100 protein-coding genes and 12 pseudogenes (1 of these 112 cut by a window edge) are annotated in these 115,343 nt (G+C 58.9%); 61 read left to right on the forward strand and 51 right to left on the reverse strand.

What is annotated here, in order from left to right; genetic code table 11:
- Positions 1-1,355: 1,355 nt before the first annotated feature.
- Entirely contained in the window at positions 1,356-1,547 is a 192-nt protein-coding gene (locus AB8Z38_RS30295) for a hypothetical protein (RefSeq protein ID WP_027520173.1), read from the forward strand.
- Here the strand turns inward: AB8Z38_RS30295 and AB8Z38_RS30300 are convergent.
- From AB8Z38_RS30300 to AB8Z38_RS30310, 3 genes and pseudogenes are all read right to left on the reverse strand, one after another.
- Complete coding sequence (locus AB8Z38_RS30300; protein WP_027520172.1) at positions 1,544-1,726, reverse strand: hypothetical protein; 183 nt, start codon at positions 1,724-1,726, stop codon at positions 1,544-1,546. The genes AB8Z38_RS30295 and AB8Z38_RS30300 overlap by 4 nt on opposite strands.
- 82 nt (positions 1,727-1,808) lie before the next feature.
- Positions 1,809-1,937, reverse strand: a pseudogene (locus tag AB8Z38_RS30305) (DNA ligase); the annotation flags it as partial.
- A gap of 1,546 nt (positions 1,938-3,483) precedes the next feature.
- Positions 3,484-3,663, reverse strand: a complete 180-nt coding sequence (locus AB8Z38_RS30310; protein ID WP_369721299.1) for a hypothetical protein — start codon at positions 3,661-3,663, stop codon at positions 3,484-3,486.
- Between the two features lie 308 nt (positions 3,664-3,971).
- On the opposite strand from AB8Z38_RS30310, the gene AB8Z38_RS30315 reads away from it, so the two are divergent.
- The 6 genes from AB8Z38_RS30315 to AB8Z38_RS30340 all read left to right on the forward strand — a co-directional run bounded on the left by AB8Z38_RS30315 (position 3,972) and on the right by AB8Z38_RS30340 (position 6,886).
- Positions 3,972-4,184, forward strand: a complete 213-nt coding sequence (locus AB8Z38_RS30315) for a hypothetical protein (RefSeq protein ID WP_369721300.1) — start codon at positions 3,972-3,974, stop codon at positions 4,182-4,184.
- Between the two features lie 268 nt (positions 4,185-4,452).
- The gene (locus AB8Z38_RS30320) at positions 4,453-4,773 is read left to right on the forward strand and encodes a hypothetical protein (RefSeq protein ID WP_369721302.1); all 321 of its coding nucleotides are present in this window, start codon (positions 4,453-4,455) and stop codon (positions 4,771-4,773) included.
- 29 nt (positions 4,774-4,802) lie between these two features.
- Positions 4,803-5,423 (forward strand): general stress protein, encoded by a 621-nt coding sequence (locus AB8Z38_RS30325; protein WP_369721303.1) that lies wholly within the window; start codon positions 4,803-4,805, stop codon positions 5,421-5,423.
- Between the two features lie 76 nt (positions 5,424-5,499).
- Positions 5,500-5,958 (forward strand): YidB family protein, encoded by a 459-nt coding sequence (locus AB8Z38_RS30330; protein WP_369721304.1) that lies wholly within the window; start codon positions 5,500-5,502, stop codon positions 5,956-5,958.
- Between the two features lie 23 nt (positions 5,959-5,981).
- Positions 5,982-6,245 (forward strand): GlsB/YeaQ/YmgE family stress response membrane protein, encoded by a 264-nt coding sequence (locus tag AB8Z38_RS30335; protein WP_369721305.1) that lies wholly within the window; start codon positions 5,982-5,984, stop codon positions 6,243-6,245.
- Positions 6,246-6,685: 440 nt separating this feature from the next.
- Positions 6,686-6,886 (forward strand): hypothetical protein, encoded by a 201-nt coding sequence (locus AB8Z38_RS30340; protein WP_198034942.1) that lies wholly within the window; start codon positions 6,686-6,688, stop codon positions 6,884-6,886.
- A gap of 575 nt (positions 6,887-7,461) precedes the next feature.
- On the opposite strand, the gene AB8Z38_RS30345 is transcribed toward AB8Z38_RS30340, so the two are convergent.
- Positions 7,462-7,656 carry a hypothetical protein gene (locus AB8Z38_RS30345; protein ID WP_027520168.1) on the reverse strand — a complete coding sequence of 65 codons (195 nt, stop codon included), beginning with the start codon at positions 7,654-7,656 and terminating at the stop codon, positions 7,462-7,464.
- 778 nt (positions 7,657-8,434) lie between these two features.
- On the opposite strand from AB8Z38_RS30345, the gene AB8Z38_RS30350 reads away from it, so the two are divergent.
- Positions 8,435-8,638, forward strand: a complete 204-nt coding sequence (locus AB8Z38_RS30350; protein WP_027520167.1) for a cold-shock protein — start codon at positions 8,435-8,437, stop codon at positions 8,636-8,638.
- 261 nt (positions 8,639-8,899) lie between these two features.
- Here AB8Z38_RS30350 and AB8Z38_RS30355 read toward each other — a convergent pair whose 3' ends face one another.
- Entirely contained in the window at positions 8,900-9,082 is a 183-nt protein-coding gene (locus AB8Z38_RS30355) for a hypothetical protein (RefSeq protein WP_027520166.1), read from the reverse strand.
- A 2,956-nt stretch (positions 9,083-12,038) separates the two neighbouring features.
- On the opposite strand from AB8Z38_RS30355, the gene AB8Z38_RS30360 reads away from it, so the two are divergent.
- Positions 12,039-12,578 (forward strand): hypothetical protein, encoded by a 540-nt coding sequence (locus AB8Z38_RS30360; protein WP_198034901.1) that lies wholly within the window; start codon positions 12,039-12,041, stop codon positions 12,576-12,578.
- Positions 12,579-12,909: 331 nt separating this feature from the next.
- Here the strand turns inward: AB8Z38_RS30360 and AB8Z38_RS30365 are convergent, their stop codons facing one another.
- The 4 genes from AB8Z38_RS30365 to AB8Z38_RS30380 form a co-directional block, all read right to left on the reverse strand.
- A complete protein-coding gene (locus AB8Z38_RS30365; protein ID WP_156949099.1) occupies positions 12,910-13,209 on the reverse strand; it encodes a lipocalin-like domain-containing protein in 300 nt (99 codons plus the stop codon).
- 224 nt (positions 13,210-13,433) lie between these two features.
- Entirely contained in the window at positions 13,434-14,090 is a 657-nt protein-coding gene (locus AB8Z38_RS30370; protein WP_369721306.1) for a response regulator transcription factor, read from the reverse strand.
- 465 nt (positions 14,091-14,555) lie between these two features.
- Positions 14,556-14,714: a hypothetical protein gene (locus tag AB8Z38_RS30375; protein ID WP_156949098.1), complete on the reverse strand. Its 159-nt coding sequence runs from the start codon at positions 14,712-14,714 to the stop codon at positions 14,556-14,558.
- Positions 14,715-14,782: 68 nt separating this feature from the next.
- On the reverse strand, positions 14,783-15,100 hold the full coding sequence (locus AB8Z38_RS30380; protein WP_156949097.1) for a PilZ domain-containing protein: 318 nt from the start codon (positions 15,098-15,100) through the stop codon (positions 14,783-14,785).
- A 576-nt stretch (positions 15,101-15,676) separates the two neighbouring features.
- Between AB8Z38_RS30380 and AB8Z38_RS30385 the strand changes: the two genes are divergently transcribed.
- Positions 15,677-15,811 carry a hypothetical protein gene (locus AB8Z38_RS30385; RefSeq protein ID WP_256379220.1) on the forward strand — a complete coding sequence of 45 codons (135 nt, stop codon included), beginning with the start codon at positions 15,677-15,679 and terminating at the stop codon, positions 15,809-15,811.
- 1,007 nt (positions 15,812-16,818) lie between these two features.
- Here AB8Z38_RS30385 and AB8Z38_RS30390 read toward each other — a convergent pair.
- The 7 genes from AB8Z38_RS30390 to istA all read right to left on the reverse strand — a co-directional run bounded on the left by AB8Z38_RS30390 (position 16,819) and on the right by istA (position 25,390).
- The gene (locus tag AB8Z38_RS30390; RefSeq protein WP_156949096.1) at positions 16,819-17,325 is read right to left on the reverse strand and encodes a hypothetical protein; all 507 of its coding nucleotides are present in this window, start codon (positions 17,323-17,325) and stop codon (positions 16,819-16,821) included.
- 461 nt (positions 17,326-17,786) lie between these two features.
- Positions 17,787-18,155 (reverse strand): hypothetical protein, encoded by a 369-nt coding sequence (locus tag AB8Z38_RS30395; RefSeq protein WP_369721308.1) that lies wholly within the window; start codon positions 18,153-18,155, stop codon positions 17,787-17,789.
- A gap of 1,658 nt (positions 18,156-19,813) precedes the next feature.
- Positions 19,814-20,107 carry a hypothetical protein gene (locus AB8Z38_RS30400; RefSeq protein ID WP_027520161.1) on the reverse strand — a complete coding sequence of 98 codons (294 nt, stop codon included), beginning with the start codon at positions 20,105-20,107 and terminating at the stop codon, positions 19,814-19,816.
- Between the two features lie 1,058 nt (positions 20,108-21,165).
- Entirely contained in the window at positions 21,166-21,405 is a 240-nt protein-coding gene (locus tag AB8Z38_RS30405) for a hypothetical protein (protein ID WP_027520160.1), read from the reverse strand.
- A 2-nt stretch (positions 21,406-21,407) separates the two neighbouring features.
- The gene (locus AB8Z38_RS30410; protein ID WP_027520159.1) at positions 21,408-21,767 is read right to left on the reverse strand and encodes a hypothetical protein; all 360 of its coding nucleotides are present in this window, start codon (positions 21,765-21,767) and stop codon (positions 21,408-21,410) included.
- A 1,329-nt stretch (positions 21,768-23,096) separates the two neighbouring features.
- Positions 23,097-23,909 (reverse strand): IS21-like element ISBj11 family helper ATPase IstB, encoded by an 813-nt coding sequence (gene istB / locus AB8Z38_RS30415; RefSeq protein ID WP_369721309.1) that lies wholly within the window; start codon positions 23,907-23,909, stop codon positions 23,097-23,099.
- A complete protein-coding gene (gene istA, locus AB8Z38_RS30420; protein WP_369726644.1) occupies positions 23,906-25,390 on the reverse strand; it encodes an IS21 family transposase in 1,485 nt (494 codons plus the stop codon). Before istA ends, istB begins: the two co-directional genes overlap by 4 nt.
- Positions 25,391-26,508: 1,118 nt before the next feature.
- On the opposite strand from istA, the gene AB8Z38_RS30425 reads away from it, so the two are divergent.
- On the forward strand, positions 26,509-26,862 hold the full coding sequence (locus tag AB8Z38_RS30425; RefSeq protein WP_027520158.1) for a phasin family protein: 354 nt from the start codon (positions 26,509-26,511) through the stop codon (positions 26,860-26,862).
- An 83-nt stretch (positions 26,863-26,945) separates the two neighbouring features.
- Positions 26,946-27,329: a hypothetical protein gene (locus AB8Z38_RS30430; RefSeq protein ID WP_369721311.1), complete on the forward strand. Its 384-nt coding sequence runs from the start codon at positions 26,946-26,948 to the stop codon at positions 27,327-27,329.
- A gap of 1,300 nt (positions 27,330-28,629) precedes the next feature.
- On the opposite strand, the pseudogene AB8Z38_RS30435 reads toward AB8Z38_RS30430, so the two are convergent.
- A pseudogene (locus tag AB8Z38_RS30435) lies at positions 28,630-29,640 on the reverse strand (transposase).
- A gap of 663 nt (positions 29,641-30,303) precedes the next feature.
- On the opposite strand from AB8Z38_RS30435, the gene AB8Z38_RS30440 reads away from it, so the two are divergent.
- On the forward strand, positions 30,304-31,635 hold the full coding sequence (locus AB8Z38_RS30440; RefSeq protein WP_369721312.1) for a tyrosine-type recombinase/integrase: 1,332 nt from the start codon (positions 30,304-30,306) through the stop codon (positions 31,633-31,635).
- Here the strand turns inward: AB8Z38_RS30440 and AB8Z38_RS30445 are convergent.
- The 3 genes and pseudogenes from AB8Z38_RS30445 to AB8Z38_RS30455 all read right to left on the reverse strand — a co-directional run bounded on the left by AB8Z38_RS30445 (position 31,580) and on the right by AB8Z38_RS30455 (position 32,744).
- Entirely contained in the window at positions 31,580-31,948 is a 369-nt protein-coding gene (locus tag AB8Z38_RS30445) for a hypothetical protein (protein WP_369721313.1), read from the reverse strand. The genes AB8Z38_RS30440 and AB8Z38_RS30445 overlap by 56 nt on opposite strands.
- A 185-nt stretch (positions 31,949-32,133) precedes the next feature.
- Positions 32,134-32,349, reverse strand: a pseudogene (locus AB8Z38_RS30450) (hypothetical protein); the annotation flags it as partial.
- A gap of 42 nt (positions 32,350-32,391) precedes the next feature.
- Positions 32,392-32,744, reverse strand: a pseudogene (locus tag AB8Z38_RS30455) (hypothetical protein).
- Positions 32,745-32,870: 126 nt separating this feature from the next.
- On the opposite strand from AB8Z38_RS30455, the gene AB8Z38_RS30460 reads away from it, so the two are divergent.
- The 4 genes from AB8Z38_RS30460 (at position 32,871) to AB8Z38_RS30475 (ending at position 36,576) form a co-directional block, all read left to right on the forward strand.
- On the forward strand, positions 32,871-33,458 hold the full coding sequence (locus tag AB8Z38_RS30460; RefSeq protein ID WP_369721315.1) for a hypothetical protein: 588 nt from the start codon (positions 32,871-32,873) through the stop codon (positions 33,456-33,458).
- Positions 33,458-34,807, forward strand: a complete 1,350-nt coding sequence (locus AB8Z38_RS30465) for a 7-cyano-7-deazaguanine synthase (RefSeq protein WP_369721317.1) — start codon at positions 33,458-33,460, stop codon at positions 34,805-34,807. Before AB8Z38_RS30460 ends, AB8Z38_RS30465 begins: the two co-directional genes overlap by 1 nt.
- A 4-nt stretch (positions 34,808-34,811) precedes the next feature.
- Positions 34,812-35,966: an ImmA/IrrE family metallo-endopeptidase gene (locus AB8Z38_RS30470; protein ID WP_369721318.1), complete on the forward strand. Its 1,155-nt coding sequence runs from the start codon at positions 34,812-34,814 to the stop codon at positions 35,964-35,966.
- Between the two features lie 100 nt (positions 35,967-36,066).
- Entirely contained in the window at positions 36,067-36,576 is a 510-nt protein-coding gene (locus AB8Z38_RS30475) for a hypothetical protein (protein ID WP_369721319.1), read from the forward strand.
- On the opposite strand, the gene AB8Z38_RS30480 is transcribed toward AB8Z38_RS30475, so the two are convergent.
- Together AB8Z38_RS30480 and AB8Z38_RS30485 are read right to left on the reverse strand one after the other, a co-directional pair.
- Positions 36,544-37,455: a phage exclusion protein Lit family protein gene (locus tag AB8Z38_RS30480; protein WP_369721320.1), complete on the reverse strand. Its 912-nt coding sequence runs from the start codon at positions 37,453-37,455 to the stop codon at positions 36,544-36,546. The genes AB8Z38_RS30475 and AB8Z38_RS30480 overlap by 33 nt on opposite strands.
- A gap of 23 nt (positions 37,456-37,478) precedes the next feature.
- Positions 37,479-39,122: a Fic family protein gene (locus AB8Z38_RS30485; RefSeq protein WP_369721321.1), complete on the reverse strand. Its 1,644-nt coding sequence runs from the start codon at positions 39,120-39,122 to the stop codon at positions 37,479-37,481.
- 96 nt (positions 39,123-39,218) lie between these two features.
- Between AB8Z38_RS30485 and AB8Z38_RS30490 the strand changes: the two genes are divergently transcribed.
- The 3 genes from AB8Z38_RS30490 to AB8Z38_RS30500 all read left to right on the forward strand — a co-directional run bounded on the left by AB8Z38_RS30490 (position 39,219) and on the right by AB8Z38_RS30500 (position 41,456).
- Complete coding sequence (locus AB8Z38_RS30490; protein ID WP_369721322.1) at positions 39,219-39,386, forward strand: hypothetical protein; 168 nt, start codon at positions 39,219-39,221, stop codon at positions 39,384-39,386.
- 288 nt (positions 39,387-39,674) lie between these two features.
- On the forward strand, positions 39,675-40,409 hold the full coding sequence (locus AB8Z38_RS30495) for a hypothetical protein (protein WP_369721323.1): 735 nt from the start codon (positions 39,675-39,677) through the stop codon (positions 40,407-40,409).
- Between the two features lie 336 nt (positions 40,410-40,745).
- Positions 40,746-41,456 (forward strand): hypothetical protein, encoded by a 711-nt coding sequence (locus AB8Z38_RS30500; protein ID WP_369721324.1) that lies wholly within the window; start codon positions 40,746-40,748, stop codon positions 41,454-41,456.
- Here AB8Z38_RS30500 and AB8Z38_RS30505 read toward each other — a convergent pair.
- Together AB8Z38_RS30505 and AB8Z38_RS30510 are read right to left on the reverse strand one after the other, a co-directional pair.
- Positions 41,356-42,339, reverse strand: coding sequence for a PIN domain-containing protein (locus AB8Z38_RS30505; protein WP_369721325.1), 984 nt, complete (start codon positions 42,337-42,339; stop codon positions 41,356-41,358). The two genes, AB8Z38_RS30500 and AB8Z38_RS30505, sit on opposite strands and share 101 nt — an antisense overlap.
- Complete coding sequence (locus AB8Z38_RS30510) at positions 42,324-42,545, reverse strand: PIN domain-containing protein (protein ID WP_369721326.1); 222 nt, start codon at positions 42,543-42,545, stop codon at positions 42,324-42,326. Before AB8Z38_RS30510 ends, AB8Z38_RS30505 begins: the two co-directional genes overlap by 16 nt.
- A gap of 185 nt (positions 42,546-42,730) precedes the next feature.
- Here AB8Z38_RS30510 and AB8Z38_RS30515 point away from each other — a divergent pair, with 185 nt between their 5' ends.
- The 3 genes from AB8Z38_RS30515 to AB8Z38_RS30525 all read left to right on the forward strand — a co-directional run bounded on the left by AB8Z38_RS30515 (position 42,731) and on the right by AB8Z38_RS30525 (position 43,872).
- The gene (locus tag AB8Z38_RS30515) at positions 42,731-43,114 is read left to right on the forward strand and encodes a hypothetical protein (RefSeq protein WP_369721327.1); all 384 of its coding nucleotides are present in this window, start codon (positions 42,731-42,733) and stop codon (positions 43,112-43,114) included.
- The gene (locus AB8Z38_RS30520; protein WP_369721328.1) at positions 43,086-43,565 is read left to right on the forward strand and encodes a hypothetical protein; all 480 of its coding nucleotides are present in this window, start codon (positions 43,086-43,088) and stop codon (positions 43,563-43,565) included. Before AB8Z38_RS30515 ends, AB8Z38_RS30520 begins: the two co-directional genes overlap by 29 nt.
- A gap of 61 nt (positions 43,566-43,626) precedes the next feature.
- Positions 43,627-43,872: a hypothetical protein gene (locus AB8Z38_RS30525; protein ID WP_369721329.1), complete on the forward strand. Its 246-nt coding sequence runs from the start codon at positions 43,627-43,629 to the stop codon at positions 43,870-43,872.
- Here AB8Z38_RS30525 and AB8Z38_RS30530 read toward each other — a convergent pair.
- Complete coding sequence (locus AB8Z38_RS30530; RefSeq protein WP_369721330.1) at positions 43,867-44,460, reverse strand: hypothetical protein; 594 nt, start codon at positions 44,458-44,460, stop codon at positions 43,867-43,869. The two genes, AB8Z38_RS30525 and AB8Z38_RS30530, sit on opposite strands and share 6 nt — an antisense overlap.
- A 131-nt stretch (positions 44,461-44,591) precedes the next feature.
- Entirely contained in the window at positions 44,592-44,885 is a 294-nt protein-coding gene (locus AB8Z38_RS30535) for a DUF3892 domain-containing protein (protein WP_369721331.1), read from the reverse strand.
- A gap of 416 nt (positions 44,886-45,301) precedes the next feature.
- Here AB8Z38_RS30535 and AB8Z38_RS30540 point away from each other — a divergent pair, with 416 nt between their 5' ends.
- The 9 genes from AB8Z38_RS30540 to AB8Z38_RS30580 all read left to right on the forward strand — a co-directional run bounded on the left by AB8Z38_RS30540 (position 45,302) and on the right by AB8Z38_RS30580 (position 60,290).
- Entirely contained in the window at positions 45,302-45,979 is a 678-nt protein-coding gene (locus tag AB8Z38_RS30540) for a hypothetical protein (RefSeq protein WP_369721332.1), read from the forward strand.
- Positions 45,980-45,991: 12 nt separating this feature from the next.
- Positions 45,992-46,555, forward strand: a complete 564-nt coding sequence (locus tag AB8Z38_RS30545; protein ID WP_369721333.1) for a hypothetical protein — start codon at positions 45,992-45,994, stop codon at positions 46,553-46,555.
- Positions 46,552-50,016 (forward strand): BREX system P-loop protein BrxC, encoded by a 3,465-nt coding sequence (gene brxC, locus AB8Z38_RS30550; protein ID WP_369721334.1) that lies wholly within the window; start codon positions 46,552-46,554, stop codon positions 50,014-50,016. Before AB8Z38_RS30545 ends, brxC begins: the two co-directional genes overlap by 4 nt.
- An 8-nt stretch (positions 50,017-50,024) precedes the next feature.
- Positions 50,025-53,687, forward strand: coding sequence for an SAM-dependent methyltransferase (locus tag AB8Z38_RS30555; protein ID WP_369721335.1), 3,663 nt, complete (start codon positions 50,025-50,027; stop codon positions 53,685-53,687).
- A complete protein-coding gene (locus tag AB8Z38_RS30560; protein ID WP_369721336.1) occupies positions 53,684-54,214 on the forward strand; it encodes a hypothetical protein in 531 nt (176 codons plus the stop codon). The genes AB8Z38_RS30555 and AB8Z38_RS30560 overlap by 4 nt, the downstream gene beginning before the upstream one ends.
- Positions 54,215-54,416: 202 nt before the next feature.
- Entirely contained in the window at positions 54,417-56,039 is a 1,623-nt protein-coding gene (gene pglZ, locus AB8Z38_RS30565) for a BREX-1 system phosphatase PglZ type B (RefSeq protein WP_369721337.1), read from the forward strand.
- A gap of 123 nt (positions 56,040-56,162) precedes the next feature.
- A complete protein-coding gene (gene brxL / locus AB8Z38_RS30570) occupies positions 56,163-58,094 on the forward strand; it encodes a BREX system Lon protease-like protein BrxL (protein ID WP_369721338.1) in 1,932 nt (643 codons plus the stop codon).
- Between the two features lie 154 nt (positions 58,095-58,248).
- On the forward strand, positions 58,249-58,758 hold the full coding sequence (locus tag AB8Z38_RS30575; RefSeq protein WP_369721339.1) for an ATP-binding protein: 510 nt from the start codon (positions 58,249-58,251) through the stop codon (positions 58,756-58,758).
- A gap of 164 nt (positions 58,759-58,922) precedes the next feature.
- Positions 58,923-60,290, forward strand: a complete 1,368-nt coding sequence (locus AB8Z38_RS30580) for a hypothetical protein (protein WP_369721340.1) — start codon at positions 58,923-58,925, stop codon at positions 60,288-60,290.
- Positions 60,291-60,420: 130 nt separating this feature from the next.
- On the opposite strand, the gene dinB is transcribed toward AB8Z38_RS30580, so the two are convergent.
- The 6 genes and pseudogenes from dinB to AB8Z38_RS30610 form a co-directional block, all read right to left on the reverse strand.
- The gene (gene dinB / locus AB8Z38_RS30585; protein WP_369726645.1) at positions 60,421-61,458 is read right to left on the reverse strand and encodes a DNA polymerase IV; all 1,038 of its coding nucleotides are present in this window, start codon (positions 61,456-61,458) and stop codon (positions 60,421-60,423) included.
- A gap of 65 nt (positions 61,459-61,523) precedes the next feature.
- Positions 61,524-62,231 carry an SOS response-associated peptidase gene (locus tag AB8Z38_RS30590; RefSeq protein WP_369726646.1) on the reverse strand — a complete coding sequence of 236 codons (708 nt, stop codon included), beginning with the start codon at positions 62,229-62,231 and terminating at the stop codon, positions 61,524-61,526.
- A 118-nt stretch (positions 62,232-62,349) separates the two neighbouring features.
- Positions 62,350-63,339 carry a tyrosine-type recombinase/integrase gene (locus AB8Z38_RS30595; protein WP_369721341.1) on the reverse strand — a complete coding sequence of 330 codons (990 nt, stop codon included), beginning with the start codon at positions 63,337-63,339 and terminating at the stop codon, positions 62,350-62,352.
- Positions 63,336-64,259 (reverse strand): tyrosine-type recombinase/integrase, encoded by a 924-nt coding sequence (locus AB8Z38_RS30600; protein WP_063994384.1) that lies wholly within the window; start codon positions 64,257-64,259, stop codon positions 63,336-63,338. The genes AB8Z38_RS30595 and AB8Z38_RS30600 overlap by 4 nt, the downstream gene beginning before the upstream one ends.
- The gene (locus AB8Z38_RS30605; protein ID WP_063994383.1) at positions 64,256-65,479 is read right to left on the reverse strand and encodes a site-specific integrase; all 1,224 of its coding nucleotides are present in this window, start codon (positions 65,477-65,479) and stop codon (positions 64,256-64,258) included. The genes AB8Z38_RS30600 and AB8Z38_RS30605 overlap by 4 nt, the downstream gene beginning before the upstream one ends.
- Before the next feature lie 155 nt (positions 65,480-65,634).
- A pseudogene (locus tag AB8Z38_RS30610) lies at positions 65,635-66,002 on the reverse strand (hypothetical protein).
- A gap of 20 nt (positions 66,003-66,022) precedes the next feature.
- On the opposite strand from AB8Z38_RS30610, the gene AB8Z38_RS30615 reads away from it, so the two are divergent.
- Positions 66,023-66,337 carry a hypothetical protein gene (locus AB8Z38_RS30615; protein ID WP_369721342.1) on the forward strand — a complete coding sequence of 105 codons (315 nt, stop codon included), beginning with the start codon at positions 66,023-66,025 and terminating at the stop codon, positions 66,335-66,337.
- 418 nt (positions 66,338-66,755) lie between these two features.
- Here AB8Z38_RS30615 and AB8Z38_RS30620 read toward each other — a convergent pair whose 3' ends face one another.
- Positions 66,756-66,944 (reverse strand): hypothetical protein, encoded by a 189-nt coding sequence (locus AB8Z38_RS30620; RefSeq protein WP_369721343.1) that lies wholly within the window; start codon positions 66,942-66,944, stop codon positions 66,756-66,758.
- 545 nt (positions 66,945-67,489) lie between these two features.
- On the opposite strand from AB8Z38_RS30620, the gene AB8Z38_RS30625 reads away from it, so the two are divergent.
- Entirely contained in the window at positions 67,490-68,260 is a 771-nt protein-coding gene (locus AB8Z38_RS30625; RefSeq protein WP_369721344.1) for a hypothetical protein, read from the forward strand.
- A gap of 303 nt (positions 68,261-68,563) precedes the next feature.
- A pseudogene (locus AB8Z38_RS30630) lies at positions 68,564-69,909 on the forward strand (IS5 family transposase).
- 11 nt (positions 69,910-69,920) lie between these two features.
- On the opposite strand, the gene AB8Z38_RS30635 reads toward AB8Z38_RS30630, so the two are convergent.
- The 4 genes and pseudogenes from AB8Z38_RS30635 to AB8Z38_RS30650 form a co-directional block, all read right to left on the reverse strand.
- On the reverse strand, positions 69,921-70,640 hold the full coding sequence (locus AB8Z38_RS30635) for a CHAP domain-containing protein (protein ID WP_369721346.1): 720 nt from the start codon (positions 70,638-70,640) through the stop codon (positions 69,921-69,923).
- A gap of 54 nt (positions 70,641-70,694) precedes the next feature.
- Positions 70,695-71,390, reverse strand: a pseudogene (locus AB8Z38_RS30640) (serine protease); the annotation flags it as partial.
- 133 nt (positions 71,391-71,523) lie between these two features.
- Positions 71,524-72,528: a caspase domain-containing protein gene (locus AB8Z38_RS30645; RefSeq protein ID WP_369721347.1), complete on the reverse strand. Its 1,005-nt coding sequence runs from the start codon at positions 72,526-72,528 to the stop codon at positions 71,524-71,526.
- Positions 72,529-73,643: 1,115 nt separating this feature from the next.
- The gene (locus tag AB8Z38_RS30650) at positions 73,644-75,068 is read right to left on the reverse strand and encodes a hypothetical protein (RefSeq protein ID WP_369721348.1); all 1,425 of its coding nucleotides are present in this window, start codon (positions 75,066-75,068) and stop codon (positions 73,644-73,646) included.
- A 183-nt stretch (positions 75,069-75,251) separates the two neighbouring features.
- Here AB8Z38_RS30650 and AB8Z38_RS30655 point away from each other — a divergent pair.
- From AB8Z38_RS30655 to AB8Z38_RS30665, 3 genes and pseudogenes are all read left to right on the forward strand, one after another.
- A pseudogene (locus AB8Z38_RS30655) lies at positions 75,252-76,253 on the forward strand (IS256 family transposase); the annotation flags it as partial.
- Positions 76,240-76,653, forward strand: coding sequence for an SDR family NAD(P)-dependent oxidoreductase (locus tag AB8Z38_RS30660; protein ID WP_369721349.1), 414 nt, complete (start codon positions 76,240-76,242; stop codon positions 76,651-76,653). The pseudogene AB8Z38_RS30655 and the gene AB8Z38_RS30660, both read left to right, overlap by 14 nt.
- A 340-nt stretch (positions 76,654-76,993) precedes the next feature.
- Positions 76,994-77,224, forward strand: coding sequence for a hypothetical protein (locus AB8Z38_RS30665; protein ID WP_369721351.1), 231 nt, complete (start codon positions 76,994-76,996; stop codon positions 77,222-77,224).
- A 36-nt stretch (positions 77,225-77,260) separates the two neighbouring features.
- Here AB8Z38_RS30665 and AB8Z38_RS30670 read toward each other — a convergent pair whose 3' ends face one another.
- The 8 genes from AB8Z38_RS30670 to AB8Z38_RS30705 all read right to left on the reverse strand — a co-directional run bounded on the left by AB8Z38_RS30670 (position 77,261) and on the right by AB8Z38_RS30705 (position 82,408).
- The gene (locus AB8Z38_RS30670; RefSeq protein ID WP_369721352.1) at positions 77,261-77,950 is read right to left on the reverse strand and encodes a DUF6527 family protein; all 690 of its coding nucleotides are present in this window, start codon (positions 77,948-77,950) and stop codon (positions 77,261-77,263) included.
- A 166-nt stretch (positions 77,951-78,116) separates the two neighbouring features.
- On the reverse strand, positions 78,117-78,422 hold the full coding sequence (locus tag AB8Z38_RS30675; protein ID WP_369721353.1) for a hypothetical protein: 306 nt from the start codon (positions 78,420-78,422) through the stop codon (positions 78,117-78,119).
- Entirely contained in the window at positions 78,385-79,500 is a 1,116-nt protein-coding gene (locus AB8Z38_RS30680) for a hypothetical protein (RefSeq protein WP_369721354.1), read from the reverse strand. The genes AB8Z38_RS30675 and AB8Z38_RS30680 overlap by 38 nt, the downstream gene beginning before the upstream one ends.
- A gap of 1 nt (position 79,501) precedes the next feature.
- Positions 79,502-80,329 carry a ThiF family adenylyltransferase gene (locus AB8Z38_RS30685; RefSeq protein ID WP_369721355.1) on the reverse strand — a complete coding sequence of 276 codons (828 nt, stop codon included), beginning with the start codon at positions 80,327-80,329 and terminating at the stop codon, positions 79,502-79,504.
- Entirely contained in the window at positions 80,280-80,831 is a 552-nt protein-coding gene (locus AB8Z38_RS30690) for a hypothetical protein (RefSeq protein WP_369721356.1), read from the reverse strand. Before AB8Z38_RS30690 ends, AB8Z38_RS30685 begins: the two co-directional genes overlap by 50 nt.
- Positions 80,828-81,226: an E2/UBC family protein gene (locus tag AB8Z38_RS30695; RefSeq protein WP_369721357.1), complete on the reverse strand. Its 399-nt coding sequence runs from the start codon at positions 81,224-81,226 to the stop codon at positions 80,828-80,830. The genes AB8Z38_RS30690 and AB8Z38_RS30695 overlap by 4 nt, the downstream gene beginning before the upstream one ends.
- Positions 81,226-81,477, reverse strand: a complete 252-nt coding sequence (locus AB8Z38_RS30700; RefSeq protein ID WP_369721358.1) for a multiubiquitin domain-containing protein — start codon at positions 81,475-81,477, stop codon at positions 81,226-81,228. Before AB8Z38_RS30700 ends, AB8Z38_RS30695 begins: the two co-directional genes overlap by 1 nt.
- Entirely contained in the window at positions 81,470-82,408 is a 939-nt protein-coding gene (locus AB8Z38_RS30705) for a WYL domain-containing protein (protein WP_369721359.1), read from the reverse strand. Before AB8Z38_RS30705 ends, AB8Z38_RS30700 begins: the two co-directional genes overlap by 8 nt.
- A gap of 847 nt (positions 82,409-83,255) precedes the next feature.
- Between AB8Z38_RS30705 and AB8Z38_RS30710 the strand changes: the two are divergent.
- The 4 genes and pseudogenes from AB8Z38_RS30710 to AB8Z38_RS30725 form a co-directional block, all read left to right on the forward strand.
- Positions 83,256-83,498: pseudogene (locus AB8Z38_RS30710) on the forward strand (IS5/IS1182 family transposase); the annotation flags it as partial.
- 2,161 nt (positions 83,499-85,659) lie between these two features.
- The gene (locus AB8Z38_RS30715) at positions 85,660-85,929 is read left to right on the forward strand and encodes a hypothetical protein (RefSeq protein ID WP_369721360.1); all 270 of its coding nucleotides are present in this window, start codon (positions 85,660-85,662) and stop codon (positions 85,927-85,929) included.
- The gene (locus AB8Z38_RS30720; RefSeq protein WP_369721361.1) at positions 85,929-86,354 is read left to right on the forward strand and encodes a hypothetical protein; all 426 of its coding nucleotides are present in this window, start codon (positions 85,929-85,931) and stop codon (positions 86,352-86,354) included. The genes AB8Z38_RS30715 and AB8Z38_RS30720 overlap by 1 nt, the downstream gene beginning before the upstream one ends.
- 205 nt (positions 86,355-86,559) lie before the next feature.
- A complete protein-coding gene (locus AB8Z38_RS30725) occupies positions 86,560-87,903 on the forward strand; it encodes an IS5 family transposase (protein WP_369721363.1) in 1,344 nt (447 codons plus the stop codon).
- A gap of 90 nt (positions 87,904-87,993) precedes the next feature.
- Here the strand turns inward: AB8Z38_RS30725 and AB8Z38_RS30730 are convergent, their stop codons facing one another.
- Positions 87,994-88,680, reverse strand: coding sequence for an HAD family hydrolase (locus AB8Z38_RS30730; protein ID WP_369721364.1), 687 nt, complete (start codon positions 88,678-88,680; stop codon positions 87,994-87,996).
- A gap of 965 nt (positions 88,681-89,645) precedes the next feature.
- Between AB8Z38_RS30730 and AB8Z38_RS30735 the strand changes: the two are divergent.
- Positions 89,646-90,887: pseudogene (locus AB8Z38_RS30735) on the forward strand (ISL3 family transposase); the annotation flags it as partial.
- A gap of 345 nt (positions 90,888-91,232) precedes the next feature.
- Entirely contained in the window at positions 91,233-91,460 is a 228-nt protein-coding gene (locus AB8Z38_RS30740; RefSeq protein WP_369721365.1) for a hypothetical protein, read from the forward strand.
- Positions 91,461-92,333: 873 nt separating this feature from the next.
- Here the strand turns inward: AB8Z38_RS30740 and AB8Z38_RS30745 are convergent.
- Together AB8Z38_RS30745 and AB8Z38_RS30750 are read right to left on the reverse strand one after the other, a co-directional pair.
- Positions 92,334-92,711: a hypothetical protein gene (locus tag AB8Z38_RS30745; RefSeq protein WP_369721367.1), complete on the reverse strand. Its 378-nt coding sequence runs from the start codon at positions 92,709-92,711 to the stop codon at positions 92,334-92,336.
- Between the two features lie 743 nt (positions 92,712-93,454).
- Positions 93,455-94,721 (reverse strand): annotated as a pseudogene (locus AB8Z38_RS30750) (NAD(P)/FAD-dependent oxidoreductase).
- A gap of 328 nt (positions 94,722-95,049) precedes the next feature.
- Here AB8Z38_RS30750 and ybgC point away from each other — a divergent pair.
- The 7 genes and pseudogenes from ybgC (at position 95,050) to sbmA (ending at position 101,431) form a co-directional block, all read left to right on the forward strand.
- Positions 95,050-95,493, forward strand: coding sequence for a tol-pal system-associated acyl-CoA thioesterase (ybgC, locus tag AB8Z38_RS30755; protein WP_369721369.1), 444 nt, complete (start codon positions 95,050-95,052; stop codon positions 95,491-95,493).
- 125 nt (positions 95,494-95,618) lie between these two features.
- On the forward strand, positions 95,619-95,900 hold the full coding sequence (locus tag AB8Z38_RS30760; RefSeq protein ID WP_369721370.1) for a hypothetical protein: 282 nt from the start codon (positions 95,619-95,621) through the stop codon (positions 95,898-95,900).
- 76 nt (positions 95,901-95,976) lie between these two features.
- Positions 95,977-96,315 (forward strand): annotated as a pseudogene (locus AB8Z38_RS30765) (CoA-transferase); the annotation flags it as partial.
- A gap of 833 nt (positions 96,316-97,148) precedes the next feature.
- Positions 97,149-97,469 carry a helix-turn-helix domain-containing protein gene (locus tag AB8Z38_RS30770; protein WP_369726647.1) on the forward strand — a complete coding sequence of 107 codons (321 nt, stop codon included), beginning with the start codon at positions 97,149-97,151 and terminating at the stop codon, positions 97,467-97,469.
- Positions 97,438-98,718 (forward strand): type II toxin-antitoxin system HipA family toxin, encoded by a 1,281-nt coding sequence (locus tag AB8Z38_RS30775; RefSeq protein WP_369721371.1) that lies wholly within the window; start codon positions 97,438-97,440, stop codon positions 98,716-98,718. The genes AB8Z38_RS30770 and AB8Z38_RS30775 overlap by 32 nt, the downstream gene beginning before the upstream one ends.
- A gap of 554 nt (positions 98,719-99,272) precedes the next feature.
- Positions 99,273-100,016: an outer membrane protein gene (locus AB8Z38_RS30780; RefSeq protein ID WP_369721373.1), complete on the forward strand. Its 744-nt coding sequence runs from the start codon at positions 99,273-99,275 to the stop codon at positions 100,014-100,016.
- Positions 100,017-100,180: 164 nt separating this feature from the next.
- Entirely contained in the window at positions 100,181-101,431 is a 1,251-nt protein-coding gene (gene sbmA, locus AB8Z38_RS30785) for a peptide antibiotic transporter SbmA (protein ID WP_369721374.1), read from the forward strand.
- Positions 101,432-103,924: 2,493 nt separating this feature from the next.
- Here sbmA and AB8Z38_RS30790 read toward each other — a convergent pair.
- On the reverse strand, positions 103,925-104,656 hold the full coding sequence (locus AB8Z38_RS30790; protein WP_369726648.1) for an outer membrane protein: 732 nt from the start codon (positions 104,654-104,656) through the stop codon (positions 103,925-103,927).
- 1,230 nt (positions 104,657-105,886) lie between these two features.
- On the opposite strand from AB8Z38_RS30790, the gene AB8Z38_RS30795 reads away from it, so the two are divergent.
- The gene (locus tag AB8Z38_RS30795; RefSeq protein WP_369721375.1) at positions 105,887-106,291 is read left to right on the forward strand and encodes a YbgC/FadM family acyl-CoA thioesterase; all 405 of its coding nucleotides are present in this window, start codon (positions 105,887-105,889) and stop codon (positions 106,289-106,291) included.
- A gap of 77 nt (positions 106,292-106,368) precedes the next feature.
- On the forward strand, positions 106,369-106,836 hold the full coding sequence (locus tag AB8Z38_RS30800; protein ID WP_369721377.1) for a DUF1348 family protein: 468 nt from the start codon (positions 106,369-106,371) through the stop codon (positions 106,834-106,836).
- 211 nt (positions 106,837-107,047) lie between these two features.
- On the opposite strand, the gene AB8Z38_RS30805 is transcribed toward AB8Z38_RS30800, so the two are convergent.
- Together AB8Z38_RS30805 and AB8Z38_RS30810 are read right to left on the reverse strand one after the other, a co-directional pair.
- On the reverse strand, positions 107,048-107,761 hold the full coding sequence (locus AB8Z38_RS30805; protein WP_369721379.1) for a type 1 glutamine amidotransferase: 714 nt from the start codon (positions 107,759-107,761) through the stop codon (positions 107,048-107,050).
- 38 nt (positions 107,762-107,799) lie between these two features.
- A complete protein-coding gene (locus AB8Z38_RS30810; protein WP_369721380.1) occupies positions 107,800-108,723 on the reverse strand; it encodes a LysR family transcriptional regulator in 924 nt (307 codons plus the stop codon).
- 151 nt (positions 108,724-108,874) lie between these two features.
- Here AB8Z38_RS30810 and AB8Z38_RS30815 point away from each other — a divergent pair, with 151 nt between their 5' ends.
- From AB8Z38_RS30815 to AB8Z38_RS30850, 8 genes are all read left to right on the forward strand, one after another.
- Complete coding sequence (locus AB8Z38_RS30815; protein WP_369721381.1) at positions 108,875-109,831, forward strand: N-carbamoyl-D-amino-acid hydrolase; 957 nt, start codon at positions 108,875-108,877, stop codon at positions 109,829-109,831.
- A 47-nt stretch (positions 109,832-109,878) separates the two neighbouring features.
- Positions 109,879-110,706 carry an ABC transporter substrate-binding protein gene (locus AB8Z38_RS30820; protein WP_369721382.1) on the forward strand — a complete coding sequence of 276 codons (828 nt, stop codon included), beginning with the start codon at positions 109,879-109,881 and terminating at the stop codon, positions 110,704-110,706.
- Entirely contained in the window at positions 110,703-111,560 is an 858-nt protein-coding gene (locus AB8Z38_RS30825) for an amino acid ABC transporter permease (protein WP_369721383.1), read from the forward strand. Before AB8Z38_RS30820 ends, AB8Z38_RS30825 begins: the two co-directional genes overlap by 4 nt.
- Entirely contained in the window at positions 111,557-112,321 is a 765-nt protein-coding gene (locus AB8Z38_RS30830) for an amino acid ABC transporter ATP-binding protein (protein WP_369721384.1), read from the forward strand. The genes AB8Z38_RS30825 and AB8Z38_RS30830 overlap by 4 nt, the downstream gene beginning before the upstream one ends.
- Positions 112,322-112,336: 15 nt before the next feature.
- Positions 112,337-113,152 (forward strand): ABC transporter substrate-binding protein, encoded by an 816-nt coding sequence (locus AB8Z38_RS30835; protein WP_369721385.1) that lies wholly within the window; start codon positions 112,337-112,339, stop codon positions 113,150-113,152.
- Positions 113,139-114,023, forward strand: coding sequence for a polysaccharide deacetylase (locus tag AB8Z38_RS30840; RefSeq protein ID WP_369721386.1), 885 nt, complete (start codon positions 113,139-113,141; stop codon positions 114,021-114,023). Before AB8Z38_RS30835 ends, AB8Z38_RS30840 begins: the two co-directional genes overlap by 14 nt.
- 8 nt (positions 114,024-114,031) lie before the next feature.
- Positions 114,032-114,688, forward strand: a complete 657-nt coding sequence (locus tag AB8Z38_RS30845) for an aspartate/glutamate racemase family protein (protein ID WP_369721387.1) — start codon at positions 114,032-114,034, stop codon at positions 114,686-114,688.
- 222 nt (positions 114,689-114,910) lie between these two features.
- Positions 114,911-115,343, forward strand: partial view of an ABC transporter substrate-binding protein gene (locus AB8Z38_RS30850; RefSeq protein ID WP_369721388.1) — the 5' end (the start) only. The gene runs 1,151 nt beyond the window's last position; the window shows 433 of its 1,584 coding nt (coding positions 1-433); the start codon lies at positions 114,911-114,913; the stop codon falls past the right edge of the window.

Below are 115,343 nucleotides of genomic sequence, written 5' to 3' on the forward strand. Positions count from 1 at the left end.
GATCGTGCTGATCTGAGCGCGAGGCGCTGGTGCGGCTTCGTACTGCGGAGCGATTTCTGACCCGGCCGATTCACAAATGTGCTGTTCAGGTGTCCCGGCGTAAGGCATCATTTTGATGGTGCGTATAGGGGCGGTCATGGACAGAGTTGAGTATGGGTTTGCGGTGACGGCGCTCACCGGTTTTTTGGTTCTGATTGCTGGAATGGCTTGGCTGATGCTGTAAGCCGCCTCGCGGAGGGCGCTGACGGCCGGTCGAGCAGAAGCGATGCGGCGACCGCGCTTGGGAAACGGGCTCGCGTTAGCTTAGATGCCCAAAAAGAATCCGGTCAAAATTGGCATCCGAACCCGCGCCCCGTATGATGCCGCCTGAGTGCACGCGAGGTGCTGCCATGACCACGGCGGAAGCCCTGAAGCAGATCCAAGGGCTAGCCACTGACGCGCATTTGCTTCCTGAGAAGCAGCGCCGGGTGGTCCTCGCCGGGGATCGTCGAGGTGTGTTGCAAGTTCGCTGAGGCCGGGAACGACACCATGCCCTCGCACCATTCGCTGCACTAGAGCTATCATTCCTCTTCTGGTGGCTGAGGCAAGCTTGGAGCTGGAAATCCGTACTGCTCTGCGCGCTACGCTGCGAGCTTACGATAGGCCCTAGCAGGCTGAGCATTTCATTTCGAAGGCTGTTCCAGAGCAGCGGCCCTTCACCTTTGGGAACGGCACTAAGCAAGCCGGCTGAATGGACGACACTGCTAACCAGATTGGTCTCAGTTCAAGCGGATCTATCCAAGCGAGCCGCTTTGAACCGCTCAGCTTTCCCCCCAGCCAATGGCAGTCCATCGCCAAGAGGATCAGAGTGACTTTGTTGTCCTGATCAGCAGCGAGCTTGGTGCGGTTTTCACATTCGTCGGCAAGGTGCCGTAACGCCTGAATTGCAGTTTCCATTTGTTCAACCCTAGTTGAACGAAGATGGCAGCCAGCCATGGTAACAGGAGGCAAGGCTAAGTTCGTCCTCGTTCGGAACTGAACTTACGTTCCTTGCGCTTAGGAGCAATCCACCGCTGCGCAAGGAGGGTGTCGTGGGTGGCAAGTCTGGCCGCCAAGCTCAAAAAGCAGGCTGCACAGCTCCCTGCGGGTGCCGAGCGCGAGGCCCTTCTGAGAAAAGCCTCCTGACGCGGGCTGAGCGTAAGCCGCTCCAGAGGGTCCTAAAGTGAAGGGCCGCTGCTCTGGAACAGCGGCCCACCCAGGTTTCAAAATCTTCGAAATGAAAATGCACCGCCTCCCCCGGGGTCTTCCGGTTAATGGGCAGCCGTCTGAATCGATTTATGTAGCGGCATGATGGGCGGGCCCATTGGGGAGCCACGATGAAGCTACTGAACGAATACCTAGAGCACGCGCTCACCTTTGAGCGCATGGCCGCCGAGGAAAGCAACCCGGAGGTTAAGGCGCAGTTCGAGCAGCAAGCCAAGGCTTATCGCAGGCTCGCGGCGCAGCGCGCAGAGAAGTACGGGCTTCCGGCTCCAAGCGAGCCACCAGAAGAGGAACGCCAGGTCTAGTTCAGCGAATGCACAGGCGGACGCTGGGATGACAGGCTGGCATCCTCGGCCAGAGTGAGTGATGCCTTCAGGCAAATCTGGATTATCCGATCGAGTACCAGCAGGCGCTGGCTGTCGGGGAGCAGATGCGCATCCTTCGTGATCGTATGGATGTGCTTCATGGCTTCCGTTGTGGTCATGGCTGTACCTCGCGTGCACTCACGGGTGCATCATACGGCGCGCCAAGATCGAACGCCAGATTTGTGCGGCGAGCGCACATGGCTTGCGCGAGTGAAGCGCATTGAAATCGGACCCGCCGTCGACACCCAAAATCACGGCCTCACCGTCGACCACAAAATGCTTCTGGCGGTTCTTCAGCGCCGCTTCGGCAATCCACGGATGGGACCTGCTTGACGGCGGTCACCAAGCAAAGCTCGTAGGCCATACGCATCTGCGAAAAGATCGGCGTTTTGCCGCATTATGCGAGTCGGGAACAAGCGGCAATGCACGCCGTTGTCACGGTGCTCCGGCTTCAAGCCCCCCTGCAAACCGGAGTATTTGACCCCGGCTCCTGCGCGCCCCGACGCAGGGGCCGCTTTTTTCGACGTCCGGAAAAGGCCAAGGACGCTCTGGCCGTCGTGCGGTTCGCGAGCCGGCTGGAGTTGGTGATGGAGGCGCGCTGCGGGGAAGCGCCCCACCGAAACTCGGAGCAATGATCGTGCGCTCCGCAGGAACGGCACGGCACCGGCGTGGTCGAGCGAGCGCGTGGGCTTTCCTCGAATGCCCACTCGGCCCGGCTGCCAATGCCCCACAGCTCCAGATAGGCAGCCGGGCGCCGTGGGCGCCGCGCCCAAGCGCCTACGGGGGACCGGAGTGCTCTCGCCGAGCATGAGTATGTCGTGGCTTGCACGAACCGAGGTGCTGTTGCTGGAGCCGGATTGGGCGCGCGCCAAAAAAATCTCAGCGGCGCCCGATAAGGCCGCACAGATCAAGCTTAGCGTCATCTCTTAGGAAGGGCGGCAATTAGCTTCGGTTGACGAACACAACCGCAAAACGGAGTTGACGATATGCGAAAGACAATTTTCTCGGTGGCGATGTGCGCCATGCTTGCGGGTGCCTCGATCGGCTTCGCCCACGCGCCTGGCGCCCGCTGGAGCTAGCGCCGCCGGCGCAAACAGCGGCGGAACGAGCAGCGGCCAGGGTGGCCCGCAAAGGGTTCGTCCGGGCGCGAGCCAGGATCCAACTGGTCGGTGACCTTTTGCCTCGTGTCCGACACGAAAGAGGGCTGCTGAGTCCCTGCTCGGCAGCTTCTTTCAAACCATTATTAGTGCAGCGGATGCAGGGTCTCTTGCTCGCGGGGTTAGGAGTGGATCATGAACAGTCGAGATCAGAACTACCGGAGCAGCCCAATAGCCTGGGTGGTTGTCGCAATTGTCATGATCGCGGGTATCGCCGCGATTTTCTACAGCTCTGATAACCACACCACCGCGTCTAACCAGACCAGCGCGCCCACAACGAAGAGCAGCTCGACGAACCCGGCCACATCCACCGGCTCGAGCACCGGTTCTCCGGCAACTGCGCCATCCGCCGCGCCTGCAAATCCGGGAGCCGGGTCGAAGTAGCCACGCCCCGGAGCCGCTCCCCCGCTAGCCTTAGGGTTGGGCATCGCCGGCCTTTATGGAGTGCGACCCGCAGCGGGCCAGCCGCTTCACGCGTCATCACGTGTGATTGCAATCAGCTATCAGGAATTTCACTAATTGGAGCCACATGATTACGGCCGCCTAATACAGGGATTTTGCCAAGCAGAGTACGAGACACTTTGCTCAGCGGCCAACATTCCCGAACACCAAGCTTTCTTTGCGGGGTTTAGCTGGTCAATTGGATCGGCTGACGCTCTGGTGAGAGACGAAGCGACCCGGAGGCTCTCCCGCAGCTATGCCGCGCCAGCCCGCCTTCATCAGATGCGCTTCACACTGTCCGCGATTGCGCGTTCAACTTCTGATGCGAGAACCGTCAGGTGATCGGCCAGCCTAGTGAAAAGCTCTCGTTTCTTCGGGTCGGTCGCGAGGTCGCGGATGAGGGCGCACTCGGCCGCATCCGCACGGAGCTTTTCCAATTGAGCCTGCATGTCTTTCATTGCGGCTACTCGTTCCCCGAGGGAACAATATAGCGGCGTCCGAAAGTGAACAGAACTAATTGCCGGATGCACCTAGTGTCGGGACCTCTTGGCGATGACATGCCGCCTAGGGACCTCCAACGGCCCCGGCACATAGGGGTGTGTGCTGGGGCCGTTTCTATCCGTGCCGTTCAGCTTTGATGAGGCGCACGTAGGTCCCGCTCTCGTGCAGCTCAAGCCAGCCGCATTCTGCGTGATAGGGACCATTCGATCAGCCTGCGGCTATAGGTCCTAGCCGGCAGCCAGCCACAATCCCTTTTACCCTCCGGATGATCGGCCTGGACGACTACACCGTCCACGAGGACCGGCAGCTAGTCGGCCGCATCTGCTATGCCGCCGAATGCTCTCCCGGGCTCTGGCTCTGGACCTGCGTCGTGACACTTCCCGGACCGCCTTTTGGGGACGCCGGCTCGCTCGACGAAGCGAAGGGCCGCTTCAAGGTCGCATGGGAGAAGGCCAGAAGATGTGGCGAAGGCATTTGAGGAATGAAGCACGCGAACAGGCCAGCGCGGGATCTGCGCGAGTGCCCCGCAACCCCGCGGCTCTGCCAGAGAACTTCGGTTTTGTGCACCTGGCCCGGAAAGATCGACGACGATCAGGACACCGACTGCTCAAGCCGCAGCCGGGGCCCGCCGCCGTCTTCTTCAAAGTGCTCTCCTCGATCCAAGTAGATCCCATCCAAGCCCGTTGACCGGGAGAGGAACTTCTCAGCCAAGCATCTGTTGTGCCGTGCCACTACTGGAGGACCATATGAACAAGAAATTTCTTCTGCTGCTGACGGCTGCTTCGCTTCTGGCGGGTCCGTCGTTTGCGCAAAATCCGCCGGCGACCGATCGGCCCAACAACAATGCGGTCAACAGTTCCGATCAGAAAAACTCCAACAAGCCGGTTGCAGGCGCAAACAGTTTCACTGAGGGCCAGGCCAAATCGAAGATCGAGGATGCGGGCTACAGTAACGTCACATCCTTGAAGAAGGACGACAAAGGCATTTGGCGCGGAAAGGCCAGCAAAGGCGGCGCCTCGACCGATGTCAGTCTGGATTTCCAGGGCAACGTGAACGCGGCGAAATAGGTTGGCGCGAAAATTGAGAGGGATTCAAGATGACCGTTACGATTTCACGTCTCTACGATAACTACTCCGATGCGCAGCGCGCCGTGACGAACCTGGAAGCTGCGGGCGTGCCGCATTCGGATCTGAGCATCGTCGCGAACAATTCCGACAACTGGTACAGCACGGACAAGAAGGTCGATCGCGATCGCGACGGGGTTGACGATCGGACGGAAGGTGCGGCTACGGGAGCGGGCCTCGGCGCAGGTGTTGGTGGTGCTGCCGGCTTGCTCGCGGGCCTTGGTTTGTTGGCTATCCCCGGGCTGGGGCCCGTCGTGGCGGCCGGGTGGCTCGCGTCGACCGCGCTCGGTGCCGTTGCCGGCGGAGCTACGGGCGGCGTTGTCGGGGCATTGACGCAAGCCGGCGTATCCGATGAGGAAGCTCCGCTCTATGCCGAAGGTGTGAGGCGCGGCGGTACGCTGGTTTCAGCCCGTGTGCCGGATGCGGACCGGGCGCGATACGAAGCGATCCTGAACCAGTCCGCCGTCAATCTTCGCGACCGGAGCGCAGCCTGGCAGAAGGCTGGGTGGAAGAGTTACGATCCATCCGCCCAGCCTTATGGCGCGGAGGAGGTCCGCAAAGAGCGGCAACTCTACAGTACCGGTGTGCGATGAATTACCGGGCGGCCCGCCCCAGGCGGGTCGCCCTTTTCTTGCGTTTCTCGCCAATCGTCGAACTCAGGAGTCGAAAATGAGCCGCGGAATGCCATCGATGACCGCCCTCTTGGGTATGCTCGCAATCGCCGGTTACCAAAACCGGGACAAGCTGGCGGACATCTTTCGCAATGCGACCTCCGGTCAGCCGGCGGGCGCCAAGGATTCCCTGAGCGGCCTGCTCGGCAACCTTGACGGCCTGGTGGGCAGCGGTGGCGTGGGTTCGCTGCTGAGTGGCGGGATCGGCGAGCTGCTCGAGCATTTCAAGCAGAACGGACAGGGCGAGGCGGCCCAATCCTGGATCAATCAAGGGCCAAACCGCGAAGTCACCCCGCCCGAACTTCAGCAGGCTATCGGTCCGGATGTCCTTCAAAAACTGGAGCAGCAGACCGGTCTGTCTCAGCAGGAGATTCTCGACCGATTGTCTCGCGAGCTCCCGACAGCCGTGGACAAATACACGCCTGACGGACGTCTTCCGGCTCCAACGGCGGGATAGCTTCGCAACAGTCGAGGAAAGACATGGGCATCATCTGGACGATCATCATCGGCTTCATCGCAGGCGTCATCGCCAAGTTCATCATGCCCGGCGACAACGAGCCGTCGGGTTTCATCCTGACCACGATCCTGGGAATAGTGGGGGCGTTCGTTGCCACCTATCTCGGCCAGTCTCTCGGCTGGTATCGGCCCGGAGAAGGCGCGGGGCTGGTCGGGGCAGTCGTAGGCGCCATCATCGTGCTTTTCGTCTACGGTTTGATAGCCGGTCGAAGCCGCCGGGCTATCTAACCACGGTGACCTTTTCGCGGTGCGAATCGGTGCGAAAGACAACTAGCAAGACGAATGGGTGCTCGTTGGCCGGGCAAGAGGCATGAGACCGGGCAACCCGACCTGGTCTTCGACAATGAGGTCTCGAGATCGGTGTCCTGCTCGTCCGTCTCGCGCCAGGCACAGCCGGCGCGGGCGCCGAAGTCTTCCAGCACGAGATAGATATCCCGGTCGAGGCGATCGCGCGGCACGATCGAAGCGGAGGGACGCATACGCAATAACTCCGACCGACGCCTTCTTAATCGATCGTCACCGTTGTCGTTCCGCCTTGGCGGTGAGGTGCTCATAGGGTGCGGCGCAACCTTTTCCACTTTTTCCTGATCGTATTAACCTATGCAAATGCAGGTTGCATAGCGAATGGGTTCTCTGCGCGCTGTACGTGCAAACCGGGGACGTTGATCGTGAATGACCATGTGCCGTCGCAGAGCAGATTTGTTATTCGCGCAGGTGGAAAAGGTTGGATGGTCTACGACCGGGAGCGCAAGGGCCCGGCACTGATCGGCGCCGAAGTGGGCTTTGCGGCCAATTTGACAAGGGAGCAGGCCGAGCGAGTTCATCGCACATTGACCGGCCCGAGCAATACCAATTCTCCCTCAGGGTGATGCTGCCTCCACTGCTCTATTGATGGAGCAGCTTGTCCCGCTCGCGCCGCCCGATCTGCCGCGCCTCTTCCAGGGCGGCGCGCGGGTCGAGATTTGGGGGGGTGTAGCCGGCGGCTCGGCACGTCGTCCCAATAGACGAAAATGCCCGGCCGCCCGTCGTCGAAATACACCTCGAAACTGCCGGTGTCGGGCACGGCCTCGTGCTTGCGGATCTTGGTGCTGGTCACGCGACCGATGTAATCAGGTGTCCTTGCGGTGCCAACGTGCGAGCTGAAACAGCAAGCGTGAGAAGGCCCCAGCGGCAGGTTCCTAGCAGGGGGCGCGCGCGCTGGGGCCAGAAGCCTGCCGGAAATTGGCGGCCGCAGGCTTGACCGTATCATCCACCAGAATCGAAAGCCGCGCATTGACGCAAGTGAATATGTTCAATCTAGGAGGAGGTACCTCTTCACTGACCGCCTTGCGACAATTGGGCTCTTCCCACGCCTCGCGGTGCGCGCATCTCGAGAGTGCGACCGCGCCGCCGCCATGATGCCAAACCGGCGCGAGCCGACGAAGGGGGACCCGCCCGAAAGCAGTTAGCGTTGATGCCCCAAGCCAATGCCCAGCACCAAGGCTTTCTGACGAAGGGCGCCAACGGTGCGCTTCATCTGCTTGGATATCTTCACCACGGGTGTCCGTTGCTTCGAATGACCCTTCAGCGCTTTTAGGTCAGTCGCAGTCCATTCGCGGCGAGCACGCGTCTTGATCTTCTTCGTCTTCGCTGTTCTCACTGATCGCTTCCATTAACGTGATTTGAGCGCGGCTGTTAGCACATCGCGTGTAGTCGTCAACTAACTAATAGGTTAGCAAAGGCGAAACGACGCAGATCAACGTGACTGTTAATGCGAGCAAGCTGGAACAGTGGGCAAGAGAGTTGTCTGTTCGCGGAATGCGCAGTGCAGTTCGAAGCGCAGTCGACATAGGCGCAAGGGCGATGCGGAAGATTGCTGTCGAATCATCGCCAAGGACATGGAAGGCGCATCAAAGACGGCGTGACCAACGTCAAGCGCAAGACGCGAACCGATCTCTCAGCGTCGTTCACTGCCAACAGGATGCGCATCAACACGCTTGCATTGCCGCGACCGTTAGCCGCCATGGCGCCATGACCGGAAGCACATATCGACTGCGTCGAGCCTCAGCATCCGCCATGCGTTCTTAGTATCGTAAGCCTCCACCGGAGGCCTACGATACTCTGCGTTCTCCGCTCCTTTAAGACACTCGATGTGCCGCCGAGATGGAAAGGGCCGCAGGATCTTTCACGGTCCTGCGGCTCTATTTTTCCGGGAAAATTGAGTGCTTACGGAATGATCACTGCCAGCCGCGGGTAGCGTGATGATTCCAGAACTGGGTTTGCGGGTTGAGTCTCAAAACATCTGTTCCAAAGCGGAACATGGAAGACGTTGCGCTCGCGCAACAGCTTCCGTGGTGCGGACGAGGGCCGCCGGCCTCTTTTCGTTGTGATCAGCTTCTGGCAAGCTGGGACGTTTTCATTTTTTAGGAGAGACGTGCGTGGCGATAGGTACTGTAAAGTGGTTCAACCCGACCAAAGGTTACGGCTTCATCCAGCCCGACAATGGCGGCAAGGATGTTTTCGTTCACATCTCGGCCGTCGAAAGGGCGGGACTGAGCACGCTCAGCGAGGGTGCGAGGGTGAGCTACGAGGAAATGAGCAACAAGGGCAAAATGTCCGCTGAAAATCTGAGGGTCGCCTAGCCATATGGAGCGCAGGCGCTTCAAGGTAAGGCGGTGCGCAACTGAGCCCTGCTTCGTAGCGTCAAAAATCAAAGCCTGCTGCCTCGCGCTCGGCCGGCGACTCTGCTAGCTCGATCCAGTGATCGGTGCCCGCCGATCGCCAACAATCGCAATCAAACTCCGCCGGCTCCCGAGCCGGCGGGTTTTTGCGTGCCAATTACTGCGGTAAGGCCTTGTTCGCGGCGCTTCGAGACAAGCCCCTGCTGGCCCATCACCCGCTCGTCAGGTCGGTTTGTCCGGACTTGTGGAGTTGAAGTCCCGGGCAGCGAGCTCCAGCTCAAGTTCGGTAATCCTTTCGAATATGCGGGTAGCAATCGCCTCTGATTCGCCGATGGTCAGCGATCGGATACCGCGCAAGGCAAGCTCGTCTCTGAGGAGTTTCGCCACAATCAAATGCACGGCCATCGGATTAAAAATCCCGAAAGCGATGATCCAATCCCAACTTTAGGGTGAGCACAACGGCAATTAAGGTCGACGTCCGATCGTACGTCCCCCGGTGTGGGGCTCCGTAGTCAAACGTAAGTGGAACGATCTGCTTGGCAGCGCGTCTGTCTGAGGCCCCCAGCCAGACAGGTCGCCCCCCGACTGCTGGAGGAAAACCCGATCAGCGGGTTGGCGGCCCCCTCGTGGGGCCGTTTGAGTTTCAAGGTGGCCGTCTGAGCCGAAGACTCGGCACCATTACAAGAGAAAGGCCCCAGCTCGGGGGGCTCCCCAACGGGGGCTCTAGTTTTCCGGCACAACCATTTGGATAGAAGTACCAGCCTCTTGAAGATTGAACATGGCCAGTGCGGATATCGTATGGCGGCAGCTTGCGGAAAAAGAATCTAAGTTATGGCGCTCAAGGACCTGTTGATCATCCCTCCAAGGTGCGGTCCGCAACTCGCAATTTCGTCAGTGCTTCAGGCGCGCTCTTCCGCAACGCAATTGTGCGCGGTGTGAGGTGAGCATGCTGGCAGAGACGGTTCTCAGACTTTAGCCGCGCTCGCCTAAATCTACGGATCGGGTGAGTCTTTCAAACCGGTGACCCAACCTCTCGCCGCGGTTCGTTGCGGCTGCGGCCTATTCATTATCACCGCTCTGGCCGCATGTAAGGCTGCGCTCTGAGACCAATCGAAGGTCCGGGTCGGCGGCTAAGGTCAGGGAAGCCTCTATCCGGAGCGGGTTCTCTCTGGAAGGCGTTCAGCGACCAGAGCCCAGCATGACGCCGAATGCGAAAAGGGTTGCCCGATAAAATCCAAGGATACCGTCAACGATATCTGCGAATGCCGGCCAACGAATGATTGCCCATGGCGGTCGATCCGATCAGTATCTCTTTTAGTTCGCGGTGCATGGTCGTGGTCTAGGCGACTGGCTGCTGCAGCGTCCATTCCTTCAGGGCATTCAGTGGACCCGTCTGATCTTCTTCTTGCGCTTGGCGACCGCCTTCTTGATCTGCTCGCGCAAGCGAAGGATTTCGCCCATCCCGCCGCCCTCTCCGGATCGAGCGGAGCCTGTGTCTGCTTGCCGTTTTGACGGATGCGTTTTCCAGTTTACGTGAACGAAACCTCTGATCAGTAGCGCCGATAGTACCGATGGGCATAAGGCCGACGAACGACGACTACGCGCGGCGATAGGCAGGACGATAGACCGGGCGAGTTCGGACGCATTCGTGCCGGCCGCAAACCAGAGCTACCCTCTCAACGTTCGCGATGTTTGATTGTCCCAGCGGAGCAACGGGCATTGCCGATGCCGTTGCAGTTGAGAATGCCGCCCCACAGAGAACGGTTATTGCGGCAAGTGTAAGTTTGTATTTCATCCATGCTACTCCGGCGGAGCCCATCCCCGCTGAGCAACCTTAGACGTTCCTTCCTGAACCTCGGATGACCTCGCCGCAGCTTTCGCGCGCGCCCTGGCTGGCTGTATGTTTCGGCACAATTGGCGCGAGAGGTTGTTCTCTCGATCCTATCCGCCGGGCGGCCGCGCGCTGGCTCTGCGACATGGCTTGCCAATGAAGGTCACGCGGGCGCGCCGATCACCTCGTACTCGAAGCCGACGCCCTCCCGATCGTTCTCATCAATCCAAGCCTGCGCCACTTCCTCTGTAGCGAACCATTTTCGGCGGGGGTGAGGCGCGCCATTACAGATCCTCGCGCAAGCCCCTGAAGAACGGATGCCGGAGGATCTTGTGAATGCAGCGCTCGTCGCGCGGAACGGCCTCGACCCCTGCGCAAGCATGGCTCTCTGAAACCGGGGGAAGGGGGCGCCCCGGTCCCCATTGCGGAACGAACTCCAACCGAAACGGGTATTCGGGTCCGTCGGCGCCGGTTGGTTCCTAAGCCATAGGTCGATCTTGGGAGCCTCGTAAATTGTTCTAGAATGCTGCGATGGCTGGCAAGAGAACCCCCGAAAGAGAGTTCCTGCCCTCCTAAGCCAACAGGCGAGGTGGAGGCGCGGCAGGTTGTCCAAGAGCAAATCTCGATGACCAGCCGGCGTTCGTCAAAGGTTCGAAAGTAAGATGAAACGAAGGCCGCCACAGTTGGCGGAGTCGTATTGTAGCTTCCGGCACTTGGGAACTGCCATGCGGTACGTTGCGTATGTGGTCGATTTATCCGGCGTTGCTCGGGCGGTTTATCAAATCGACAGTCCGACGGATGAAGACGCCAGAACGCGAGCAGAGAAATTTCTTGATACGTACCCTGCCGTAGAGGTGTGGGATGGTCCTCGCAGAATTGCCCGGCTGGTGCGTGAGAGCTCGGACTGACCGGTCGCGAAAAGCGAGAGCTACGGCGGGTTGGTTCGGATCTGCTTACGATCATGAATTGACATTTCGCCGCGGCTCGTGGCTTCCAAAATCTTCATGGCGCGCAGGAACGAGCGGTTCGACTTTTAATCGTTGCCCAAGCAACCAGTCCAGGTGCGGGAGCCTCGTGGCATTAACATCGAGGCACGTGTTATGACGACTGTTCAAACGGCCTTGCTCATTGCGGACGCTGTGCCACGCTCTGCACTAGATCGTGGGCGGTAATCGACTCATCAAGCATCAGAGGCCACGGCGGATGTAACCGGCTCGACCATCTTAAGGGACCGACGTGGAATGCGTCGGGGCCTTTTGTTAGGGCTCCATCTACACCTGCAGCCGCTCAGGGGCGCGAAGCGGAAAGTATATGCTCGATCCGAGCGTTGCCGGTGGTCACCCCGGAGCAGACTTGACAGTCGGACGAGTGCAAGGCCTCTCTCTCTGCGAGTTAATCAATAGCGTCGCAACGTCTGGCCGTGAGGGTTGACGAGATTGGACCGCGATCGCTGTTACCTTGGCCGCTTTTCGGCCAAATTGTTGTTTGTTGCTTGGTACTCGGGGCAGGACCTCATTTTGGAGCCCTGCAATGTTCAAGCAAGTATTTTCTGCGTGTTTCTTCGTTGTCCTCAGCTCGATCTGTTCGGAAGCAAGACCCTACCGCATCGGCCACGCGCCCGAATGCAACGTGATCATGCCATGTGACTTCTCGTCCGCGCAGCCGCGCGGCGAACGAATTTCGCAGTATTCACTGCAGGCGTATCGTCCCAAACAACTCGTGGTAACCGCAGCCAACAGCTTGGCGATGAGTGTCCCTGCTGAGAGCCGGATCGTCGGGGGTCGGCCGCCCGGCTGCCCGGCGGCATTCTGTGGTTGTGGCGCAGCGCTGCGCGTGTTTGGTCGCGTGGTGCCTGAATTAAACCTCGCAGCCAACTGGCTACGCTTTCCGCGTACGTCGCCGTCGCCCGGAATGGTCGCGGCACGCCGTGGGCACGTCTTCGTATTAGAACAGCATCTCGGAGGCGACATTTGGATGGCGTATGACGCCAACTCAGGCGGACACGCGACGAGGATGCACGCGCGATCGTTGCGTGGCTATACGGTTGTCAATCCACACGGTGCGGCCTGAAAGAGCGCGCGCCAGTTGGTGTACCGGGTTGTCGCTACGCGAACGTCAGCGCGTGTGCCCACGACCGCCGCCTGTGGCGCACTGGAATGGACGGCCCCCGACCGCCAGCCCCCCGTGTTGGTCGGGGCCGATTTTCGTCTGGTGCCCAACGCTCTGACACCATTTGACGAGAACCAGCCGGTTGTTTTTCCGGTTTTTTACAAAGTGGCGTTATGTCGGGTGCGATTGCCACCGTTCAAATTCTACTGCGGCGCCGCTGCGCGCTTCCAAGTGGTTCGCAGCGTCATACCGTTTGGAGTTCGGGGATTGTCGAATTTTAGTTCGTCGGAGTTTAGCAAAGTAATCGTTCTTTTCTGATTGGGAATGGCGGCGACGTTCGCGTAGGTGCTGCCGCAATCTTTGGAATTTCCGCGCGCGATTGGAAAAGCGAGAAATGGCCGTCCTCTGAGAAAATCATCACGCCCTTTGGGGAAGGACCGAAGGGTTCGCCTTTTTGGCCGTCGTCCATTTCACTGGTAACAGCGACTAGCGTCCACGCACCAACAAGCTGTTCCTTAGCCGAGTTCTGTTGCGCGAATGCTGCGACCGACAGGGCAAGCCCAAGCCCGATAGCAATAATGGCTTTGTTCATTATGTCGTCCACGACAAGATCAAATTGTGCAACTACGGTCACGTGAGATCAAGGTTGGCGTGAGCTTCGGGTCAAAATCGGCGAAGAAAACCCCACGATGCCACGCCGATCTAACCTGGACAGCGGGCCCACCCACAGACACAGACTAGCCGCAGTACCCACGCGCCAACCGCCAACCCAGCAGGAATGCCGGCTGATCTCCTACCCAGATGTGTGTCTCGGGATCATCGACCTGCGGCGGAGAGCGGGTCGGCCCACCCGTAAATTTCCCAAGTGCCGCGCCTGCCCCTGATCTGGTACGACGGCCCCAGCTCACCGGAATGAGGCGCATTCGGCCAAATGGATGATCTCGCAATGCTTCTCGCCGAGCTGGAGCGGTGCAAAGCAGAGTTCAAGCACCTGCAAACGGAGCTGAATTCCCCAAGGGTCGCCGGCCCAGTACAGCCAACAACGCTCCAAGATCTGGCGCGCCGGATGAGCGAGATCGCGGCCCGTCTTGAAGCTGCAACGCGCGCGATCTCAAAGGGACCTGCCAGCGGGATACATTGAGCAGTTCCGTCCACCGCCTCGTGGCGCGTGGCTACGTCGTCGTTCGCCGTCATGAAGATGACAGGACACTTCGATCCCGATGCCGTAAGTCGGCGATACAGCTCGATCCCCGAAATTCCGCCGAGGTTGATGTCAAGCAACAAACAGGTAGCCGTCTGCGCGCGCCCGCTCTCAATCAAAGCCTCCGCTGAACTGAACGTCCCGGCCTCGATGCCATCGAGCGCCAACAGCCGCGCCACGCCCTTCAGGAATGACGCATCGTCATCGAGCACGATCACGATCGCCGATTTCGGTGCCATATCCGTATCCAGCCCGATGTAGGGTGTGCCCAAGGTGTTAGCCGACCCTTGATCCAAATCAAAGAGGCCCTAGTCGGTCGCGAACACTCAGCGAAATCTACCGGGCAGACGGCTCAATCGGTGGTGTCCTCCATCAGGTTGCGAGGTCGCTTGGCCCATCTGCGACCTCGGAGCCCATCCGCTCTTCGGCCGATGTTGGCGGTCGAACCGGATATCGACGGCTACTTCTTCAACAGTATCCCCATCGCTCGCGCCATTCGCCTCACTGACCCTGCGTGACGGCCGAGCTCGGCTGCAATCTTCGATACGCCAGCTCCCGTCCGCGCCAGCTTGGACAATTGCTGGGCCTCGCGGTCCGTCCATTGTTTTGGCTTTGGTGTTTTCATGGTGCGGCGCTTGGGGGGAATTTACGGGTTGAAGTCGCCGTTGGCCCAACTGCGAGTACGGACGAGCATCGGGATTGTCGGCTCGGAACGAAAGTCAGAGAAGGCGAACCGGCTACTCGGACAGAAGAGCTATATAGATTTGGTCTAGGACGGTCGGTCTTGCGGCACCATCGAACAGCACCGTCAGGCCGGTGGTGCGATTGCTGACTTCGACAACCGTACCGGTCTTGTGGGCTAAATCTGGGAATTGAATGATCCCCAGCTCGCTCATCTCGAAACGTGTCCCGACAACAGACCTATCGCTCCTCGGAGCCGATCATGGCTTAATCCGAACCTGTCTCATTGCGAACCGACGAGACGCTTCTCTGCAATCGCCTTGCCCTTTGCCTTTCCGATGACAAACTGAACGCCGACCTGAGCCCCATCGACCCAAATCAGCTCGCAGCGCCGAAATGCCAGACCAGTGGAGGATAGGACCAGAAAGAATTCCTGCGCCTTCAGGGGCTCGATTGAACCCTCGACCTCAAGTTTGGCACCGCTTCCAGAGGCGTCGAGAAGAATGCAGGTTCGCCGCCATGTCCCATCGACACCCATGATGCTGACGATATGCTTGTGCTCAAAGCGAACACGGTTCGCTTGTCGATTGTCTCTCATTATCTGCTATCCCCCAATCCAAATCATTTGCTTCGAAATAGGTGCGCCGCCTCCCTGCGTGCGGCCTGAATAAGGTCGCCAAAAATGTCAGGCAGTCTCTGGCACAAGGGACTTGTCTCAGATCTCCCCTGCTAACGCCCGCTGAAATCGCAGTAATGACGACGTCGTCACAAATCGTTTGCAGGTCGGCCATTCTGATGTTGGTTCGTCGAAACGTTGATCAAAAAGCGATTACGAAAAATACAGCTACACGCGAGGGACGGCACAGGCCCACTCGGACCAGCGCTGCCATGACAGCCATGCGCCAGGGCGACCCTTCCTAGAATGTCCGTGTTCAAAGTTTCACCCCGAAGCGCTTAAGAAAGGTTTATCCGATTGTGAGCAGCCGGTATTGCGCTATGCAAGTTGCATAGAGAACGCTATCGAAATTGAGCAAAGCATCGGTTTGCGGCCCGGTTAAGGGCTTGGTTACTGGTCAGTGTCACCATTACGTACAGGCCGCCATATGCGGCAGGGCATTCTGAAAATAGTCTATTACTTCGACGCGCCCGGTTGGCGGTCTCTTGTAGGAGAGGCCCAATGTTTAAGGGCTTCATGGTCGCAGTCGTTGCGCTGATCAGTACAGCGCAGGTGGATCAATACCTAACTCACGGTCGGTACACCGATGCGGCGATGGCTATGCTGCGGCAAATACGTCATGCGTTTGGATTTTAGATAGTTGTTTGCGACGCGGTCGGTCCTTAACTCCCGCGGAGAAGCTAGACTGCGTGTTTCCGATCGGCTGCGTCCGGTCGGCCGTTTTGTCCCGCTACGGCCGGAAACGAGCTCAGCTTGAGAGCGAACTCGCCAGCTTTTCGGAACGCTTGCTCCCGACCCTGGCGGGGATGGTCGGGAGCTAGCTCGATGCAACGTACGGCAGGTGTTCCGGCGTCCGTTCTGCGAGCTGACTACCATTCTCGATCGTCGAGCTCGCCATAGTCCCGAACGATGTACTCTCGGGTGAAGCGCTCGACCGGACGCCAGTGCTCGCGAATAACGACGGTCGGAGGTCGGCGGCCTCCAATAGTCAGGATGGATGACAATTGTCGGCGGCGGCGGGTATGCGGAGCCCGTATGAACATGCCAGCAAACGTCACCTCTGCAAGCGATGGCTGCCGAAGCGGCCGTATTGGAGAGCGCCAGAATACCGGCAGCAACGCAAGCCGCCAAAAGACCCTGTCGACTTACTCTGAGGGTGAATTTTTTCATGTTTCCCTCCTGCGTAGAAAGGCTTCTTCTTTGCTGCCCCGAAACAAGCCCCCAACATTAAAACTCGCCCGACCAGACAGCGCGGCCGCCGCGGGCGAGGCTTAATCGCATGATCGGACCTTCGACAGAACGGAGATCGGCGTGCTGTGGGGTGCCTCCCATCAGGGAAGCCAACTTTGTCTCGCAGCAGCGAAACGTCACGTCGCCCTCGGCCCGAACTGGGCTGAATCAATGACGCTCGAACAGCGACAACATATCTAACGGCCTCAGCGTGGCCTGCTTTTCCCGTCAGCGAGCGAGGATGAGCTGTGCCCAGGGATCTATCGCTCAATATGGGCGGGGCCGCCGACCGAGGGGACGGGCGAGCGCCGGACTTCTTCGGTTCATTCAGACCAAGCTTGCCTGGATTGCATCGAGGGTAAAAGGCTTGAGATAAGTCCCGAGACTTTCTGGTAACTGAGGTCGCTCGGTCTTCAGTTGAAGCTGAAAAGCGTTTGCCCCAATCGCTCCTTCAGCGTGTCCAGCAACGACATCCTCGTATCAGGCGCCGTACCGTGCACCCCTGCCATTGGTGCGGGCACAATATTCAACGGCTGCGCTGCTCGATGCTTGGCGACTTTTTCCGCAGGTTGACGTTTTGCGATATGCTTCGTCTTGGAGGCCTCGCCAACTGACCTTGGAACTGCTGGGATAGGGCTAACGTCGAATTCAGCAGATGCGCTCTGCGGTCCCTGATTAGCGGATTTGCTCGTGGTTATCGATGGAGCGGCACTGATGCTCGGCGGCACCTCAGTAGTCGGCAAACTGGTGTCGATTACTACCCGCTCAGGTAACGGCTCGAGTGAAGTGATCCTGATTGCCGGCCGCTCTGTGTCACTGGTAATCGGTTCTGTTGGCTGTTGCGGGAAGCACCAGCCGACTCCGATCAGCAATAGGACGAGAGCACTGCCGACAAATCCAAAGTATCTCATGAAAGGCATAGGACGCCTCCGTTTTGGCGACGACCTTGAGACCGGGATTGTTAGCAGAAAGCTAAAGATAGATTAAAACGGAGAACATGGTTATTACGCATGCTGCGGTGCAGAGGTAGCTATCTCGCCGGCGTCCGTGACTTCGATGCTGCATCGTAGATCTCGATCTTCAGCATCGCTGTACTTGGCGGGGTTGCGGACTTTCGACGTGAAGCTTTGGTTTGTTCATTCTTGGTTTATCCGGTTGGAGAACGCCCTTGCTGCTGAGGCTCTCGAAATTCGCCGAACTGGATGCTTGGGGTTTCCCAACCGGCGTAAGCACAGACCACAAGGACAAAGACCCGAAATGCAATCGACATGCCGCCCACCCTTTCTTGTTGGCGACAACGATACAAGCAAGCCCTTACGAGCAGCTTAGGAGAAACGCTTTGCGCAAGGTTACGTGGGGAGAGAGGGAACTGAACGGCGCATCAGTGCGTCGTTGGCTGCTCCGATTCAGCATTCATAAATGAATTCGCTATCGTGACCAGATGCACAGCGGCGGTCCCTAGTTGCTCCATTTCTTTGTCAGCTGTGTAGGCGGCAGCAGCACGGCGGTATGCAATGGCCACCGTTGCGTAGGCATCCGTAATCAGTACAGCCGAGTGATCGTGCTCATCCTTTGCTTCCCGAACACGGATTTTTACAACTTTCATGGCCGCCTCCGCAGCCAACTCGGCGAGCGTCTCATTTTCTAAGCTCGGATCAGAAACTCCGGCCTGACACGCAGCAGCCGCCCCGGCGATCACCTGGTAGTATTGCTGCTTGTGCAATTCACTCGACGTTAGATAACTCTGCAAGAGGCGACGAGCTCTCGTCTCCAGGTATCTCCGGTCGTCGCGGATCTTTCGGTTAGGCGAGTTGGACCACCTGAACATCGTTCGCCTGTACTTATGCACGCTGGTGGAACCAAAGCGCAAGCGACTATAAGGTTCCACCCGGAGCGACTGGGGCGATCGCTGAGCGAAAGGGGCCGGAGTGTGATGAGTGGCAATTTCTAGCTTTCGGCTAGGTCTCTCTCTGTTGCCGAATGTAATCAGAAGCAAAGTCTACCGCTGATGACCGAGCCCGATCCCGAGCTTCAGCGCCTTCTGTCGCAACGAACCTACTGATCTCTTCGTCAGCTTAGAAATCGGCGACAGGGGTTCTCGCTTTCAACAATCGTCTTGCGCAGGGCAGGAGAGCGACCGAGAACATATGTAAACCAGACCGTGAAATTTGTCGGGATGATCGGAATGTTCAGTTCGGACATGAGCCGAACCGCTTCTCTAGATATCGAGGCAGCGTGTTGTTTCCATGCGGCGGCTTGATCCGATCAAAATGCATGGGGCTGAGCTTCGAAGCATCAGCCAAATCACGTGTCCGGACAATGTAGCTTAGGTCGAGACTGCATCTGATGCGCAAATTGCATCAAAGTAGCCTCTCATTCCGATTTACCTGATCTTTCCTGTTCGCAGACTAGCGTAGGGCGTGAGTGTCAGAAGCTATGAAACGAAGACGTGAGATCATGATTAGCCAGCAACTCGGAGGCGAGATCTGGGATGCTGCTGGCCCTTTCGACTCCTTTGAAGCGGCGTCGCGATACTTAGCTGGAGCACCGCCAGGCGAGTTTCTAATCACCTCCTGCTTTATCTCTGGTGGGACGAGACTGTGGCTCATGGTCACGTCGCCGGCGGATGTTGAAATCACCTAACAACCCAGTAGGTTAATTGCCCCTTTAAACGCTTGAACCAGCCCCGCGAGCTGTCTTTAGTTCAGAGATCCGTACTCCCCTAATGACTTACCTTCGTGTTGTTTGGGGCGAAATGGTTCGGATGATCCGCTAGTGCCATCGCTTCACGACGGACCAGTAACGAAAAGCAGGCTTGCTGACGTCGTCGCGTAACCGTCACGGCGCGGAGCTCATCGAGCTTGCCCCTGATCCTTTGTGGTGAGACTTTCCAGCTGCTCCACGGTCGCCAGCCTTTGGAGTTCGTCCCGGTAGTCCAGGATGTCACTCCGGGTGCCTATAGGACACCGGAGCCCGACGAATGTTCGCCTCGGGCACGGTCCTCTTGCAGCGCTCCGCACGCAAGACCGTAGCATTAGCGCTGCTCCGCGAGCACTGCGCGACGACCTCGCATCATCATTAAGTGAATGAGATCCGCTGAGTTTCCGGTTTTTGCTCCGAAAGTTGGAGGGAACCTTGGAGACGAGCGGAGCATTTTATCGCAATGATGAGGCTCAGTATCGGCTTAGCTGCGCTTGCTGGCTCGCTCTTCTTGTTTGAGCTTTGGCTCTCGCAGCGCGAGATTCAGAAGGGCATCGAACGGCTAGAGCGTTATCAAATTCCGCACGCTCTCAATCGCTGATGCCACGTGCGCCGGCGCCGGTCCTCACGGCACCCGGTTGGTGCGGCGTAACCACTCTGAAACGTTTCTGGGCCTGACTCGGACCAGAGCGAACAGATTGGTTTGCGTCACCTATTTTTGCGCTCGCGATTTTCGTACTTTCCAAGACAGCGGGAATCACCGTGCTTTACGAGCTCGACCTCTTGAAGGGGCGGATAGCAGTGAAGCAGTGCGTATTCGTTCGTGTATGGCGCAGGCGAGCGGACGCAAACGCTCGCGTCAACGGGTAGATCGACCAACTGCCCGTCCATGAGCATGTGGCTGCACTTGTCTTTTTGCTTTGTCTTGTCTGCCGTGGTGTCAGCGGCCCTAGCAGCGCCGATGGAGGCGGAGACGATACATGCGATCATCAGTGCGCGCATTCTGATTCCCTTTCCTTTTTCCACATGGGGTGCTCTGAAGGGGATTCCTGCACTTGGAGCCATCAGGCGCCGCGTTCTAGTTCCAAGTGCAGAGTTTGCATCCGGATGGGTGAAGCTGAGGCCGAGGCGCCGGGCAGGACCTTCGCGCATATTCGCCACTACAGCGAGATTTTCCAGGTGACCTAATATCGTCGTGCCCGACGCTGGCGATGATCGTGATGGACTGCCGATCCGTCAGCAGTAGCCATCAGCGGCGCACGCCATGTCCGACGCAGTGTGGGTTCGGAAGTTCAGATAGGAGGGCGCCACGATCACCAAGGCTGTTCCAGATAGGACGAGCAAACAGGCAATCACAATGCGCCGCGGAACGCGCTTTCCATTTGAATAGCTCATGATTTAATTGCTCCGCTGAAGCTGGAGTTTTGCGCCCCCGCGAATAGAAGCAATTGTGAACTAGTTCATAGATTTGAGATGAAATTTGAAGTCGGGGGCGCAGTTGGGCGAGATCCAGCAGCGGGTTGATATCGACGCGGACGTGCGGACTTGATCCGCGCCAACTTCGGAGTGCAGTCGTTGCCTCGCCATGTTGGCGCGGTTTCAAACGCTTAAACAGCATAAGAAAGAGCGCCGCCGGGCTCGAAATGAAGGTCCCCCCGGCAGCGCTCTTGTCTCAGACCGGGCACTGAAATCCCACTCCGTGTTCGACTATGCAATGATTATGCCACAGGTTGATGACAGCGCCTTGCTCGACCGGCGGGCTTCCGGAAACACACGAACTGAACGCCCGTCCAAGGTTCCGTCGTCATTGAGCAATCTCAAAGCGGCTCTGCCGAACTCCTTTTAACTTAACTCCCGTAACCGAACGACCGGCCGCACCGGAAGCTGAGGTTATGGCCCCGGGCTCCTAGGCACGCCGGGGCTGCCTTGTTTTGAGGACCTTCAGCGGCGGCCGCTTTCTATGCCACGGTTCACGCCGGCCACCTCGTACTCAAACGCGACGCCATCCGGATCGTTTTCGTCAATCCAGGCCCGCGCGGCTTCCTCATTGGCGAACACCTTCAGGTCCTCGCCCTGGTCGTAGATCCATACAGTCGTGGTCGCGCCGGGATCCTAGGATGAACGCGAGCATTGACGAGGACCTCCGTAATTGCCTCGCGGAGACTGTCGCGGTCGAGAATGCGGATCAGCCGGTCGACCGTCGCTGCTGCATCGCGCTCCTGCGTGAGACAATCGGCCAGCGCTATCATGGCAAGGTCATAGCTCTGCTCGATCCTCTCGGCGGGGGGCAGATGCGCCATGGTCAAGGGGCTCCGCGCAGCGGCAGCGCCAGTTGGATGGCAAACGGTCGGCTGGCATTCGCTTCTATGAAGGCACGCAGCGCCGGCGCCATCTCGGGGTCGCCTACGTCGCGCTCAGCCAGCTCGTCCGCGACCTCGCTGGTCGCATCGCGAGACCAACCCTCGATGGCATTGAACGCGACGATGCGGACCGGATAGGCGTATTGGCCAGAAAGCAGATCGCGGATGAGCGTCTCGAAGTCGGTATCCTGCTCGTCCGTCTCCCGCCAGGCGCAGCCCGCGCGCGCTCCGAAATCTTCCAAGACGAGATAGATATCGCGATCGAGGCGATCGAGCGGCACGATCGAGGGCGAGGAACGCATACGCTTACTCCGGAACAGGGAGAGACGGCCCCGGCTTCGAAGGGGTGGACGGTATGACCGGGGCCGCTCCGCCGGCTTGGGCACCAGCGACTCAGCCAACGGCGCAGTGAGCACGCCGTTCCCAGCCCTACCCGCAGCGTATCGCGGCGCACGCTTGCCGATCCGCGAGGCCGGCTTTTTATGCAGAATTTTAATGTGTCACTCGAGGAAGAAGGCGAATGTTTTAGCGACTCGCGGTTATATGGTGCCTGGTCGCAGCCGCTCTGCGACCAGGCGGCCGGGCGCCATGGTCTTCCTGCAACCCCAGGGCAATGGATGCTCGGCCGCTGCAGCTAACAGGGGGCGGTTAGACTAGGCAACATCGCCTGACGTCATTCCTGCGCGATGCGGAAGACTTGAGACTTAAATGCCACGCCTCGCGCGGCGAACCGTCAGATAGCATGCGGCGAGCGAGGAGATCCTTCCAAGGCGGCTTGCGGAGGATGAATATTGTCTGTGCTGACAAGCGCGCAATCCTCGCACCTGAACAGCCAAGATCTCGCATGTTCGCCCAAATACCTCATCGGCTGTAAGCAAAGATCGCACTTCCGAACTGGCTTATTGCCGCCAGCTTCCGTGAAAATGAACTTCATCTCCACCCCCTGCGCCTCAGGCCATACGAATCTGATTCGCGAGGAAGTTAAAGAGGGCGTGCGGCTACAGTTCGCGATTCATGGCGGGGTGTTGCCTATTCTTCACCTTACCCAATGCTTCTGTCGGCGCCCCGGTCAGGCCGATCGCGGTGCTTTGAGACCAAGCCCTTCAAGCCCATGCCGCAGGCGGCCGGTAAAGATCGGGACCAATCTCGCCCCGCTCAAAGGGCGCCACGGTGATCCCGTCCGGCCGGCGCGCCAGCAGGCGCTGCAAATTTATCTTCGCAGATGCAGTGGCAGGCCGCGAAGATCGTCGCCGCCCACGGCGAGAACGTCGAACGCGTAAAGCTGGGACGACCGTATTCTCGTGTTTCATTTACTTGAACGGGCAGTGTCGGCCACGCTCTTGCATACCGCATTGACGGCACAGAAGTGCCGCAGCCAGATCGTTACAAATTTTTTCCGATGTCACCGACGACCTTCTGCCGAGCTGACCGCCGAGATTGCAACGTTCTAATCTTTGTAACCGTCGTCCAGATTGTGTGGCCACTCCCTGCCACAAGAACTGGTATAGCGCGACAATCTGGATGGGAAGCGCGCGACAATCAGGATGGCGAGTCTGTGTCGCGGCGAAGTGATGATTGCCGCGATGATTGTCGCGTGCAAGAGTTTTGTTCGCTCTGATTGTCGCGGAGCGTCAATCAGCGAGTGTTTTTGGTGTCGCATGCGAGGGTGGTCGCCCTGGACCACGCTTCCGTTCGAGCGCGGTACGCCTGCGATAGCTTTCGACGTTCATCTCAACGATGGTGGCGTGGTGAACGAGGCGATCGATGGCGGCGAGCGTCATAGCAGGGTCCGGGAAGACCCTGTTCCACTCTCCGAAGGGCTGATTGGCGGTGATCAGCATGGAACGCCGCTCGTAGCGTGCGCTGATGAGCTCGAACAGCACGCTGGTCTCGGCCTGGTCCTTGGTGACGTAGGCAAGATCATCGCAGATCAGGAGGTCGAAGCGATCGAGGCGGTTAATGGCGGCCTCGAGATTGAGCTCGCGGCGCGCCACCTGGAGCTTCTGCACGAGATCGGTGGTGCGGGTGAAGAGGACGCGCCATCCGTTCTCGATAAGGGCCAGGCCGATCGCTGCCGCCAAGTGACTCTTGCCACCGCCGGGCGGCCCGAACAGCAGCAGATTGGCGCCCTTGCCGAGCCAACCATCGCCGGCGGCGAGCGCGGTCACCTGCGCCTTGGAGATCATCGGCACAGCCTCAAAGTCGAAGTTGTCGAAGGTCTTTCCAGCGGGTAGCCGAGCCTCGAGGAGATGGCGCTCGACCCGGCGGCGGCCGCGTTCGGCGACCTCGTGCTCGGCAATGGTGGCGAGGAAGCGGGCCGCCGGCCAGCCTTCCTTGTCGGACTGCTCGGCAAATTGCGGCCACAGCACCTTAATGGCGGGCAGCCGCAACTCGTTGAGCAACAGATTGAGGCGCGCGGTGTCGACTGTGTTGGCCGTGCTCATGCGGCACCTCCGATCTCGCCGGCACCGATGAGGCACTCATAGCTGGCGAGCGGGGCCAGCTGCACCACGACCTGCGGCATGCAGGCCGGATCGGGCGCGAAGTAAGCGCACAGCCGTCCGAGGTCGGGCAGTTGGCCAGCGTTAAGGTCAGCCGCGAGCTGATCGGCGAGTTCGGCCTCGCAGCCGCGCTCGTGCGCCAGAGCGAGCAGATCGACCATGAGCCGGCAGGCTTTCTTGTCCGGCAGCCGTTCGCGCAAGCGATCGAAGGTTCGGCGATAGGCATCACGCGGGAACAGCCGATCACGGTAGACGAGATTGAGCAGCGCCATTGGCTTGCGCCGCAAGGAATGGATCACGTGCCGATAATCGACGACCTGGTCGTGCTTGCCGTTGGGATGCGGCCGCCCACGCGGCAAGGTGACGAGATGGGTGCCGCCGACGAACACGTCGAGACGATCGTCGTAAAGGCGCACCCGCAGTTGGTGCCCGATCAAACGCGACGGCACGGTGTAGAACACCTTGCGCAAGGTGAAGCCGCCGCTTGACGTCACGCGGACAATCACCTCCTCGTAGTCCGAGGTGCGGCGATCTGGCAGCGCCTGCAGGGTGGCGCGCTCGTGGTCGATGCGCTTGGTGTTCCGGGCATTGCGGCGGCTGACGATCTCGTCGATGAAGCCGCGATAGCCGGCGAGATCATCGAAGTCGGCAGTGCCGCGCAACAGCAGCGCATCGGCGATCGTGCGCTTGAGATGACCATGCGAGCTCTCGATCGCCCCGTTCTCGTGGGCGATGCCGCGATTGTTGCGGGAAGGCCGCATGCCGTAATGGGCGCAGAGGTCCTCGTACCGCCGGGTCAGATCGTCCCTCGCATTACGGTCGAGATTGCAGAAGGCGGCCGACAGGCTGTCGGTCCGATGCTCCCGCGGTGCCCCACCGAGCGACCACAGAGCATTCTGCAGCCCTTCGGCCAATGCGACGAAGCTCTCGCCACCGAGCACGACATGGGCGTGTTCAAACCCGCAATAGGCCAACCGGAAATGATAGAGGCGATGATCGAGCGGCACGCCCGCGATGGTGACCCCAAGCTCGCCCATATCGGTGAAGTCGGAGAGGCCGACCTGGCCCACGTCGTGGGTCTGGCGGAAGATGACCTCCTGCTCCCCGCCATGGATTGCTCGCCAGGCGCGGATCCGGCGCTCCAGGGTGCGGCGGATTCCGGCCCCCAGCTCAGGATGGCGTCGGAGTATCTCCTCGAAGATAGCCACGGGCCGCACGCCGGGAGCCCTCTTCAGCATCGGCACGACCTCCAGGTCGAAGACGTTGGCCAAGGGATCCGGCCGGCGCCTTTGCCGCGGTGACTTCTTTTGCGACGGAAGACGCAGATCTTTCTCGAGCCGATAAGCGGTCGACGAACTGAACGACACCTTCGCGGCCGCCACGGGCGGCGAATTGGTTTGACGGAACTTCATGTAGAGCCTCATCTGGTGATCGGTGAGATGGCAGCCTGGCAACGGGTGATTCCTCTTTGGCGAGAAGAACCATCCATCACCGGCCAGCCGCGATCACCAGACGGCGCGGTCCACTCGGATCGCGCCGTCGCCGGGCTCGTAACTCCGGTCGGGCTACGCCCTCCCTACGTCACGAGCCCGGCGAAGCTCTCTCATCCTGATTGACGCTGCACTTCCATCCTGATTGCCGCGCCGCAAACTGCAATAAATTTCAGCGGTTCAACAAGTGTGAGCGGCACAACAAGCGAAAAAGGCGAAGGGTACGGCTTTAGCTGTTGAATACGGCGGCAAAGTCTCGCAAAAATGGACGCGCCGTCTAATGCGTGGACGGGCCAATAAAGCAATAGGTGAACCTCGTCCGACGCCGACAATACTGCTTTGCACTCGATGGTGCCGCACAGTGCTGACTAGCGCAGGCCGAAGAACGACAGAACGATCCCGATCACAACGATCAAGCCGACAATATAAATGATCCCATTCATTGAAAGCCCCTCAGCTTCCCTGCCCGAAGGACAATAGAACATCGCGCAGATGGTTCCCCCGCTTCGGCTCAGGAACCGAGGCGATCGGCCAAACCTTCGAATGGAACGAGACGAGACGTTCGGAGCTTTATGGGATCGAATCCCGGAGAACTGCCATGAAAGTGACCGCTCTTCTCATTGCAGGAGCTCTCACCTGCACTAGCACCTTAAGTTTTCCGCAGGGCAGCGGAGGGGGAGGGTGAAGTGGTGCTGGTTCTTCGAGCGGAGCAACGGCTCTGGCAACACGGCTGCGGGATCCAGCTCGAGCGGTGGGACCGTGAACGGTACGGCTGGCTCACCCGGGCCAAACACGAGCAACGCCCTTAGTCATGGCACGACTGGAAACCGAATTCCCAGTTCTGCCCGCTACCAACGGGAGCAACGGTAGTTCATCGCCAGCCAGCAGGTACGCAAACGACAGAACGATGAACAAGGCCGTGCAAGATCTCGGGAATACCAACAACGGAATCTTAGGACCGCAGCACTGAAGTGGTCCGATCCCTGCCTCAGCTTGGCCTTGTTAGACTGCTCGGCTGCACCGGATCTGATTGCCCCAAGTAAGGATTTCTCATGTCTGACCTAGGTATCCAAGTTCGGTCTCAAGTCAAGGAAATGGCTGAAAACAGCGTTGATCAGGCGGAGAAGGCTATTGCCGCCTTTCTGGATGCCGCAGCGAAGTCAGTCGAGATGGTCCCCGCTCCCGCCAAAGACTTCTCGAAGAAAACTCTGTCGATCACAGAGCAGAACATGAAAGCCGCCTTGGAGCATACACGAAAACTGATCCATGCATCCGACGTGAATGAGTTCATGCGGCTGCAGAGCGAGTATCTAAAAGCCCAGTTCTCCATCGCACAAGATCCGATAAAGGAACTTGGCAGCGGAATGTTGCCGTCCAGCAAATCAGCGTCGCAGAACGATGTATAATTAGCTCGTGTTTCGAGTCGCTATCTAGTCGAAGGCAAGCCGTGTGGCCTCCGAGGAGACTGCACCGATAAGTGAGCTGTCAGATGAGCAAGCGAACCAAAGATCGAAAGTTGAAGAGCTCTACCGCTCTTTCGAAATCTTCTGAAGAAGATGTCAAGCCGGTTGACCTGAACATCGAAGCCCCCAAGGTCGCTTCTGCCGAGGTGGAGACTGTTGACCCGCTGATTGAGGTCGCAAACATTCCTGAACAAGTTGCGGCAGAGGGGTCTCATGAAGTTGTTTCGACTGAAACGCAGACTCTTGTTTCCTTCCCTAGAGACGTTCCGGAAGCCTTCGCAATTGGCTCTGCATTCCCCTGGTCTCAACAAAAACAGCTGTTGGAGATGGCAGAACGAAATACGAATTCCTATGGCACTTTGTCGGACTGTTTGCTGGGGCTAAGTCCCCTCAGGATCTTCTCGCCATAACAGCTGAATTTTTTAGAGAAGGCGGAGTGTTGTTCAAGGAACAGTCGGAGACGCTCCTCGAACTTTACGTAGCAAGCCCCTCCAAAATTAATCCCCCAACTGCGTAGCGAAAGCGGCAGCTGTCGCCTTCCATGGTACTCCTGAATGATTTCGACGGAGGTGCCCATGTTGCGGACAACCTCGAACACGCTGCCCCCCTTGCGCAGTGCATTGATCGTTTGTCAAGTTGGCAGTTTGCCTGGTCCGCATCTCACAAATTTTGTTTTGTGCGAGTTTTTCCCAATCTCAATCGTCGTGGGATTAACAATCGTCAGAAGATAGGTGATCTTTCGAGTAAACCAGAGCCGCCTCCTAGCATCGGGTGTTTCAGTAATCCAATAACCTTTCGGTGCAGGCTTAGCGGAGGAAAGTGAGCTGACTAGCTGCGTACTCGGCGTGACGTCGTACCGCTTGTCCCCATTGAATATAAGCATTTCAGCTATCAAATGCCGACCTACCGCTTCGACGCCAGACAGTCGGACGGTGAAGCAAGCTTCATCGACTCCGATAGGGAAGTTGGGATCGAGAGTGACCCAGATCCCCGTCACTGGATACACATCGGCTATAGCCGGAGAACTGAGAGGCAGGCCTACCAAGGCGAACAGCCCAGCGCATTCTGCTAATCGCTTGTGGGCTCCGAAATACGAGGACCCCATTGCAAACCTCTGCGAGTATCGATCAGGAGGCGAGATATTGTGCAGCCTGCATGTCTTACGCTTGCTGACCGTTCCAAACGGCCGAAGCGTGGTTACGTCCCAAGCGCCGCGTCGTTTGCTCAAACCACACCATTTAGGAACTGGCTAACCTCCTCGAAAAACTGCGGCATGCCCGGGTCATTCTGCAACGGCAGGTGGTCGGCGAGAAGTTGTCCAGTAACATTCTGGATGAGGCAATGCGGGGTCAAATTTGCAAGCCGATTGACAGCCATGCCGGTTGCAAGCCGATTGACAGCCATGCCGGCGTAGCGACAGAGCGACCCCGAATCGCCCGGTTGAAGAGTGAACTCGGGGCCGCCCCTCCGCCGGCCCGCTGTTGGGGAGTGGACACGGCATCCAAGTGAAGCACCGGTTTCTGTCCCGAGCAACCGGACAGCGTTTCTGACGGGCTCTAGAGAGTCGCTGAGTGGCATTGCGTGAAGCGAAGGCCACCACCACAGGCGTGCCCGATGTGCTTCAACGAGCTGAAGCTCGACAAGGTCGAGCAGCATTGGTCCGGCTCAACCGAAGAGCCATCGCCAAATTTTGGTGACGGCTTGAGCCGGTCAGGCGGCGGCGGTTGTGGGCTGGCGGTCGGTCGACTTGGCGATGACCTCGATCCCGTCATTGAATGTCACACCGAGAACGAGTTTTGGCAACTGGTTATGACCATCGAGACGGCGCCAGGTTCTCTGCGCGCCCTCGACCAGTTTGAAGACCATCGCGAGCGCGGTCTTGTTGGATAGGCAGCCTTTCGATCGAATGGTGCGGTGGCGCACGGTGGCGAAGGTGCTTTCGATGGGGTTGGTCGTCCGCAAGTGTTTCCAGTGCTCGGCCGGGAAGTCGTAGATAGCCAGCAGCGTGTCCCGATCCTTGTTCAGGCAGTCTGCCGCCTTTTCGTATTTCAGCGCGTAGCTCCCGATGAAGGCGCCGAACGCCAGCTCGGCGGCGACCTTCGTTTCAGCCATCCAGATCTCCTGCAACGCGCGCTTGGCTTTCGGCTGCTGGGTCTTCGGCAACTTGGCGAGCATGTTCGCCGTCTTGTGCACCCAGCAGCGCTGCTCGCGCGTTTTTCGGCCAGACCTCGCCGGCAGCTTTCCAGAAGCCGAACGCTCCATCGGCGATGACGAGCCGCGGAGGCACGGCGAGCCCGCGCCGCTTCAGATCAAGCAGCAGATCGCGCCACCACCATTGGTGAAGCCGACCAGTTCCTTACGGCGTTCCGGCGTCGCACCGATCAGCACCAGGATGCACTGCTTTTCGTCTTCGAGCCGCGCCTCCAGATGGATGCCATCGGCCCAGATGTAAACGTAGCGACGCCCCTGCCACGCGGCGTGTTCGTCGATCCAACCGTCCTTCAGCCGACCGATGGCGGATGCCGACAACCCGGCAGCATCCTTGCCGAGCAGCGCCGCCAGCGCCTCCGAGAAGTCGCCGGTGGAGATACCCTTCAGGTAAAGGATCGGCAGCCGCGTCTCGATCGATTTCGAGCGGCGCATGTAGGGCGGTAGGATCTTCGAGGTGGTGCCGACCGAACGCGGAGAATTGACGCGATAAAAGCAAATGCACTCTTTCACTCACCGCGATGTAGAAGGATGACCATTACCTCTCCGTGGTGCCAAGACCTTGGCGGAGACCGTGGTCCTCGAGTCGTCGGAGCGAAGGGGTATCGGCGCTGGCCCATAGCCTACGAATCCAAGCCATAGTAACGACTGCCTTATGCGACCATAGCGGGCCATAGCTGGCATGCTCTGTTTTGTATGCCCCTGCTGTGCCCTCCGTGAAATTCCTTGCACAACAGAGCTGGGGATGTGGAGGGAAGGGTCTGATATCCGTTTCTCTTTTTTCAAAAGGGCGTGTGCCCAGTCGATGTGGGGCACATGCCGAGGGAATGAGAGAACTAACCCCTTGGATAAAAGGGGCTAATGGTGGGCGCACAAGGGATCGAACCTTGGACCTCTCCCGTGTGAACCACAATCCATAGACCCCCGCCAACCAAATCCGGCCATAGTTGGAATGCAAAAACCCGTTTAATTAACCGCGGTTATGGCCTCACGCGGCCATAAGAGCCCATAGGTGACCTTGCAACATTTTGTATGCCCCCGTTGTGCCCGCCCTGAATTTTCCCTTGGGGCACAAAAACGGGGGAGGTTTGAGACCCGGTTCTGTTTGGGGCTGTGGATCCTCCCTACGAGGGCACACGGCGCGGGGCACACCGGGCACAGAGAGAGGGACGGAACATGACGGAGCCGGCCAACCAGCTGACGCTTACCGATACGGTGATCCGCAACGCAACGCTGCCGCCGGGTAAGGCGCAGCATTATCTCCACGACGACAAGCTGCCCGGCCTCGCCTTGCGCATGCGCGCCACCGGCGGCCGGACCTGGGTCTACCTCTTCACCAAGCCGGGGGTGAGGGGGACCCAGCGCAAGACCCTCGGCGCGTGGCCCAAATATAATGAGAAGGCCGCGCGCAAGGCCGCCACCATCGCCGCAGGCGAGGTCGTCAAGGGCTTGGACCCGAACGACGCGAAGCGCGAGGCGAGGCGGCAACAGGCAGCCGAGAAGCAGCGCACCACGCTCGCGACGCTCATCGTTGAAGATGGTCCCTACCAGACGTCCTTGACCGAACGTCAAGTCGTCAACTGGAAGCCAGCAATGTCGGCGCTCCGGCGCGGACTCAAGGATCACGCCGAGAGCGGCGTGGGGGACCTGACGCGACGCCAGGTCATGGCTGCGGTCGACAAGATTGCCAAGACCGGCAAGCGCGGTGCAGCCAAGGACTTGCGCAAGCACGTGCATACCTTTCTCGAATGGTGCGTCGGCGAAGGTTACGTCGAGCATAACGTGCTCGCCGGCTATCGCGCGCCCAAGGAAACCCGAGCGCAGAGAGTCGGGCGCCGAACAAAGGGCCGCGCGCTAACCGATGAGGAGATCATCAAGGTCTGGTATGCATCCGGCAAGCTCGGGGCTTTCGGTCTCCTGGCACGCATGTGCCTGCTCGGTGGCCCGCGCCGCAGCGAGCCTATGATGATCGAGTGGCGAAAGCACATCATGGATGACCGTATCACCTTCGATGCGGCGTGGACCAAGATGGGGCTGCACCACGATGTGCCGCGCACTCACCTGGTTGACGAGGTGCTCTCGGCCGCGAGACATTTCCAGCGAGCAACCTCCGACTATGTCTTCCCGTCACCGAAGACCGGCGGCCAGATGTCCGGGTTCACCAAGATGGTCAACCGCCTGGTCAAGGAAGCGAGCGTCGCCAGGTTCACTATGCATGACCCAAGGCGCAGCCTGCGAACCATCATGTCACGCTGTGGCTACGACAACGAAATCCAGCGGCTGTGTGTTGGGCAAAAGCCAGGCGGAATCGATCAGGTCTACAATCATGACGAACAGTGGATCATCCGCAAGATGGCGTTCGAAGCGGCTCACGACTACATTGCGGAGTTGGTCGGCGCGAAACGCGTTGGCAAAATCGTGCGCCTGCCGCGGACGAATCCGCTTGACCCGATCAAGGCCGAGCTCCTCGGGCGTCTCCGTGAGCACTATGCGGCTGAGGCGTCTTAGTTGTTTTGTCGCACTTGGCCAGATAGTCACGCACCGCATCGACACGATAGAGGGGCCGGCCATCGACATAGCGCCATTTCAGCTGGTGGTTCGGATCGCGCCGCCACTGCTCAAGTGCACCGGGCGTGCGCCGGATGACCGCTGCCGCCTCTAATGCGGTCAAGTTGGAGCTGCCCGGCAGCGTATCGATATCGAACGTCGCAGGTGGGGGCATGCCACGGTTCTTGCGACGGCGCTTCGCCGCGAGCGGCTTATCCAGACTATTCGGCGCCCTTAATCGCTCGATCCGAGTCGCTTCGCCCTTGCCGCTCATGCCTTTGCCCTGGACCGTGATTGGTCTAGGGCATTAGGTTCAAGGCTTCTCAAGCAAGAAAGGGATCGCGAGCACAGATATTGCGGCTGGGTAGCTGTGGCGTGCAAATAGGACGGTTCGCGGAATGGCTAGCCAAAGCATTTTTGTAAAGCGAGAAGAATCTTTCTCCACGCCTACGGATCGCGTGAGGGCGCAGGCAGGTCGCCGTCACTCCACATTCGTTCGTTCCAGCTTTCGCAAAGCAACCTGTCGGCCTGCTGGATCATCGCTTCGCCCTTGGCCCGCATCTCGGCCGATTGCGCAGTCAGGATGTTGGCCATCGCGCGCGCCTTGCCGAGCTCCTTTGTCAGAGCCTTGCGGTCGCCACCTGAAAGCGGCGTGGGGTGATGTTTCGGCGCCATCCGGACATCCAAGCGCAGAGAAATCGCATCGGCAATCGGTCATTATCGGGTTGTCTCGAAACCGGGCCAGCATCCGTCCTCTTCATGCGGTCCGGTGCGCTGCTGGCACGTGTCGTCAAGCAGCCGTTGTGCGATATCCTTCCAGATCGCCTTCCCCCATAGAGGCGGACCGCGTCTGCCGTCTGGATTTCCACCGTGCGGTCGCAGCGGCGGCAAGAAACGCGCAGCACGTGCCGGCCTATCTCCGAAAGCCGCCGGTCCTGCAATTGGGCAGCAGCAGCACGAAGGTCCTTAAGAACCGAATCCCAATATTCGGGAGGTAGCGGTGCTTCCGGGGCCGCAGCTTTCCGGGCGGCCTCGGCCGCCAGCTTTTCCATCTGTTTAGGCGTGGGCATACGCCAGCTGGCAGGTCGGTCATTGCTCAATTAACAAAAGTCCAGTCCAGAGAAGAGTTTTACATTGTAAGTAAAAAACTAGCATTTTTATTTGACATTGTCAGAAAGCCAGCGCATTATCCTGGCATGCGCGACGATATTCACAGAAGCGTTCCCAGGCCTGCCAAGGTGCAGCAATGGGTAAAGTGCGCCCTTCGCGAGGCCGATCGGGTCACGGGACGCTCGGTTGAGGCATTGACCGTCGCGATGGATGACGCATGCAAACGCGAAGTCTCCCCAGGATTTTTAAATGGCGTAAGGGCGCATCTGCAGGGCCTTCCGGATTTGTTTGGCCCGTTTGATGGCGTCGCGCACCCCCGCGACGTCGGCGGGACCGGCGGTCAGCTCGAAGCTGATTTATTGTCCTGCGTTCAGCGCCGCGTCGCCGAAGGCCAACCACTACGGGATGCAATCACGCAGGGATTCAGCGAAGCGTTATCAGCGCGGAATGATGCCGATATTCGGGCCGCCGAGCCGGTCCTGCTGGGTTCAGACGACCCGCGCGCGCGTAGCGGCATCGGTCAAATGCGCAGAGACGCTGCATCCATCGATTACCTCGCCCACGCCGAGTCGCTTCTTGAGCTTCAGCCAGGCGCCAGTGTCAACCGGCCCGCACATCGACTTTCCGCCGATGAAGACTTGCTTGGCGGCGCGTTCCGTCATGGCGGCGGCTAATGTCGAACGCGGCGCGCATCCTTGTCCGGCCAAGCATGGCCCATCCGGAAATCTCGACCAGCGCTACGCAGTGTGTCGTCGGAAAGGACATTAAGCTCAATCCCCAGCACCTTCAGGACTACAGCGCGACGCTTTTGCTTCCCATCGAGCAGGACCTCGTTGTCGTCGCCGGCGCCATCGCGTACGCGGACAGAATTATCCGCCGAAACCGGTCATCCGGCTGGAAACGGACGATTGAAGTCACGCTGCCCGTAAGCGATCCTGCCCGGTGGTCCGAGCGCAGCGTAAGCGCATCCCTCACGGACGCCCTCAGCTTTGTGACCGGAGACGATTGGGATTTTACGTTCGAGCCCGGCGCTCAAGCTCTGACCATCCCGCAGTCCAGCTTCAACTTTCTTGAACGCGAATACGTCGTTGTCCCCTTCAGTGACGGCCTGGATAGCTTCCTGCAATGGCAGATCCTGTCTTCACAAGCCGGTGGACCATCGCCCCTGCGCATTCAAACGTCCTCCCGCGCCATTGACGAACGCCGCAATCGCGACATTGACGCGGCAGGACATCATCAGCCTCCGTGCCTCAAGCTGCCGGTTTCGCTCGCTGTGGGTACGCATCCCGAAATATCGTTCAGAACGCGCACTTTCTTGTTCTTCAGCATGGCGGCACTCGCCGCCGTGAAAACTGGCGCGCCCCGGATCGTTGTGGGCGAAAATGGCGTCGGCGCGCTCGGTCCCAGCTTGCTCCCATACGCAGACGAATGCCCCCACCGCACCACGCACCCAGGTTTTACGCGCCGCATGGCAGCTTTCGTGAACGCCTTGCTCGGCAGCAACATGCGGTTCGATCATCCGCAAAAATTTCGTACAAAGGGCCAGGTACTCGTTGAAGCCTTAAAAGCCGACATCGCTAACGGATTTGAGCAGACCCGGTCCTGTGTCAGGGGTTCGCGCGACCGCTTGGGAGGTGTTCACTGCGGCATATGTAGTGGTTGCCTTCTGCGGCGAACGACCTTTCATGCGGCCGGGATCGCGAATGGTCCATATTTTTGGGACGATCTGTCCGGAGTTTCACTGGATAGTTGCCGCAGCGATTCCTCGGGTCGTCAGGCAACGCCGAACGATGAAGGAATTGCGCACCATGCAGCCCACGGCATGACCGCGCTGGCGGCACTTGCTGAAAAGAGCGTCGATGACCCTGTCTTCCGCCGTGCGGCCTGGGATATTGCAAACGACGTCACCGGCACGACAGCAACCGCCATACACAGCTTGGCGCGGGCCCACGCCGCCGAATGGTCGGCTTTTCGCGAGTCGTACGGACCCGGCGGTCTCTTAAACCACTTAGGCAAAGAATAAGAAAATGGCACGTCTTGAAGAAATGTCCGCGCTTGAAATCGGCGAGCGATTGAGAACGGCTCGAAATTCTGCTGGAAAGACGCAGGATGACGCGGCCAATGCCATTGGCGTCTCCCGTCAAACCTTGATTTCGATTGAGAAGGGGGGGCGCAAGGTGAAGCCTGAAGAGCTGGAGCATCTTGCGCATTTCTATGACAGCTCGGTGAACCGGCTTCTCGCGAGGGATGCCATTCATGTCGATTTGAATGCGCGCTTTCGTCGACAGGGATCTGAGAAAAGGGAAACGAGCGCCGCTATCAACACGCTCAATAAACTTGCCGCGTCCACTGTCGAGCTGGAGCGCATGCTCGGCATTGAATTCTCGCCAAGTTATCCGCCCGAGCAGCGTATCTTGCCTGGCTCCATAGAACGGCAGGCTGAAGAGGCTGCGATGTCTCTTCGGCACCGGCTCGGCGTCGGGCTTTCCCCGATCTCCGACATTGTGTCACTGCTTGAACAGGAACTCGGTATACGCGTTTTCATCAGGCCGCTGCCATCCGAAATATCGGGTCTTTTTGGTTACGATCCCGTCGTGGGCGCCTGCATGGTTTTGAACGCGCGCCATCCCTGGGAACGCCGCGCGCTAACCGCTGCTCACGAAACGGGCCACTTTGTCGGCAGTCGTTCCTTTGTGGATGTTGTGGAGCTGGATGAAAGTGCAACGACCGCGGACGAGCGCTTTGCGACGGCTTTCTCGCTTGCGTTTCTAATGCCGCCAGCCGCAGTCCGGCGCAAATTTCAGGAAACGATCGAATCCGATCGCCGCTTTACGCCGCGCCATCTTATTCTGATGGCCCACATGTTCCACGTTTCGCCTGAGGCCATGTGCAGACAATTGGAACGTCTTGAACTTGTGCCGCAGGGGACGTTTGATAGCCTGCGTGAGCGTGGCTTCAACCGCGAATTCGTGCGTGGTGTGATCGGTGACGTCGCCCCGTCCTCTCCCAACTTGCCGCACAACCCCAGGCTCGCTCAACTCGCGTCGTCAGCCTATCGGAGAGGGCTTTTGTCCGAGGGTCAGCTGGCACGAATGCTGGATATGGACAGGGTAGAAGTCAGGCACCTTCTCGATGCTTTTGGCGGAGGTGAAGGCGATGAATTCGCGATCTCCCTCAATTGAGCTACCTTCGGATTGTTCGCTCGTTCTAGACGCAAGCGCACTCATTAATTTGCTGGGCACGGGCATAGCCGGACAAGTGGTGAAGGCCGCGAGCCGACCAATGCTTGTTGAAGATTATGCGTTCGCGGAACTTCACCGACACCCCCTTCCCAAGCGGGATATTCAGTCCGAGCTTGCCGCACTCCTGGATTCACGATGTTTACAACGGGTTACGATGGACGATCGTGCGCGAACGTTATTTCGGGAACTGACTGATGGTGACCTAACGGTTGGCATAGACGACGGTGAAGCCGGGACGATTGCTTACGCGATGAGCGATGCGGCAACGATTCCAGTGATTGATGAGAAGAAAGCCAGCGCCGTTTTCGTACAGCGATGGAGTTCGCGAACGATCGTGGACACCGCCACCCTTCTCAGCCAGACCAACGTGGTCAACGCCTTCACGAAGGAGCAATATAGTGCTGCCATTCATTCGGCGTTGCTGTACGCCCGCATGCGCGTTCCGAAAGCAGCAAGACCCTGGATCAGAGCGCTGCTCGGGGATGAACGGGCGGCCCAATGCCCATCGCTGGGGCAATCAGGGTTCGGCAATGCGCCAGAGGGAAAGTGATGAGGTTCTAGATTCCCTAATATGGCTGGGAGCTCCAGGCCAAACAATTCCCAGCACGGCAAAGGCAAAATGCGCCATAGCAGCTGCAATGTCGGATTTCTGGTCAGCCATAAGAGTTCTGACTGCGTCTATCCGAACCTGGACCGCCGGATGAGTCTTCGACTCGCCCCACTTATCCTTGGCGAGCAGGGTTACAGCGAAGAGTCCGAAATAGATTCCCAGCTGGCGCTTCTGCCGCACCAGGTCCGCGGATTGGCCCGTCGCGTACAAATCGATCTGTTCAAGGAGAAAAGTTGTGGCGAAGGCGTCGCATGACAGTTCCTCTGCATGCTTGGCCGACTTGTCCTCGCTATGAGGATCGGCGCCTGTTCCCTCGCGCTGATGCCGGATATGCCTCAATTCGTGTAGAAGAGCCCATGCCACGGCGATCGTCGCAAGTTCGCTCGCGGCCCGCCCTTGGGGATCAATATTGGCATCGGGATATTGCCCCGGCTCTGCGACACCGACCGGCAAAGCCTCTAGGTCCGCCTCCGTGCTCGCAAGGCAGCTTTCGTACGCCGAGACGAGCTCTCTAAATCGGGTGAGGTCGAGCGCCTGCAAAGACGGGCTTTCAGCTACCGTCCGATAGCCCTCCCACGCGGCATATCCGCCGATCCAGAATGCGCGCAGGACGCGGTGATTGAACCGGATATACCGATAGGCGCCCGCATCCATGATGATGCGATCCCCTTCATGCATGTCGGGTGTTAGCTGAAATATGAGGTCCAGCTCCTTCCACATCCCAACCAAGTCGCTCTCGCGCTCGGGTGCGCTACCGATAAAAAGATCTCTGACCGCAGTTTGCAACGAGTGATCGTCTCGTACTTCGTTTTCAGACATTGGCCTGCCTAGCGCTCCCTTGTTTATTTGGAGTCATCAGCGGATGAGCTCTCTGCGGCATCCCCTTCTTCGAATCCATCGAACGCATCGCGCACCACTTCTTCGATCTGCGCTACTTCTTCGTCCTTCAATGCCTTGAATTCACGCTCTCTGCGTTTCTTCGACAGCGTTCCTTTGTTCTGCCGGATGAACAGCAGCAGATCGTCGGCAAGCCGGTCCGGCATCTCGACCGTTTCCATGATTTTGCGGCGCGCTTCGTCGTGACGGCGCAGGTAATCGATCTCATGCGGCAGGTCATGCTCTATGGTGCGCTGTACGCACTGGTAGAGAAATTCAGCTTCTTCCGTACAGTCGAAATACCGGTACAGGTCGGCTGTGTCGTTCAGGACCTCGACATTCCGGTCCGCGGTCGCTTTCCACTCTATGGAATCCATAAGCGGTCCCGAATGCGCCTGTAGCGTCGTGCGGTAATCGTCGATCCGGTCCAGCATGACGGACGAAACCGGAAACACCATGCCAGGCGGCGTGAATTTGCGTTCCGCCAGGACATGGTGGATCAGGCAGCGGTGCAGCCGTCCATTGCCATCCTGGAACGGATGGATATAGACGAAGCCGAAGGCCGTGATGGCGGCCTGAAGAACGGCATCGATTCCATCGTCGCGCATGCGCGTGTTGGCGGCGATCATGCCCTTCATAAGGCTATCGAGATCGTCAGGGCGCGCGCCGATGAACTCCGGCATGGGATTGTTCTCGTGATCCCGCTCGCCAAGAAAAACGCCGTCGGGGCGAAGACCGGGGCGGATGAGGCGGTTGTCTTCTATAAGAACGCCGTGAAGCCGAACAATTTCATCCAGCGTAAGCGCATGTTTTCCGGCCTGAACGACAGCCCGTCCCCAGCGCTCCAGCCGGTTGCGCGGCGGATGTTCGCCCTCGATCTCGAAACTCGCGCGGCTGTCGGCCAGCAGAAGAAAGCTGGCTGCGCGCGCGACAACGTGGCCGCCGGTGCGGCCGACAGTGTCCAGCGCTTTTGCCGCAAGGCCGCTTTCCGTGAACCGGACAAGCGCCGGTGTGCGGCGGATGATTGGAATAAAGTCTTTCGTTCCGAGCAGATTGTCGCGGACGCGGTGCCTCTTGGAAACCTTCGGTTTTCCAGTGAAGTAAGCTTTAGGGTCGAGTAGATCGACCGCGGCGATAGCGGGCGATTCCGCCACATCTAGCGTGTCTCCCGTCAGCATCTCATATAGAAACCAGACGCGTCGCGTCGGTACGCCCGTCGGCGCTTCGCGGACGAATGCTTCGATTGCCGATTTCGGTACAGCCTTGAACACCCGTTTGAGGACGAGCAGGTCCAGGTCCTCATGGCGCAGGGCAAAGTTCAGGTGGTCGGCGAAGGTTTGGCCCGGCCAGTAACGCTTGTCGAAAAGCCGCCATTCCCCTTCATCGCGATGGCTGCCGCGGATGTGCTTTTCGGAAATCGCGCTCGGGCGGCGCACCGGGGCCTTGATGGCCAGCGCATGGACCAGGGCCGACAGCCCGACAGGCCTTGCCTGATCCGGCAGAAGCTTGTCCTGGAACAGCTTAAGAGGGCCAAAATTTAGGTCCATTGTCGAAAATCCATTCAGTCTGTCGAATTTGGCTTCAAAAATGGCCAATTTGTCGAAAATCAATATAATTGAGTTTCCGTCGAAAACCAACCCAAATCGACCTATATCGCTTCAAAATCGGAATTTCGGTCGAAAAGCTCTCCAACGGAGGCGGACGACGTGAATATCGCCCAGCAGCATGCCGGCTTAATTAAGCGGTCGGCACCGACCGGGGGTGCGGGTGCCTGCCTGCTGCTGATGCTGCTGCTGCTGCCGATGCTGATGCTGCTGCTGCTGCTGCTGCCCATCAGCAGCAGCATTCTGGAACCGCGCTCGCGAACATGGTAAACGTCAGGTTGCTCTGGCAACGGAGTACGATCGGCCGACGAAACAGGCCACCGCCGATAACTGCAGTCTGGGCACCTGCATGAACCGGTTTTCTAGAAACCAAGGAAACACCTGGCGCGGCCGCGCCAATAAACAAGAAGGGAGAATTCAATCGCCATGATGAAAGTGATTGTCACAGTGGATGTGGCGCGCGTGATTGCCGCCCTGTCCCTCCTCGAACTGATGAGGTGAAGAAAAAGAGCCCGGCGGTCAGAGCGCCGGGCTTCTTCTTTGTAGGTTGGAATTCTGATGAGCGCTATCTACGACAACGCCGTCGATTCATTGCGTATCGGTTTCGAGTTCTTTCAAGAGGAAAGCTCGTGTTCGAGCCGCAAGCACGCCATCCTCACCGTGTTTCACGCCATCGAACTGTTTTTCAAAGAACACCTGTCTCAGATCAATCCGGTCCTCATTTACAAAAATATGGACGCCAGGATCACGGACGATTCCCAGACCGTCGGCATCCGGGAAATTCTTGTCCGCTTTGAAAACGTCGGTCTGAAATTGCCGCCGGAACAGATTGAGGCGATCGGAAAAATCCAGAAGATAAGAAACCGGATCGAACATCACCGCTATGACCACAATGAAGAAGAGGACGAGCTGGTCATCGCCCAAGCCCTGAAGGTCATTCTATACTTTACTGAATTTGTCCTTGGCCGAAAAATTGGTGACGATATCGGCGCCGATATGCATTCAGCCATGAACAGGCGTGTTCTGGATTACAACGAGCGTGAAGGTATGGCGAGATATCGTCTTGAAGAGTGGATGAAGAAAGAATGGCCGGACTGGAATCCGATGGAAAGAGACTGCGACGAGTTCGGCGGCACGTTCGACTGCCCTGTCTGGCGTCAGTCGTACCTCGCGATCGGATACCACGACAAGCCGTTCTGCTTTCACTGCAATGCAGAGGTTGACGCTGCGAACTGTGAGGATTGCGGCCGGACGTACCTTGTAAGCGAAGGCTGCTGCACTGCCGAGGAATAGGCGCGCAGCCCGAAATTCAAGCAACGCTTGAATCGCAATATTACCGACCGTCCATCTAACGTTCGGCAATCCCCCGCGACAATTCGCGCAAAACGTTTCGCAGTCACGTGAATCGGTCGAACGAGAAAATTATTATTGGGTACCTGTCTGGCGCGAAAAAGAGGAAGCCCCATTTCGTGGGGAACCCATTACGCGACAATCGCGACGATGGGTAAGCCAGGAGGAAACGATGGCCCATCGTCAAGCTTGCACCTGAGTCGATGACGCATTTGACCGGCCATCACAACTGTGGTGGCCGGTTCTTAAGCCCTTCCCTCCAGTCGTGGAAACATTTCGATGAGCAACGCGAAAGCTAAGTCGTCCGCTTCGAACAGCGCCAATCCGCCGGCCACAGAAAGCAGTACGCACACCCTGCGCAAACCGGTGACGTACTGGGCGGGTGTTGTGACCGGCGTAGCGATTGTTGTGTCAGCGCTGGGGTATTCCGCCGTGAGCCTCGGTCAATTCGCATGGACTCACTCTTCCAAAATCTCAGAGGCGGTTGGAGATGCGGCAAAGCATGCCCTCATAGAAAGCGCGCACGCCACCGCTCCTTCCAATCTGGTGCCGGACACGATGTACCTCACGATGTTTTACAAGAATAAACTGCCGCACACGCAGACATGGGCGCTGCACGCCAAGGGCCGCGACGAACTCTCCGGTGAAATCGCTCCGCTGGAAAGCAGCAATAAGGTGCTCGTTCACGGATATTATCGCGCGAATACCGTGGCGTTCTTGTACGCTTCTGCAAATCCCACGCGACCCGGCCTGGGAACTTTCATCCTGCGCCAGAAGCAGACACCTACGGAATCCGATCCCCCCATGTTTCAAGGCATTGCCGTTGTTCATGAGTGCGAATGCAGCGACGGCACTGCGACCCATGCCGGCCCGTTCGTCGAAGTGCCGGCTATCCTGACGGCCAAGCCGACGCCGCCTGAAGATCTCGCCAAGATTTTGAACGAGATCGAAACGCAGGAGCTGATGCCGACGCCGAAGGCGAAGACGTAATTGCGAGGCGATTACGACCGTAAGATGCGCGTCCCATAAAATCGGGGCGCGCATTTATGCTACGTATCGAGCATGTCCCATTCGTCTCCCAGAATCCAGCGCAGGGCGGACAGCTTGCCATTGAGCATGCCCCATTCGAAATCGTCCCACGGACCGAGGTTTTCCAAACGAACTTCATCTTCGGTCTTCTTTGCCGCCGCCAGCGCGCCCGCCCAAACCGCATCGAGCGTTTCATCCTGCTTGTAGGGATTACGGGAATACTGCGCTTCGGGCAGCAATTTGTGTTGCCGCTTTCAACTTCGCTGCGGAGATTCCAGTGGCGGTTATACCAGACTTGGCGGAACAGCAGATGCTTGGCTTCGAGAATTTCTGACAGGCGGCGCGGCTGTTGTGAATAGTTGAACTCGCTGTCGTGATCGTCCAGGAGGACGGGATCGATTTCCTTGATGACATCGACGAGCGACCCCCAGTAGGTCGATTTCGGCGGCGTGAACAAGGCGCCGATATCCGGGTGCGGTTTGCGCCTGTCGCCGTTCGGCTCGCTGAAATCCTTGCTGTTGTGCGTGACAAACCCGAAGCGCGTGTTCTTACCGGTCCGCCTGCCTGTTGCCTCGCCATAGGTTTCAATCAGGATGGCGTCCCCGACGCTGTTCTTTGAGCGATGATAGGGGGCAAGGCCAGCAATCGCCCGGTCGGTGACGCGCTGCTTGATCGCGGCGCTGGTTACGACGGGCGGCGTGTTCGTCAAAAGCTTTTCGATACGGTCAACCGAATCGATAACCGCCTCGTTGCCGATGACGATCTTATGATCGACTTCGTTCAGGGCCTTCAAGGTGTCCGCGCGGTATTCGTCCGTACCGAAGCGGTTCACCGCCTCACGCACAGTCGGAAATGCGATTGCAGGCTACGCCGGGCCTCATCTACGACACGGGCTTTGTTGCGGTCGAATTCATCGACGACGATCTGGGGTACGATCAATTCGATTTCGCCAGCAGCGACCAGATCTTCGAGCGCGCTGATGATGGGTTGCTCGCGGTAATCCTTTGCGAGGTCGAGCCATACACTTGTATCGATCAGCAGCCTGAACACCGGATCACCTCTCACGTTTTAGGACAATGTCTACCGCTTTGCGATGCAAGGCAAATAGTACAAAATGTTTGCCGGGCAAGAGGTTTACGCAAGCGAGCACTGCGGCCAAGCTGGACGCGCCCCGGCTTGCGGCGTTTCCATGAAGACGCGGAATTCCGCTAGAGTACTTGGTAAGGATCAACAACTTGTCGTATGCTGATGGCATGGATGACCAACTCGTCATAACGATTGAATATGAGACCGCCCCGAGAGCAGACGACCTTGGCGAATTGTTCGTTGCGCTGGCGCGCGACTACAAAGACATGACCAAAGGGCGTGTGCTGGTCGTCTCCAGCATCCATCAAGGATCGATCTGGGCGACTCTTACCGATTGGGCTCTTGTAGCAGTGCCTTACCTGAAAGACGCCGTCGAGATCGCAAAGGGCACCAAGGCGCTCGCCGACTTTGGCAAGCTGTTGAAGGAGCAGATCAACGGAGCAAAGTCCCCGCAGGCCAAGAAAGGTCAGCCGCGCCAGCGCAAGAAAAAATGGCCATCGATCCGTGGAAGCCATTGTCAAAATCGCCGCTGAAAAAGGCCGCGCCGTACGTGTGAAGCATACCAGCGCGACCGGCGAAACGCTGGAAGTAGAAATGACCGGAGAGACAGCGATCTGGATACGCGAAGAAGCGCTGTCGCGTTCGGCTGCGCCCAGCGAGGATATTCAGGCAGACCGATCGCCGCGCGCACTGGGTGCGCGGTCGGATGAGAATATCAAGCGTCTTCTGCGCGCGGGAGAGGAGGACGTGCATAAAGCGATTGAGCAATTGTACAGTCCCACGGCAGCAGATTTGTCCCTCTCCGAGGCGCAGGCCGTGATCGACGTGGTTGTCGCCGTGCTGCAAGCAGCAGACCTTGACTACGTTCTTCCGCAGATCGCCACTGATCTTTTCAACAAAGGTCTTTTCACGCTGGCATCCGCTCTAACGGAAAAACTGCATCGGTCCCACAGGAATCAGGAGCCGCCGCTGACGAGCACTTAAGCCTGCCATCGGCATGCATACAGTTGCATGCGGCGAAGTGCGGTCGTGATAAATTAGAAAGATGGTCGAAGACGTTCAAGGACCTTCGAAGGATTTCAAAATCGCATCTACGGCTGCGCAGCCGGTCCTTGTGCCGATCGATCCCGATCTCGTCGGATGGTTTCGCAGTCAAGGCGACCTAGTCCGCGAAATCAACAATCTCTGCCGCTTCTACATGGATACGGGCCTGTCCAGAGAATTAGCATGTGATCCGGACGCTTTCGAGAAAAGCCTTGCGGTCCAACCGTCAGAAAATCCTGGCTTATAAAATTCTGTACGCTTCACTTTCCCGCCACGGCCAGCACAGTACTGAGAATGGGGGGAACAACGGGGCCAGCAGCGCCGCAACGGTCTTGTATGACCGCAGGTCATGCAGACGCAGGCCGGACTTCTTCTCCCACTCTTCCAGAGTCTGTTCGTTCGGGGTCTGCGTCCCGCCGCGGATCGCCCGATAGGCGAGGCCGCGAATCCGCCGCGACAGAATGAGTGAAGCGGGTATGTAGTATGAGCAGAGGATGAAAACATATTGCAGCCCGTAATAGGCTGAGATGCTGTGGACGAGCCTGCCGTAGCGTTTGGCTGCATCGTCTGCCAGCAGAAAGGACGGGAACGTCATCCACGAGATGGTCAGGATGACAATGGTCAGCAGAAGCAGGGCGCTCAGGTAAAGATACGCCTTCACGCGCCGGACCTGCACACTCAGGATATGGACTTCGACATCATAGGCCACATGGCCGCCCGCGGGAATCGGTGACGGATAAGCCGGGACCAAGTTGTCTGTGATATCGCGCTGCCGGAAGCTCTGACCGTGCACGGCGACGTTGAGATGTTGGGCAAAGCTCCGTGTCGCCGACATGCTGCAGCGCCGACAGCCAGATGCCCAGAAGCCAGACCGGCTTGGGGACCGCCCCAAATTTGATTGAGCTCAGTGTTGGTCCGAGCTCAATCCTTAATCCGCAAACGGGATGGTTAGGCTGAGAGGGCGCGTTATGCCGCCGCGCGGACGGGGCACTGGTTGAGACTCAGAAGGTTGTCCCTCGTCGTATCATCCGGTGCCGTCCGGATATATTTGACCCCGTGAAGGATGTAGGTCCTCACGGGCACCTCGTAGAGGCCGACCTTAACGTGGAAGCTGTATTTGCCGCTGTCGATCATGTCAGCGACCTGCTCTCGCGTGTGATACCAAAACCCTCCCTTCGGGTTGACACCACCGACGTGGGTAATGTGCTCCCGAGGGCTATGCGGGTGCGGTTTCGTGATACACGTGACTTGATTGGTCATAACCAGGGACTCCTGAAGAGGCGGCACATAGCTATTGCCGCATGAAGGGAACCGGGTTGACCTTGGCCGCGAACGGGATATTAGTCCGTTGTTGAGAAGCCTTATCCGCTCCCGGCTCCCGGGTGCGCGAAACGGAACCTTAGGAGCCGCTTAGCCTGGCAGGGCTGGCGGCTTCTTCCGTTTCCGGGTCCCAACTACTTTCTGCCTGCTCAAAATCTCCGTCAAGGCACGGGGTTCAATCCGCCGGCAAGTTTGCCGGCGGATTGTTGTTGTATCATTTGACGAGAGACCCCGTTTGGAGCAACCTTAATACGAGGGTTTTCCAAGTGAAATTCGCATTTTCCAACGACAAGCAGGAACCGCCCGGGTCGCTCGGGTTCCGCAGTGGTGCCCGCGGGACCCACTCAAGCCGTACAATGATGCTCGATGAACTGGCGTTGCTGTTCGCCCAGCGGGCCTTCCCTAATGACATCAAGAAAGCTGTCCTCGAAGAAAATATACTCGGAAAATCAACTGCTTCAGGAAGAAGTCTGAGCTTGCAGCGGTTGACCGAGCTCTATTGCTTCGACAACTCGGTTCCGATGTTCAGGGTGTTCACAGCGCTATGCCGGCGAGATCCAGCGGCTCTACCCCAGCTTGCTCTTCTAATGGCAGTTGCCCGCGACCCTCTTCTTCGAGCGAGCGCTAGGCCGGTGCTCGGGCTCGCTTCCGGGTCGCAGCTTATGCGGGACGTACCCCGTAACGCCATCGCTTCGGTGGTGGGCGATCGCATGAACGAGGCGGTCCTGGATAAGGTCGTCCGCAACACATCGAGTAGCTGGACCAAAACAGGCCATCTCGTTGGGCGAACGCTGAAGCGCCGCGCTCACGTTCGTGCAAACCAAACGGCCTTTGCTTTTGCACTCTGGCTTGCCCACAAAGCTGGCTTTGGTGGTGTGGAGCTTTTCGATAATGGCTGGGTCGCCGCGCTTGACCTTGACTCGAGCTCTGCGCGCGCGCTGGCGGAGCGAGCGCATGTAGCTGGTCTGATGAACTTCCGCAAAATTGGCGATGCCGTCGAACTGGATCTTTCTCCCTTGGATCGGATGACCTGAAGGTTGGGTGGCATGTCGAAAATCGATCAGCTTGCAGCCGTGTTCAGAGATCATGTCGGAGTGGGTTGGCCCAGCAGTAGCTCAGGTGCACAGCGCGTGATTATGATCGTGTACGACCCGAATGAGGAGCGTGCGCTCAGAAAGAAAATGGGTCTCTTTGCCCAAGCTGCCCAGTCCCAACAACACGCTTGGCACAGCGTTGACTTGACCACGGCCTTCGCAGACTGGCTCGGAGCGCATCGATATCGCGAAAGCTATTTCGACGAGCCGGAAATGTTGGCGGCAGGCGCAAATGAGCGCTTCACCGACTATGCCGCCGGCATCGTTCTGCGAGCGCTGGAAAGGCCCCAGCATACGCCTCGCGAACTGGTCGGCTTAATCGGTGCTGCCTCCGTGTTCGGCGCGGTCTCATTGTCCGATATTCTTGCGCGAGTGGAATACGCAATCAAAGGCCGCCTTGTAGTTTTTTTTCCTGGGCGAACGCGCGACGGACGATATCGCCTACTCGATGCACGAGACGGTTGGGATTATCACGCTGTCGCCATCCAAGTCGAAAGCAGCGGAGTACGCCAATGACGGTTATCGCAGACCTTCTCGATCGGGATCCGCGCGACAATCGGCTCATCAATAACGGCCAAGCCCGCCTCATTGGCACGGATGAAGAAGCCCGTGGCGAGTTGCGCATCTTTGTCTGCGAAGGCCGTTACGCGGACGGCTTCTCGCGGATTATCGAAAACTTCTGCCGCGACATCGGCAAATCAAGCCAGCAGGCTGCTTGGGTTAGCGGTTTTTATGGTAGCGGAAAATCCCATCTACTAAAGATGCTTGGCTACCTCTGGTCAAATGAGCCTTTTAGCGATGGGATGAGCCCTCGCGCACTCGTCGAGGAAATGCCCGAGTCCGTGCGCGCAGCGCTTCGAGAGTTAGACACACAAGGCGCTCGCGCCGGCGGATTATTCGCTGCCGGTGGCTCCATGCCCAGCGGCCAGGCCGAACGGCCTCGTCACTCAGTGTTGTCGATCGTGCTTCGGGCCGCCAAACTTCCCGCCGACTTCGGTAAGGCGTCCTTCTGCTTGTGGCTAGAAGACAAGGGCATTCTCGACGAAGTGAAAGCGGCGGTCTTGGCCGCGGGGAGCACGTTCGACGAAGAGATTGACGAGCTCTATATGAGCCCCATAATCCCCGAGGCAATTGCTGCCCAGTATCCGGGAGAATCCTCTAAAGAAGTTCGCGAACGTATCCGTACGCAATATAAAACGCCCGATATGGACATCGACCGACCCCAGTTCGTTTCGATGTTGAAGCGGGTGCTTAAGCGTGAGGGTAAAAACGGAAAATCGCCACTCACGCTGATCCTCCTCGACGAGGTTCAGATCTATATTGGCGATAGTCAAGATCGCGCCGGAGCAATCGCAGAAATCGCGGAGACACTCGCAAAGGAATTCGATAGCAGCGTCATGCTGGTGGGCGCGGGACAGAGCGCGCTGCAGGGCACATCCCAATCCAATCCTCAATTGGTCCGTCTTTTGGATCGATTCACGATCCGCGTGCAGCTTGACGATAATGATGTTGAGACGGTCACCCGAAAGGTCTTGCTGCGCAAGAAGGCCGACGCACGACCGCTCATCGAACATTGCCTCGATGCTAACGAGGGCGCAATTTCGCGCCAGCTTGCAGAGACAAAGATTGCGGTGCGCGCAAGCGATCGAACAATACGCGTCGACGACTATCCTTTGTTACCCGTACGCCGTCGCTTTTGGGACATGTGCTTCCGTGCCGCCGATCTTCAGGGAACGCAAAGCCAGTTGCGTTCTCAGTTGCGAATTCTTCACGATGCGCTCGCTGAAAACGCCGAGAAGCCACTCGGCGCAGTCGTGCCTGCGGACGTGCTCTATGAGGCATTGAAGGCGGCGCTCGTGCAGTCGGGCGCGCTGCCGCGCGATGCCTATGACCGGATCGAACCGCTGGCCGGTGTTTATGGCGCCGATGGCGTTTTGGCGAAGCGGCTGGCCGGCCTCGCCTTTCTGATTTCCCGGTTGCCGACAGAAGCCGGCGCCGATATCGGGGTGCGTGCCACGCCCGACCATCTCGCTGATCTATTGGTCGACGATCTGACGATTGACCAAGGGGCGTTCCGATCTCGCATACGTGCGCTCGTCGACCGAATGGTCGAGGACGGGAACCTGGTGCGCATCGGAGAAGAAGTGCGCATTCAAACAACCGAAGGGCGAGCGTGGCAACAGGAATTCCAGAAATTCCGCAGCCACTATGGCAATGACGTGTCGGCCATCGCTGACGCGCGCGATAAGCTAGTGGAGGAAGCGCTGGCGGTCGTGTTGCGGCAGGTGTCGTCGGTGCACGGTGACGCCAAAGTACCTCGCAAATTGGTGCCCCATCGTGGCGACCGCACCCCGGAGAAGGATGGTCGCAACATTCCGCTTTGGATCCGCGATGGATGGCGAACCAGTGCAAAGGAAGCGCGCGAGACAGCGCGAACCCTGGGTTCTACGGACGGCATCGTCCATGTGTTTATCGACAAGCCTTCCAATAATGACCTGAAGGATGTGATCGTAGATTTGCTCGCAGCAAAGGCGACGCTCGACAAACGGGGTCTCGGGCATGGTTCATCGGGTGGAGAAGCTCGGCGCGGCATGGAAACGCGCCAGCGCGTTGCGCAGGAGCATTCGGTCGATATCGCGGAAAAGCTCGTGGGCGATTCCGTGGTGTTACTTGGCGGTGGGGCAACCGAGCCTCAGGCGACACTTTCAGCTCGGTTGGAAGCCGCGGTTGAAATTGCGCGGAAACGTCTGTTCCCGCAGTTTAAGGACGCCGATCGGCTGGCAGCCGAATGGGAAAAGGCGTTGAAGACCGCTCGCGAGGGAGGCGAGCATCCTTTCTCGGCAGTCGGTCACATGGCGGAGGTCGATACTCATCCCGTCGGACGCGCCGTTCTCGGCATCATCGGTGCGGGCAAGGCCGGGCGCGAGGTACGCCAGCATTTCGAGCGTGATCCGTACGGCTGGCCGAAGGACGCGGTCGATGCCGCACTGGTCGCGCTCGTGCGCGCGAACAAGCTTACCGTCATCTTGAACGGCGAGCCGGCAGCAGCGTCCGCCTTGGACGGTACGGCAATCGGGAAAGCAACGTTCCGGCGGGAGGATATCGCAATTTCGGCGCGCGACAAGATCGCTCTTGCCAGTTTGCTTCAGACGCTCGTCGGGTCGATCCCCAATCGTGACGATCTCGCTGACCCTGCGCGTGAGTTCCTGCGCAGGTTGCGATCGCTTGGCGGAAGCGCAGGCGGTGAGGCGCCGTTGCCGGCCGCGCCGCAGCTGTTGCTTGAAGACGAGGCGCAAGCGCTTGCCGGCAACGCGCTGCTGCGGCTTCTTCTCGATCGCAAATCGGAGATCGAGCAGGCGATCGAATCGTGGACGGCACGCGCCAAGCTCAAGACCGAGCGAATGTTGCGATGGCGGACAGCGGAACGGCTCGCTCGTCATGCAGAGCCTTTCCCCGAAGCGGCCACGGACCTGATCGAGCTCAAAAGCATCCGTGAAGGACGCCAGCTTCTGGAGTCATCCGATCCATTGCCGGCACCGATACACCGCTTGCGCGAGTTTCTGACGAAGCGTCTCACGGCTGCGCATCGGGAGCTCACCGATGCGGTGCGTGGTGCACTCGACACGCTTAACGCCAATCCCGTCTGGGCCGGGCTTGAGCTTGCGAAGAAAGAAGCGATTCTGGCGGAGGTCGGGCTGAAGCTTCCTACACAGCCAGATGTTTCAGACGATGAACGGTTGGCTGAAAGTCTTGATCGCCGTCCGCTCGGCCAATGGGAGGCAGAGATACGGGGCGTATCTGATCTGCAAGTCGGTGCGGCGCAAAAGGCCGCGCAGTTATCCGCACCGCAAACACACCGCGCGACGATCGAGCGGGGCACGATCGTTCGCAACAAGGACGAAGTCAACGCTTGGCTTGACCGCCAGCGCACTACGCTCGTAGCCGCCGTCGAGCGCGGTCCTGTTGTAATTTCGTGAGATAAGCAATGGCCATTGCCCTCGATCGTGCTGCACGGTCAATTCTCAGAACTGCAATTACCGGAAATGCAGGTTCCCGCCGCGTTGCCGAGGATGGGGCGCGAAAGTCGTTAACTGAACTCGGACTTGAGGAAGCAAAACGGCCGACGGGGCTTTCCTCGGCACAAACTGAATTGCGGAACCGATTGCGTGCCCATGCGCGGTCACTCGGCGATATCATGGTGCCAGACGGTTCCATCAAAGCCAAGCGTTTGGTGGGCGAGATAGCGTACGAGCACTGGCATCGGGCGCTGTTTGCCCGCTTTCTGGCAGAGAATGGTCTTCTTGTAGATCCCGACCACAAAATCGCGATCTCATTGGACGAGTTAGAACAGATCGCCAAAGAAGAAGGAAAGGATCCAATCGAGCTCGCTGCCGATTGGGCCGAACCAATGCTGCCGCAGATCTTCCGCAGAGATGATCCCGTGTTGGCACTTTCGCTCCCGCCGGAGACTAAAGCGGGCATTCTGGAGATAATAAGAAGACTACCGCGCGCCGTCTTTCTAGCTGACGACTCGCTTGGTTGGGCTTATCAGTTTTGGCAAGCGGACAATAAGGAGCAGATTAACAAATCCGAAGTGAAGATCGGCGCTGACGAGCTCCCAGCAGTAACGCAGCTCTTTACCGAGGATTATATGGTCCTCTTTCTGCTCGAGAATACTCTGGGCGCATGGTGGGCTGCAAAACGGCTCGCGGCCGAACCAGCTCTGGCGGCAGAAGCTAACTCGGAAGATGAGCTGCGCGATAGAACTAGTCCCGCGGGTTATCGCTGGACTTATCTACGATTTTTGCGAGAGCCACAGGACGGCGAGCCGCCGGACGCGGCAACCGGGCCGTGGTGTCCGGCAGCAGGAGCCTTCTTAGGTTGGGAGCGCGAAGCGAAAGACATTGCTTTCCTTGATCCGTGTATGGGATCGGGGCATTTCTTAGTATTCGCTTTGCCAATCCTAGCGGCGCTCCGACGTGCAGAGGAGGGCCTGGACGAACGCGCGGCCATAAGGGCGGTACTTGCCGAGAACCTTTATGGCTTAGAGATTGACCCTCGTTGCACCCAAATTGCCGCTTTTACCCTTGCTCTCACAAGTTGGAAACGTCTCGGCGCGCCAGAGCCTCTGCCTAGCCTCAGCATTGCTTGTTCTGGCCTTTCGATTGGTTTCGGCAGAGAAGAGTTTCTGAAGCTCGCAGACAGGATTGCGGATGCGGAGGGCTGGGGTGGACACAAGACAGTTCTAGACGCGGGGCGCAGTCCGCTTGGCGAACGTGCTGCAACGCGCATACGCGGCGGCCTTGAGCGGATCTATGATTTATTCAAGAAGGCGCCTTATCTCGGATCTCTCATCGATCCACGAAAAGCTGTGACCGGTGGCGATCACGGATACGGATCGCTTATGGAGGAACGATACGACGTTCTCGCCGATCACTTGCACAAGGCACTCGACAAAAATGGCGAACCTGCAGAAACGAGAGAAACTACAGTGACTGCCGAAGGGTTAGCTAAGGCCGCCGAGATTATGGCGCGTAGATATACCCTAGTGGCAACGAACGTTCCGTATCTCGGCAATGGCGATATGGATCTGGAACTAAAAACGTTTGTTGAAGAGAATTACAAGCGAGCAAAATCGGACCTGTCGACCGTTTTCATTGATAGGGCACGTCAGCTTGTGGCGCCTTCGGGAGCATTAGCAGTTGTATTCCCTCAAAACTGCCTCTTCTTGCCGACGTACAAAAGCTTCCGGCTCAATCTGCTTGACGAAGTCAAGCTTGAATACGTTGTAGCACTAGGCGAAGAGGCTTGGGAGACCTTTGCCAAGAGAGGGCCACTTGCGACCCTCGCATGCCTAACCAACCACGCGCCGACGAACAAAGACCGGCATTTCTCGATTGACGCTACTGTTGTACCCGAAATTGAGCAAAAGATTGCTCGCCTAAAAGAATGCCAGGTAACTGTTATCGATCAGGAAGCGCAGCGAAATAATCCCGATCACCGAATCCTTACTGAAACTATCTTAAAGCAGGATTTGCTTGAGGCAAAAGCAGTATCATTAGCTGGTATTCTGAACGGCGATAGTGACAAGTTCACGAGACTGTTTTGGGAATTTCCGAGAAAGAGCTCGGATTGGGCTTTCTTGCAAACATCTCCGTCGGCGGACAGCGGATGCCGCGGCCTTATTGGACTAATCTATTTTGATGAGCAGCATGGCCATTTGCGTGAAGACGCAACAGTAAGAAAAGAGAGATTGCACAATTCGGATCAGCGCGGAAATTTCGCTTGGCACAAACGAGGTATAGCGGTTGGCCAGATGCGAGATTTGCCAATCGCAGACTATTTTGGCGAAAAATTCGATTCGAATGTTGCAGTCATCGTACCGAAGTTAGATAAGGATTTTCCCGCAATCTACGAATACTGTCACTCGCCAGACTTTCGCGAAGATGCTCGTCGTCTCGAAAAAAGAAAAAATATAACGAATGCAACCTTTGGAAAGACTGCGTTCAATTACGAACATTGGCAAAGAATTGCAGTTGAGAACCATCCTGGCGGACTACCAAAGCCTTATTCAAATGACCCAACGCAATGGTTGTTTGAAGGACACCCTCGCGGGAGCCGTAACCCAAACGCCTCTTTACCCGAATCTTTCGATCACGGCGCCGTAACTTCAGGTGGTCCGCGACCGGGAATGGCTGAGCACCCGCTGCAAGTCGCAGTGCTGCGACTGCTCGGCTATCGATGGCCGCGTCAGACAAACTCGAGCTTCATGGATTGCCCTGCTATTTCGGAACCAGATGAGGCGGGCCGGTCTACTCTAATTGCTAATGACGGAATCGTCTCGCTCTCGGCGACCGCGGACCAGCCCGATGCGACAACTCGATTACGGGAGCTCATCCGTTTGATCTGGGGAGCGGATTATGTCGACGGAACAATCCGCCAGCTTCTCGCTGTCGAAGATGCAAAAGCCAATGACCTCTCGACCTGGCTTGCGGATGAGTTCTTCGAGGGACATTGCAAGCTTTTTCACCAGACTCCCTTTATCTGGCAGGTTTGGGACGGGGTGCGCGGCGGATTTTCTGCGCTGATAAATTATCATCAACTCAGCGGACAAGGTGACGCAGGCCGCCGTCTGCTCGAAAAGCTGCGAGACACCTATCTAGGGGACTGGCTCGCTGCGCAGCGTCGCGCTCTTGCCGCCGGAGAAGCAGGCACTGAGGAGCGGCTGACTGCCGCTGAGCATCTCCGGAGCGAGCTCACAAGGATCATCGAAGGTGAGCCACCCTATGACATTTTCGTTCGTTGGAAGCCGCTTTACCGCCAACCCATTGGCTGGGAGCCGGACATCGAGGACGGCGTCCGCCTTAACATACGGCCTTTCTTAATCGCTCGGACCAAAAATCCGCGCGGGCGGGACGCTTGTATTCTACGCATCACCCCGAGGGTGAAGAAGTATGCCGGTGCAGACAGAGGTGTCGAACCTCTCCGAAAGAAAGAGGAGTTTCCCTGGTTCTGGGCCGAAGATGCCGACGTGGCGAAGGTCGATTTCGCCGGGGGCCCAGAATTCAAGGGGCGCCGTTACAATGATTTCCATTTTAGCCGCGCGTTCAAGCAGCGGGCTCGTGACGCACGAGGCAAGAGGTCATGAGCGACCGGACGCTCATTCATGGCCTTGCTCGCGCCTTGGTTGACGCCTCTCAAACGTTTGAGAGTGGAAAGGAATGGCCAGGGGCGCTACTGTGGCCGGATCCAGAGCGGCAATGGTCTTCGGGCTTCTCTGATCTGCGGCGCCGGCTCGCTTCCCAAAACATCGCGCTTTACGTGCATGGCGAATATTCGCCCGAGGAAGGCATCGGTCCGTCCATCTGGCTTCGGTGCCTGATCGATGCGCCCGATGCGCCAGACTTAAAGGGCGCCATTCCGATGGATACGCTACCGGTAATCCTCTTGCCGGGAGTGTCGTGGCGGAATTTGCGTGAGCCGCTCACTTTGCCCCGCGGCGTCCAGATGCTGGTCGAGATGCAATACCGCGGCGATGTATTTCGTCAGCGCCGACAAGCGCGTGACTGGAACGTAGCGACCTTCCTCCGCGATACAGACCAAGGACTCGGCCTCGAAATGTCGGTGGATGCGCGCACCGACGAAGCCGCCCAGGGGCACTTGTCGCCCTATTAGACCTTGAACTGGACGGTTGGCGCGGACGCCGCATCGGTGCGGACGATTTCGATCGACTGCGCGTCCCTGACGACGTGCGAGACCTTCTCAATTGGATTGCAAACCCCGACACGGCAAAGGCGGCAAAAGACGCAGGCACATGGGCTGCGTTGCGCAACCTGGTCAAACGCGACTACGAAATCGATATCGACGAGAGGGGGCGTTGCAGCAAGCGGCCGATCGCCTGATCCGCCGAACAGGACGATGGGGCCGGGTCTGGAACAGACTGGCCGACTCGCCACAACAGTTCCGCGCCGTCTGCGAGCGCTTGCGTGAAGCAACCGGCCGAAAGCAGACCGACCTGTTCGGCGAGGGCGATCCTGCCACTAACCCGCACGATAACGCCCTCGCGGAAAAGATGTTGGCGCAAGATCTCGGCGCCCTCGCAGATCTTTCGAGCCGCGAAGCGGCCGGGAAGGTTGTATCGCTCGAAGAACATCACAGGCGCCGCCGTGACACACTGTGGGCAAGGTTGGGCGAAGCACCGCTCGCCGCAGCACTTGATCCGCTGGCGCGCCTCGCGGCTGCTACCGATACGAACCTCTCAGGAAGTGACCTCACTGCACTCGCCAGCACGTATGCGGAAGAGGGCTGGCGAGTCGACGCTGCATTGATTGAGACAATTGCCGCAGCGGGAACCCGGGAGGACGTGGTGGCGCGCGCCGCGGGCGTTCTCTACCGGCCGTGGGTGGACGCGCTCGCAAGACGGTTCCGCACAGCATTCGGAGCTGCCGGTGAGGCAGCTCGACCGACTCCACTAGCGATTGAATCGGGGACGCTTGTCCTTTTTGTTGACGGATTGCGCATGGATGTCGGCCATTCGGTCGTCGAAAGATTAGCTAATTCCGGTGTTGATGCTTCGCTGGGCTGGCGGCTCTCGCCGATCCCTAGCGTGACGGCTACTGCAAAGGCGATCGTAACTCCTGTCGGAGATAGTATCGCTGGCCGAGGCAAGGTGGACGCGTTCCTGCCGCTAGAGACCTCGTCGGGGAAACCGGCTACCGCGGACGTTCTACGCAAGGCCATGCTTGCGCGGAGCATTCAGGTCCTTGACCGGGGCGCCATCGTGCCTCCGGAGAAGCCAACATCGATCGGATACGCTGAATGCGGCAACATCGACCATGATGGTCATGGCATGGGTCTACGTCTGGCGAGCCAACTGGTGACAGAGGTTACTCGCATCGTCGAGTACGTTGTAGCCCTAAAGACGGCCGGTTGGCCGCGATTGCGAATTGTTACCGATCATGGCTGGCTACTCATGCCGGGCTGCTTTGAGCCAATCCGGTTGCCACCTTCCGCGGTGATCGCTAAAGGAAGCCGGGCCGCAATTCTCCAAGACGAAGCGGCAGCCGAACTCGCGTTCCTACCCTGGCATTGGGACCGATCGGTTCGAATTGCCATGCCCTCGGGCGCCGAGGCTTTTCGTGCCGGCGAGGTCTATTCACACGGCGGTCTGTCGCCGCAGGAATGTGTCATTCCTGACATCACCGTGCACGGTAGTGAATCGATTCCCTCTAGCGGCGTGCGGATAAGCACGATTAGCTGGCGCCGCCTGCGCTTGACTGTCGAATTTACCAGCGAGTTGGCGGATGTCGCCGTCGAAGTTCGCCGCAAGGAGCGCGATCCGGCGTCTCGCATCGATGTTGCCGCGACGCGCGAAGGGGCTCGCGCACGGCTAACCATATCCGACGAGGTGGAAGAGGGTGATCCTGTTCTCGTCGTTCTTGTCGATCGGCAGGGCATCGTCATCGATGCTCGTGCCACACGTGTTGGAGATCGCGTATGACGTTAGAACTGGATCGGCTCGACCACTTGAGCGCAAAAGCCTTCGAGGGTTTTGTCGTCCGAAAGGACCTCGTCCGGCGCTACGCCAAAGCCTATCCGGTGCCCGCCTACGTCGTGGAGTTTTTTGCTTGGCCGTTATTGCGCGTCGACCGACGAAGCCGAGATCAAGGAAGGGCTCGAAATCGTAGAGAAGCAACTGAAAGATCGCTGCGTACGCACAGGCCAGGAAGAGGTTTTCAAGAATGAGGCCTATCGCAAGGGATCGGTCCGCATCATCGATACCATACGCGCGCGGCTTGATGCCAAGAATGCTTGTTACATTGCTGAACTCCCCAGTCTTGCGCTTCGCGACGTGCGCATTCCAGATAGCCTTGTTGAAGAGAACGAGCGCATCCTGATTGATGGCTTTTATGCCGAAGTGACACTCGCATACGATAGCATCATCGCGCAGGAGAAGAACGGGCGTCCGTTTGGCATCGAAGCGCTACGCCCGATCCAGATGTCTCGCGCCGACGTGCTGGATACGTTTTTTGAAGGGCGCGCTAGATTTGAGACACAGAACGACTGGATCGATTTTCTGTTACGTTCCGTCGGCTTCGAGCCCGCCGAGTTCGACGAGCGGGCGAAGAGAGTTGCGCTCCTTCGCATGGTTCCTTTCGTCGAGCGCAACTACAATCTTGTGGAGCTCGGACCGCGCGGAACGGGCAAGAGCCACCTGTTTCAACAGGTTTCGCCTTACGCGCACTTGATCTCGGGTGGCAAGGCGACCGTAGCTCGAATGTTTGTCAACATGGCGAGCGGGCAACGGGGCCTCGTTTGCCAGTATGATGTCATTTGCTTCGATGAAATCGCCGGTGTCTCCTTCGATTCGAAGGACGGCGTGAATATCATGAAGGGATATATGGCGTCGGGCGAGTTTTCGCGCGGCAAAGACTCCATAAGGGCTGAGGGCGGGATTGTGCTCGTCGGCAACCTCGATATGGATCTAGATCAAGCGCAGCGCGTTGGCCATTTGCTTGCGCCGCTTCCTCCAGATATGCGTGATGACACCGCTTTTATGGATCGATTGCATTCGTATGTGCCGGGCTGGGAGTTCCCCAAACTCGATCCTCGGCGGCACTTAACGGACCATTTTGGACTAGTCTCCGATTTCCTATCTGAGTGCTTCACGCGCCTAAGAAAGAACTCGCGCGCTAACATTCTTGACGGTCGTATCCACTTTGGTGGTGCTCTGTCTGGTCGTGATATCGAGTCGGTTAGAAAGACCGTCAGCGGTCTTGCAAAGCTCATGTTCCCAAATCCTTCGGAGCCGATTCCCGACGCAGATCTCGAGTGGATCGTGCGTCTAGCGTTGGAGTCACGGCGGCGCGTAAAGGAACAGCAGCGGCGAGTATTTAAGAGCGAGTTCCGCAATACTCATTTCAGCTATACGCTCGGTGCTGATGGTGTGGAAACCTTTGTCGCGACGCCTGAGCTGCAATCAGAAGAGGCGATCGAAAGTGATCCGTTGCCGCCTGGTCAAGTCTGGGCAGTAGCGTCGGGATCAGCGGAAACGGGCCCGGGCTTGTACCGTATTGAGATTTCGCACCAGCCAGGCTCCGGCGTGCGTATCCTTAATCAACCCCCATCTCCGACGTTTCGCGAAAGCGTTAAAGTGGGTGAGCAGGTTCTCTTTGGACAAGCCCGCAGTTTGGTAGGTGACCGCGATCCCCGCGAGCAGGAATTCACCGTGCAGTTACGCGCAATAGATTCAGACAAGGCTGGTGCCGGATTGGGCGTGGCTGTCGTTGTGGCATTGTGCGGCTCGCTGCTTGGGCGAAATAGCCGTGGAGGTACTATCGTTATTGGTTCGGCAACTCTCGGAGGTTCAATTGAACTCGTTCGCAATGCCGCCCAAATCGCCGAGTTGGCAATCGAAAAACGGGCGCAGACAATCTTGATGCCCGTATCAGCGCGGCGACAGCTCAACGATCTCGCGGACGATATGTGGACTAAGATCAACATCGAATTTTATCGCGACGTACCCGACGCCGTGTTTAAGGCGCTAGAAGAGTAGAAGTGTCTTCGTTATCAGCGACGAGAAAAACGCGCAGCGGCTACGCGGAATGGATGCGGGTCATCACCCACCGATAATTTCTGTTGAATGTAAACTTGTCGAAGATTGAGGAAGCAATATCTTGGCCAATATTGCAATATTAGGTTGAGCCAACATGGTCGTCCTAACACTCAAAGCGAAAAACGATCACCTTCAGAAGGTCGCGAGCACGCGCGACTTCATCAAGGCGATAGCGGAATTCGTTTGGAACGCGCTCGATGCTGACGCGCCGCGCACGAACGTCGAACTAGTACGCAACGCCTTGGGAGGCCTTGAAAGCATTGTCATTCGCGACAACGGCACCGGCATAACGAAGGTCCGCGCAGAGCATGATTTCGAAAGCCTTGGCGAGTCCTGGAAACTGCACACCGCACGAACTCCGGTACTGGGTCGCGCCCTTCATGGCAAGGAGGGGCAGGGACGCCTCCGGTTTTTCTCGCTCGCGCGTCGTGCCGTGTGGGAAACGGTCTATAAGGAGAACGGTAAGCGTTATCGATTGAAAATTGGGATCGACGCCGATCAACTTTCATCCAGCTCCGTTTCCGAGCCGGAGGAAGTGCCGGCGAAAACACAGACCGGCACGACGGTCGAACTGGCCCCCTCAAAGAGACATTTGATTGGCTGACGGGCGAAGAGGCGCGGTCCGAATTCGACTCCATTTTCGCGCCCTATATTCTTCAGTATCCAAAAGCCGAGATTTCCTATGACGGCCGCCCGGTTGATCCCAAGCGGACCATCGAGCATTCGCACCAGTTTCCAACTCAGCCGATCATATGTCCCGGCCGCGTCGTGCGTGACCTTACGTTACGCGTGATCGAATGGAAGCCACGCATCACCGGACGGAAAATATACTTTGGCGGCGAGAGCGGCGTAGTGCTTGGCTCGCTTGCCGCGAATGTTACGGCGCCGGGTTTCGAGTTTTCCGCGTACGCCTACTCGCCGTTCTTCAATGAAATGGCGAAGGCTAACCTTCTCGAATTCGAAGGGCTGACCGATCCTGATTTTGCTCGTGTCCTTGAATATGTCCGCGACCAACTGACCGATTACTTCCGGGCGCGTCAGGCCGAAAAATCGGGTGAGTTGATTCAGGATCTGAAGGACGCGGGCGTTTACCCCTATGAAGGCGATCCACGGGACGAGATCGAGCGGCGCGAACGCCAGGTCTTCGATATTGCGACTCACGCGGCGGTTTCCTATTCGAAAGACTTCAAAAAAGCCGATAACCCTCTCAAGAAAATCGCGCTCGGGCTTCTAAAAGAAGCGCTGAGCCACAATCCAGAGTCGGTCACGCGCATCCTCAAGGCGGTCTTCAATCTGCCCAAGGTACGCCAAGACGAATTCTCGCAATTACTTGATAAGACCGAACTCGGCAACATCATTGGCGCATCGAGCCTAGTCGCAAACCGCATTGTCGCCCTCAAGGTCCTGCGGGAAATCGTTTTTTCACCCAAACACCGCAGCACGATTAAGGAACGGGGCGAACTTGACATCCTGATCCGCGACAACACTTGGATTTTCGGCGAGAGCTTCCACCTCACCATGCATGAGGCCGGGCTCACCCAGATCATGGACCGTGTTTCGGAAGAGATTGCTACCAAGCGGGTCAAAGGCACCCCGGTGAGAAAGCTCGACGGCAAAATTGGCCGCATCGACTCCTTCATGGGGCGAGTGGTTCCGAACGAGAACCCGGATCACCGCGATTTTCTTCTGATCGAACTGAAAAAGCCGTCGATCAAAATCGGTCGAAAGGAAGCGGACCAGGTCGAGGATTATGTGAACGCCATTCTCGCGCAGCCCGACTTCATAAACACATCAACGCAATGGAATTTTTATCTGGTCACGACCGAATACGACGACGTCGTTAAGCAGCGCATCACCCAAGAGAACAGGCCCTTGGGCTTGTTTATCGACAAACCCAATCACAGAGTCTGGATAAAATCGTGGGCTGAGCTCATTCGAGACTGCGAAGCACGCCTGAAATTCGTACAGGACAAGCTACGGATCGAAGTATCGGCTGAGGAAATTCAGGAACGTATCGCCAGGCTCAAAGCCTCCGTGTTGAAAAGTGACGTCGTTGACAAGGTCGATCCAATAAAACACGTCGAGAAAGCCATTGTAAAAAAGCATAAGAAAGGCGCTGGAAAAAAGAAGCCGTGATCGAATCTAGTGGTGTCCTTGCAGCTTGCTCACCGAAAGACGCAGCCGCGCAACGGGCGCGTCCGCCTTCGGTAGACGAGGCTCTCGTGATCCGAGCCGCATAGTGCGTCTCGGTTCTGCCTCGACGCGATTACATCGGCAGCGCCAGTTGTGGTTCCGCGTCGTCGACATGCTGTAGCGCCGACAGCGAGACGCCTAGAAGCCGGACCGGCTTCGGGACCAGCATCTCGTTCCGCAGCAAAGCGACCGTTAAGCGTTCAAGGTCGCTGCGGCTCGAAACCGCAACGGGGGCGGATCTGCTGCGCGTGATGATCTCAAGGTCATTGAACTTCATCTTAAGCGTCACCGTGCGTCCCCGGTCGCCGGCGCCTTCGCAGTATCGCCAGACCTTGTCGATGAGCGGCGCGAGTTCAACGACCATGGCGTCGAAGCTGGCGAGGTCGGTGGAAAACGTGTTCTCGGCGCCGATGGATTTTCGAATTCGGTCGGCGCGTACGTCCCGGTTGTCGACGCCCGTTGATATCCAATAGTAATAGCTTCCGGCCTTGCCGAAATTGGCTTGCATGAAATCGAGCGACTGATTGCGCATGTCGAGCCCGTTGTACAACCCAAGAGCATTCATTTTGGAGCTGGTCGCGGGCCCGATGCCGTGAAACTTGCCGACCGGAAGTGCCTCGACGAATGCCGGGCCCATCTCAGGCGTGATGACGTATTGGCCGTTCGGCTTGCGGTAGTCGGAGGCGAGCTTCGCCAGAAACTTGTTGTAAGAGATGCCGGCCGAAGCGTTGAGGCCGGTTACCTCCTTGATCTTGGCACGGATCGCCAACGCGACGTCACGTGCCAGCGGAATGCCTTGCAGAGTTTCCGTGACGTCCAGATAGGCCTCGTCCAGCGACAGCGGTTCTATGATCGGTGTGTGCTCCGCGAAGATCTCGCGGATCTGCTGCGAGACCGCCTTGTAGACCTCGAAGCGCGGCTTCACGAAGATCAGATCTGGGCATTGCCGCTTTGCAGTGACCGACGGCATAGCCGAGCGCACCCCGAACTTCCTCGCTTCGTAGCTGGCCGCCGCCACGACGCCGCGCTCGCGCGATCCGCCGACGGCGACGGGCTTGCCGCGAAGATCCGGATTGTCCCGCTGCTCGACGGACGCATAGAAGGCATCCATGTCGATGTGGATGATCTTGCGTTGACGGCCCGGGGAAGCGGCCTGGTCGTCATCGTTCCCGATGGTCACGTCGCTAGCCCGGCCGTGTCTTCCTTGACGCCGCGGGCGACGATCCGGAGCATTCCGGCGGCAAGGGGCCGCTGTAGTTTCAGGACCTCGTCCAGAGGGGCCGTCATCCAGGTCTCGACTTCGTCCGACGTCGTCAGGATCACGGGCATCGCCTTGGGGTGGATGGCACCAACCTCGGCATTCGGCTCTGTCGTGAGGAACGCGTAGAGGTCGTTGGTGGTCTCGCCTTCCTTGACCTTCCGAACGGTCGTCCAGTTGGTCCAGATGCCGGCGAAACAGGCAAGGGGACGGGTCTCATCGAGCGCGAACCAGATATCACCGCCCTCGGCCTTGTTGAACTCGCTGAACGAGTTGACCGGCACCACGCAGCGGTTTTCGGGTCCGAGCCACCGCGTCCAGTGCTTGCTTTTCACATTGCGGATGTTCGTCGTGCCGCCGTCCGGCTCCATGCGCAGCAGCTCCTTGAAATCGACGGTCTTGCCCTTGGCCTGCAGCTTCTCGGCTCGTTTCTTGGTGGCGTCCATCAGCGCTTTTGACGACGACGGCATTCCCCACCGCGCAGTCGCGAGTTCGCGGCCCTCGGCCCCGTTGCGCACGATCGGTGCCTTGTAATCGGGAAAAACCCCGGGCATCGGCGCCAGATTGCCGACGTACCGGTTCACGACGCGGAACAACGCGCTGATTGCGGCTTGGTTGGTCGTGATCGAGTAGAGATTATGCCGACGTCGGCATAATCTCTACTATGCCGACTTCTGGATTATGCCGACCATTGGCTCAAAACGGGCTCTGGCGGCGGCGATCGCTGCGTTGGAGTCGGCATAATCACAGTGCCTCCAAAAATGCGAGAAGCTTGTCGTTCGGTCGAAAACGACCGGGAGTGGCGACCGTTGGAGCTGTCGCGGCCAGTGCGCGTTCCTTGATTCCCATATCAGCGTGTAGGTAGATGTGGGTGGTTTCGACCTGCTCATGGCCGAGCCAAAGTGCTATCACCGAGGTTTCAATTCCTGCCCGCAGCAGTCGCATCGCGGCGCTATGACGCAACACATGCATGCTGATGGTTTTCTGTCCCAACGACGGACAGGCGCGGGTGGCGATCTGAACGTATTTGGCGAGCCGATGTTCGACGGCGTCACGGCTGAGTGACGTCCCCGACTGGATGACGAAAAGTGGCTCCGTCGGCTGACCAGCGCGTTCGGCGAGCCAAACACGCAGGAGGGCGACCATACCCGAGGTAATCGGTGTGATCCGCAACTTCCGTCCTTTCCCCATGCAACTGACATGGGCGCCAGTGCCGAGATGAACATCGCTGATGCGAAGGCCGATCAATTCTGACGCACGCAGGCCCGTTTGGGCCGCGAGCGTAAGCAAGGTATGGTCGCGCCGCCCGGTCCAGGTCGAGCGGTCGGGTGCGCGGAACAGCGCATCGAGTTCCGGTTCGATCAGGAAAGTGACGATCCTCCGGTCGAAACGCTTGCGTGGAATGGCAAGTACGCGTTCGATTATGGCGGCATGCTCGGGATGTCGAAGCGCTGCGTACCGGAACAGCGAACGGACAGCGGCAAGTCGAGCGTTGCGAGTGCGCGCGCTATTCTCCCGCTGCTTCTCAAGATGGTCGAGGAAGGCGCCGATGAGCGGCGCATCAAGATCGTCGATGTCTAGCTTCGATGGTTCGACGTCTTTCCTCGCGGACGCGAAGACAAGCAGCAGCCGCAGCGTGTCCCGGTAGGCCGCAAGTGTATGGGGACTAGCTTGGCGCTGGCGGATGAGGCGTTCCGTGAAGAACGCTTGCAGGGTTGGGGCAAGTGCGGTCATGCGGCACCTCCGAGGTGCCGCTCCAAACGATCACCAACCAGCGTCAGCAACTCCGGCGCAGCTGAGAGATACCAGTATGTGCTGACAGGATCGACGTGGCCGAGGTAGGTCGACAACAACGCGATCCGGTTCCCCGGCTCCCGGCCATCTCGATAACCGTCAAGGATGGTATTGACGGCAAATCCATGCCGCAGGTCATGCAGCCTCGGACGGCATGAGGCAGAGCGCGGCTTGAGGCCGGCGACATCCACAATTTGACGAAAGACGGGCTGGACGCCCATGTAGCGAAACCTGGTGCCAACCGTAGTGACCAGCAGTGCTGGCGTATTCGACGAGTTTTTCGGACGGTCGTCTCGACGCAGATAATCAACCAGTGCAGCCACGGTGCTCGGATGCAGCGGCAATTGGCGAGACTTGCCGAACTTTGCGTTCCGAATAGTGAGTAGTCCAATGACGGAGTCAAAATCGTCGCGGTCGAGGCCGATCGCTTCCCCAACCCGCATTCCGGTCACTGCAAGCAAAGCGATCAATGTCCGAAATGTCGCCATTCGGTGCGGCGTCCGCAGCGTCCCGGCTGCGGCGATGAGGGCCGCGATATCCGACTCCGAATATAGGTAGGGGGTGGCTCGGCCTTTTTGCTGCACCAGCAAGTGTGTCGGGGGCACCTCGGTCGCGGGGTCGAGCCCGCGCAGGTGTTTAGCGAAGCGGCGAACAACGGAAAGCCGGGCAAACGCCCAGGTTCGACCGCGCTTAGGGAGTGTCGCCCAAGCGAGCGCCGCCTCTGTTGTCAGATGATCTTCGCCGCGATCCTCGACGAAGGTGAGAAACTGACCGAGGAGCTTCTCGGCTCGATAGAGCTTAAAGCCGAGGGCGCGGCGAACCACAAAGTAGTCTGCGAGAGCCTTGCGGAGAGCGTTCATGCGACGACACCCGGCCAGGGGCGAGCGATCGTCCGCAGAGCATCGCGATCGACCTTGGCATAGATCGATGTCGTAATGGCGTTGCGGTGGCGCAGGAGTTGTCCGATCTCGGGCAGCGATGCACCGCCGCGTAGCATCAGAGTCGCTGCGGTGTGACGCAGCCGGTGAGCATGGATCCGTTCAAAGCCGCACCGTTCGCCAGCGTGGCGAACAATCTGCGTTACCGCGCCAGTGGTGAGAGCGTGATGCGGAGCTGTGATCCGTGCAAACACCATTCGGCCTTGCGCGCTTGCGGGACGGCCGTGATGCAAGTAAGCCGCGATTGCTTCGCCGACATCTGCAGGTAATGGCAGTCGTTCGGAGCGATTGCCTTTGCTGTGGGCAATCACGATCTCGCCGCCTCGCCAATCGATATGCTCAAGTTGCAGTTTGGCGACTTCGCCTGCCCGCAAGCCCAGACGAACAAGCATGGTCAGGACTGCGAAGTCACGGCAGCCACTTCGGGTACGGGTGTCGCAGGACGCCAGAAGGCGCTGCACTTGGTCAGCGGCCAATCCCTTCGGCAATCCGGTTAATCGCCGACCGGGAACGGTCGGTACCGCAGACACCAGTGACCGATCGATAGCGCCGTCGACGTAAAGAAAACCGAGTAGTGAGCGAAGGGCCGACACCGTCAGCCCGGCCGTCCCAGGGCTCAGGCGAGGGCAGTTTGTCACCACAAAAGAAATGACGTCAGCCGCCGTCAGGCTTCGAAGGTCTAGAGTAAGGCCGTCCGGCAAGACCTTGGTTTGAAGGAAGGGGCGCATCAGTTCAATATACCGGGACGCTGACGCATTCCTGATGCCACGCTCAAGTATCAAGTAACCTCGGTATCGCGCCAGAGCCGCTTCAAGCACTCCGCTGACCGGGAGCGACGAAGCCGCCGGTGCGATCCCAAGACCGCGCAGGTAACCGAGGATCGGCTGCATCGCTCTGATAGAGCGAAGAATTTTGTCACCCGCTTCATGACGGCTGAGCTGAAACTGCTCTACTTCCTTTGCTCGTAGTTCCCCTACATCGAGCCCCTTGCTCACAAGCCAATTGCTCAGGCGGTTTAGCAGCAATAACTGAATGCGGGTCTGCTGTTGGCTATAGCCTTGTCTTGTCATGTGGTCGGCAAACCCGGTCGCGAATGCCGAAAGCGGACCCGAAACCCTAACTCGTGACAGATCAATCAACATGAAAGCCTCCCTTCAATTGGCAAGAGGGAGACTACACACCTGTGGGATCGATCGGATTATGCCGACTCCGACGCAGCGATCACTGCAGCCAGAGACAGTTCTGGGCCAATGGTCGGCATAATCCAGAGGTCGGCATAGTAGAGATTGCACATCAGTCAGGTTTCGGTTCGAGCATGGCGCGGCTGCCACACCAATGTAGCAGAGTCGCGGATGGACGCCGGCCCGCCTTAGCGCATTTGCGACAGCGTAACCGGCCGGCGAGATCGTGCACGAAGGTGGTCGGCGGATGCTTCGTCGCAGCGAGGTCAACGTCGCTCGGCGTCTTGCAACGTGCGCACCTGATCTCCAGCCAAGGGCCCCCCCCGTTCACGGCCTGGTCGATAGTGGGCGAGGGATCAATCGGCTCGCCGTCTGACCACATTCGCTCGTTCCAGCTTTCGCAAAGCAGCCTATCAGCTTGCTGAATCATCGCCTCGCCCCTAGCTCGTATCTCGGCCGATTGAGCGGCCAGAATATTGGCCAGTCAGTGGGGACAATATTCCGGTGGCTATGCTGATTGCAGATCTCATAAAGGTAGCTGAGAAGCGCCCCCTTGCGGATATCAAGCCGCTGCCACTGATCACTGGATTAGCACTGCAGATCGGCGGCAAAGTAAGCAGCGGCGGGAGCGTGTACTCCGAAGTTTGCTGGAATGCGGCGCTCTCGCAAATCCCCTCCGATTTTCCGGATAGGTGGCCCAAATTAGCCGAATCGCTTCGCCAAGTCCCGGACAAGGGAAAGCCCGGAGCCTGTTCGTGGATCGGCTCGGGAGAGCTTGCAGAGCAGCCCGGCTATCTGCGCTATCCCAGCGCAATATAGCCCCGCCGCCTCCGCCTCGCCTCTTCCTGACAACCAGAAAGTAACTCTCCAATACGCGGACGAACTTCTATCGCCCGTGATCGAAGAACGCGGAACGCGAGAAAATCTCTGCAACAAAGGATGATACGATTTGATCGTCGCAGCCGAGGCGCGGCGGCCATTTACTAACGCTCGAATGGTTCGAAACCGGAGAACCCAGCTCTACGTGATCGGTCCTGGACCCCGGAAACATTCCTCGGCCAGCTCAGTCGCTTTCCTGGGCACAAAAGGGGGACTTAGAATAGCAAGAGCGTCTGTAGGGCAATCCAGCAATTCCGCTAGCACAGAAGTCGACTACTATCGTGGTGAACAGTTGCTGGAGCCGATAAACATGCATTGGGCGCCGCGATCTCGACCCACTCGTTGGCTCTTAAGTGGGCTATGAGTGACGCAGAATGGTCTTTGCAAGCGTCGCTACTTTCGAGACTATGTCGCCAATCTGGTTTGTGGTGTTGATCCCGACCTGCGCATCGATCCGGAAATTTTCCGAGCCGCTAATGAAGAATTGTCCACGGCAGCCGATGCTTCTGTCGTCCGTACCTCGTAATGGCGTGATCGCAAATGTCATCGCGTTTGTGCTGAAAACTAGAGCCGTTCGCCGATCCTGCGGGAGCGTTCGCTCCGCTCCCCGTCGCCCCGGTAGTAGTCGGTGCGTTCGCAGGACTTGTCGAATATACGGAGACGTTCTCATTGACTGTCCCCTTGCTCCAACCAGCGTCCCAAAGCCCAAGCGCCTTCTGTACTAGGCCGAATTGGTGGGACGTATCGACCTTGCACTGGTAATCGACCGAGTAAAGTCGAGAGATCTGCAGGTCACCGCCTGAACCGGAGATGACCTTGACGAGCTTGTCGGCCGCTGCGGCTGGGCTTGTAAGGCAGAGAAAAACAATGATCGATTTGAAATTCACGAGAATCCTTCCTCCCCCAAAAGGAAATCAGTCAAAAACGGCATGTCCAGAAGTCGCGCGCAACAAAGATTGAGTTGTTGCAAAGCGGCAGCGCGGTTGCGGTGATAGTGCGTGTAAAGCTCCGAGGCCGCCGTGCAACCAGATATTGCGTGACGTCGTCAGATGTGTTTGTCTAATCCTCTAGACCTTCGGTGGGGGGCGCCAAATGGGCGTCAGATCGAGACTTGCAGTCCTGCTTCGTACCCTTCTTGCCCCGGCCGCAGGAGCAGTAGTCATCTTTTGGGTCGCCCTGGTTGCCATTCCTGCGCACGCGCAAATCCGGATTCAAGATGTACCGCTGGATCTTGGTCTCGCGGCCGAAACAAAGCTTCGCCCCTTCGGCACATTTGAAACGGCCACGACCACAGCTTCATTTGCGGTTCGCAACGTTCAGGCCTCGCTCGACGGCACGCTTCCAAGTTTAAACTCAGGCATGGCTTGTGGCAGCGCAAACCGCACCCAGGTAAGTTTCAAGAGTATTTCGCTTCAGCAATCATATGCGGAGAATGCGCCGTTGGTGATCAATGCAGAGGCACACATTCGCGATTGCCATTCTGTCCCGCTCTACGAAGGCAATATTGCCGTTTCGATACCCGTCACCCTGTCCCACACGGCTCAAGCGGTTACCTTGCAGGCGGGCGCCTTCGATGTGGTGCCGAGCGGCTTTACTTTCGTGGGTTTTGTGCCTGCACCAAACCCCTATCTCGCGAGCAAGACTCGTTCGCTCGTTTCTCCGAAGATCGCGAATCTGCTCGCCATCATCAACGCTCAAATCCGCCGAGGCGTGACTTCCGTGAAGCATTTGATGTCGAACTATTCGGTTGCCATACAGTCGGCCAAAATTGGCACTCAAAATGGAGACTTGGTTATAAACTTGCAGTTGACCGGCCAAGTACCCTTGACGAGTGCCAATAAATGGCTGCGGAGCGCCTTGTAGTTTCCTAGCATCAGCCGGGCTCTTGCTTGGTTGAACTACGTCCACGCAGGCCGTAGTTCTGGATGCGCCTCGATCAGATTCGAAAGATCCCGAAGCTAAGATCCCCAAGCGCTAGGTCGCTCTGATCGCGTTAACTAGTCGCCCGTGAACAAGCCTCTAAGCGATTGAGCGAGAATCTGTTTTTCGGATGCGGCGGCATTTGAGATTGCAGGGATTTGGAGCTTGAGACCGCCAAACCTTGCAATTTCGTTTGCGGATTCCCTTTACTGCGGACCATGATTCTGTGGTGCATCGGAGGGGACGATGCGGCCAAAGAAGCACAGGACGATGGGATCAAACGATCTGTTCCGGGCGCGGCTGGACCAGATCATCAACATGAAGCACGAGCTGGTTCAGCTCGCAGGCAAGGTCGATTGGGACTGGATCGACGGCGAGATCGCACCGCTCTACAGCGAGAACGGCCGGCCGGGGATCGAGACCCGTTTCATGATCGGGCTGTTGCTGCTCAAGCATATTTATGGGCTATCCGATGAAGGGGTGTGCGAGCGTTGGGTCCACGACCCATATTTCCAGTTCTTCACCGGCGAAGAGTTCTTCCAGCACGCCTTCCCGCACGAGCGCTCGGACCTGAGCCATTGGCGCAAGCGGCTCGGCGACAAGCTGGAGCTGCTGCTGGCCGAGAGCCTGCGGGTGGCGCACGAGGCCGGTGCGTTACGCAGCCAGGACCTCAAGCGGGTCACGGTCGATACCACCGTGCAGCCAAAGGCCATCACCTTCCCGACCGATGCCAAGCTGCTGCATGCGGCCATCAAGGGCTCAATCGCCTGGCGAGAAGGCATGGCGTCAGGCTGCGGCAATCCTATTCTCGCATCGCCAAGGCCGCCGCGATGATGGCGGGTCGCTACGCCCATGCCAAACAGTTCAAGCGGCATCAGCGGCAGTTGCGCATCCTGCGCAGCCGGCTGGGCCGGATCATCCGCGATATCCGCCGCAAGATCGAAGGTCAGGCGGTGCTCGAGAACACCTTCGCCCTCCCGCTCGGCCGGGCCTCCCAGATCCGCTCGCAGCAGCAGCGCCAGCGCGGCTGGAAGCTCTATTCCTTTCACGCCCCGGAGGTGGAGTGCATCGGCAAAGGCAAGGCCGCCGCGCCTTATGAGTTCGGCGTCAAGGCCTCCATCGTCACCAACAACCGCCGGGCTCCCGGTGGCCTGTTCGTGCTGCACGCCAGGGCGCTGCCCGATAACCCGTACGACGGTCACACCTTGCGGGACGTCATCGACCGCACCGAGACGCTCACCGGCTGCGCGATCGAGAGGGCCTATGTCGACAAGGGATACCGCGGCCACGACGCGCAGAATCCCCGTCGCGTCTTCATCTCGGGCCAGAAGCGCGGCGTCTTCGGCCTCATTAAACGCGAGCTGCGCCGCCGCTCCGCCATCGAGCCCCTCATCGGACACCTCAAGGCCGAAGGTCACCTCGGCCGCTGCTATCTCAAAGGCCACGCCGGCGACGCCGCCAACGTCGTGCTCTCAGCCGTGGGCCACAACTTCCGCCGCATCCTCGCCTGGCTCAGAGAACTCTTGTGCATGTTCCTGGCACAGCTATGGCGAACGCTCTCCTGTCCAGACCCGCTCAATTCGGCTTCTTAACGGACGACTAACTAAACGGGCCTTACATAGGCGGCCAAATAATGAATGCCGACCTTTCGGTCCTTCTTGGGGTTGATCGGTATCTGGGCGACCGCAATCTTGCTCTTGCGAAAACCGGCACCACAATTTGTCTCGGACTCCCCAAACTGGTTTCCGCCAAGGACGCTCAAGGTGTCTCCACTGCGGGAAACAAACAAGCCGACGTGACCATGAGCGCGATCGCCGACATCGCCAAACACGCAAATGTCTCCCTGCTGTGGGTCAGTAACAGGCTTTCCATAGCGGAGATAGCTTTGCGATGAAGCTGGGTCGGATGGGATACGCTTTCCAGTGCGCTTCAGGCACCAGGAAAGCGTTGCTGCGCACCACGGCGTGCAATCGCCAGGGTAAGGGGTGTTCTTGTAGCCGATGTCATGGAAGAAGCGCACGATTAGCGGGTTTGCAAATGTCTTCCAACGCATGTTAAAGAGTTCACCGGTCGAGCCGACCTCAGTTATTCGCGACAATTCGTCCATCGCTGAATAGCAATCGTTTCCTTTCAATGAATCAACAATAGCGTTGGCTGCCTTGATATCCTCCGGCCGGACAGGGTAGCGGCCACGGAGCCGTGGCGAGAAGTAGTCTGTAAAAGAATACTCGCGATATTCGAGACGATCATCATCCGCCATCACAGGCGATGCGAAGAGGGTGCTCGCTACACCGGTCAGAAACGTCCTGCGTGCTATTCTCACCTTAGACTCCTTTGGATGAACAATTGTGGAGATTGCTACAATTTGAAAGGATGGTCAGTGCTTGGCGGACACGAGCTTGTCGATCCAATCGCGATAGGGGAGTACTCGCGTGTAAACCCCGAACTTCTTTGGCTGCCCGCAGTCATCACCAAAGCTAACGATACCAACTAAGAGCGGCTTCGTCCCCACAAAAGCAACTGCCGGGCCTCCGCTATCGTAGGTGCAGGCGTCAGCCCCGCCCCCCATTTCACCAGCGCAGAACATGACGGATCTGATGGTCTTGTTGTACGATTCCGGTCCATTGCAGGTCTTATTCGTTTGATACGGCAGACTTACTTCTCTTAGCGTATTGCTCTTTCGGTTCTCCACCGTATCGGTAACGCCCCAACCCGAGACGAGGATCTTAGAATCCGGCCGAAGTGCCGACCCACTGGACGATGAGTCGGCGACGGCCAGTGTGCTCACTGCAAGTCCGTCAGCACGGATCAGTGCGATGTCTCCGACAAGGCTTTGTTCGTCATATCTGGGATAGGGGACTACTTGCGAGATCTTGTAACGCTGACCCCCATTGTCCAAGGCGACGGATCCCGCGTAGATCTGGATATCAGTCGAAGCCAGCCCCACGACACAATGCGCGGCGGTCAAGATCCAGCCAGAGCCGAGGTGAGTTCCCCCGCAGAATTGCGCGTAGAATGTCTCCGGTATGTCGGCTCTCAGAATGGCGACCTGCCACTGATGTGAGTCAGGTGCGACGTCGCTTCCTGCAAAATCTTAATTGAATCACGATCCTTCGCCATCCAATGGCGCATTGCCGCTTCATACTCGCGTGGGGCAGCCACAACGGATGACGACCAGAGGCCTAGGATGATAAAAATCGCCGTGCTTACTTGGATGTGCTTTCCGACTGTCGAAGCCATTGCAATGCCCGGTAGGTAAGGGGACTATTTCCATACTTCTTGACGAATTTCCGCATTGAGGCATCTGAAGGAGCTCGTGTCGCTTCCTTCCAGTCTTCTCGCATGCGGGCTAGTACGGCATCGGAATAGTTTAGAAAAATCGCTCGGCTCATATCGAGCGAAACGTCTGGGTGGAAACTCGGCATAACCCGCTGCATTTCATCCTGAACGGATTCCAATTGTTCGATGATGTTCTCGTCATCGCCCAGGAAATGGCTGAGCGTCTTGGTATATGGACTGTTTGGATCGCCATTATTGCCGCTAGCCACCGGAACGCCGAATTTGTTCGCGAAGCCGAACAAATACTCTCTAGGCTTTGGAACGACTGGGCGGCGAAAAGAACCAAGACCAACATCTGACGAAGCCTGTCCGTCACTTGGGTCGTCTGGGACCGCGGCATTGACGGCCATCTTGCGATCGAGAGCGAGGTCCGAGCGGCAAGCGTCCAAAAGACCGATCAGGGCGCTTTCCTCGGCCAATTGATCGATCATGAATTCTATGGCCGCGCTCTCATATGTCGGGTCTTTTGCGCGGGTCTTGCCGGCATCAACGCCCGCAATGAATTGACGTCCAGACAGAACAAAGCCGTGACCGGAGAAGTAGACCACGGCTACGGGCCGTACGTCCTGACTAGCGCTCTGTTCGGCCCGCTTCTTGAGATCCTGAACTTCCCTGACGATATCGTCGTAACCCGCGTTTGTTCTCACGATGACATCGAAGTGAAGAGCTCTAAGCTGCTTGGCGATTAAATCCGCGTCGTTAACGGCTGGGGATACTCCCGGATAGGATCGATAATCTCGATTTCCAATGACCAATGCATATTTGGGGACTGAAACCTCGGCCGCGTCGACAAGCGATTGAGCGTTTACTCCTGACACCAAGAACAGCATGATCAGCTGAAGCAATGTCTGTCTGAGCAACTGAGCCGACATCGAAGCCTCTATTGAAATACCGCCATCAATTGCCGTTCAGTCAGTGGGACCACGATGAAGCGGCCATCAGCGCCATTCGGTCCCGACGCCACGAGGTCCTGATTATCGCCAGCCCGCACGCCGTCGTTCCCCCTCCGACCGCTTGGTCTGCAGAATGGCAATTGGGCCTCTCCCTCAGGTCCGCCGGCTCCTGGGTCGCCACCCTTACCACCTTTACCTGCAGGACCGGGATCGCCACCTTGTGCTCGAAGTCGAATGAGTTTGACGTCGTCCTCTCGCAGTCCGGCCAGCAGCAAATCGCCGCCTGCACCACCGGCCCCGCCCGGGCCGCCCGGGCCGCCCGGGCCGCCATTGCCCCCGTCTCCTCCTCGTCCTGGTCCTGCCTTGCAGTCAAAAACGCTCTGACTTGCCGGGCTACCCTTAGCCCCGTCGCCTCCGCGGCCTCCGTCCTGTCCTCGGCCCCCGGGACCGCCTTGCTCTCCCGCCAGGTCCACCGAAAGTGTTGCACCGCTGGCCGCCTTAATGGTCTTTGCAAACAGGACGATCGATGGAGCAGCACGACCGGGATATCCGACATTCCCCTGCTGACCCGGGGCACCAGACGCTCCGGGACTGCCGTCACCACGGCCGAAAGCCCCGTCAGGCGCTCTGAGGCGATCGGGCGGCACCTCCTTAATCGTACGTCGCGACCACGTTATTCTTGCGGAGCCATTCAGTTCGATCGTTTCGGCGACGATAAATATGGGACCTGCCGTTACAGCCGCATCCGAGATAGTCAGGACGGAGTCGCCCGCAAAGCTTACCGTGCGGGCGGCAATGACGCCTTGTTCGAACACCATAGTCTTTTCGATCTTGTATTGGTCGGAACTGAACCTCCAAATGTCAGAGGCCTGTTTGAGCTGGGAGAAAACCTCAGCTGCTTGCCTGATCTCAGGCGTTGCTTGCTCCGCTGCAAATGCTGAGAAATTGCCCTCGACCAGTGCGCAACAGAGGGCGGCAGCGAGCGCGAAAAAGACCGCCGTGCGGGATCGTCGTGAACTTCGTCAATGGAGACTCCAACAGCTAGATAATGGCGCTATCTGCAAGACGCATATTCCGCCAACAGCTTGACAGGTTTATCCGCCCTTGTTGAGGGGCGCCTGCCTGGAGCACGCCCTCAATCTCTTCAGTATGTCGCCAGTGCCACCATTCCACTTTTGCAACTCCGATGTACCGGCCATCTGGATCGCTTGATGGGTGAATCCAAGCCCTACAGTATCCTCTGTGTTTCCGAGGAGCAGGATGGTCACGTCCATTTTCCTATCCCAAGAGTTCAAGTCTCGGTTTGATGCCACGGGCGTCAAGCTTCCAGATCTCAAGAGCTGGATCAAAGCGACAGACGCTTCCCCGAAGCTTTGGGTCGGTCCAGAGTCGCCAATCACGGCAAATATCAGTCGCTCCTTCCCGCCTATGAGAGCATAGGCCGCGACCAGGTCGCCAGGCCTGATCTGACCAAACGGACTGCCGGGCAGGACGAAGAATGGGACAGTCGAAGCATCCAGCCACGATTGAGGTAGACATTCGGGCGGGGCTATCTGGTCAGCATCTTCGATGTCCACGCCCACGACATTCTGCTTATGTCTAAGGGCAGTTGCCGCAACAAAATAGCCGGCAAAGCGGGATGTTGCTTTGCGTATGCAGGGCAGCTTGTTAGCGGTCGAGGGGATTATGTCCCGCTTGAAGAACGTCCGCGCTCCTCGTTCTGCGTCATAAAATCCGTAATAGGCAGTTTTCAAACTCTCCGGCATGGCGCCAACTTCGATTGGCTTTGCAATGCCATCGCGAATTCGGGGCCATAAGCCTGGCCAAACCTTCCGGAGGTCTTTGCCCTTGAGTTCCTGTGCGGGGTCCAGCACATGGACGCCGGCATCGCCGAACGTATCAATAGCGCAAGGCCGGTCAGATACGTAGCCACCGGCAGGACCAGGTGTAAGCTTGCATGATTTGTCACCGAACGGGTCTTCGGGATGGTATGCACGCGGACTGCCATCTGCGTCCACGTGCAACGCTTCTGTACGCGCAATCAAATATTTTGGCTTGGTGGGAAGCCCTGAGGTTTGTGGATCGAGTAGGATTGCGAACTCGTTCTTTACGGTTCCATTTTTTCCAACCAGCTTCATTTGAAAGTGCTGCATTGCGCAAGCCTGGTCAGTGGGGACACCAGCGCCAAAGGCTGGGCCGCCGCGCCGAGCGACGAAGGCGCTCAAATTCGAATCGAACGACTTCAATCTAATGGACGGCCAAAACGTCGCTGACGGAATCTCGTCGGCCTCTGCAATCGCTCTTGCAAGCGACTCTAAATCGCGGCCTTCGGACCCGTCCGAGGCGAACGCGGGTTCAAAACTCTGGACAAAGGCGAGCACCAAAACTATGGCGCTTCGTGTCGCCAAATGCTTCATCAGTGGACGTCCACAAAAACGGACTGTCAAAATGATCGCGCTGGCAATTATGCTGTCGTATGCCGGGAGCTTGGCGGCCATCTTAAGACTTTGAAATTGCATTGCAAGTCCTGCGCAGCCATTAGTTGGGTCGTGCCCCTGGTGGTGGTGTAGCTCGGTAGAGCAAAGCCGCCCGGACGCGCGCCTCGAAATAGCGCCGTAGCGGGCGGGCGGCTTTGCGGTGGTCACCGGCAGTTCTCCGGTAGGATCGGGTTGCGACACGCCAACGCAACCGAGGAACCACCGATGACCGATGATATGATGAACCTGCGCACGCTCGTGGAGAAGACCCCTGACGCCGATCTCTTGCGCGAGATGATCGGCTTTGCCGCCCAAAGGCTGATGGAGCTGGAAGTCGAAGGCGAGACCGGGGCAGCCTACGGCGAGAAGAGCCCTGAGCGTCTGGCCCAGCGCAACGGCTACCGCGACCGGATCTGGGAGACCCGCGCCGGTGCGGTCGAGCTGCGCATTCCCAAGCTGCGCAAGGGCTCCTACTTCCCGGGCTTCCTGGAGCCGCGCCGCATGGCCGAGAAGGCGCTCACCGCCGTGGTTCAGGAAGCCTATGTGCAGGGCGTCTCGACCCGTTCGGTGGACGATCTGGTGCAGGCCATGGGCATGACCGGCATCTCCAAGAGCCAGGTAAGCCGACTGTGCGGCGAGATCGACGATGAGGTGAGGGCCTTCCTCGCCCGCCCGATCGAGGGCGACTGGCCATATCTGTGGATCGACGCCACCCACGTGAAGGTGCGCCAGAATGGCCGCATCGTCTCGGTTGCGGTGATTGTCGCGATCGGCGTCAACAGTGACGGCCGGCGCGAAGTTCTCGGCATGGATATTAGTCCCTCCGAGGCCGAGACGTTCTGGACGGCGTTCCTGCGCAAGCTCGCTCGCCGCCGCCTGCGTGGCGTCAAGTTAGTCGTCTCCGACGCCCACGAAGGCATCAAGGCCACCGTCGCCAAGGTGCTCAATGCCTCTTGGCAGCGCTGCCGCGTCCACTTCATGCGCAACGCATTGGCCCATGCCGGCAAGAGCGGCCGGCGCATCGTCTCCGCCTTCATCGCCACCGCGTTTGCCCAGGACGATGCCGAGGCCGCGCGAACCCAGTGGCGCAAGGTCGCCGACCAGCTCCGGCCAAAGCTGCCGAAGCTCGCCGGCTTCCTCGACGAGGCCGAGACCGACGTGCTGGCCTACATGACGTTCCCGCCGCAGCACCGGACCAAGCTGCACTCCACGGATGAGATGGACAAGCGATTTTTTTCATGACCGAGATGACGATTGCAGAAATCGCGTACGTCCATTCGTGGCGTCCGCCGGGAAGAACAAAGGTCTTCCGGGCCGCAGCACCTACAGCGGCACCAAGGCTGCGCTCCGGTCATTCGCCCGGACGTGGACCAGCGAATTCAAGGATCGAAGGATCAGGACCAACGTGCTGAGCCCCGGCGCGGTCGATACGCCGATGTTCGACGGGCAGTTCCCGTCCAAAGAGGGCCCCGCCGAAGCCAGAAAGCAGATCACGGCGATGACGCCTATGGCGCGCTTGGCGTACCCCGATGAAATCGTCTGCCCGGCTTTGTTCCTTGCGTCGGACCTCAGCAGCTACGTCGCCGGCATCGATCTTCCAGTCGACGGTGGACTGACGGCTGTCTAGCAAGTTGAACGAAAGGATACATGATGATCAAAATTATCTTAGGTGCGCTTGCTTACATAGTCCCGTCGATGCCTTGGGGCTATTTCTGGCATTTGAGAGTGTTCAAAAAAGAATGGGAGTATTTTGGTACTGGCCCGAGTGTTCCACTTGCATTTATCGCGATGGTGATTCAGGGAACCAATTCTTTCAGTCGCGTAGTAGTGGCAAGACATGCCCCCACGCGAAAGTCACCGTTCTTGGAAACGGCATATCGCGTTGGTCAATATGCACCGTTTGGTGCCTTGCTCTGCGCAGTGTACTTATATGTCCCCGGGATAGCCTCGACGACGAGGAGCTTCCCATGACGCACCCAGCGAGCCATGTAGTCCCGGAGCAGGGGAAATTTCGCCGCGCCATCGCCGCCATCTGGGCCACCTTGGAAGCGATGTCGTCGTCCTCCGGCTTCGACTACACGCTCGATCGAATCGAACGCTTGGAACGGGAAGTAGGAAGACTGAAAGAGGAAATGCGCCAAAGTCGCGATCCGGGAGCAGCCGACGCTCACAACGCTGACGCCGCGCCCAAGCAGTGACCCTGCCGCTGACGCATCCGTGCCTCTTTCGCCGCCTCAAAGTCTCCTAAACCGGCCTTTTGACTGGCCGGTTCCTTCGATCGCTTTGCCCTTTCGGCAGAGCTTTCGGCAACAGCGCATAACATCCCAAGGCACGCTGCCGGCAATTTGATCGGCTATCTCTTCGACTGATCGTTCGGGAGCGGAGAGCGTTTCGAGTACCCGGTCGAGCAGTTCGGTCTCGCTGATCTCTTCCTCGTCAAACCACCAATCGTCTCCTCGCGGTCCAAACAATAGGATTTTATCGCGCAGTATGATGAAGTGACTCTGGCAGTCGGTATCGCGCCATACCGACGGATAAACGCTTGTACCCTTCGGGGATTCGTAGAGTCGCCATGCAGGACCGGCCCGCCGGTCGAGGTTTACCGGCAGTTCGGCTCCGCAACCACAAGGGCATGACAAGATCAGCCAGCGTGGGCCTGACCGATCCACAATGACTGCGTCACCCGGTTGCTTCAGATAGGCGCTGGCGCCCGCGCGTGAGGCAACTCTGGCTTTGACGGTGAAATTTATGATCATTGCCCGGCCCCCGGGGACCGACGCTTGCGCCCGGGCGATGTCGTCGCCGTAGTCGGCGCCATCGCTCGCAAAATCTTTTGCCCCAAGAAGAATGCAATCGCCCGCAATGTGTTCGGCTCCTTTTCCTTTAGCTCTGGATGATCGTTGCAACCCTTGCGAATCAGGCATAGCGCGAGCGTCAGCGCGTATTGCCCGGGCACCCGCTCGGCTGACCAGCTCAACGCACGAATTTGATTCACAGCATTAAAAAACCATTCGGTGGGATCGCCCGGTCTACAGTATGTGGACTGGCCCATCTTCAAAGCTTTTTCCTCGTAGAGCGGGCTAATCAAGCTCAAGAGCTTCTTGGGCGTAAGCTTTTTTTCTTAAGGTCTTCAATGAAGCCTTCTACAAAAAGCCCACCTTCAAGTGACGCGGGGTCGTAGGTGAGCGGAAAGTGCGGCTCCAGTTTCTCAAAATCAATAAGAATTGCGTCGCCGTGCCGGACAAGCACGTTGGTCGCGTGCATATCGCCATGCGCGGGAGCGACCAAGGGCTCGGTTTGCCCCAGTTTGTCGAATATCGCTTTCAAGGGATCGATCGCGATGTCGGCGCGGAGGTTCTTAACGAGCGGTATCCGCTCGGGGGGCAGGGCGATCAACTCGCTCTGTCCCTCGATGCGCCACTTTTTTGTCGAAATAGGACGCAAGCGAGGATGCCGTATCAACGCGCTGTTGTTTCCTCCAGCCTCCCAGCGTTTTGTCAAACAAGTTGGCGATGGCATGCCCACAGCGGCCGCCTCGCGCACAGGAGACCAGCGACTCTGCGCCCTCGACAAAATCGCCCACAAGAATTCCTTGGGTTGATCCGAGGTTGCAGCGATCGCGGCGCAACCGCGGCCCGAGATAGAAAGGGACGTATTCGAATATATGGCCGCAGTATTCGTCGTGCTCGTCGATGATTTTTTTGCGCTTACCGATCTTCGCAAAATACAGATGCGGGTATGCGCCCTTCGCTCCCTGTTGCACTAATCCGGCACCCAGCGAGGCGTAAGCCTTAAAGACCGGTGCGCCCGAGAGGCCGCCGTCGATCGATATCAGTTGAAGCTCCGAGCAATTCCAGAATGCCCGCTTGAGCAACATAACCCGTTCGTCGTGCCCATCAGATCCAAATCGGGCAAGAAGAGCGGCTTCGTCAAATTTCAACTCGAATTCCCGTAGGGGGCCCGCCGGTTTATCACAGACCAAAGCGGCAATGTCACCCCAAGACATCATGGTGTCGATGATGTAAACGCACGGCAATAGAAAAGCATTTTCTCTCTCGCGCAGGTTTTCGGGAACGGACTGCCACTCCTCGGGCCGAAGATTCGCAGTTGGCAGAGAACCTTTCCTAAGCTGATTTATGATGACCTGCCGGGGCATCGCCGTCTGTTGTTCGTCCGTTGCTAGACGAACGTAGATTCGGACATCGTGATCGAGAAGGCGCGGCCCGACTTTGAGCAAATCTTGAGGCAGGGTCTTCAGATTCTTGGGGTCCTGAGTCCAGATCACCGCATCGAGTTTAGCGATATAGTCGTCATCGCGAAGCTTATCCAACGTCACCGGCCCGTTCGCCTTGGATGGCTCCCACGTGACCTTGCGCTCAACGAACCGTTTTAAATCCTCATCAGACGGCACTTCCCCGACGAAAGCGAGTTTCGCGCGCGGCGTGCCTTCTGGCGAAAATTCGCGGATCGCCATGTCAGTCGTCCCGCGTGAACAAGGGCTGCGAATCTCCCCGCGCAAGAACGCCTCGCGGGGAGCAAATATAGCAATTCGGATTGCTGGTGAATGAAACGGATCGCAGTGAGGGCGGGCGCGCGTCGTAGATAAGATGCCGGGCGGCGCTTGGCACCCCTACCATCATGGCCAGAAACATTGTCATGGCCATCGAGGTCACGGTCCCGTTGATGGAGATGACGGCGGGCGCGGGTTCATGCGCGCCTTGAATATACTGATCTTTGCTCCGCTCTTCGGCGTTCATCATGTCCCGCCGGACCTCTTCGGAATCCAGCAGCTCGCAGCATGTGAAGCACGGCAGTCGCGGCGCGAGTGCCTGCACCCGGCCATGTATGCCCGCGATCTGGCCTGCCCTAGCGGTGATGATCGAGCCCATATCAACGCATGGGATGAGATATTGATATGCGATCTGCTGGATGACGGCGCGGCTGCCATGCGAATCCGTGCACGCGAAGATAAAGTCGGCGGCCCGAAGTTCGCGAGCAACCGCCGTTCGCGTCACATCCCCGACGATGCGCTTACACTCAGCGTCGGACGTGATTTGTGCGATCATGTCGGCAGCCACGTCCGTCTTGTGCCGGTTGACATCGCTTACGCGAGCACCGACCACCCGGTTAAGGTTGGTCGTCTCTATGCGGTCGGGATCGACAAGGATGACCTTGCGCACGCCGAGATGCGCCAACTGTTCCGCGGCAATCGAGCCTGTGCCGCCCAGACCGACTATGGCGACAGTGAGTGACTCAAGATATTTTTGGCCGGCAGCCCCCGAGTGCCCTGACCTGACGGTCAAATTTCAACGGCGTGGAACCTGACGGGCCATCGGCGTCGAATAGAACTTGCAGTCGCGGCCCGACCGACACGACGCGCATGGTCTTTTCACCCAGACGCCGAGCGCACCAGCCCCCTGCGCTTACCACCACGGCGCCATGCACCGTGTGGGGCACACGCACGGACATGAACCGCGCCAGATGTGTCTCGCCATCATCGTCTATTTCGGAGAATTCCGGCGGAGTGGACCCCGGATGCGAATGCACAAAAATAGCGGACAGATTTTCGCGCGCGGCCCTTTTGCCAATTTGCGCGATGAAATCCGGTTTGAGCTGCGCGCTGATGCGCGACCGGTCTGAATAATTATCGTCGGTGGGAAACTCGATCCAGGAGACGACAAGACGGTCCAGCCCGGGCAGAGCAACGTGGGACGCCCACAAGATCGCGCAGCGCTCGGTCTCCCTGCCTACAAGCTCAGCGACAATTCGGCTGGCATCTCCATCCTGAAACCTGAGCTCCATCATCGAGGCGGGTCCAGACGCTGGAGGATGACCCGGTAGAACTGCTCAAGCCGGTCGCGATTTGGGTCCCACGTTTGCAGGTGCCAAGAAAACCACGTCAAAGGACGGCCCGGGGTGATATCGTAGGGCAACGGCGTTCCTTCGTTGGCGGCCTGCGGTATCGCGCCGTTGGCAAGGCGTATCGCCGGCGAAACCCAGAAGCAGTCAGGCTTTGCAGCGGGATACCCGGGCGGCGCGATGAAGAGAATGTCCACCTTCTTGGGATTCCAGCCATCAGGCAAATCGAACCCCTTGATCGTAATGAGGTACGATCCATCGGCCCGACGCTGAATCTCAGCGTCTTGGTGCTTGAATTCCTGAAGGTAGTCCTTCAGTTGCTGGAATTGCTCGCCGATCATCAGAGTCCAAACGTCGCTGGCGGGACAGCGAAAAAGTGTTTCACGCGTTCGGTAATACCCACGGCTTCACCGTCACCGATGCCCTTGTCGGGTTTGTCACCTTCTTCCTCAAGGAAGAGCTGGTAGTTGGGGGCTACACTGGAGATAGCCTTTATTTCCGCGCCAGTGAGCGCGCTCTTGGCGCTTTCATAGCGATTTGCGTCCACATAAAATGGGTGCAGTTTTTTTTCGGATTTCTCTGCTTCAGACATGTCGTTCTCCTTCTAGGATTTGTGCTTGCGATCGGTCGTTGGCGTCCATTAATTCTTTGAACTTTGCGCGGTTGGCCCACACGATGGGCTGAGACTCCTGCGGTGATTCAATCCGCAGGTGGCGCACGAAATACGAAACGAGCGAGCGGCGGATCGTCTTTGATAACCGTCCGTCCTGCATGCCGAAGTCGTCAACAACTGACTGTCGCTGACTCGGCGTCAGATTCGGATTGGGTTCGATATCGATCACGACGAAAGTTTGCCAATCCGCATCGTCCTGCGGATTCACATGACTGATACGGCGTCCGTGGATTTTCTGGAGTCTGGTCAAGACAAAATCGCGAAATCGGGAAGTGCCATGACACCATGCGCGGGTGTGCCAGCGGGAACCGTCAAAGGCCAGAGAATGAGGGGCAATCCACTGACGAGTTGGCTCGGGAGAGCGCATCGATTGATACGTGGCGTCTACCTCCGAGCCATCGCGGATCGCCCAGAGAATTGGCAAGAGCAACTCTGTGCGAACGCGCCGGACAGGGAGCGTCACGACATCACAGGGCGGGCGGGTTCCCACAAAGCTTACTGATCGTGAAATCGTCCCGGCGGCGAGGCCCTGAATCTCGTTCAAATAAGTCTGGGTATCGGGCGCGAGAAAGAGCGGTTTGAATTGCGCGGTGGCGCGATAGACCTTTTCGTGGCGGTCATACTCCATATTCTGTTTGGCCAGATCGAGGTACTTGGCGAAATCCAGCGATGCCTGCTGAACCGAGATGTTGAAATATTCGGCGACCTCGCCCCGGTTAATTTTGCCGTCCCACAACAGGCGAAACTCGATGAATTCCAGCCGGCGGTCTTGGCCCCACGGACGTGGCCGAGGGACAGCTTCTAGGTCAGCGTCGCTCCTTGTCTCTATCTGTGGTGCATCGTGTAACATGATCCATCATATAACACGACGCGTTCTCTCGTCAAGGAACCCAGCATTGCGCGGGCACCACGGCCCTCCCTTGTGCTCCTGAAAATTCGTTAACCCGTTGGAAAAACGGGACAATGGGGATGTTGGGGCGTTCTGCGTCCCGGTCGCAGTCTTCACCGTCCCCGGTCAAAGTCCCTATTCCGAGGCTTGCGCGGCGTCTGCTCCGGGGAGGGTCCGCCTTCGTCGGTGCCTTGGTCGGGCCCCCGCGCTTCGGCCTTGGGCTCTCGTTCTTCTGACCGCTCAGGGGTGCGCCTGCGACGCTGAATTTTGATCTCCCCTTCGGGCGCTGGCTCCTGCGCGCCTCGCGTCTCCTCCCCCGCATCCCCAGTTGATCCGGATGCCCGCTTGAATTCGACCGTCAGGTCGATCGGCTTTTAGCCGCGCGATTGAACTCGTCCGGATGCGACAGTTGCGGATCGGGCTGTGGCTGGCGGCGTTGAAAACGGCGCGCGTGATATAGGCATTGGCGGAAAGACCGGACGTTTCCACGCGGCGCCGGACTCGTCCCGCCGCTCTGCGGGCGGGCGGTTGGATACAGGGGCGTCGCGCTTCTTGTCGGTCTTCTCCGTCATGCCGCCAAACGTAGGCGCGTCAATCCGCGTCCCGCCTCGCACGAACCTCGCGCGATCCTCGCGAGCTCCGGGGCCGCGCCTGCCCCGGTCGATGGGTTCCCAAGGGAGAGCGAAGTCTCTCTTGCGGCCTTGCCGCGCATCCGCCCGAAGGCGGAGGCAGGTCGTAGGTCACGGGGCGCGAAAGCCCCGGACGCCGGTTACAAGGGGCTGCGGTAGAGCCCTTTGTTCGATTGGGATGGGGGAGAGCCGAAGTCTCGCCGTCCGACCCGGCGGCGCGCTGGACGGGGGCTCACGGTGGCCAAGCCTTCTTCGCCTACTCCACGAACTACCTGATCGACGTCGAGAACGCGATCATCGTCGATGTTGAGGCGACTACGGCGATTCGGCAGGCGGAGGTGCCGGCTGCCAAGCGCATGATTGAGCGCTCGCTCGAACGGTTCGATCTCTATCCAAGCCGGCTCCTCGGCGACAGCGGTTATGTATAAACCTTGGTATCGGTCCGTGACCCCTTACGTACAATTGAGCCGCCTCTACGATCGCCTTATCTATAGGGTGTGCGGTAGCACTGCCGCTATCGCTGCCCTCCTTGGGCGTTTCCTCCCTAGACTTTGGGCCGCTTGTGGCGACGCAGGCGGCCTTTCTTTTGGGGGTACCCCATCGGCTTCGGGAGGAATTCAGGTTTACGCCGTCGTCCGTAACCTCAGACGTGCAACCGCTACAGCATCACCAGCAACCAAGCCGCGATCCTCGCGCCCTTGCGCGATCAATCGCAGCTTGAACACGGACGGCTTCGGGGAGGTTAGCTGGTCCCCGCACCATCCAACCGCGCCAGCCCCGCCTCGATCACGACGATATCTTCCTCGATCTGCTGGACGTTGTCCGGAAATCAAAACCTGCACGTGCCTTTAGGTCCACCGCCAGCTTCCAGCGCAGCATACTGAGGCCCACCGATTGTTCAAGCGAACGTAACCGTCCACAATCAGTTCGATTGCGTTTGGTATTCCCACACCCGCCGTCATCGACTGACACCGAACCGCTTACCCAGCGACACCCCCTCGAAACGGCCTCTCTTCGCAAATTGTCTCCAGCAGCCGTCAAATGAGACCCTTTGGTCAAACCGAGCCGACCTAGCATCAGGAGAGCAAGGGGGCTGCACAGTTCAATGGAAAGACCGGCTCCCAATGCAATGGCGCGTTGTTCATCCCCGTTGAGATCGGCCCATGAGATGCCTTCCATAATGCGCCTCCGTCGCAAAGAACTATCCAAAATCCAAACGCGCGACCGGATGATCGCATCACCTTCGACGCGGAATGGACCAACATGGGCTTGCACCACACCTCCGCTCGCCACGTACTCTCCTCGTTGGCGAGCTGCTTGCGGCTGCGAAACATTCCCAACGCGACACGTCCGACTATGTCTTCTCGTCGCTGAGAACCGGCGGCCAGATCTCAGGCTTGACCAAGATGAGCGCGCCACGGGTCTGTGGATTTGAAACATCAAGGGGAATACATTGAACTTATCTATCCCCATATCCAGTAAGCCGATAAGTGAGTCGTACCAGCTACGGAGCGTTTGCTGCGGCAATCCATACATGAGGTCGAGCGAGAGATTCTCAACGCCCATCTCATTCAGCAATTGTACGAGTTGTACTACCTCGTCCACGCGTTGCCCGCGGTTTAGTATGCGTAAAATGCTCGGATCTAGACTTTGGGCCCGCGACTGCAACGCCGCTATGGTCGTACAGATCCTTTACGGTGTCCCAGCAATCCACGTGCCACCAAAGGCATTTGCGAGCCTCCTTGAACAGCGCAAAGCGATGTGCTTCGCGTCCGCTGGCGGAATACTCGGGCCTCAGTGTCTGGTCCCGGACATTAATGTCTTCAACCGGACAGGGCTGAACGCGACAACGCGGAATGTTGAATGATGATGGCGGCCTCTCATGCCGAAGTCGAGATCCGCTCCAACCCGACCTTACGACCGAATCGCTCGGCTGAAGAAGGCTGCGTCGCGGCACGTGATGGATATGCTAATTCGTGACCTTGTTGCGCCGGGGGGATGTAGAAAGTCCGTCTGCTACCATCGGGTAGCGTCCACGTCTGAGCCCGTTGTGAGGAGACTGATATTTGCAGTGTGCGCTTTCAGTCAGTTGCGGACGCGTTGCACGCGGCGCCGCGTCATCAAGATCACCGGCATCGCCTTCGACTGGGTGTCGACACCTCGGCGTTTACTCCTGTTGTCACGAAGGCACAGCCGCTCCGTCGAGAGGGTCTGGAGGCACTTCGAGGACAAAGGTTCGCGTGGCCGGACGATCACCCTGAAGGTGAGGTTTCAACGATTGCGAGATCATCGCGCGGAGCAGGACGGGACGCGTCCCGATTTCGAGCCGCAGCGAGCTCGAACACTTGTCGGTCGTCTTCCTTTCAAACGAGATACCCGCTCCAAAGCCGATCCGCCTTCTTGCCTTCACGCCAGGGCGAACCCAGGCCGAGCTGCAGCTCGGCCTACCAATTTGAGTCCGCATCGATCAGAATCAAGGCCGCGGTAGAAGAGTAGAGCGCGAGCCCTCGTGCGCAGCGCGGCAGAGTTTACCTCAACTGCGGGAATCCAAAGGTCGAAAGACTTACGGTAGGATAGGCGTCGATGTTTGAATACACCACGACCGCTCTATCGCGAGCGGTACTTGACGAGGTCTGCGAGACGCTTCCGCGCAAGGAGAGCGGCGGTCGCGTGGCCTCCAAGATCGTCGAGGCCGCAAAGACCGACGAAACAACGCCGAAGCTGCTGCGGCAGATCGGGCGTAAAGCCCTGGCCCTAGCGTCATCATGTGGCGTTGATCGGGCGAGGTGCGGAGTGAACTTCCAGGTCACAGTCTTGAAGATCCTGGTGAGTTACCCCAAGGATTTGGCGTGATGGCGGACCTCAAGCGCGACATGGCAATCCTCGCGACCAGCGGCCCGGAATGGGCCGAGCGCACCAAACGGCTGGCCGCGCGCGTTCCCGGGCTGGACATTTTTTCTCACGGCCTCGTTGAACGCCAAAACGGCGGTTGGAAAATCACGGTGAGAGGGCGAGTTGTGCTCGAGACCATGGAGGCGCGCCGAGGCCAAAACGAGCCGACGGGGAAAGTCCCAGTCGAGACGGCCTGGCCGGTGCCATCGTTGCCCAGCCCTCGGAACGAGCGAACCGCCGGCGCGAGCGTTTCCAGCGTCGCCGCGAAGCCCGCGGTGACGACTACGGCGCTTGGAACGCCGCGAGTGCGGCAGGTACCGGATCACCGGTTCGGTATTGCAGATGCTGGACTCGCGACTGAAACAAGAAGAGCGTCGCGCGGTTGAGCCATGCGACGCGTGCGATGTCGAAGGCGGAGTCCGAATCGCCGAGATAAACTGTCCTCCGTGAAGAATTCCCAAGTCATTGATTTGGAATCTGGAAGCGGCGCATTAGCGTCATCGGGTTTGCCGAGAATCGGGTCTTCGGAAGGGGATTCCTTGCAAACTTGATTTGTGATTCTCTGGCCCGGAGCGATTTGGCGAGGACCAGATGCGGCCACCGGAACGGCGGGAAACGGGAGAGCAGGATCTGTTCCGCTCTCGGCTCGATCAGATCATTGACATGAAGCATCCGCTGGTGGCGCTGGGCCGCACGGTGGATTGGAGCTTCCTGGAGGAGCGGTTCGGCGAGGTCTACACCGATGATCCCGGCCGCCCGCCACTGCCGACGCGATTGATGGCGGGACTGGCGATCCTCAAGCATACCTACGACCTGTCTGACGAGGTGCTGTGTGAGCGCTGGGTCGAGAATCCCTATTACCAGTTCTTCTGCGGTGAGGAGTTCTTCCAGCACGAGTTGGTGTTCGATCGCTCGTCGCTGACGCGCTGGCGCAACCGCATGGGCGAGGAACGGCTGCAGGCGTTGTTGCAGGAGAGCCTGTCGGTTGCGACCAGGACCAAGGCGATCAAGCCGTCTGACTTGTCTCGGGTGATCGTCGACACCACGGTTCAGCCCAAGAACGTGACGTTCCCCACCGATGCGAAGCTTCTGAACCGGGCGCGCGAGAAGCTGGTACGGCTGGCGCAGCGTCACGGGGTAGGTTTACGCCAATCCTATGCGCGCGTGGGCAAGTTCGCCCTGATCCGGCATCAGCGCTATGCCCACGCCAAGCAGTTCAAGCGCGCCAACCGAATGCTGAAGAAGCTACGCACCTATCTGGGCCGTGTCATTCGCGACATCGGCCGCAAGACTGAGGGCAATAGCGGGCTCGAAGCTGCCTTCGCCAAGCTGCTATTGCTGGCGCGGCGCGTCCACGAGCAGCAGCAGCGTCAACGTGGGCCGAAGGTCTATTCCCTGCATGCACCGGAGGTCGAATGCATCGGCAAGGGCAAGGCCCATCGGCCTTACGAGTTCGGCGTCAAAGTCTCCGTCGCCACCACGATCGGCCACGCCAAGGGCGGCCAGTTCGTCACCCATATAAAGGCGTTGCCCGGCAATCCATATGATGGCCACACCCTGGAAACCGTCATCCCCGACATGGAGGCGATGGTCGGCAACACCATCACGCGCATTCTCGCTGACAAGGGCTACCGCGGCCACAACGCGCCGCCCGAGTACAAGTTCAGGGTCTTTCTCTCGGGGCAGAAGCGAGGCGTGACGTCGCAGATCGAGCGTGAGCTGCGCCGCAGGGCCGCCGTCGAACCCGTCATCGGCCACCTCAAAGCCGAGCATCGCATGGGCCGAAACTATCTCTGGTTCCGGCACGGGGACGCAACCAATGCCATCCTCGCCGCCACCGGCTACAACTTCCGCCGCCTGATCCGCTGGCTCAGGATTTTGTTGTGGCAAATCCTGACCGCACCCCTCACGGAGCCGGCGATCAATCCAGCCTGAATCAGCGTTCTTCTTCACGGACGACAAACTCGTTCAACATGGACGACATGATCAAGCTTTTATCGACGCTGTGCGGTGATTCTTCGGCGATCATGATTTGTGCATTCCGAAAAAACCGTGGCTTCGTAAGATTGGCAACAGCTCATGAAGGTTGTTAATCGTGTAGTCTGGATGCGCCGCTTGCAGGCGCGCCTCGGAAACAAATCCCCCGGTAATGGCTATACTTATCAGTCCGAGATTCCGTGCAATATCCGTTTCGATCGGCATATCGCCGACAATGAAGGTTGACGCCGGCTTCAAGTTGTTCTTCTGCATGTATAGACGAAGTCGCTCTCCTTTGCTCGTCGATTTGTATTGCGTGTCGCGGCTTTCAAACGCGAGCACATCGTCGATGCAGTCATTGATTCCAAGTCTTCTCAATTGGTAGCGCAGAGGGTCGACTATATGGTTGCTCACGATGATGGACGAAGCCCCTTCTCGGCGCGCCAACTCCAAGACTCTGCGCGCACCCTCGCGCAGGTCGGCTCTGCCCGCAAGAGCCTCGTAGGCGTCGTGAAACATTTCACTCCCATCGCGATCCACCGTCGCAAGCTCGTCTTGCGATAGTCCGAGGCTGCGAAAAAGAAGAGACAGCGGAACGTCGCAATGTTCCCGAAAAGTCTTCATGTCGATCGTTGTGCGACCAAAGCGATCTAGTATTGCATTGGTGGTTTCGAGCAGTGCGTAGGCGTCGTCGAGCAGTGTTCCATTCCAATCGAAGACGAGAACCGGTTTCATGATCTGACCTTAAGCATGGATTCGTGCGGGTGTCAGCGTCGTTCGCTACGTATAGGAGCACCGAACTACCTGGGCATCGACTCACTAGATGAGTTCAAATACTGGCGGGAATGGAGACGATTGACACACCCGCGATCAATCGAGCAAGTGTCATTTTGACCCCTGGGCCGGGCGACTGCGAGGCCGTCATGATCGTACGGGCTCTTTACGGTGTCCCAGCAATCCACGTGCCACCAAAGCCATTTGCGAGCCTCGCATGAAGAGGGCAATACCATGTTCTCCGGCTCCGGCGACGGAACACTCGCGCCTCAGTGTCTGGTCTCCGACATTAACGTCTTCAGTAGGATACGGCTGAACACGACAACACGAAATGTTGAATATGACGGAGGCGCCATTGCGAGTTTTCGCGAGCGGCTCTCCTTGGACACGAGGCCTTCGCGCTGAAGACGCTCCGGTTGCCATGGGAAAGTCGAGCTTCAGAAGGCGACTGCCTGAGCAAGCAGCGGTTTGAGGACCGCGAACCGATCTTTCGTGGCGAGCACTCGCGGTCCTTTGCAGGCTCGAGCTTCGCTGAATACGCCTCGGGTCCGATCATCATCCGGGTTGGGGACGCGGCCCTTTCCACCGCACTTACGTCAACGGTTACATCCAAATGCATGGGCAGGGCGACGAGGCTAAAGGCCTCGCACAATTCCCGCCAGAATATCTGCCCGCGCAACGCATTTGCCACCTGCAAGATCGCCAGAAATGGATCGATGACTGGGAGTACCAACCACCTGAGAAATTCAAAATGACTGACAGGCTCACCACGTACGAACGCAGAAGCATTGGCCTGCCGTCCTATAGCGCGCTGACGGTTATCGCATCGGCCTTAAGCTCCGGATCCGCCGTTCTGCTCGGTGATCAAATGGGCGACGCGCAGCAGGGCACCGCGTCCATAGCGGCGGGGGAAACCAAGGTGTTCGGCGCGGCGAACGACCCGGCTCGATCTGATCGTCCATCACCTTGGGCTTGCCTTGGGTGGTCGCCCGCCGGCGAGTTTTGCCCGTCGATGCTGCCCGTGAACAACGACACATTGCTTCGGGTGGTTAGAAAGCGCGGGTGTCCGCCCTTTGCTGCGCCGAGCGTTATCGGCATCGACGATTGGGCCTGGCGGCGCAATCAGCGGTACGGAACGATCATCTGTGACCTCGAGCCGCGACGACCGATCACTCTCTTACCCGACAGAGAGCCAGCCACTGCGCAGGGCCTGGCTCGCGGGCCAGCCACAGATCGCTGTGGTCGCGCGCGACCGCGGCGGTGGTTACGCCCTTGCTGCGGCCAAGGCAATCCCGCACGCCACCCAGGTCGCCGACCGTTGGCACCTCATGGAGAACGCCAGCCACGCCTTCCTGGATGCGGTTCGCAAATCCATGCGCCAGGTCTCGCGGTCGGCTCCGCCACCATAAATCCCAGCTTGTTGACCGCCGCCGAGCGCATTCAATATGAGGGCTATCTTCGGCGAGAAGACACCAACGCGGCAATCCTCAAACAGGCTGAGACGGGCATCTCCATAAAGGAGATCGCTCCCCGGCCATAGCCGGGGCCTCATCCGCAGGGTATTGCGAGGTCAGCGATCCGACGTGTTCAGGGTGCGCGAGAGCTCGCTCGAGCACTACCTGCCATGGCTGGATGTTCAGTGGGCCGCTGGCCATTGTAATGGCGCCGACCTTTGGCGTCGCCTCAAGGCGCAGGGATTTAGAGGCTCGGTGCGGGTCGTTGCCGAATGGGCGACATGCCGTCGGCGTGCCGAAACGCCCGATGCTCAGAACCTGCAGCGCGTACCATCCGCGAGAACGATCGCGCGCCTGATGACCAATGGCCGCGATACGTTATCAAAGTCAGAGACCGTCACCATTGCGGCGATTGAGCAAGGCGTTCCTCTCCTGGTGGAAGCTCGAGAGATCATAGCCGCTTTCCATGCGATGATCCGCAAGAAGGCCCACGGAGAGCTTGAACCATGGTTGGAACGAGCATGCGCAAGCCTCGTCATGTCTTTCGCCAACGGCGTCATCAAGGACAAGGCCGCCGTCAGCGCAGCGATCACGACGTCCTGGTCCAACGGACAGACCGAAGGCCAAATCACCAAGCTCAGACTGGTCAAGCGCCAAATGTACGGACGCGCCAAGCTCGACTTGCTGCAGGCTCGGCTAATCGGCGCCACATGACCAGTGCGCCGCGACGCGATGAAGATCAAGGCTGTCGATGAAAGCAACCACTGGCGGAAATGCGGCGCCAAGAGATACGTGCATATTTGCGCAGCCTCGATCCCATGGCCCTGCAAACGTTGCGCTCACAACCAAGAGTGCAATGCTGCTTGAAGCAATACTGGGCCGAGCCCGAACTGAGCGACTTCACGGGCCGCCTTGCTGATGTAGCCGAGAAAGTCGCAGCCGGTTCTTCGAATTGCACTACAGCGCAGAGATTGCTGACGTTAGTGAGATGGAAGCGGTGGTTGCCGAAGCGGACGCCGGGGTGCAGGTAGCGCGAAGCAGTTTGCAAAGCGCCCCGACATGCATGACCGCGAGTTTAATGCGCTCATGTCGCCGATAGAGCGAAGGGGTGGCGCGTCATGGTTGTTAAAAATCACGCAAGGGCATGGCGCCGAGTTGATTCAGGTGGTCGAGGTCGGCGAGGACGGCAAGGCAAGTTACCGCGAGGCCAAGTCCTCAGACATTTCTGAAGGCGCTTATTTCAAGGATAATCGCCGAATATCGCGCCGCCCGCGCGGCTTAGTTTGAGAGAAAGCGAAACCACAAATGTCCGACCCGACGGGAGCTTGATTTAGGATGTCGAGCGTCCGCTTGATAGGATCGCTCGCAAATAGATCAAAGCCCGCTCCATCGCTTTTGGCTGGGGGTCTGGAGGAGCGATGGAGCGGGGTCAGGGGCTTCGATCGGCAACACGAAGACGACGCGACCGAGATATCCTCGACACATTCCATTTGCGACTGTGATTCTGGCTTGTTGGCGGCCGATGCATGGCGCTTGTGGGGATGAAAAGCAGGCATGCTTCCAAAACAATCGCGAGTAGTACTGATCTCGCGCCCGACGCAGGTTCGTCCTTACCATAGCGGAATCTCGTTCGCACCCGCGGCGGGCCGATGCAGTGGGCGCAGATTGCCTAATAGGACACTTTGCAGGCTTTCCCGGGGGCGACCCCCCACCTCACCCTTAAGGGCGGGACGGCAAGTCGCGTGAGGAAATCGCACTGTCAGCTTGTCACCCAATAACGTGTACGATACCGCAACTCGGTCGACGTGTGTACCCACAGCTCCAGTGCCGGTCATATGCCTCTCACACGCTGTTTGCCAATCTTCGTGGATGACCTAAGAATTTATTCGGGGGGAGCTTAAAGAAAATCTCGCAGTCGCGAGAGTTCAACAAGATGATCACGTTGCAAGACCTCGGTTACCCACGGTGGCTGGGGTCTTGTGTGGATCTCGTAGAGGTGGCGTTGGGCCTCGGGCTTGGCCATAAACTCCCGCATACATTCGTCCAACGTGCCGTTACGGATCAGGTAGGGAACGCCGCCCCAGGCTTTAGGGACGCGCTCATTATTGATGGACGGCCATTTTCGCAAGGACGCAGGCGCCGTGAAGTCAATGTTGGTTATCAGACACGCTTCGACTTTTTGCTCTTCTTCGCAGCCTTCTTTGACGGGCTCTTAGCCGACTCTTTCGGAGCGATTTTCTTCATCGCTTTCTTGCCTGTCTTCTTGGACGCCTTCTTCGCCGGGGGCACTGCCTTCTTAGTCTTTGAAGCTGCGACCGTCTTGCTCGCTCTTTCGGGCGCGCGCTTCTTCTTCCGGGAGACGGTCGGCGGCGGCACAGCTGCAGCGTCGGTCGCTTCAGGAGTATAGACCTGCTCGTTGGTGGTCCCGACAACCGCTTTGGGATCGGGCTTGAAGGCTTCCGCCGCCGCTGCCGAAGCACCCTCCGCAAGCTCCTTCACCGTGTCCGAAAACCCATCAAGTATCGACGTTTTAGCCATCCCGTCCTCCCCTGAGTCGCTGGGAGGATACCTCATTTTGCGTTCAACCTCATTATTCCGAAGAGATTTCGCCGCGCACGCGCTCGGCGCAAGGATTAATTATGACACCCAAACAAAGCCGCGCTGGCATACTGGCACTACGATGCCGGCATAAGGCACGTAGGCGAAGCTGCCCCAATCCATCATAAGAGAGTTTCCAGTCGGGTTCAGCGAAACGAAGTGCGCAGAACTCGCCTCACAGGCTGGCTCTTCCCGTTCAGACCGCCCTGACGTCAATTCATAAGCGCTTCCAATGCCGGCCATGGGGTGGGCCTTCGCGCCGGTGTCTCATCAGAAACCCTTTTAAAGCGGGCTTCAGTCACTGCCGCCTTTTGCGTTGAGCGCGCATTCATCGAGCGGTCCCGTCGGGAGATGATCCGCCTCCACGGTGCGGACTGGCATTCGGCGGAGAACCGACAGCTCGACTCATGAACGTCACCCGTCGTACGCTCGTCGTTTTCACCATCCGATTGTCTGACCCGAAGCAGGGGGTGCCGAAAGCGACGAGCTCGAGATCGTGCGGCAGATCGGAACGTGGTGATGAGTGGCTGCTATATGGGCCCTTCCCGCTATTCGGTACTTTCATCGCCAGGCCGTATCCTAAGTTCCATGACGGCGCCCTTGAACACATCATAACAACATGAGGAGCACCGGCATGCTTCGAGCGAGGGCAGCTTGTTGAGCCAACCGGGTTGCTGGGGTGATCAGAACCAGGAATCCATCAGGTGAACAACCTGGGAGCCCGCCGTATAAAACGCTTCCTGCGCTGCACGAAAGCGCTGGGCTTCAACAGCAGTGACCGGCAACGGCAGGTCGTTGTCCGCGATCTGCCCCAGTACGTACGAAGCCAAAACACTGCCAAACACAGTGCCTGGTGCGATTCCGCGGCCGTTATAGCCACTGAAACTGATGACGTTGCGGTCCAGCTTGTGAAGCCGGGGCAAGTTGTCCGAGGTCATTCTAATCATGCCAAACCAGCCCGTTTCAAACTGGACGCCCCGAAGTCCTGGAAAAAGCTTGTGCAACGATCTTTGGGCCCAAGCGCGGTGAATAGATCGCCCAATCCCCTCAAGCGCACCAACACTGCCAAACACGAGTCGCCCGGAGCGATCGAGGCGAAATGAAGAGAGGACTTCTCGAGTGTCCCACACACCCTGCCGCTCAGGCAGGATCGACTTTCTCAGATCATCGGGCAGAGAGGGCGTGGCAAAGTTGAAATAGGGCAGTCGATCTGTTCCCGCGGTACCTCAGACCAAAGTCCTTTGCTATAAGCGTCCGTCGCGACGACCACCCAGTCGGCCTCTACGCCGACTCTCCAGCGGAAACCATTCTGTTGCGCCATGACGGCCTCACTATGCGTAAATATCCTGGCTCCCATCGCAAGCGCGGCCCGCGCTAACCCTCGCACATAAGCCAATGGCTGTATGGTGCCCGCTCGTTTATCGAGCAGCGCGCCGGTGTAGTCGCCACCGCCTACTTTGCTGCGTGTTGCCTCCGCGTTTAGCACCAAGACGGGCGCTCCACGCTTCTGCCACTGTTCGGCACGGGCCTCAACCTCCTCCAAGCCCTTACGTCCGACCGCACAATGAAAGTGCCGGCACGTTCGACTTCACATTCGATGTGGTGCTTTTCGATGAGCTCGAATACCGTCTGCGGTCCGCGGCCGAGCTGTTCAAGTAACCGTTCTCCAAAAGGCGCGCGGAGCGCGGCCGGAAGCGCCTCAGGCATGAGCCACATGCCCGCATTCACGAGCCCGACGTTCCGCCCGGACCCGCCGAATCCTATTTCAGACGCCTCCAAAAGCGCGACACGCGCTCCACCTTCAGCGAGATGAAGGGCCGCCGACAGCCCGGTATATCCGCCGCCAATCAAGACGATATCCGCTGCAATTTCATCGGTAAGTGGAGCAGTTTGTGGCGCTGGTGGCGCAGTCAGCACCCACAGTCCGTGTGATCGCCGATTGTTTCGCATCCGCCAATCCTCTTACAAGTAGCTTCTTGATCGACCCGAGGTCCAGCAGCAATCGTGAATACCGGTGCCGGACCTCTCTAGATCCAAAACTGACGTGCCAGCGCCACCCTGCCAGGCAAATCGCAGGCCAAAAGGACAGTTCGTCATCACCCCGGAGATGGGGCCGAGCTTCTAAGTTGTTGATCTGTTGAGGGCACGCGCAGCACCCACGCGGCGGTGCGCCGGAGCTCCGACTGCGCGAACAAAGCCAAAGCCCATCGGCGCTTGCTCTGGAACGCGCGTTTGTGCGAGACAATGGGTCCTCAAAGGGCAGTAAGGGGAGCACACCGTGACAGCCTCTCTTGATGGCGAAATTCGCGGCGGCCGCCATCATATGCAGGTCCGGGTCTATTTCGAAGATACCGACTCCGGCCAGATTGTTTATCACGCAAATTTCTTGCGCTTCATGGAACGCGGCAGAACAAACTACTTGCGCTTGCTCGGAACGAATCAGCAAGCATTACTCAAACAAGCCAAGAACGATGCGCCCGGTCTTGCCTTCGTTGTGCGCTCGATGACAATCGATTTTCTAAGACCGGCGGTCTTGGATGACATTCTTGACGTCGTCACAGTCCCGCAAGAGGTGAGGGGCGCGTCGATTGCCTTGCTGCAGGAATGCAGGCGCGGCGACGATCTCCTCGTCGCAGCACGTGTACGGGTAGCGTTTATCTCAGCTGGAAAGGCGCAGCGCATCCCGAAGTCGCTGCGGCTCGCTATGGAGGGGCATAGATAAATCTGCCGCCTCATTCACGCCTCTGCCTTGCAGCGCGCCAACGAAATCAAGTCATCATGGCGGCATAAGTTAAAGCAAATGGGCTGCGGCAAACCCGGCGGCTCAATTGCACAGTCCAAAGCCGGATGAACCAGAAGCCGGCGAAGAACGAATACAAATCGGACTTCATCGGCTGCTTTGGTCACAGCGGACAGCGAAACTACGTCAAGGATGACGGCCCGATTGGCGACTGGCGCGGCTATAGGGGCGTCTATGGAACGGAGATTTTGTCGGCGCGCCACCGCAAGTTAGAGCTCGACGAGCCAAGCGGGTGTTCGACAGCACGATGGCTCAGTTCGCCAAGTTTTGAGCTTCGTCGTATCGCCTGTGAGCCGCCGGTCCCCCGCGTCGGGCAGTTTTGTTCTTGATTCTCGATCCGCTTGAGAGATCCCGTCTGGCTTGTTGAGTGAATCTCAATCGATCAGTGAGCGCAGCAAGAGAGTGATGAACAAGACGGTATCCAGGCTCGCGCAGGCAGTTGCGGCATTCCCGATCGCGCGACGGTCATGATTGGCGGTTTCGGAGGCGCGGGCGCTTCGGTCGAGCTGATCCATGCGCTTCTCGTGCGATTCGATGCGTCGGGGCGCCCCAAGCACCTCACACCAGTGAACAACAATGACGGCAACGGTCATGTCGGTCTCGCGGCATTGATAGAGCATGCGGCAGTAATTCGCGCGCGTTTCTCCAGAAAGTACCACGCCCTCAGATCGAAACTCGTTCCTCAGGGCACATTGGCCGAGCGCATTCCCGCCGGCCGCAGAATTCGAGGGCCAAATGTATTTGTAGGAGTGCTGGCTCAAGGCGGATTTTGCCCTGATTAAGGCGGAGACCGCTGTCGGGAAACCCTGCAAGGCCCGATTCTGATTGCGGCGATCTCCTCCTCGAGCTGCTGATTGACCGGCTGCAATCGAAGCCGTCAATCGCCTTGAGATCGACGGCCAGTGGTCGGCGATGCTTGCGCAGGTCTTCTAAAGCCGCCGATCTCTTAGCGGCGCGTATCCTTCCACAATCAATTCGACCGCAGCCGACACGGCATCCAATAGATGAATTCGGAAAATCAGACGGTTCGTCGTTCAAAACGCTGTGGTCAAAGTCTCGGAACCAGAGCGAAAATCGGCCCCGAGCGACATGGGGGTATCGGGGGCAGGGCGTGCATTCCAGCGTGCCACCGTCGGTGATCGGCACACCCATATCCGCTAGCCATTTCGGGCTGCGCCCATGATCGAAGACCCTCTCGTGGTCGTTGCCGGTTCCGCGGTTCTCTGTCAGCATTGAACCACTCCAGCATCGAACCGCTCCTGCCGAGGCGAATCCCTTTCGGCCGAGGGTGTGTTCCCGGGCAGCTAGCGCGGAGCGGGAATTCCGAATTGCCAGGGCAAGACTTGTGCGCGTGTTCTTGGGCGGCATTCGGCTCATGGGCAAGACACGACTGTCCCGCATTGCAGTCATCCGGGCTGGACCTTTAGCTCAACAAAAAAGGTACGGTTGGGGATCACCGGCGCATCAAAAGACACGTAGACAGATCTATAGCTTGCTATTTGGTCTAAGAAAAGATACGTTTGCGTGTCTCTCGAGAGCCAAAAGATATGAAAACAGATCACGCGAGAAAACAGATCATGGAGCGGGACTCAGAAGCGACCCACCAGCTAGGACGGCTCCTCCGTGACGCGAGGAAACAAGCGGGCCTGACTCAACAGCAGGTGGCCCAACGCGCAGGCATTTCCAGGCCACGTTACCGGGATATCGAACAAGGCGACGCTGCTGCGCGGGCGAACACGCTTATCAACGTCGCGCGCGCGCTCGGCATGGAGTTGATGCTGATCCCACAAGCAATGGTCCCTGGCGTCAACGCTCTGCTTCGCCCTTCCGACGACGAAGACCGACCGGCATTCACAACCGACACGGATGATGATGATTACCCAGGTCCGCGCCCCTAATACCATCCAGTCGCTCGACGTGCTTCTTCAAGATCTCAAGGTCGGAACGGTCGTGCGTACGCCAGGCGATTTCAACGCCTTCAGTCTCGACCCAGCCTATCGAGCCATGGAAAGGCCTCCGATCTTGAGCCTCTCGTTGCGCTCCGTCCATGGTGGCCTCCGTAAGGACCCGAAGCCTGTAGCGCACATGCTGCCGGCGTTCTTCGCAAACATGTTGCCCGAGGACAAGCTCCGCGAGGCGATGGAAAAGCATCATGCGGGAGTCGTGAGGCAGGGAAACGACTTTGATCTATTGGCGGCGCTCGGCGCGGACTTGCCAGGCGCGGTCCGCGTCCTACCGAGCGACGGCGGCACTACGATAGCGGCTCGAGAAAATCCAGGCGAGATCAAAGCTCGGTTTTCCTTGGCGGGAGTTCAGATGAAGCTGTCTGTGACGAAGAACACGGGCAAGGGGGGCGGCCTGACTTTGCCAATCGGCGACGAGCAAGGTCAGTACATCGCGAAATTTCCTTCGACCAATCTGATAGGATTGTCGGAAAACGAGTTCGCGATCTTGGCGTTATCCGAGGCCCTCGGAATGGATGTACCGGAACGCGAGCTTGTAGAAAAATCCGATTTCGAGGGAATACCCGAAGAGTTCAACACCCTGTCGACCGGCAAGGTCCTGCTGGTGAAGCGTTTCGACCGAGGACCCGCAGGCCGCCGAATTCACATCGAAGACTTCGCTCAAATCTTCGGCCGCCAGCCATCCAAAAAATACGATGACGCTTCGTACCACGACATCGCCTCCGCGCTGAATGTGGCGGTATCGACAGGAGCCGCACTAGAATTTGTTCGTCGACTAGCCCTTGCCGCGCTTGTCGGCAACGGCGACATGCACTTGAAGAATTGGTCCACGATATACCCGGGCGACGGTTGCGCGCCGGCGATCGCCCCCGTGTACGACGTCCTATCGACCACCGCATATTTTCCAAAGGACAATATGGCCCTGTCGTTGGGAGGAGAGAAATCGTTCAAGGGTCTTACGCCGGACCGTTGGCGAAAGTTTGCCAATCGGGCGCGGCTGCCCGAACCGGCGGTCATCTCGGCCGTCGAGGAAGTCGTTTCGTCCGCGAACGATCATTGGTGGAATCTCCCGGAGCGGGATGTCGTTCCGACCGCCGTCATCGAGAAGATCGATGCCAAAATCAGGGAGATGAGCTTGGTTCTAGATCCCGGGGACCCTCCGAAGTCTTTGCGTAACGCTTGAAGGGGGGCGCGAAATCGCTACAATTTGATACGTTTCCGCGAAGAGCGGCCTCGGCTCGTTTTAGTAGCGCAAAAAATCTGTTGCTCCAACCATCGGCTCAGGTCCCAAGGATGTTGAGGAAGAATCGAACGGGCATGCCGTCGGGATCGCCGGCGGCTCGTTGCTCATCCCTGGCTGGAAGCGCGCTTGCCTGGGCTGCAACACAAGCGAAATAGCTGCCCTGAGATCGTCAGGCGAGCCAAGATGACATGTAGGCAGCTTGTGCGCTGTCCACGAATCAATTCCGCAAAATAGCAAATCACAAAAACCGCCTCAGGCTTGCCGTACGCCTACTCCGCTGAATCGGCGGCCGCTAGTTCGCTCATTATTGCGTCATCTACGCTCACGGCATGTAGCACTGGCAGACACTTGGGAATGATCTGCAACGCAGAACCTAACGCAGCGTCCGGTTCACGCATTTCTTTCGGCACGAATGTTGTGACGCAGCTACAGCAATTCGCGCGCACGTTGTTAAGACGCACGAGGCTCGGGGCACTCAAGACATGAGAGTAGAAATGAAGAACTTCTTGCTTACGACTGTGAGCATTGTGGCGCTTGGCGCAATTGCGTCCGCATCCGGTGCAGACCTGGCTGCGCAGCCCGTCCAACCTCTCTACTCCAAAGCTCCGCAGCCTGTCGCGGCTGCAATTTACGACTGGAGCGGCCTCTACGTCGGTGTGAACGGCGGCTTGGGCTCAAGCTCGAATTGCTGGGACTACAATGGGCGCACCCCTGAGGGCTGTCACGATGCGACCGGCATTACCGTCGGCGGGCAGATCGGCTATCGATGGCAGATCGGCCAGATCGTGCTGGGCGTTGAAGGTCAGGGGAACTGGGCTGATCTGAGCGGATCCAACGTCAGCATTGCGTTCGGCGATGTCGACCAGAGCAAGATTGATGCGTTCGGTACGATGACTGGGCAGATCGGTTATGCGCTCGACACCGTACTGTTTTACGCCAAGGGCGGCGTCGCAGTGGCGAGCAACACGTATCGAGTCAACTCCGCAGTCACGGGCGCGCAGTTTGCGGGCGCTGATAGCAGCCCTTGGGGTGCTACTGTGGGCGCCGGGATCGAAGTCGGTTTCGCGCCGAACTGGTCGGTAAGCGTCGAGTACGACCACTTGTTCATGCGGGATGCCGACGTGAACTTTGTCGTGGCTGCTGGTTCGCTGGGCGGCGACCGCATCCGTCAGGATTTCGATCTTGTGACTGCGCGGCTCAACTATAAGTTCGGCGGCCCGATTCTGCTCAAATATTGATCTGAAGTCGGACTGGTGAATCGGAAGGCCCCGGCTAGACCGGGGCCTTTCAGGCATCGCGCGTGCGACGCGACTGGCGGGTGACCGGACGTCAGGAAGAGTTAGCCAGACCGCGGCGAGTTCATCTTCTGAGCTGAAGTCTAAGTCGATAAAGGACAGCGAGCATGTTCGTTTCATTCTTCCCTCGACCAAAGTTGTTCTTTGCGTCGTCAATTCTTTGGACGGCGTTGGCGATGGCGTTTTGGTATGGATTTGCCGGCAATCTCTTTCAAGCCCCGGACAAGCCGGTCGGGCTTGCGACGTTCTGGTCGGCCTCGGCGCTGTGGTTTGATCTCTATTTTGCGCTGACCGTCACGGTGTTCGCGGCGGCATGGATGTTATTTGCCCCCCATCCCTGGGCGACGTGGTCCATTCTTGGCTCCGCGCTGATTCTGTTCACCTCTTACTTTCAGGTCCAGGTCTCGGTCGCGATCAACAGCTGGTATGGACCGTTCTACGACATGATCCAGGCTGCGCTTTCGAAGTCGGCGCCGGTCACGGTTGAGCAGTTCTACAACGAATTGTCGACCTTTGCCGGCATCGCGCTCGTGGCCGTCGTGGTCGGCGTGATGACACGATTTTTCGTCAGCCACTACATCTTCCGCTGGCGCACGGCGATGAACGATTTCTATGTCGCCAACTGGCCACGGCTGCGCACGATAGAAGGCGCCTCCCAGCGTGTCCAGGAAGACACCATGCGTTTTGCCAGCACCATGGAAGGTCTGGGCGTCAATCTCATCAGCGCGGTGCTGACGCTCTTGGCCTTCCTGCCGGTTCTGGTGAGGCTGTCCAGTAACATCACGGAGCTGCCTCTGCTCGGCTCGATTCCTTATCCGCTGGTGTTCGCCGCAGTCATCTGGTCGATCCTGGGCACCGGCGTTCTCGCGCTTATCGGCATCCGTCTGCCCGGAATCGAATTTTTCAACCAGCGGGTCGAAGCGGCCTATCGCAAGGAGCTGGTGCTCGGCGAGGATGATGGGGCGCGTGCCAATGCTCCGACATTAAGCGTGCTGTTTAGCGACATTCGCAGGAATTACTTCCGGCTCTATCTGAACTTCATGTACTTCAATATCGGCCGGATCGTCTATTTGCAGACTGACGTCATATTTCCTTACCTCCTGCTCGCGCCCACGATCATCGCAGGCAAGATCACCCTCGGCGCGATGAATCAAATCCTCAACGCATTCACGCAAGTGCGAACCTCGTTTCAGTATCTCGTCAACTCGTGGAGCACGATTGTCGAACTGATCTCGATCTATCAGCGGCTGCGGAGCTTTGAATCAAAGCTCCACGGGGAGCCACTGCCGTCGATCGAGACATATAAGGAAGCAAGCCACATGATTCCTATAGCTGTAGAGGAGTTGACGGACACCTGACCTTCCGTTCCGTGTCAATCGGTTGCAACGCTGCTGAATTGCTTAAGTTGTGAGAAGGGGCACTCGAGAGAATGGCGCTCGGCGTGGAGAAACTTAGCAACTGCATATCGGAACCCCCGTGACGTGTTGTTGTGGATGACGGCTAGCGCGCTGTTGCAGCGCGCGGACTGAGGCAAAGGGGCGGCGGATGGCTGTAGCGGCCATCACAGCCGCCGCGGGTAAGCTACAAAGCAGCCGCATCGCGTTCGACCTGCGGTCGAGCCGGCGGGTTCATGACACCGAAGAGTGCTCCTGGAAATGGGTTCTCAGAGTCCACACCGCCTAGCTCTACAAATAAGTACCAGCGCGTCGTAAGTTCGACAGTGTGAGTCAGACACGCCTCAACGGTGTTGTCCCGCGAGCCATCATAATCGTGTCGCACATGGTACTGGACACTGACTGACTACGCCAGAACGACCACGCGGGGATGTTTCAAACTTGATCCGCTCCGTGGAATAGGGTGCTAAACAGGGGACATTACGTGGGGCGGTGAGCCATGGTGACCGCCGGATGTGTCGGTGTCCATTCTGGTTCTGGCGGAACGGTAATCGAGCCCAGTGGCACCCAAGCTCGTTCTAGCGTCACTGGATCGCGCAGCTGGGCGAAAGTTTGGGTGCGAATATCGAGCCACTCGAACCAGCGATCCTGGACGGCGACAAGCTGGGCTGGCCGGAGCACGCCGAAATGATCTCGAAGAGAAATTCTTATCACTCGTAAGCTCAACTATGAACCGTGCCAGAAGAGTTCAAGATGATGTTGCGTCGCGTTTCAACTACCAGAACTGGGATGTGACAACTCTGAGGCTGCGGACCAATCCGTTTCCGCCGAGCCGGAGCTCTGACCGTGAACATGACCGCCAGATTGAACAGAGTGGATTCACAAGCGTGGCTCGCCGAGTATAGCAACCGCGCCGCACATCCGGCTCAAAGGCGCGACGAACTCCTAAGCTGGAATTGGCGCGATCGGAACAAGCAATCCACTAAGGCTGCCCAATTCACGGCTCGGCGATCCTCACAAATGTTACGAACTTTTGTTGATAGCGTCAGCAAGCGTTGACTTGAAAACCAAAGGACCTATCCGCCGGATGCTTTCTTAAGCTGTCATGCATCCAGAATGAGCGGAGCACGAACTGTCACATTACCGAAACCTAGCTCTTGTACTTGTAGGCTCGGCCGTCTCCCTTATTCCCCCCGCTCCCTGGAGGGAAGAAGGTTTATTCCGCATGGCTTTCCGGGGGCCACCGGCCAGGCGGGCCGGAGCCGAGGTCGGCCAGATCTCCGTTGTTTTTGGATTGGCGGCATGACACCGAAAACCAAACTATGCGCTTTGTTGCGAGGTGTTCTGGACGATGCGATCGGGATGGTGCCCGAAGCAAACCGGTCGTCTTCGTTGAAGGCGTGCCTCGCCGAAAAGGTATTAGCTCTGGCCGCACAAGGTCACTTGGATCCAACGGATCCAACTGTCTTGACGCGTCTCGCGCTACGGACTCTGCAGGAATCCTGTTGTACTTGCTACGGGTGCGAACTGCAGAACCCCCTTCGAGGTGTGAAGGACCGAGAATGAACTCCAAACCTATTCCCCGCGCTCCGGCGTGGCTGACCGCCTGGGTTTCGGCGGGTTGCAAGGCGACGCGAGATTAGAGGTCTGCCGGCCATGGAGCTTGCGCCCGGCAGCGATGCCATCTGAGCGCGAGGGGTATGGCGTCCTGGCCGGAGAAACTCGGGTCAGTCCTGCTGTGGATGCCGCCTTGCTTCATCATGAGGTCGCCCGTGTCCGCGGCTGTCACTGACGTCGTTGCGTCCCGCCCGCGGCACAGATGATTTCTCCTCGATCCGCATCGGCGCTTCGCGTGCGATGTCGGCGATGTCGGCGATGTCGGAGGGCAGGGTGCTCGCCTGCTCGGTTGCCGCTAGTAGCCGAAGCAGGCGAGGCCGAGTGATCCGAAAGATCGGACGTGCCGGTGAGATGTTGGAAAGCCGAGCTGCCGATCGTCCGGGTTCGCGACAGACGCGGATGAGCCGATCTATTATGTCCTCAACGCTTGCAGGCGGATCTTGCCGTGGCCGCCTCAGCGGAGGCAGCTGTGTTCGACGATCTCGTCTGCCTGTGGACAGGGGTAGTCGCAAGGGCGACGAGCTCGGAACCTGCGTCGATGCCGCGGGAATGATACTGCTTGGCTTGCGGCTGCCGCCTTGCCAGGGTAAGCGCCTCCTTCTCCGGACGGCAAGCTCGGCAGCACTTGGCGGGGAACCGCCGGCTCAGCGCTGAGCACACTCGACACCGAAAGTCAGCCGTAATCGGGTCGCAGGCCAGCGAAAGGCGAAGGGCCGGGATCGCGCAGGCGGGGCTTGAATCTCACGTCTGAATTGCCTGAATGGCCGGGCTCTGAGCGGGCCATGCTTTCCTTCAAATGGCCCCGGCTGGGCCGGGGCCATCGACACAACTACGGATCAATTATTTAAGGAGAATCGGACCGCCAAACTTATAGTTGACCCGTACCGTGATAAGATCGAGACCCTCGCGGATGCGATCGGCGCCACCAATGTTCCCGCTGAATTTCTCCGTGCGGGGCTGGAAGAACAGGTGGTCGTACTCGAAGCCCACCGTCCAGTTCGGTGCGAGGCCGTGCTCGAAACCGACCCCCAAGGCACCGCCCCAAAGAACGTCACTTTTCCTACCGGCTCCTGCCACGGTCGAGCTGATCTGATGGATGTTGCTCGTGACTGCGGCGCCGCCTTTGCCATAAAGTACGTTGTTCCCGAAGGCATAACCAATCTGCCCCGTCATGAGACCGAACGCGTCAATCTTAGTCTGGTTGGTAGTATCGGCAAACGCGATGCTGTGATTGGAGCCGGTCAAATCAGCCCAGTTGCCCTGGCCCTCAACACCCAGCACGATCTGGCCCATCTGCCATCGATAGCCGATCTGGAAGCCCACGGTACCGCCTGTCGGATGATGACAGCCCTCGGGCGTGCTGCCAAGGTACTCCCAACAACTCGCGCCTGAGCTCAGACCACCGTTCACGCCAAAATAGTAAGCACTCCAATCGTAGATTGCAGCCGCGACAGGTCCCGGAGCGGTGGTGTAGAGAGGGCTGATGGGTTGCGTAGGCAGATCAGCACTGAATGCGGGGGCCACCGCAGCAAGCGCCACGGTACTGACTGTCATAAGCAACAAGTTCTTCATTTCTATTCCCATGTCTTGAGTGCCCCCGAGCCTGGTGCGTCTTAACAACGTGCACGCAAATTGCTGTAACTGCATCGCAACATTGGCGCTGGAAGAAATGCGTGAATCAAACGCTGCGTCAGGTTGCGGCATTGCAGATCTCTCCAACTGCTTGACATGCCCCTTCGCTTGCGAGCGTAGATCAGCGCGGTGTCCTGCCTGTCGCGCACCCGACAACTTGACGGCATCGCTCCACTTCGCGACGCTAGTAGCGTGGTAGGTCGACGGGGCGCCCGGTATGTGCGTGTTCCAGCCGTTCGTGATCACGGATTCCAAGCCATCGTGATCGCCCATTCCAGAGCATCGTGATCACCGTTTCCAGCGGATCGTGATCGCTATTTCAGCGATTGCGATCGGGGTAACCAGGAGGCGCGCACCGCTGACAGTCTGCAACCCGGCTACTTTGGTCTTTTTGCCTAACTCCGACTGCTTCAGCTATTCGTGGTTTTGCGAATGCTACAAGGAATCAAGGAATGGGCCGGCCTCCTCAAGCCCATCCTGTCCCCAGGTCCATCTCGCCGGCAGAAGCTGTTCGTCGACCATTCCGGCCACACCATGGAGCTGGTTGACGGAGTACGATACACGCCAGTCCTGTTCCGGCTCCGCGGATGAAACCGTCAATGCAGGAGCGATCGGTTGGGCTTTCGGTCAGGCGGCACCGACGCAGCAACGAACCCGGAAACTCTCACGCAAACAACCGCACACGTTCTTAATGTGGGTCAGTGGTGTGAGGTCCGCGATAGGATCTCCCGAATTCAGGCTCATAAGTGCCGCGGTTTTCGCCCATGGCACAAGTACGGGTCTGATTAGGTTGTGGGCGCGTCCGCTCCGCGGACGGGGCTCTATGAGCCAGCTTGCCGAGCCATGCTGTCTCGGCCCTTCGGATGACGATGCCTCGCGCAAGACATGAAGTGCTCCTCGCCGGGGGCACTCGGAAAACGAGCTCGCATGTGGCGAGCGTTATTACTGCCCGTTCCCGCGTGCCGCTCAAACGCCGGTGTTGTCGCTGCACTCGTCCCGCATGCCCCTTCGGGCCGCTATGCTCGCGGCCGGGCTGACATTTCTCTCGAGGCGAGCTAGCTGAAGACTGAAGCTGATCCCGAAGGCGCTGCGGCTCGCCATGAAAGGGACGTAGAAAAATCTACGCTTGTTCACGCTATCGCCCTCCAGCGCCCCAACGAAATCAAGCAGTTGGTATCCTGTTGCGATATCGTCAAACCAGAGTTTTCCGGCATCGTCTATCACGCCAATTATCTGCGCTTCATGGAGCGGGGACGCACCAACCATCTGCGGCTGATGGGCGCCGAGCAACAGGCGCTGTTCGAGCAGGCCGCGACGGAAAATTCGAGCTTCGCCTTCGTCGTCCGCTCGATGCATCTGGACTTCCTCAAGCCGGCGCGGATGGATGACGTGCTCGACGTCGTGACCTGGCCGATCGCGGTGAAGGGCGCATCCATCATGCTGGCGCAGGAGGTGCGGCGCGGCGTGGACGTGCTAGTGAAGGCCGAGGTGCGCGTCGCCTTCATCAGCGGCGGCCGCGCCCAGCCGATCCCGAAATCGATCCGCGCCTTGATGAAGGCTGATCTGATTTCGTGATCGGGCGATAGCGGACGGCCTCTCGACTCCCCCGCGCGCGGCGATAGATTGCACTCCCGCCAATCGATGAGGCTTCCATGTCGCGCCCGCCGCTTCCGCCGTTCACCCGTGAAACTGCCGCGCAAAAGGCGCGCATGGCCGAGGACGCCTGGAATTCGCGTGATCCGGTGCGTGTGTCGCTGGCCTATACCGAGGACAGCCGCTGGCGCAATCGCTCGGAAGTCTTCCAGGGCCGCCAAGCCATCGTCGCATTCCTCACCCGCAAATGGGAGAAGGAGCACGACTACCGGCTAACCAAGGACCTCTGGGCTTTCGACGGCAACCGCATCGCGGTGCGCTTCCAGTACGAATGGCACGATGCGTCCGGCCAGTGGTATCGCTCCTACGGCAACGAGCAATGGGAGTACGACGAGCGTGGCTTGATGAAGCGGCGAGAAGCCTCGATCAACGATATTGCGATCGCGGAGAAGGATCGCAGGTTTCACTGGCCTGCGTCGGGGCCGCGGCCTGCGGATGTTGCGGGACTGGGAACCGATCCTTTCTGAGGTTTGCGAGATCGCGCAGCGAGCACATTGCACCCTCTCCCGCTTGTGGGAGACGGTGGCTTCGCGAAGCGAAGCCGGGTGAGGGATTTCTCTCCGCTTGCGGATCTCTCGCATTTGTATTTGCTGAAACAACCCCTCATCCGGCGCTCGCGCCACCTTTCTCCCACAAGGGCAGAAGGGAAGAAAGTCACTGGTCGCGTTATCGGGCGAATTAGGTTTTCTTGCGCCGCGCCAGAAACCGCGTGATCGCTCCACCCAGCTTCGCATTGTCCAGCGGCTCGGCCAGCGACGCCTTCGCCGTCGCAACGAGATCATCTGCCGCTTTGCCGTCGCGCAGCTCGCAGCACACCCGCGCAAAGTCCACGTCGAACTCCGGATGCGGCTGCACCGATAGCGTCGTGCCATTGGCGTAGAGCAGGCCGGCATGCGGGGTGAAGTCGGAGGAGAGAATCGTCAGCGCGCCGTTCGGCGGCTCGATCACCTGGTCCTGATGTGAGGCGGCGATCGCGACCGCGTCGCCGTCGACGACGCCGTTCTCCGGCAGCACCCGATAGACGTGCCGGCCGATGCCCCAGCCCTTCTCCGATTTGCGGACGGTGCCGCCGAGCGCCTGGGCGATCAGTTGATGGCCGAAGCAGACGCCGACCATCGGCGTCTTGTTGGCGTAAGCCTTGCGGACGAAATTCTCCAGCGGTGCGATCCAGTCGAGTCCGTCATAGACGCCGGCGGCCGCGCCGGTGATCAGGATGGCCTCGACCTTGTCGGGGTCGGGAAGCGCATCGCCATTCGGAATGCTGACGATGTCGATCGTGGCCGTGGGATCCTCGGCGCGGACCATGCGCTCGAACATGTCCGGAAAAGAGCCGTGGCGCTCACGATATTTTTGCGGGACCTGCCCCGTCTCGATGATGGTGATGCGTGCCATATGCCATCAGGTAAGAGGTTGCGCGCGGGGGTGCAAGCTCAGTCGCTCCCTGCCTTGTATTCGTGTGGCGTCGCGGTCTCCAGCGATGCGCTTTGCTCGCGGACCTCGCTGAGAAAGGCCTTTGCCAGCCGCGACAGCGGTTCGGCTTCCGACCACAGCATGTAGGCCACCGCACGCGTCGTCGGCATGAACGGCCGGACGACGAGGCCGTGGCCGCCGTTCTGCCGTGGCGAGAAGGGGTCGACGACCGCCGCGCCGACACCGGCGGCCGCGAGCACGCAGGCCGTGTTGCAATAGCGCACCTCGACAGTCGGCTGGAACGGCGCGCCGGCACGGGCAAAGCTGTCCCGCACGGCCTCGCCGAGCCGCGTGCCACGTTCGAGCCCGATGAAGGGCAGGCAGGACAGGTCCGAGGCCGAGATGACGGGCCGTTCCGCGAGCGGATGCTGCGGCGGCATCACGCACACCATTTCGCCGGTATGCACGACCTCATGTGCGATGCCGGGATGATGCGTCAGCCCGAGCGCGAAGCCGAGTTCGGCGACACGGCTGAGCACGCCCTCGATGATGCCCTCATAGCGCCGCACGTCGAAAAATACCCGCGTCTCGGGCCGCCGGCGCAGGAAGCCTGACAGTGCGGACGGAATGATGCTGTAGGCGAGCGGCGGCGTCGCCACGATGGCGAGATGGCCGGAGCGGTTCTCGCGCAGATCGCGGACGCGGTTCTCGAGCTTGGCGTGCAGCGCGAAGATCGCCTCGCTCTCCTTGTAGAGCGCCATGGCTTCCGCGGTCGGAAACAGCCGGTTGTTGACGCGCTCGAACAGCGCAAAGCCTGCCTGCGCTTCCATCGCCTTCAGCGCGTTGCTGACGGCGGGCTGCGACAGCGCCAGTTCGTCGGCCGCCGCTACCGTGGTGCGATGGCGGATGACGGCACGCAGGATCTCGAGCTGGCGCAGGTTCATATCACTGCCGATTATACTCAGGGCCAAAAGATCATAGCACGATGAATTGCTTTTGCAGCCCCGCTGCCCCGTAATGGCCGCGGATTTGCACGCTGGATCAATGGGTTCGTTCGCCCATTGAGGCAGCATCGCGCACAGATTGGAGGCAATCTTGGTTCGTGTCCTTCGTGCCGCCGCGGCCCAGATGGGGCCGACGCAAAGAGCAGACGCGCGTGAGCATACGCTTCGGCGGATGCTCGCGCTGCTCGAGGAGGCGGCTGGCCGCGGCGCGAGTCTCGTAGTGTTTCCCGAGCTTGCCTTCACCACCTTCTTCCCCCGCTGGCTGCTGGAGGGCGAGGCGCTCGACCAGTATTTCGAGCGCAGCATTCCGAATCCGGCCGTCACAAAACTGTTCGACCGTGCGCGGGTGCTGCGCGTCGGCTTCTATGTCGGCTATGCCGAGCTGACGCCGAATGGTCGCCGCTACAATTGCGCCATCCTGGTCGACCGCGACGGCGAAATTCTCGGTCGCTATCGCAAGGTGCATCTGCCGGGCTCGGTCGAGCCGCGCCCGGGCGCGCGATATCAGCAACTCGAGAAGCGCTATTTCGATTATGGCGACCTTGGCTTTCCCGCGTTCCGCGCCGGCTCGGCCTGGGCCCATGCGATCATGGGCATGATGATCTGCAACGATCGCCGTTGGCCGGAATCCTGGCGCGTGCTCGGGTTGCAAGGCGTCGAGCTCGTCTGCATCGGCTACAATTCGGCCGCCTACGATCCCAATGGCGGCGTCAGCGAAGACGCCTCCTTGCGCACCTTCCACTCGACGCTGGTGACGCAGGCCAACGCCTACATGAACGCGACCTGGGCGATCTCGGTCGCCAAGGCCGGCGAGGAGGACGGCTCCGGGCTGATCGGCGGCTCCTGCATCGTCGACCCCAACGGCTGCATCGTTGCGCAGGCCGCAACGCTGAGCGACGAGGTGATCGTCGCCGACGTCGATCTCAACCTCTGCCGCCAGGGCAAGGACAAGATGTTCAATTTCGCCGCTCACCGGCGGCCGGAGCAATACAGGGTACTCACCGAGCGCGCCGGTGTCATCGAGCCCGCGGTTCTCGACGCTGACTGACCAGATGGCGCGGTGTGGCAAAGGAAAAGACTGGCAAAGGAACTGACATGACGCGCCTTTCACTTTCTCTCGGTCTTGCCGCGCTGGCCGCCGTTGCGTCCGCAGGGGCCGCCGAGCTTCCCGCGGAGATCAAGCAAGCGGGCACGCTGAAGCTCACGGTCAACTCCACCTACGCGCCGATGGAATACCGCGATCCCGCCACTAGCGAACTCGTCGGGTTGGACATCGATCTTGCGAACGAGCTCGCCAAGCGGCTCGGCGGCCTCAAGATCGTCTGGAGCGAAACGCCGTTCGCCGAGCTGATCCCCTCGCTCCAGACCAAGCGCGCCGATTTCATTCTGTCCGGCATCTCCGACCGGGCCTCGCGACGCGAGACCGCCGATTTCGTCGACTATCTGACGACCGGTCCGCAGTTCTTCGTCATGGCGGAGAGCGAGGCGAAGGCGGCGACCGATCTCTGCGGCAAGAAGATCGGCACCACGCGCAGCACCAGTTTTCCGGTCGAGATCGAGAAGTGGAGCAAGCAGAATTGCGAGGCGGCGGGCAAGCCGGCCATCCAATACGTGCCAGGCGAGAACTCGATCGACGTCCGCAACCAGCTCAAGCAGGGCCGCATCGATGCGGCTGTACAGGGCAGCGAGACGCTGCCTTACGCGCAAACGCAGGAGCCCGGCAAATATCGCGTCGTTGGTGAAGCCTTCGCCAAGGGCTATCAGGGCATCATGTTTCGCAAGGAAGATGTGGCGCTTCGTGAGGTCGTGACGGAGAAGCTCGCCGCCATGATCGCCGACGGCTCCTACAAGGCCGTGCTCGACAAATGGGGCCTTGGCGCGAACGCGGTGACCCAGCCCATGCTCAACGCGGCGTCGCAATGAAATCGGCGCCGGCACTCGCGGAAGGTTTTCCAGATCTGTCGGGGATGCGGATCGCGCGCGAGCCGCACTGGTTTCGCTGGCTCAGCGCGGCGGTGATTATCCTAGCGCTCGTTGCGATCGGTCGCGCGTTTGCGAACGGCCAGATCGAATGGTCGTATGTCGGCCGCTTCCTGACTGTAAAGGCGATCCTCGAAGGCATCGTCAACACCATGGTAATGGCGGTGCTGGCGAAGGCGCTCGGCATCTTCCTCGGCATTGTCGTCGCGATCATGCGGCTGTCGCCCAATCCGGTGCTGAAGACTGTCGCCGCCGGCTACACCTGGCTGTTCCGCGGCACGCCGCTGATCCTGCAATTGCTGCTGTGGTTCAACCTCGCGCTGGTGTTTCCGACCATCGGCATTCCCGGTCTGTGGAGCGCGCGCGCCGTCGACGTGATGACGCCGTTCCTTGCCGCGCTGCTCGGGCTCGGTATCAACCAGGGGGCCTACACCTCCGAGGTGATGCGTGCCGGCATGCTGTCGGTCGACATCGGGCAATACGAGGCGGCGCAGGCGATCGGCATGGGGCGCTTGCGCGCGCTGCGCCGGATCATCCTGCCGCAGGCGATGCGGGTGGTGATCCCGCCGCTCGGCAACGAGTTCATCGGCATGGTGAAGGCGACCTCGCTTGCGAGCGTGATCCAGTATCCGGAGGTGCTGCACAACGCCGAAAACATCTATTACGCCAATTCCCGCGTGATCGAGCTGCTGATCGTCGCCGGGCTCTGGTACCTGCTCGTAGTCTCGGTCCTGACGCCGCTCCAGATGCTGCTCGAACGCCGTTTTGCCCGCGGCACGTTGCGGTTTGCGCGATGACAAAGCCCCTCGTCGCGATCCGCTCCGTCAGCAAGAGTTTTGGCGAGTTTCAAGCTCTCAAGAATGTCTCGCTCGACATCTGGCCCGGCGAGGTGGTGTGTCTGATCGGCGCGTCCGGGTCGGGCAAGACCACGCTGCTTCGCTGCATCAACCAGCTCGCCGCCATCGACAATGGTGGCATCTGGTTCGATGGCGAGCTCTTGGGCATGCGCGAGCAGGGCGGCCGGCTCTATCGGCTGAGCGAGCGCGACATTAGCCGGCAGCGGTTGAAGACCGGCATGGTGTTCCAGCGCTTCAATTTGTTCCCGCACAAGACGGCGCTCGACAACATTACCGAAGGACCGCTCCAGGTACAGGGGCGCAAGCCCGGTGAAGTGCGCGCCGAGGCGCTCGAACTACTCCGGCGCGTCGGGCTGTCGGCGAAGGCCGACGCGTATCCCGCGCAGCTTTCCGGCGGACAGCAGCAGCGCGTGGCGATCGCACGTGCGCTCGCGATGAAGCCGATGCTGATGCTGTTCGACGAGCCGACCAGTGCGCTCGATCCCGAACTCGTCGGCGAGGTGCTCGCCGTCATGAAGGAGTTGGCACGGAGCGGCATGACCATGCTGGTGGTGACGCACGAGCTCGGCTTTGCGCGCGAAGTCGCCGACCGCGTCGTCTATATGGATCAGGGTGCGATCGTCGAGCAGGGACGGGCATCCGAGGTCCTCGGCGCGCCGCGCGAGGAGCGCACCAAGGCATTTCTTTCGGCAGTGATCTGAAACGGGGGCATGTTGATGAAGAGAATTTTGGTTGCCGCGGTGATTTTGGGGGCTTTGAGTGCATCTGCCATGGCCATCGAGCTGCCGGCGGAGATCGCCAAGCGCGGCAGCATCAAGGTGGCGCTGGTGCCGAACTATCCTCCGATGGAGTTCCGCGATCCCGCCGCCAACACGCTGTCTGGCTTCGACATCGATCTCGGCGAGGCGCTCGGGCGCAAGCTTGGGGTCAAGATCGAATGGACCGAAACCAGCTTTGCCGAGTTCATGCCGTCGATTTCGACGGGCCGGGTGGATGCCATCCTGTCCGGCTTCACCGACTATGCGAGCCGGCACGAGATTGCCTCCTTCGTCGACTATCTGCGTAGCGGTCCAAAATTCTTCGTGCAGCAATCCCGTGCCTCCGAGTTCAAGGACATGGCTGCGCTATGCGGCAAGAAGGTCGGGGCCAGTCGCCGGACCATGTTTCCGGCAGAGATCGACAAGTGGAGCCAGAAGAATTGCGGCAGCAATCCGATCCAGTTCGTCGGTACGGACGGCTCGGCGGATGCGCGCACGCAGCTCAGGCAGGGTCGTATCGACGCCGCCGTGCAAGGCAACGAGACGCTGCCCTATCTGATGGACATCGAGCCGGGCGCCTATGCGCCGGTCGGCGATCCGTTCGCGACGCAGTTCACGGGCATTGCGCTGCCGGTCAAGGAAAAGGCGTTGCAGCAGGGTATGGTCGAGGCGCTCGATGCGCTGATCGCGGACGGCACCTATCGTGCTCTGCTGGCGAAGTGGAAACTCAACGATAACGGCATAGAGAAGGCGACCATCAATGCTGGACAGTAAGGCACTCCAGAGCATCCCGCTCGTTCCGGCCAACACCGCGGATCCCGCGCCGGAATATCCCTGGCCCAAGCCGTACAATTCGGCGATGTTCTTGTCGTTCGACGTGGACGCGGAGAGCGCCTGGACCAGCAAGGACGCGGTCCATGCGCAGCGGCTCATTACCATGAGCTATGGCGGCTACGAGGCGCGTGTCGGCACGCCGAAGCTTTTGGAGCTGCTCGGCCAGCTCGATCTCAAGGCGACGTTCTTCATCACGGGATGGTCGGTCGACGCGCATCCGGCGATGGCGGAATCGATCCTCAAGGCCGGTCATGAAATCGGTCATCATGGCTATCATCATCTGCTGCCGGATCCCGGCGATCCCTGGATCGAGGAGGAACTGGAGCGCGGCTTCGAGGCGCTGAAGCGACGGCTCGGCATCAGGCCGACCGGCTATCGCGCGCCCTATGGCGAGTTCACCGAGGAGCTGCGGGTCGCGTTGGTGCGCCACGGCATCGTCTACACTTCTTCCTTCCGCGACGACGTGCGGCCGTATCGCCATCGTCTCGCCGACGGCAAGCCTGGAACGATCGAGCTGCCGGTGACCGCGAGCTATGACGACTGGATGCACGGCCTCTCCGCCCGCTTCAGCCCGCGCTCGATCTTTCCCAAGGAGCACGTGCTGTCGATCTGGAAGGACGAGCTCGACGAAACCCGGGACTGGGGCGCCATGGTGACCACGGTGCTGCACCCGCAATGCAGCGGCCGTCCGATGCGGCTGCGCCTCTTGCGCGAGTTCCTGACCTACGCAAAATCCTGCCCGGACGTCTGGATCACAACTGGCGAGAAGATCGCCGCCAACTTCCTGCGTCACGAGGCTGATAACAGCTGAGCAATGCCATGACCCGCCGCCGCATTCTCGTCATCAATCCCAACTCCTCCGCATCGGTGACGGCCGCGATCGACCACGCGGTCGCACCGCTTCGCATCGCTGGCGGGCCGGAGATCGAGGTGGTCGGCCTTGCCGAGGGACCGCCCGGCATCAGCTCGCAGCGCGATGCCGACAGCGTCGTCATGCCGCTGGTGAACCGTGTGTCGCGCGACGATGCAGATGCCTTCGTGCTCGCCTGCTTCAGCGATCCCGGCCTGCATGCGGTGCGCGAGGCGGCGGACGGACGTCCGGTGCTGGGCATCGCCGAGTGCGGTATTTTCCGGGCGCTGATGCTCGGCGAACGTTTTGGGATCATCGCGCTGTCGCCGTCGAGCATCCGCCGTCAGCAGCGCATGGCGCGGGTCATGGGCGTCGACAGCCGCTATGCCGGAAGCTGGTCCGTCGGCGCGAGCGCGGCGGAGACAGCAGGCGCTGACATCCGCAGCCGCTTGATCGAAGCCGGTCGCGCGCTGGTCGCGCAATGCCGTGCCGACGTCGTGGTGATGGGTTGCGCCGGCATGGCCTCGCATCGCGCTGCAATTGCTGAGGCCATCGGTGCGCCCGTGGTCGAGCCGGCGCAGCAGGCGGTGGCGGTGGCGATCGGCGCGGTCTTGCTGCGTGCTTGAAGGGTATACGATGCGCTTGAACGTTCTGGATCGGTCGGGCCGCGTGCTCGCTGCACCTCGCCCGCTTGCGGGAGAGGTCGGCGCGAAGCGCCGGGTGAGGGTTTTCTCCTCTTGGGGGTCCTCGCCTGCGGATGCACCCTCGCCCCAGCCCTCCCTCGCAAGCGGGGGAGAGGGCGCACTGCCGCTGCGGCTGGATCTAGCGTCACACAGGAGCCTCTCGTAATGCCCATCTCCCGCCGCTCGGTTGTTAAGGCCGCCGCAGCGCTGCCGGCGCTTTCGCTGCCGGGCATCGTCCGCGCGCAATCCCAGACCACGCTACGCTTCATCCCTGTCATCGATCTCGCCTTCGTCGATCCGATCTATTCGACCGCGCAGGTGTCGCGAAACCATGGCTTCATGGTCTACGACACACTCTACGGCATGAGCTCGTCGCTCCAGGTCTCGCCACAGATGCTGTCGGGCCACGCCATCTCCGGCGACCAATTGCAATGGGACCTCACCCTTCGCGACGGCCTGTTCTGGCACGACGGCGAGCGCGTGCTGGCGCGCGACTGCGTCGCGAGCATCCGCCGCTGGGCGGCGCGCGATGGTTTTGGCGGTGAGCTGATGGAGGCTACGGATGAGCTCCTGGCTGTCGATGACCGTACCATCCGCT

This window comes from Bradyrhizobium sp. LLZ17 (assembly GCF_041200145.1).
Taxonomy (GTDB): Bacteria; Pseudomonadota; Alphaproteobacteria; order Rhizobiales; family Xanthobacteraceae; genus Bradyrhizobium.

Coding starts and splice junctions, on each gene's coding strand:
- AB8Z38_RS30445 (WP_369721313.1), bottom strand. CDS start 31,948: ATGAGCGGCAAGGGCGAAGCGACTCGGATCGAGCGATTAAGGGCGCCG.
- AB8Z38_RS30375 (WP_156949098.1), bottom strand. CDS start 14,714: ATGAGCGAGCTGGGGATCATTCAATTCCCAGATTTAGCCCACAAGACC.
- dinB (WP_369726645.1), bottom strand. CDS start 61,458: ATGGATGCCTTCTATGCGTCCGTCGAGCAGCGGGACAATCCGGATCTT.
- AB8Z38_RS30365 (WP_156949099.1), bottom strand. CDS start 13,209: ATGAACAAAGCCATTATTGCTATCGGGCTTGGGCTTGCCCTGTCGGTC.
- AB8Z38_RS30695 (WP_369721357.1), bottom strand. CDS start 81,226: ATGATCGGCGAGCAATTCCAGCAACTGAAGGACTACCTTCAGGAATTC.
- AB8Z38_RS30430 (WP_369721311.1), top strand. CDS start 26,946: ATGAGCAAGCGAACCAAAGATCGAAAGTTGAAGAGCTCTACCGCTCTT.
- AB8Z38_RS30475 (WP_369721319.1), top strand. CDS start 36,067: ATGCTTGTTGAAGATTATGCGTTCGCGGAACTTCACCGACACCCCCTT.
- sbmA (WP_369721374.1), top strand. CDS start 100,181: ATGTTCGTTTCATTCTTCCCTCGACCAAAGTTGTTCTTTGCGTCGTCA.
- AB8Z38_RS30830 (WP_369721384.1), top strand. CDS start 111,557: ATGACAAAGCCCCTCGTCGCGATCCGCTCCGTCAGCAAGAGTTTTGGC.
- AB8Z38_RS30545 (WP_369721333.1), top strand. CDS start 45,992: ATGTCGAAAATCGATCAGCTTGCAGCCGTGTTCAGAGATCATGTCGGA.
- AB8Z38_RS30410 (WP_027520159.1), bottom strand. CDS start 21,767: ATGCGTTCCTCGCCCTCGATCGTGCCGCTCGATCGCCTCGATCGCGAT.
- AB8Z38_RS30725 (WP_369721363.1), top strand. CDS start 86,560: ATGCGGCCACCGGAACGGCGGGAAACGGGAGAGCAGGATCTGTTCCGC.
- AB8Z38_RS30310 (WP_369721299.1), bottom strand. CDS start 3,663: ATGAAAGACATGCAGGCTCAATTGGAAAAGCTCCGTGCGGATGCGGCC.
- AB8Z38_RS30680 (WP_369721354.1), bottom strand. CDS start 79,500: ATGGCGATCCGCGAATTTTCGCCAGAAGGCACGCCGCGCGCGAAACTC.
- AB8Z38_RS30645 (WP_369721347.1), bottom strand. CDS start 72,528: ATGTCGGCTCAGTTGCTCAGACAGACATTGCTTCAGCTGATCATGCTG.
- AB8Z38_RS30425 (WP_027520158.1), top strand. CDS start 26,509: ATGTCTGACCTAGGTATCCAAGTTCGGTCTCAAGTCAAGGAAATGGCT.
- AB8Z38_RS30620 (WP_369721343.1), bottom strand. CDS start 66,944: ATGACATTTGCGATCACGCCATTACGAGGTACGGACGACAGAAGCATC.
- AB8Z38_RS30575 (WP_369721339.1), top strand. CDS start 58,249: ATGGTCGTCCTAACACTCAAAGCGAAAAACGATCACCTTCAGAAGGTC.
- AB8Z38_RS30355 (WP_027520166.1), bottom strand. CDS start 9,082: ATGGCCGTGCATTTGATTGTGGCGAAACTCCTCAGAGACGAGCTTGCC.
- istB (WP_369721309.1), bottom strand. CDS start 23,909: ATGAGCACGGCCAACACAGTCGACACCGCGCGCCTCAATCTGTTGCTC.
- AB8Z38_RS30790 (WP_369726648.1), bottom strand. CDS start 104,656: ATGAAGAACTTGTTGCTTATGACAGTCAGTACCGTGGCGCTTGCTGCG.
- AB8Z38_RS30840 (WP_369721386.1), top strand. CDS start 113,139: ATGCTGGACAGTAAGGCACTCCAGAGCATCCCGCTCGTTCCGGCCAAC.
- AB8Z38_RS30770 (WP_369726647.1), top strand. CDS start 97,149: ATGGAGCGGGACTCAGAAGCGACCCACCAGCTAGGACGGCTCCTCCGT.
- AB8Z38_RS30775 (WP_369721371.1), top strand. CDS start 97,438: ATGATGATGATTACCCAGGTCCGCGCCCCTAATACCATCCAGTCGCTC.
- AB8Z38_RS30650 (WP_369721348.1), bottom strand. CDS start 75,068: ATGCAATTTCAAAGTCTTAAGATGGCCGCCAAGCTCCCGGCATACGAC.
- AB8Z38_RS30720 (WP_369721361.1), top strand. CDS start 85,929: ATGGCGGACCTCAAGCGCGACATGGCAATCCTCGCGACCAGCGGCCCG.
- AB8Z38_RS30320 (WP_369721302.1), top strand. CDS start 4,453: ATGAACAAGAAATTTCTTCTGCTGCTGACGGCTGCTTCGCTTCTGGCG.
- AB8Z38_RS30525 (WP_369721329.1), top strand. CDS start 43,627: ATGGTCGAAGACGTTCAAGGACCTTCGAAGGATTTCAAAATCGCATCT.
- AB8Z38_RS30555 (WP_369721335.1), top strand. CDS start 50,025: ATGGCCATTGCCCTCGATCGTGCTGCACGGTCAATTCTCAGAACTGCA.
- AB8Z38_RS30715 (WP_369721360.1), top strand. CDS start 85,660: ATGTTTGAATACACCACGACCGCTCTATCGCGAGCGGTACTTGACGAG.
- AB8Z38_RS30745 (WP_369721367.1), bottom strand. CDS start 92,711: ATGGCTAAAACGTCGATACTTGATGGGTTTTCGGACACGGTGAAGGAG.
- AB8Z38_RS30530 (WP_369721330.1), bottom strand. CDS start 44,460: ATGTCGGCGACACGGAGCTTTGCCCAACATCTCAACGTCGCCGTGCAC.
- AB8Z38_RS30835 (WP_369721385.1), top strand. CDS start 112,337: ATGAAGAGAATTTTGGTTGCCGCGGTGATTTTGGGGGCTTTGAGTGCA.
- AB8Z38_RS30780 (WP_369721373.1), top strand. CDS start 99,273: ATGAAGAACTTCTTGCTTACGACTGTGAGCATTGTGGCGCTTGGCGCA.
- AB8Z38_RS30335 (WP_369721305.1), top strand. CDS start 5,982: ATGGGCATCATCTGGACGATCATCATCGGCTTCATCGCAGGCGTCATC.
- AB8Z38_RS30500 (WP_369721324.1), top strand. CDS start 40,746: ATGAGCAACGCGAAAGCTAAGTCGTCCGCTTCGAACAGCGCCAATCCG.
- AB8Z38_RS30825 (WP_369721383.1), top strand. CDS start 110,703: ATGAAATCGGCGCCGGCACTCGCGGAAGGTTTTCCAGATCTGTCGGGG.
- AB8Z38_RS30540 (WP_369721332.1), top strand. CDS start 45,302: ATGATGCTCGATGAACTGGCGTTGCTGTTCGCCCAGCGGGCCTTCCCT.
- AB8Z38_RS30330 (WP_369721304.1), top strand. CDS start 5,500: ATGAGCCGCGGAATGCCATCGATGACCGCCCTCTTGGGTATGCTCGCA.
- AB8Z38_RS30665 (WP_369721351.1), top strand. CDS start 76,994: ATGACGCACCCAGCGAGCCATGTAGTCCCGGAGCAGGGGAAATTTCGC.
- AB8Z38_RS30660 (WP_369721349.1), top strand. CDS start 76,240: ATGAGATGGACAAGCGATTTTTTTCATGACCGAGATGACGATTGCAGA.
- AB8Z38_RS30760 (WP_369721370.1), top strand. CDS start 95,619: ATGAACCAGAAGCCGGCGAAGAACGAATACAAATCGGACTTCATCGGC.
- AB8Z38_RS30700 (WP_369721358.1), bottom strand. CDS start 81,477: ATGTCTGAAGCAGAGAAATCCGAAAAAAAACTGCACCCATTTTATGTG.
- AB8Z38_RS30705 (WP_369721359.1), bottom strand. CDS start 82,408: ATGTTACACGATGCACCACAGATAGAGACAAGGAGCGACGCTGACCTA.
- AB8Z38_RS30440 (WP_369721312.1), top strand. CDS start 30,304: ATGACGGAGCCGGCCAACCAGCTGACGCTTACCGATACGGTGATCCGC.
- AB8Z38_RS30730 (WP_369721364.1), bottom strand. CDS start 88,680: ATGAAACCGGTTCTCGTCTTCGATTGGAATGGAACACTGCTCGACGAC.
- AB8Z38_RS30600 (WP_063994384.1), bottom strand. CDS start 64,259: ATGAACGCTCTCCGCAAGGCTCTCGCAGACTACTTTGTGGTTCGCCGC.
- AB8Z38_RS30385 (WP_256379220.1), top strand. CDS start 15,677: ATGTTTAAGGGCTTCATGGTCGCAGTCGTTGCGCTGATCAGTACAGCG.
- AB8Z38_RS30690 (WP_369721356.1), bottom strand. CDS start 80,831: ATGATGGAGCTCAGGTTTCAGGATGGAGATGCCAGCCGAATTGTCGCT.
- AB8Z38_RS30360 (WP_198034901.1), top strand. CDS start 12,039: ATGTTCAAGCAAGTATTTTCTGCGTGTTTCTTCGTTGTCCTCAGCTCG.
- brxC (WP_369721334.1), top strand. CDS start 46,552: ATGACGGTTATCGCAGACCTTCTCGATCGGGATCCGCGCGACAATCGG.
- AB8Z38_RS30465 (WP_369721317.1), top strand. CDS start 33,458: ATGTCGAACGCGGCGCGCATCCTTGTCCGGCCAAGCATGGCCCATCCG.
- AB8Z38_RS30315 (WP_369721300.1), top strand. CDS start 3,972: ATGATCGGCCTGGACGACTACACCGTCCACGAGGACCGGCAGCTAGTC.
- AB8Z38_RS30820 (WP_369721382.1), top strand. CDS start 109,879: ATGACGCGCCTTTCACTTTCTCTCGGTCTTGCCGCGCTGGCCGCCGTT.
- AB8Z38_RS30595 (WP_369721341.1), bottom strand. CDS start 63,339: ATGACCGCACTTGCCCCAACCCTGCAAGCGTTCTTCACGGAACGCCTC.
- AB8Z38_RS30805 (WP_369721379.1), bottom strand. CDS start 107,761: ATGGCACGCATCACCATCATCGAGACGGGGCAGGTCCCGCAAAAATAT.
- AB8Z38_RS30535 (WP_369721331.1), bottom strand. CDS start 44,885: ATGACCAATCAAGTCACGTGTATCACGAAACCGCACCCGCATAGCCCT.
- AB8Z38_RS30560 (WP_369721336.1), top strand. CDS start 53,684: ATGAGCGACCGGACGCTCATTCATGGCCTTGCTCGCGCCTTGGTTGAC.
- AB8Z38_RS30405 (WP_027520160.1), bottom strand. CDS start 21,405: ATGGCGCATCTGCCCCCCGCCGAGAGGATCGAGCAGAGCTATGACCTT.
- AB8Z38_RS30470 (WP_369721318.1), top strand. CDS start 34,812: ATGGCACGTCTTGAAGAAATGTCCGCGCTTGAAATCGGCGAGCGATTG.
- AB8Z38_RS30495 (WP_369721323.1), top strand. CDS start 39,675: ATGAGCGCTATCTACGACAACGCCGTCGATTCATTGCGTATCGGTTTC.
- AB8Z38_RS30670 (WP_369721352.1), bottom strand. CDS start 77,950: ATGCCTGATTCGCAAGGGTTGCAACGATCATCCAGAGCTAAAGGAAAA.
- AB8Z38_RS30460 (WP_369721315.1), top strand. CDS start 32,871: ATGCGCGACGATATTCACAGAAGCGTTCCCAGGCCTGCCAAGGTGCAG.
- AB8Z38_RS30300 (WP_027520172.1), bottom strand. CDS start 1,726: ATGACCACAACGGAAGCCATGAAGCACATCCATACGATCACGAAGGAT.
- istA (WP_369726644.1), bottom strand. CDS start 25,390: ATGAGGCTCTACATGAAGTTCCGTCAAACCAATTCGCCGCCCGTGGCG.
- AB8Z38_RS30625 (WP_369721344.1), top strand. CDS start 67,490: ATGGGCGTCAGATCGAGACTTGCAGTCCTGCTTCGTACCCTTCTTGCC.
- AB8Z38_RS30325 (WP_369721303.1), top strand. CDS start 4,803: ATGACCGTTACGATTTCACGTCTCTACGATAACTACTCCGATGCGCAG.
- AB8Z38_RS30740 (WP_369721365.1), top strand. CDS start 91,233: ATGCATGACCGCGAGTTTAATGCGCTCATGTCGCCGATAGAGCGAAGG.
- AB8Z38_RS30810 (WP_369721380.1), bottom strand. CDS start 108,723: ATGAACCTGCGCCAGCTCGAGATCCTGCGTGCCGTCATCCGCCATCGC.
- AB8Z38_RS30295 (WP_027520173.1), top strand. CDS start 1,356: ATGAAGCTACTGAACGAATACCTAGAGCACGCGCTCACCTTTGAGCGC.
- AB8Z38_RS30605 (WP_063994383.1), bottom strand. CDS start 65,479: ATGTTGATTGATCTGTCACGAGTTAGGGTTTCGGGTCCGCTTTCGGCA.
- AB8Z38_RS30390 (WP_156949096.1), bottom strand. CDS start 17,325: ATGCCTTTCATGAGATACTTTGGATTTGTCGGCAGTGCTCTCGTCCTA.
- AB8Z38_RS30845 (WP_369721387.1), top strand. CDS start 114,032: ATGACCCGCCGCCGCATTCTCGTCATCAATCCCAACTCCTCCGCATCG.
- AB8Z38_RS30400 (WP_027520161.1), bottom strand. CDS start 20,107: ATGCGCGCACTGATGATCGCATGTATCGTCTCCGCCTCCATCGGCGCT.
- AB8Z38_RS30480 (WP_369721320.1), bottom strand. CDS start 37,455: ATGTCTGAAAACGAAGTACGAGACGATCACTCGTTGCAAACTGCGGTC.
- AB8Z38_RS30800 (WP_369721377.1), top strand. CDS start 106,369: ATGTCGCGCCCGCCGCTTCCGCCGTTCACCCGTGAAACTGCCGCGCAA.